Below are 108,715 nucleotides of genomic sequence, written 5' to 3'. Positions count from 1 at the left end.
CGACCACAACAAGGTCGGCGACAAGGCCCCGACCCAGACCAACCAGGGCCAGCGCACCCCGCAGAGCCGCCACGACCGGCAGACCATCAGCGGCGGGCCGATGAACGTGGTGCAGGCGCGCACCGGCGGCAAAGGAGCCGGCCGCGGGCCGCGGGGCGGCGGCACCGTCGGCGGCGGCGCCGGCTGACCCCGGGCACCGAATAGCCGAGCAGGGCCGTGGGGCGCACGGCCATGGCTACCATCCGGCGCCATCCGCTGGAGGTGTTCATGGCCCGTGTCCCCCTGGCCTACGTCGCGGCACTGGTCGCGATCGGGGTTCTCGATTTCATCTGGCTGCGCCTGGTCGCCACGGCGTGGTACGAGGCCGGCATGGGCCACCTGATGGCCGCCCGGCCCCACCTGGCGGCCGCGGCGGCCTTCTACTTCCTCTACCCGGTGGGCGTGCTGGTGTTCGCCGCGCTGCCTGCCGCCGGCGATCCGGTCCGGGCGCTGCTGCTCGGCGCGCTGTTCGGCGCCTTCTGCTACGGCACCTTCGATCTCACCAGCCTGGCGGTGCTGCGCGATTACCCGGCCTGGCTGGCACTGCTGGACATCGGCTGGGGCGCGTTCGTGAGCGCGTGCGGTGCGGTGGCCGCAGCGCTCGCCTGGCGCGCGCTGGCAGCCTGAGCGGCACCGTCCGGATCGCGCCGCTGCCAGGGTTGCAGCCGCTGGGCGCTACTCGCGGCGCAGCGCGAGTTCCAGGTTCGCAAGCATCCGGCTCCAGCCTTCCTCGGTGCGCTCGAGCATCTCGCGCGCATCCTCGGCCAGCCCGAGGTCGTGGCGCAGGGTGAGCTCGCAGCCGTCGCCCTGCGGCTCGATGTCGATGATGACCGTGGTCTCGTGCGACTGGAACTGCGGCAGCGAGAAACTGAAGGCGATGCGGCGGGGCCGGTCCAGCTGCAGGAAGCGGCCGCAGTGCTCCACGTCCAGGGTGGTGTCGGGCGCGCCTTCCAGCCGCCGGTGGTCCACGATGGTGAAGGTGCCGTTGACGCCCGGCTCGATCTCGCAGCGGATCACCTGGCCGGCCGGGGCCCGGAACAGGAAGTGCCGGGCGATGTCGGGGTCCAGCCAGGCGTCGTAGAGGGAGTCGGCGGTGCAGGCAAAGGCACGCTGCACGCGCACGATGGTGGAGGTGACCATGCGCGGTTATCGCCGGGGCGGCGCCGCCGAGTCAAGCTGAACGAGGCGCACCAGGCGCGGGTCGTCAGCGCGCGTCGGGCAACTCGATCTTGACCTCCAGCACCTCGAGGTTGTCCTGGCGGTCCAGTTGCACCTTGATGTCCTTCGGGTCGATCTTGATGTACTTGCCGATGACCGCGACCAGGTCGCGTTGCAGATCGGGCAGGTAGTCGGGCTCGGCGGCATTGCGGCCGCTGCGCTCGTGCGCCAGGATGATCTGCAGGCGCTCCTTGGCGACGCTGGCGGTCTTCTTCTTTTCGCCGAGCAGGAAGGAGAGGAACGACGCCATGGTCAGCGACCCCCGAACAGGCGCTTGAGGAATCCCTGCTTCTGCGCGTCGACGAAGCGCAGCGGCTTGTCCTGGCCCAGGAAGCGGTCCACCACGTCCTTGTACGCCTCGGACACGTCGCTGCCCTTGAGGTGCACCGCGGGCGTGCCCTGGTTGCTCGCCTGCAGCACGCTCTCGCTCTCCGGAATCACGCCGATCAGCGGGATGCGCAGGATGTCCTGGATGTCCTCCAGCGACAGCATCTGCCCCTGGTCGACCCGGTTGGGGTTGTAGCGCGTGATCAGCAGGTGTTCCTTGATCGGCTCCTTGCCTTCCATCGCGCGCTTGGTCTTGGACGACAGCATGCCCAGGATGCGGTCGGAGTCGCGCACCGAGGAGACCTCGGGGTTGGTCACCACCAGCGCCTCGTCGGCGAAGTGCATGGCCATCAGCGCACCGGTCTCGATGCCGGCGGGCGAGTCGCACACGATGTACTCGAAGCCCATGCCGGCCAGGTCGTCCAGCACCTTCTCCACGCCCTCGCGGGAGAGCGCTTCCTTGTCGCGCGTCTGCGAGGCGGCCAGCACGAACAGGTTGTCGCAGTGCTTGTCCTTGATCAGCGCCTGGTTCAGCGTCGCCTCGCCCTGGATCACGTTGATGAAGTCGTACACCACGCGCCGCTCGCAGCCCATGATCAGGTCGAGGTTGCGCAGGCCGACGTCGAAGTCGATGACGGCGGTCTTGTGGCCGGCCAGCGCCAGGCCCGAGGCGAAGCTCGCGCTGGTGGTGGTCTTGCCCACCCCGCCCTTGCCGGAGGTGACGACGATGATCTTTGCCATGGGGACTGGGTTCCTCAGCGGAGTTTCAGGGGGTCCATCACCAGCTTGCCGTCCACGCCGCCTTCCAGGCGGATCTGGGTCGGCTTGCCGCGCAGCTCGCGGGGCAATGGCACGTCGCTCGTGCGGTACACGCCGGCGATGGAGATGAGTTCGGGTTCCAGGCAGAGCGTCACGATGCGGGCGGCGTCATGGCCCCGCGCACCGGCGATGGCCTTGCCGCGCAGCGGCGCGTACACGTGGATGCTGCCGTCGGCAATGACCTCGGCGCCCGGGTTCACCATCGACATCACCACCAGGTCGCGCCCGCGTGCGTACACCTGCTGGCCCGAGCGCAGCGGCCGGTCGACCACCAGCGCGCCCAGCGGAATGGCGCCGTCGCCCGCCGCTGCCGGCGGCTCGGGCGTCGTCACCGGTGCCGGCTGGACACGCTCCTGCTGCGGCCGCGGGGTCGTCAGCACGGCGTCGTTCGCCGGCACCAGTCCGGCCGCCCGGGCAGCGGCCATCTGCACCGCGCCGCCGCCGCGCACCGCGACCGGCACCACCCGATAGCCGCGCAGCAGCTGCAGCAAGGCCGGGAAGTCCGGCGCCACGTCCTGGTCCTGCAGCGGCGTGAGGTCGATGACGAGGGCGTCCTGGTCGAAGAAGTCGGGGATGTCGCCGAAGCGCGCCTGCAGCTCCTGCGCCAGGGCCTGCATGTCGGCCGATTTCAACAGCAGCGACACCAGGGGGAGGTTGGCGCTCTTGATCTCGAACGTGGCAGGAGCACGGCCTGCGAGGGCAACGGACATCGATGGGGGCCTGGTACTTCTGGGGGGCCTCGGAAGGCGGGCGCATCTTAGCAGCGGCCGCAGGCGCAGTCCTACACATTCTGTTGCCGGCTGCGGGTGCAGCGCCCAGGGGTGCATGTCCAGACTGGATCCGGGGCCCGGTGGCTCCAGGAGACACCCATGAAACTGCATCACACCCCCTGGCACTGGATCGCGGTGGGCGCCGTGCTGGCGGTCGCGTTGTTCACGTTGGGCGAGGTCCACGGCCAGAGCACGGGCCCGGCCGCCGTGTTCGAGGGGCGGCCCGCCATGGCAGGCGCCCAGGCCGGCACCGGTGCCATGGCCGGCCCGCCCCAGGGCGGCCTGGGCCCGCAGAACCCCGACCAGCCCGGCGGGGGGCTGACCCTGCACCGCCCGGCCGCGGTCGAGGCGGCCGGCCCGGTGCCACCGCGCGACCCCGGCGTCGGGCGGCCCGGCGGCAGCGAGGTGCAGCCGCGGCGTGACCGCGACGCCGGCGAGGTGGTCCGCCGCGACCGCGACAGCGGTGCCTTGCGCGACCAGAACGCCGCGCCGGACAAGGCCAGGCGGGGCACCAAGCGGTCGATCGAGCGGTCCCGGCGGGGCGTCGGCGGGGTGGACAGCTGACCGGGCCGCCGGCCGCGGTCGATTTTTCTCGGGCCTCTCTTTCTTCTTAGGAAGTCCTATATCAAATTAGTAGTAGCTAGTAGAGGCTGCCCCGCGCTGTGGACAAGCGGAAAAAAGCCAGGCGTGGCCACGACTTGCTGCATCCCCGAGACTGTGGGCGGCCGTGCTTCCCGACTGCTGCGCGGACGGGAACAACTTCGGCCCGCGCCTCCGGGCTGTGGATAAGGTGCCGGTTGTGCCGGGACTGTCCCCAGAGTTGTTCCTTGACGTCCGGTGCCGGTGCGTGCCAGGCGCGCGGCGTCGGCGACGCGGCGGCCTCAGCCGAGGAGGGCGCGGGCGTGTCTCAGGTCGGCCACGAAGGCCGCGAAAGCCGCCTCCCGGTCCTCGGCCGGCATGCGCAGCAGCGCAGAGGGGTGCAGCGTGACCAGCACCTTGAGGCCATCGGGCCGCTCCAGCCAGCGGCCGCGTTCGGCGGTGACGGCCACCGGCCGGCCCATCAGCGAGCGGGCGGCGGTCGCACCCAGCGCGACCAGCGCCTTGGGCTTGACCAGCGCGATCTCGTCCTCGAGCCAGTGCAGGCAGGCGGCGGCCTCGCGCTGGCTCGGGCTCTTGTGGATGCGGCGCTTGCCGCGCAGCTCGAACTTGAAGTGCTTGACCGCGTTGGAGACGAAGACCGCATCGCGCGGCACGTCCACGGCCGCCAGCGCGCGATCGAGCAGCTGGCCGGCCGGGCCGACGAAGGGATGGCCCTGCAGGTCCTCCTGGTCGCCCGGTTGCTCGCCCACGAACATCAGCGGCGCATGCAGTCGGCCTTCACCGTTGACCGACTGGGTGGCGTGCTCGCCGATCGGGCACTCGCGGCAGCGCATGGTCGCCGCCTTGAGCTCCTCCAGCGACCGGATGCCGTCCCGGTGGAGCGTGACCACCGGATCGGCCGCGACCGGCCGCGGGATGCGCCGCTGCGGTTCGCTGGCGGGACGTTCGATCATCTGGCCGCTCCTTTGCTGCGCCTGCGCCGCCAGGCCGTCGATCAACTGCGCCTCGGGCAGGTCGGGCCAGTACTTGCGCGGCATCTCCTTGCGCATCGTGTCCAGCTTCAGCCGGGCCGGGTTGAACACGCTCTGGTAGTAGGTGAGCCACAGCTGCTCGCCGGCATCGGGCGGCGGCGCATCGGCGCGTCGCCCGCCCGGGCCGAACAGCAGCTGGCTGCCGTCCCAGCGGAGCGAGCGTTCCGGCGTCAGGATGGCCCAGCGCATGGTGGTGAAGCGGCGTGCGAACCACGGCGCCACCGCTTCCACGATGTGGTGGGTCGGCTCGAACCAGGCCACGTGCAGCACCTCGCCCGGGTGCTCGTCGTCGGCCACCTGCCGGAAACGCAGGAAGGCCTTCATCTTGTGCATGTCGCGCCGCACCGACTGCGCCATCTGCTGGGCCAGCAGCATGTCGGGGTCGATCGGGTCGTTGCGCAGCGTCGGTTCGTGCACCAGCCGCCAGAGCAGCCGGTACAACAGGGAGAAGCGCTGCGGGTCGTGGTGCAGCACCACGACCTCGCACAGCCGCAGGAACGACGCGGGGACGATGGCGGTGGCCGCCTTGGGAATGCTGCGTGCGCCGGACGGGTCGGCGCCGGGCGGCGAGGCGAAGAGATCGGCCTCAGCCTCGCTTCCGGTTTCCCACTGCACCTCGTCGGGCGGCACCTGGTGGGCCAGCAGCGCCCGGGCCTCGTTGCGAAAGCCCAGGAGATCGGTCTGGCCGGACAGGCGCGCGTGCATGGCGATCAGAACAGGACGCCCTGTTCGGGCATGCGTTCGGGTGAAGGGGTGGGAGCCTCGCCTCGCGGACGGTGGTCGGCCAGTTCGACGAAGGGCAGGACCTTGCGGGTGAGCACGTGCAGCCGCTTCAGGTCGTCGCTGCGCAGGCGCCGCACGCGCCGGGCGAGCAGCAGCCGTTCCACCGCCTTGACCCCCAGGCCCGGCACCCGCAGCAGCAGCTCCCGCGGCGCCCGGTTCAGGTCCACCGGGAAGCGCTCGGGGTGGGCCAGCGCCCAGGCGAGCTTCGGGTCGACGTCCAGCGACAGCATGCCGCCGGCGGCAGGCGGCGTGATCTCCGCGGCCTCGAAGCCGTAGAAGCGCATCAGCCAGTCGGCCTGGTACAGGCGGTGCTCGCGCACCAGCGGCGGGGCCTTCAGCGGCAGGCCGGCCGCCGCATGCGGGATGGGACTGAAGGCCGAGTAGTAGACGCGCTTGAGGGCATAGGCCCCGTACAGCTGGGCACTGGTGCCCAGGATGGTGGCGTCGTCGGTGCCGTCGGCCCCCACGATCATCTGCGTGCTCTGGCCGGCGGCCGCGAAGTGCGGCGGCTGGGCACGGGCCGGCCGCACCCCGGGCACCACGGTGACCGGCTTCTCGTCGGCCTCGCGGCGCTGTTCGCGGGCGGCGTCGATGTGCACGCGCAGCCGCGCCATCGAGCGGCGGATCGAGCCGACATCCTTTTCGGGGGCCAGCGCGCGCAGCCCGGCTTCGGTGGGCAGCTCGACGTTGATGGACAGGCGATCGGCGTACCGGCCGGCGCGCGCCAGCAGCTCGGGCGCGGCCTCCGGGATGGTCTTGAGGTGGATGTAGCCGCGGAAATCGTGGTCCTCGCGCAGCTGCCGCGCGACCTCGACCACCTGCTCCATCGTGTAGTCGGGGCTGCGGATGATGCCGCTCGACAGGAACAGGCCTTCGATGCAGTTGCGGCGGTAGAAGTCCAGCGTGAGGTGCACCACCTCCTCGACGCTGAAGCGGGCGCGCTGCACGTTGCTGCTGGCGCGGTTGACGCAGTACAGGCAGTCGTACTGGCAGAAGTTGGTCAGCAGCACCTTGAGCAGCGAGACGCAGCGCCCGTCCGGCGTGAAGCTGTGGCAGATGCCGGTGCCGTCGTTGGAGCCCAGGCCGCGGCCGTCGGACGAATCGCGGGCGCGCCCGCCGCTGGACGCGCACGAGGCGTCGTATTTCGCCGCATCGGCGAGGATCGCAAGCTTGGCCTTCAGTTCCACTGGATGACTGTACAGTGATCGGCGGCAGGCCGCACCCCCATTGGACTTGCCCCGGTGGGCGGGTGGGATTTGGGCAGCCGCAACGCGGCGGATCAGGACGGGGCTGCGCATGGCGGACTCCGAAGCGCTAGGCAGGCGCGATGTGGGCCTTCTTGCGCAGCCGTCGCGCGCGCACCTCCATCGCCAGGTACATCAGCGCGGCGATCACCAGTGGCCCGATGTAGTAGACGGAGCGGTAGCCCAGCAGGGCGGCAAGCAGCTGGCCTTCGGCGATGCGGTGGCTCAACAGCGCGATGAACACCGCCTCGAACACACCCAGGCCGGCCGGCACGTGCAGCACCACGCCCGCGATGGCGCCCACCAGCAGCACCGTCAGCACGTCGGTGTACGGCACCTTCTGCTGCAGCAGCACCCAGATGATGGCCGCCATCAGGCTCCAGTTGACGCACGAGATCGCCATCTGCAGCACGGCCATGCGCCAGGGCGGCAGGTACAGCTCGTGGCCGCGGACGTTCCAGGTGTGGTCGCCGGCGCGCCAGCAGGCGACGATGTAGGCCAGCGAGATCGCCATCAGGCCCGCCCCGATCCATTGCAGCCCGTGGTTGCCCATGTGCCACGAGGGCGGCAGCGCCAGCGGATGCACGACGAACAGGAAGCCGGCCAGCAGCTTGTAGCCCAGCCAGTTGGTCAACATGCTCATCGACACGATGCGCGTGATCACGCCCATCGGCAGCCCCAGGCGCGAGTACAGCCGGTAGCGGAAGCCCACGCCCCCCACCAGCGAGCCGATGCACAGGTTGAAGGCGTAGCTGATGAAGTTGACCGCCATCACGATCGGCGTCTTGAGCGTGTGCCCGGTGTAGCGCCGGCCGATCAGGTCGAAGCAGCTGTAGAGCAGATGGCTCGCAACGGCGAACCCGACGGCGGCCAGCAGCGCCGGCGCCGGCAGGTTCTGCAGCGATGCGAGCACGTCGTCCCAGTCGATGTGCTGGCCGTACTCGACCAGCAGCCAGGCCACGGCGACGAAGAAGGCGATCGACAGGCCGCGCTTGAGCCAGGGCCACCAGGGACGCTTCGGACGTGCCGCCGGGGCCGGGTTCGCCGCCGCCGCGCGCGCATCGCGCGGGGTCTCGACCACGTCGTCGTTGGCGGCCTCGCGCAGGCCCCGCGGCAGCGAATGGGTGTTCATCGTCCGTCCCGGTGGGCGTACGCATGGGCCAGCACGGCCGGGTCGGCCAGGCGCGGGCGGTGCCGCGGCAGCCAGGACACCAGGCTGGGATAGAGGCGCACCAGGTGGAAGGCCAGGAAGCTGCGCAGCACGTGGACGAAGCCGCCCGAAGCCTCGAGCTCCTCGGCCTGGATCTGCTTGCAGCTGTGGCGCACCAGATGGTCGAGCCGCTCGTGCAGGTGCGCGTTGAAGGCGCGGTCCCGGATGATCACGTTGGCTTCCAGGTTGAGCGACAGGCTCAAGGGATCGAGGTTGCTCGATCCCACCGTCGACCATTCGTCGTCGGCCAGCGCCACCTTGCCGTGCAGTGGACGTTCGCAGTACTCGTAGATGCGCACGCCGGCTTTCACCAGGTGGCTGTACAGCGCGCTGGCGGCCGTCTTGACGATCGGCATGTCGGGCTGGCCCTGCAGGATCAGCCGCACGTCCACGCCCCGGCGCGCGGCGCGCCGCAGGTCGCGGATGAGCCGGTAGCCGGGGAAGAAGTAGGCGTTGGCGATGACGATCCGATGCCGTGCCAGCCGGATGGCGAGCCGGTACTGCCGCTCGATGTCGGTGGTGTGGAAGCTGTTGTCGCGCGAGACCAGCATGGCCCGCGCGGTGCCGGCGTGCGGCAGCTCGTGGGCCGCGTGGCGCACCTGGCGCCGCCAGCGCCAGAAGCGGCGGTGCTCGCCGTGGCGCGAGCCCGCGGTGAGGTTGGCATGCACGAAGCGGTGGATCTCCGCCACCACCGGGCCGCGGATCTCCACCGCGTAGTCCTGCTTGGCTTCCGGACCGTAGTCGGCCAGGTGGTCGGCCGAGTAGTTGATGCCGCCGACGAAGGCGATCTCGCCGTCGACGACCACGATCTTGCGGTGCATGCGGCGCAGCAGCTTGGGTCGCAGGCCGAAGGGGCGCGGACCCGGGTCGAACACGTGCAGCCGCACGCCGGCTTCGCGCAGGCCCGCGATGAACTGCGGCGACAGGTCCGGCGAACCCCAGCCGTCGATCGTCACGTCCACCTGGACGCCGCGCCGCGCCGCCGCGACCAGCACCTCGTGCAGCGCCAGCCCCACCTTGTCCTCGAACAGGATGAAGGTCTCGAGCACGACTTCCTTGCGGGCGTCGGCGATGCGCTGGAACACGCAGGGGTAGAACGCCTCGCCGTTCTCCAGCAGGGTGAAGTGGTTACCGTCGAACCAGCGGCCGGCCATGGGCAATCCGTTTCAGAGAGTCAGAGATGGATCTCGGCCACCAGCGGCGCGTGGTCGGACAGATGCGACCACGGCTTGCGTGGCAGCACCACGGGCAGGTGGACCGAGGCGTTGCGCACGTAGATGCGGTCCAGGCACAGGAGCGGGAAGCGCGAGGGGAACGTCTTGGCGGGCTCGCCGTACGCGTTGACGAACACTTCGCGCAGGCCGATCTCGCGCTCCAGGATCGCGTTGGCACGGCGTCGCCAGTCGTTGAAGTCGCCCGCGACCACCAGCGGCGCGTCGTCGGGCACCTCGCTGCGCACCATCTCGCACAGCAGGTCCAGCTGCTGCACCCGGTGCGACTCGGCCAGCCCCAGGTGCACGCAGATGCAGTGCACGTCGACCGGCTGGCCCGGCACGCGCAGCACGCAATGCAGCAGCCCGCGCTTTTCCGGCCCGGGGAGCGAGACGTCGTGGTTCTGGAAATGCACGATGGGGAACTTGGACATCACCGCGTTGCCGTGTTCCCCCTTGGGATAGACGACGTTGCGCCCGTAGGCGAACTGCGGCCAGATGCTCTCGGCCAGGAACTCGTGGTGCGGCGCGTCGGGCCAGTCGGCGAACCGCTTGCCATGCTCCTCGTGCGCGCCCAGCACCTCCTGCAGGAACACCACGTCCGCGCCCACCTTGCGCACGGCGTCGCGCAGCTCCGGCAGCATGAACTTCCGGTTGAAGCTGGTGAAGCCCTTGTGGATGTTGACCGTCATGACGGTGAGCGGCGCCGCGCTGGCCGGGGTCTCTGGCATTCCCTGGGGATGAAGATGGATGGAGACGGCCAGTTCTACCGACGGGCTCTACAGCAGGGTGTAGGACGCAAGGCAGATCTGGTGTCGATCCCGGTGCGAGCGCGCGTGGGGCAGTTCCGCGCCCCCCACGGAGGCTGGGCTTGGCCGCAGAATCCCTTCCTCAGCCACTCTTGCCGACCCCGAGGTTCCGATGCGCTCCGTCCACCCCGCCGTGTCCCGTGTCCTGTTCCTGGCCTGTGCCGTCGCGCTGGGCGTCGTCGCCGCGCCTGCCGGGGCCGAAGGCCTGGCGCCCGGGGGCGCGTTCGTCCAGGGTGGGGGCGGTGAGCGCGACGTCGGCGTGGGGGCCGTCGGCCTGCTGTGGCCATGGGCCTGGCGCTCCTCGTTTGCGGGCACGCAGGTGACCGGCGAGACCGAGCTGTTCGCCGCCGCGTGGCGGGCGCGGCGCGTCGGCGGCGGCAAGCAGACCTACGCGCAGCTGGGACTGGTGCCGTTGCTGCGCCTGCGGCCCGGCGAAGGCCGCTCGCCCTGGTTCTTCGAGGCCGGCATCGGCGTGTCGTACACCGACGATGTGTTCGTCACGCCTGACAAGACCTTCAGCACGCGCTGGAACTTCAGCGACAACCTCGGGTTCGGCCGCAGCTTCGGCCAGCAGCGGCAGCATGAAGTGAGCCTGCGGCTGCAGCACACGTCCAACGCGGGCATCCGCAAGCCCAACCCGGGCGAGGACCTGCTCCTGGTGCGCTACACGACCCGCTTCTGACGACGGTCCGCTGCGGCCCGGGCCCGCGTCGCCGGTCCCCCGGGTCCTACAGGCATCGCCTCGCGCGTCCGGCACCTGCGCCGCCGGGCGCTGCCTAGAGTCTTCCCATGCCCCGCACCCACGGGGCTGTGCTTTCCGTCCCCCGGGCGGGACGACGTGATGCGGCTGCCGCGTGCGGCCCATCGTTCCAACAAACCCCAGAACCTGAAGGAGTGACTCCCATGCGAGCCAACACCAAGACCACGACCCTCTCGCTGCTGCTGGCCGGCCTGCTCGGCGCCGGTGCCGCGTTCGCCGAGAACAATCCGTCGGGGACCGCCGACGTGTCCACCGGCGGGCAGTCCAGCACCATGAGCGGCGGCGTGCCGAACATGGCCACGACCAACCAGCCCGCCGCGGCCCCGGTGCCTTCCACCAGCACCATGGGCGCGGCGCCCGCGCCCTACAGCGGTGCCACCGCGCCGGTCTACGGCGCCGAGCCGCAGGCGGCCCGCAGTGCACCGCGCGCGACCTATGGCGGCGCGTCGACGATGGACATCCCGGTGCGGGGCGGCGAGGTCTCGACGATGACCGAGGGCCGTCCGAATTTCGTGACCAACAACCACACGCCGGACGGCTCGATCGGCGACGCGCGCCATGTGCAGCCGGCGCCGGTGGTGGTGCAGGGCACCGGCGAGGCCAGCACGCTGGTGGGTGGCCGCCCCAATGCCAACCCGGAAGATCCGGTGGTGGTGCGCAGTCTGGCCGAGCGCCGTGCCGCCTACGAGGCGGAGCAGGCCGAGCGCATGCGCCTGCGCCAGCAGTCGACGCTGGGCAACAGCGCCGCGCCGGCCGGCTCGCAGTAACAGCCCCGACGCCAACGAGAAAGGCCTGCGCGGGATGCCGCGCAGGCCTTTGCGTTGGTGGGAGCCGCGCCGCGATCAGCCGTGGTGCAGGCGGTGCTCGCCGCCGTGCATCCGGCGCGGCTGGAACATGCGCGCGGTCTCGGCGTCGAAGGTCTTCTTCTGCTCGGTGCTGAGCGTCGCATAGAAGGCTTTCGTCGCGTCGGCGCGGCGGTCCATCTCGGCGTTGCGCTGGTCACGCAGGGCGCGCATCTGGTCGATGCGGTCGGGCGTGCTCATCGACGCCAGCGCGGCCGGATCGGGGCGTTGGCGGCCGGCGGCCGGCTGCATCGCGGTGGTGAAGCTGGTCCAGGCGGCTTCCTGGCCGGCGTTGAGCTGCAGCTTCTGCTTCAGGTCGGCCAGGCGCTTGTTCATGTGCTCGGCCATGCGCTGCGGATCGTGGTGCTTGCGCTGCACCTGGGCGCCGGGCGCCGGCGCGTCGCCGGTCGCGGGCGCGGGTTGTGCCTGGGCAGCCAGGCCGATGCCGGCCAGCAGGGCGGCGGTGATGAGGTGTCGGCGCAGGGAATGGGTCATGGTGTCCTTCCTTTCGGTGTGGGCCCGGGTCGGGGGAGGTGGCCCAGGGTGAGGAGAAGTCTCGCGCCGCCATGTCAGCCGCCGAAGTCCGCGACGTCACGGCGGTGTAAAGCCGGCCATTGGCGCTTGTCACAGTTGCCGCCCAGGCGCGACGGCGGGCGTGCGGCGGCTCCTACGCCAGGTGCGCGTGCGCGGCCACACCGCCCGCCCCGCGCGGTGGCCAGCATCGCGCCACACACTGCGGGAGACTGCCATGCAAGTGCGCTTGGTGCGGCCCTGGGCCGTGTTCTGGGTTGGGGCGGCGATGGCCGGCGGCGGGGCCGCGCAGTCTGCCGGTGCCGAGTCGGACGCGCCGCCGCCGGTGCCCGGACAGGTGATGAGCGACGTTCAGCCACTGCCGGCCGAAGACCGTGACAGCGCCGGTGCGCTGCTGCTGCACGACTCGCGCGTGCGTGCGCAGCGCGGCGAAGCCTCGGGGGCGGCCGGCTGGCGGGGGCCTGTCTCCAGCATCGGCCGTGGCGTGTCGCGGCTGCTGGCGGGCGAGCGGGTCCAGGCCGACCTGGCCGATGCGCGCGCACTGGAGCTGCAACGGCTGCGGCGCGAGGGCGCGGGCAGCCTGGCGCCGCGCTGAGCTGAGGCTGCGCGCGCCAGTCGCGCGGCTCAGCCGAACCGGCCGTTTCGGAAATCCTCGACCGCTTCGAGCAGCTGGTCGCGCGTGTTCATCACGAACGGCCCGTACTGGGCGATCGGTTCGCGCAACGGCTTGCCGGCGATGAGCAGGGCACGCACCGGCTCGGGCGAGCCCGCGGCAGGGCGCAGCAGCACGCCGTCGCCTGCGTTGGCCAGCACGGCCATGCGGCCGCGCGGCACCGGCGTCGCCCGGCCGGCGGCATCGACCACCTCGAGGGCGCCGCGGTAGACGCAGATGAACGCGTTGTGCGCCGGCGGCAGCGGCTGGCTGAACGCGGCCCCGGACGCGGCATCGAAATGCAGGTCGAGGTAGAGCGGCTCGGTGCCTTCGCGCTGCACGCTGCCGGCCACGCCCTGGCACGTGCCCGCGATCACGCGCACGGTCACGCCGGTCGGCGTGCGCAGTTCGGGGATCTCGGCACTCTGGATGTCGCGGTACCAGGGCTCGCGCAACTTGTCGCGAGCCGGCAGGTTGAGCCAGAGCTGGAAGCCTTCCATGACGCCGTGCTCCTGCTCCGGCATCTCGCTGTGCACCAGACCCCGGCCGGCCGTCATCCACTGCACGCCGCCGTTCTGCAGCAGGCCCTCGTGGCCGTGGCTGTCGCGGTGCCGCATGCGGCCGCTGATCATGTAGGTGACGGTCTCGAAGCCGCGGTGCGGATGGTCGGGGAAGCCGGCGCCATAGTCGTCGGGATCGTCGCTCGCGAAGTTGTCGAGCATCAGGAACGGGTCGAGCCGGCGCTGCAGGTCCTGGGTGAGCAGGCGCGTCAGCTGGACGCCGGCGCCGTCGCTGGTGGCCTGGCCGCTGACGAGGCGTTCGACGCCGCGGGGATGGGAGACGCTGTCCATCGGCCGATTACAGCGGAAAGCACAAGCCCTTGGCGGCGACGCTCTCTCGCCGTGATGCGCTGTGCTCCTACGGCCGCGGGCCGGCGGCGATCCGAGCATCCAGCCATCGCCGGCACGGCCGGCCAGGAGATCGCATGAACACCTTGCAGCGCCTCAGGCAGTACGACGAACAACGGCCGGGTTTCCCCGGCGAGCACTGGCTGGCCCTGGCGGCCGGCCTGGGCCTGTGGATGGTCACGCGGCGGCATCCGTCCTTCCTGCTGCGCACCGCCGGCCTCACCGCCGGCACCGCGCTGGTCGGGCGGGCGGCGAGCGGTCGCGACGGCATCCGCAAGCTGGTGCGCTGGCTGCCGGTCGGGCGCGGCATCCGGGGTTGATGGCCGGGAGCGCGCCGGCTCCCCGCAACCTCCGCCAGGCCGTTCAGGCGGCCTGGGTTTGCCCGCTCGCAGCGAGGGTGGGATAGTCCGTGTAGCCCCTGGCACCGCCACCGTAGAAGGTGGTCTTGTCGGCCGGGTTCAGCGGCGCACCGGTGCGCAGCCGCTCCACCAGGTCGGGGTTGGCGATGAAGGGCCGGCCGAAGGCCACCAGGTCCGCGCCTTGCGCGAGGGCCTGCTCGGCCAGGGCGCGGTCATAGCCGTTGTTGACCATCCAGGCCGCCTTGCCGCCGGCCTCGCGGTAGGCGCGCTTGAGCGCCGCGTAGTCGAACGGCCGCTCGGGCAGCTCGCGCGGGCCGCCGGTGGCGCCTTCGATGATGTGCACGTAGGCGAGGCCGAGCGGCGCGAGCTGCCGCAGGACGTACTCGAAGAGCGCCTGCGGTTGCGGGTCGTTCACGTCGTTGGCCGGCGTCACGGGCGACAGGCGGATGCCGGTCACGCCACCGCCGATCTCCTCGACCACGGCGCGCATCACCTCGAGCAGCAGGCGGGCCCGGTTCTCGATCGAGCCGCCGTAGTCGTCGGTGCGCTGGTTGGAGGAGCGCTTGAGGAACTGGTCGAGCAGGTAGCCGTTGGCGCCGTGGACCTCGACGCCGTCGAAGCCGGCGCTGGTGATGGCGTGGCGGGCCGCGCGGCGGTAATCCTGGACGATCCCGGGCAGCTCGGCCGCCTCGAGGGCACGCGGCTCCGAGGTCGGGACGAACTCGCCGGAGCCGTCGGCACGCACCAGGTAGGTCTTGGTCTGCGCGGTGATCGCCGAGGGCGCGACCGGCTTCTGGCCGCCCGGCTGCAGGTCGACGTGGGACACGCGGCCGACGTGCCACAGCTGGGTGACGATGCGGCCGCCGCGGGCGTGCACGGCGTCGGTGACGCGCTTCCAGCCGTCCAGCTGCTCGCTGCCGTACAGGCCTGGCACGTCGGCGTAGCCCTGGCCCTGGTGGCTGATGGCGGTGGCCTCGGTGATCAGCAGTCCGGCACTGGCGCGCTGGGCGTAGTACTCGGCCATCAGGGGCGTGGGGACGGCGTCGGGCGCGCGGTTGCGGGTGAGCGGCGCCATGACGACGCGATTGGACAGTTGGAGTGCGCCGGCGCGGACCGGTTCGAACAGGCTGGGCATGCGGTGGATGTGGAGTGATGAAGAAGCGCGCACAGGTTAGTCACCGGGGGAATTCCCCGGGCCTGCGGCGGAATGCGGGATGTGGTTGCCGCGCCGGCATGGGCCGACGCGGCGCGGGCGCGGGCAGGCCTACTTCAGCAGGCCTTCGGCCTTCATGGCTTCCTGCACCGCCGGGCGGGCTGCCATGCGCTCGCGGAACGCCAGCAGGTTCTTCAGGCCCGAGAGGTCGATCTTCATCGGTGCCGCCCAGTTGCTGACGGTGAACAGGTAGGCGTCGGCCACGCTGAAGTTCTCGCCCATCAGGTAGGGCTTGTCGGCCAGCTGGCCATCGACCCATTGCAGCCGGGAGGCCAGCCGCTCGCGGTAGATCTGCTTGCCTTCCTCGGGCATCGCCGGGTTGAACAGCGGCGAGAACGACTTGTGGATCTCGGTGCCGATGAAGGTGAGCCACTCCTGCAGGCGGTACCGGGGCAGGGTGCCGTTGGCCGGCACGAGGTTCTTGGTGGGCACCTGGTCGGCGATGTACTGCACGATCGCCGGGCCTTCGCGCAGGCGGGTGCCGTCGTCCAGCTCGAGCAGCGGCACGTAGCCGAGCGGGTTGATGCCGTAGTAGTCGGTGCCGTCCTGCAGCTGGTGCGTCTTGGTGCTGGCCAGCACCGGCTCGAACGCCAGGCCCGCTTCACGCAGGACGATGTGGGGCGACAGCGAGCAGGCGCCCGGGGAGTAGTACAGCTTCATGTGAATTAAATCTCTTCCTCGTGGATGGGAGCCGGATGCTAGCCGCGTGCGGGATTCCCTGCAGGCACACGCCTTGGGACAATCTGCTCATGCGTGCATGGATGAAATGGGGAGCGGGCGCCGGGGCCACGGCGGTGGTGGTGGGGGCGGTGGGCCTGGGGGCGGTCTGGCGCTGGGCCTCGAGCGACGATTTCCGCGGCCGCGCGCAGCAGGCGGCATCGCAGGCGCTGGGTGTGCCGGTGCAGCTCGGGCGCATCGAGGTCGCGCTGTGGCCCTCGATCGCCGTGGCCCTGCGCGATGTGCGCGTGCAGACCCAGCCGGCGCTCACGCTCGAGCAGATCGATGCGACGCCGCAGTGGCCGGCGCTGCTGGCCGGCCGGCCGGCGCTCGACGCGCTGGTGGTGCGCAACGCGGTGCTGCCGCAGCAGGGCCTGGTGGCGCTGGCCGCCGGGCTGCAGAAGCCGTCGACCACGCCCACGGCCGCGCCCGTGTTGCCGCGGCGCATCCTGCTGGACCGGGTGACCTGGGTCGATGCCACCGGCCAGCGCCTGACGGTGGATGCCGAAGTCGCGTTCGGCGACCAGCCGCTGCCGCACAGCGCCCGGGTCGACATCGTGGGCGGCCGCTATGCGGGCGCCAAGGCGCGCCTGCAGCGGGAGGCGGATGCCTGGCAGCTGCGCGCCGACATCGGCGGCGGCACCGTGCGCGGGCCGTTGCGGCTGGCGCCCCAGCGGGCGGGTGGCTGGCGTCTGAGTGGCGAGCTGGTGACCGAGAAGGTCGAGGTGTCCGCGCTGACCGCGCCGAGCCGCCCGCTGACCGGCAAGCTCGATGCGCGCACCACGCTGCAGGCCGACTTCCGTGACGCGGGCGCGCTGGCCGATGCGATGCGGACGCAGACGCGCTTCACGGTGCGCCAGGCGGTGGTCCATGGCATCGATCTCGCGCAGGCGGTGCGCACCCTGGGCATTAGCCGCGACGGGCAGACCCAGCTCGACACGCTCACCGGGCAGGTGGCCACGCAGGGCAAGCTGGTGCACATGACCAACCTGGTCGCCACGTCCGGTTCGCTGGCGGCCAATGGCCAGGTGACGCTCGCGCCGGACCTGGCGCTGAGCGGCCGGGTGGTGGCGTCGCTGGCCGGCGCGCTGGGAGTGCCGCTGCAGGTCGCAGGGACCCTGGACGCGCCGTCGGTCAGCCCGGCCGGGCTGTCGATCCCGGCGGCCGAGGGGCTGGGCGACCGCATCGGCAAGGGTCTCAAGGGGCTGTTCGGCGGCTGACCGGCGCGTGCGCGGCGCGGCCTACAGCCGCGCAGGCTGGAGGCTGATCGTGCCGCGGCACGGCCGGCGGGATGATCGCGTGCGGCGCGCAGCGCCGGAGCCTGCCATGCACCTGTCCACCGTCGAAACCCTCCTGGAGTACCGGGTGCGCGAGCCGTCGCACTTCTGCTTCAACCTGGAAGCCGCGCACTGGCCCGGGCAGGTGATCGTCAGCGAGGAACTGGTGGTCGATCCGCCGCTGCCGCGGCGCGCCTTCGGCGAGGGCGACAGCGGCAACCGCTTCTTCCGTTTCGACGCGCCGCCCGGCGTGGTGACGGTGGCCTACAAGGCCGACGTGGAGGTGCACGGCGAGCCGGTGGCCGGCGACCTGGCCGAAGCCCCGGCCGGTGCCCTGCCCGATGCCTTGCTGCGCGACCTGCTGCCCACCCGCTACTGCGAATCGGACGTGCTGTGCGGATTCGCGCGCGCCGAGTTCGGCCACCTGCCGCCCGGCCTGGCACGCGTGCGGCACATCGTCGACTGGGTGCACCGCCACATGGCCTACCGGCCTGGCAGCACCACTTCGAGCACCACCGCGCGCGAGGCGCTGGAGCAGCGGGCCGGGGTGTGCCGCGATTTCGCGCATGTGGCCATCACCTTCTGCCGGGCGCTGAACATCCCGGCGCGGCTGGTCGCCGGCTACGTGTGGTTCGACGAGCCGCCGCAGGACTTCCACGCCATCTTCGAGGCCTGGCTGGGCGGACGCTGGGTGCTGTTCGATCCCACCGGCATGGCGCCCGTGGACCGACTGGTGCGCACCGGGACCGGCCGCGACGCCAAGGACGTGGCGTTCTGCACCTCGTTCGGCGCGGTGGAACTGGCACGCAAGCTGGTGACCGTGCTGGAGCACGACCCTCGCGGCGGCACCGCGGCCCCGGCGCCGCTGGCGACGGGCCTGGTCGCGGCCTGATCGGCGCGCGGGCCGGTCCGATCGCACCGTCCCCGGGCCCCGGCCCTAGGTCTTGTACGAGGGATCCTCGCGATCGAGCTTGCGCAGCAGCGCGGGCCACGCGATGTTCGCCCCCTGGCCCGCGGTGACGGCCTTCATCACCTGCGGCAGGCCCTGCAGGATGGCGGGGTCGACCATCACCAGTTCGCCCCCGGCCTGGGCGTCGATCTGGATGCGGCAGGCGTTCTCGAAGGTGTACATCGACAGGAAGGCATCGGCGACGCTGCGCCCCACGGTCAGCAGGCCGTGGTTGCGCAGCAGCAGGAAGGTCTTGCGGCCCATGTCGGCCACCAGGCGCGGCTTCTCCTCGTCGCGCAGCGCCACGCCCTCGTAGGCGTGCGTTGCGAGGGAGGCGAGCACGAAGGTGCTCTGCTGACTGATGGGCAGCACGCCGCATGCCTGCGCGCTCACCGCCACGCCGGCCCGGGTGTGCGTGTGCAGGACGCACTGCACGTCCTCGCGGGCCTCGTGGAGGCAGCTGTGGATCACGAACCCCGCCGGATTGACCGGGAAGGGCGAGTCGATCACCTTGTTGCACTGGGCGTCGACCTTCACCAGCGAGGACGCGGTGATCTCGTCGAACATCAGGCCGTAGGGATTGATCAGGAAGTGGTGCTCGGGCCCGGGCACGCGGGCGCTGATGTGGGTGAACACCAGGTCGCTCCAGCCGTAGGCGGCGACGAGGCGGTAACAGGCGGCGAGGTCGACCCGCAGCGCCCATTCCTCGGCGCTGACGAGTTCCTTGACGGAGGGGATGTGCATGGGGTCTCCTGGAACAGCGGCGGCGTTGCCGCGCGCCGTCCCTGCACTCTAGCCGGGCGCGCCCCGTCGCCGCTGTCCCTGCGAGGACAAGGCCCTCAGCGGGCCGCGGTCAGGGTTTCGAGGCGGGCCAGGTAGTGCAGGGCCGCCGCGGCGTCGGCGCCGCACATGTCGGGCTCCGGTTGCAGGCTGGCGCAGACGGCGGGCCGCTGCGGATGGCCGAAGATGCGGCAGCGGTTGTCCGCGTCCAGCTGCACGCAGCGCACGCCGGCGGGCTTGCCCTGCGGCATGCCGGGAATGGCCGAGCTGATCGAGGGCGCGATGCAGCAGGCCCCGCAGCCGGGCCGACAGGCGAGGGCGCTCATGGCTGCTGGAGGCGCCGGGCGGCCCAGAGCACCTGGTCGACCACCGCCTGCACGCCCCGGCGGGCCGGTTCGGCGACCAGCTGGCCGTCGGCGTCGAACGCCTCGGCGGCATGGCCCAGGCCGTAGGCGCGCGGGGCCACCCAGCAGTGCAGGTTCAGGAGCAGGGGCGCCAGGTGGCTCTGCGAGCGCAGCCCGCCCAGCGCACCCGGGGACGCGCTGAGCATGCCGGCGACCTTGCCGCGGGTCGATTTGAAGCCGTCCGTCCACGCCGGATCGGCCTTCACGGGCGAGGAGATCCAGTCCAGCGTGTTCTTCAGCAGCGCCGGATAGCTCGCGTTGTATTCGGGGACGCAGATGATCCAGGCCGGATGCTCGAAGGCGATCTGCTTGAGCCGCAGCACGTCGGCGGGCGTGCCACGCGCTTCCAGGTCGGCGTTGTAGAGCGGCACGTCGAAGTCGGCCAGCTCGAGGTAGGTGACTTGCGCGCCGGCGGCCCGGCCCATGGTGGCGGCGACCCCGGCCAGCTGGCGGTTGAACGAGGCGGCGCGGGTGCTGCCGGCAAAGACGAGAAGCTGCATCCGCCAATTGCACCACACCCATGCGGGCCGCACGGCCAGTGAGCACTCGCTGGCGCGCGATCGCCACCCGAACCGTAAAATCGCGGGTTCCGATCAGCACCCCCGCGCCCGGGTCAAGGCGCCCATCCATGTTCTATCCCGAAGAGTTCGACGTCATCGTCGTCGGCGGCGGTCACGCCGGCACCGAGGCGGCCCTGGCGGCCGCCCGCATGGGCTGCCGCACGCTCCTGCTCACCCACAACATCGAAACGCTGGGGCAGATGAGCTGCAACCCCTCGATCGGCGGCATCGGCAAGGGCCATCTGGTCAAGGAGGTCGACGCGCTGGGTGGTGCCATGGCCCTCGCGACCGACGAAGCGGGCATCCAGTTCCGCATCCTCAACGGCTCCAAGGGTCCGGCCGTGCGCGCCACCCGCGCCCAGGCCGACCGCGTCCTCTACAAGGCGGCCATCCGCCGGATGCTGGAGAACCAGCCCCAGCTCACCTTGTTCCAGCAGGCGGTCGACGACCTGATGGTCGAGGGCGACCGGGTGGTGGGCGCGGTCACGCAGGTCGGCATCCGGTTCCGCGCCCGCACCGTCGTGCTCACCGCCGGAACCTTCCTCGACGGCAAGATCCACGTCGGCCTGAACAACTACGCGGCCGGCCGTGCCGGCGATCCGCCGGCCGTGTCGCTGTCGGCCCGGCTGAAGGAACTGCAGCTGCCGCAGGGCCGGCTCAAGACCGGCACGCCGCCCCGGCTGGACGGGCGCACCATCGATTTCAGCCGCTGTGAGGAGCAGCCGGGCGATCTGGATCCGGTGCCGGTGTTCAGCTTCATGGGGGATGCGGCCATGCATCCGCGGCAGGTGCCGTGCTGGATCACGCACACCAACGAGCGCACGCACGAGATCATCCGGTCGGGCTTCGACCGCAGCCCGATGTTCACCGGGAAGATCGAGGGGGTGGGGCCGCGCTACTGTCCGAGCGTCGAGGACAAGATCAACCGCTTCGCCGACAAGGACAGCCACCAGGTCTTCCTGGAGCCGGAAGGCCTGACGACCAACGAGTTCTATCCCAACGGCATCTCGACCAGCCTGCCGTTCGACGTGCAGTACGCCCTGGTGCGCACGCTGCCCGGCCTGGAGCAGGCGCACATCCTGCGCCCGGGCTATGCGATCGAGTACGACTACTTCGATCCCCGATCGCTGCGCAGCAGTTTCGAGACGCGCCAGATCGGCGGCCTGTTCTTTGCGGGACAAATCAATGGCACGACCGGGTACGAGGAAGCTGCCGCCCAGGGGCTGTTCGCCGGCATCAATGCAGCACTTCAGTGCCAGGGGCGCGAGCCCTGGCTGCCACGGCGGGATGAGGCGTACCTCGGCGTGCTGGTGGATGACCTGATCACCAAGGGCGTGACCGAGCCGTACCGGATGTTCACCAGCCGGGCGGAGTTCCGCCTGCAACTGCGGGAAGACAACGCCGACATGCGGCTGACCGAGGCCGGGCGACAGCTCGGCTTGGTGTCCGACCCGCGTTGGGATGCGTTCAACCGCAAGCGCGACGCTGTTTCACGTGAAACGCAGAGGCTGCGCTCGTTGTGGGTGAACCCGCGCAACCTCCCGGCCAGCGAGTCCGAGCGGGTGCTCGGCAAATCGATCGAGCACGAGCACAACCTGGCGGAGCTGCTGCGCCGGCCGGAGGTGCGGTACGAGGCGCTGGTCGGCATGGATGGCGGCCGCTTCCGGTCGCCGTATGTTTCACGTGAAACGCTGGGCTCGAGCTACGACACCGTGGTCGAGCAGTTGGAGATCGGCGCCAAGTACGCCGGGTACATCGAGCGCCAGAAAGACGAGGTGGAACGGGCAGCGCACTACGAGAACCTCCGGCTTCCGGCCGAGCTGGACTACCTGCAGGTGACTGCGCTCTCGATCGAGGTCCGACAGAAACTGAGCAAGCACCGGCCCGAAACCCTGGGCATGGCATCCCGGATTTCCGGCGTGACGCCGGCCGCGATCTCGTTGCTGCTGGTGCACCTGAAGAAGCACAAGTTCAAGGGCTTCACCGAGGCCGCCAACCAGGCCAAGCAGGCTGCATGAGCGCGCCGCTGCAGCTGCGGGCCGGTGCCACCGACTTGCAGGTGGACCTGAACGACACCCAGATCGAGCAGCTGATGGCCTACCTGGGCCTGCTGCAGAAATGGGGCAAGGTCTACAACCTGACCGCGGTCCGGGAAGAGGGTGAGATCCTCACCCACCATCTTCTGGACAGCCTCGCGGCAGTGGCTCCGTTGCGCCGGCAGACCGCGGGGCGCGCGGTCCGGCTGCTCGATGTCGGTGCCGGTGCTGGCTTGCCCGGTGTGGTGATTGCCATCTGCTGCCCCGAGATCCGGGTGGAGTGTCTGGATGCGGTCGCCAAGAAGGCGGCGTTCGTCCAGCAGGCGGCGGTGACCCTCGGGCTGAAGAACCTGCGCGGCGTGCATGCCCGGGTGGAAACGGTGACGGAGTCCTATGAGGTGGTCAGCTCCCGCGCTTTTGCCTCGCTGGCGGACTTCGTGGCGGGGTCGGACAGGGCGCTCGCCGCTGGCGGCGTCTGGCTGGCCATGAAGGGAAAGCACCCGGCGGACGAGATCGCTTCGCTGCCGGCCGACGTCCAAGTGTTTCACGTGGAACAGCTTCACGTGCCCGGCTTGGCGGCGCAGCGGTGCATCGTCTGGATGCGGCGCGACCGCGACAGCGGCTGACTTACACTCGTCGCTCCAGCAAGCGGTCACACCCGGGGGATTCATGTTCGGCGTAGCGGACTACGGCGCCTTTGTCGCCGCCATCATCATTTTTCTCGCCATCCCCGGCCCCGGCAACCTCGCCCTGATCACCTCGACGTCTAAGGGAGGCATCCCGGCCGGGCTCGCGGCCACGTTCGGCATCATGGCCGGTGACCAGGTGCTGATGTGGGCGGCGGTGGCCGGCGTGGCCGCGCTGCTGCTGGCCTTGCCCGTCGCCTTCCAGGCCGTGCAATGGCTCGGTGCGGCCTACCTTGGCTGGCTGGGGCTGCGGATGCTGCTGCACAAGCCGGGCAGCGCACCGGTGCTGGACATCCAGCCGCGCCAGTACTTCCGGCAGGCGGCCCTGATCACCCTGCTCAATCCGAAGGCGATCGTCTTCTACATGGCGTTCTTTCCGCTGTTCGTCGACCCGGCACACCACCAGGGCCTGGTGACGTTCGCGGTGATGGCGGCCACCATCGCCGGGCTGACGTTCCTGTACGGGCTGGTGGCGGTGCTGCTGAGCCACTTCCTGGCCCAGCGGATGCGGGCAAATCCACTCATCGGCCGGACACTGCAGAAACTGGCGGGTGTCTGTCTGATCGGCTTCGGCGTGAAGCTGGCCGTGAGCAGGTAATCCATGGCGCGCATCTTCTGCATTGCGAACCAGAAGGGTGGGGTGGGCAAGACCACCACCACCGTGAACCTGGCAGCCGGCCTCGCGAAGGTCGGCCAGCGCGTCCTGATGGTCGACCTGGATCCCCAGGGCAACGCCACGATGGGCTCGAACATCGACAAGCGCAAGCTCGAGCTCACCGTCTACGACGTGCTGCTGGAGTCGGCCTCCGTGGTCGAAGCCCGCGTGCGCAGCGAGAAGTGCGGCTACGACGTGCTGGGCGCCAACCGCGAGCTGGCCGGCGCGGAGGTGGAACTGGTCGACCAGGAGCGGCGCGAGCGGCGCCTGCGTGAAGCCCTGAAGGCGGTCGACGGCGAGTACGACTTCATGTTGCTCGACTGCCCGCCGTCGTTGTCGATGCTCACGCTCAACGGCCTGTGCTCGGCGCACGGGGTGATCGTGCCGATGCAGTGCGAGTACTTCGCGCTCGAGGGCCTGACCGACCTGGTCAACACCATCAAGCAGGTGCATGCGAACCTGAACAAGGACCTGCAGATCATCGGCCTGCTGCGTGTGATGTACGACCCGCGCATCACGCTGCAGCAGCAGGTGAGCGAACAGCTCAAGGCGCACTTCGGCGACAAGGTGTTCGACACCGTGATTCCGCGCAATGTCCGGCTGGCCGAAGCCCCCAGCTACGGCCTGCCGGGCGTGGTGTTCGATCCGGCCGCGCGTGGCAGCCAGGCCTTCGTCGAGTTCGCCAACGAGATGGTGGAGCGCATCCGGAAGATGTAGGATGCGGCGCAAGCCGCGTCCCATCTTGCTGTCGCGCTACAAGATTCAGAGCAGATGAAACCCTCCAACGTCCTGGTGCTGCCCGGGTGGCAGAACAGCGGTCCGACCCACTGGCAGACCCTCTGGGAGCAGCGCCACGGGTACCGCCGCGTCGAGCAGCACGACTGGATGCGCCCGCTGCGCGGCGACTGGATCGCACGGCTGGAGGACGTGGTGCTCGGCTGCGACGAGCCGCCGGTGCTGGTGGCGCACAGCCTCGGCTGCATCCTGGTGGCGGCCTGGGCCGGCGTCTCCCGCAACGCCCAGCGCGTGAAGGCAGCGCTGCTGGTGGCGCCCGGTGACGTCGAGCGCGTCGAGATCCGCGAGCAGTTGCCCAGCTGGGTGCCGATCCCGCTGGCGCCGCTCCCGTTCCGTTCCGTGCTGCTGGCCAGCCGGAACGATCCCTACTGCAGCTTCGAGCGGGCCCGCGGCTTCGCGCAAGCCTGGGGTAGCCAGTGCATCGACCACGGCGACAGCGGCCACATCAACGCCGACGCCGGCCTGGGCAGCTGGCCCGAGGGCCACGTGCTGCTGCAGGACCTGATGACATGACACGGCCGGGGGCCGGCGCCTGGCGCGTGCGGCGACGCTGCCCCACGGGCATGCCAGGCGGCCCTGGCGCACTCCGCGCGGCGCTGGCCGCATGACGACGACATCGAGGACCCGAACATGGTGACCAAGAAACCCAAGGGGCTGGGCCGCGGCCTGGAAGCCCTGCTCGGCCCGGCGGCCGCCGAGAGCGCGCCCGCCGAAGCGCCGGGACCGGCTCCCGGCCAGCCGGCCTCGCTGATGCTGGCCGACATGGTGCCGGGCATGTACCAGCCGCGCACCCGCATGGACGAGGGCGCCTTGTACGAGCTGGCCGAGTCGATCAAGGCGCAGGGGATCATGCAGCCGATCCTGGTGCGCCGGCTGGGGGACGGCCCGAACGCCGGCAAGTACGAGATCATCGCCGGCGAGCGGCGCTTCCGGGCCGCCAAGCTGGCCGGCCTCGACAGCGTGCCGGTGCTGGTGCGCGACGTGCCGAACGAAGCCGCGGCGGCCATGGCGCTGATCGAGAACATCCAGCGCGAGGACCTCAATCCGCTGGAGGAAGCGCAGGGCCTGCAGCGGCTGGTGCGCGACTTCGGCCTGACGCACGAGCAGGCGGCGCAGGCGGTGGGGCGCTCCCGCAGCGCAGCGTCCAACCTGCTGCGCCTGCTGAACCTGGCCGAACCGGTGCAGACCATGCTGATGGCCGGCGACCTGGACATGGGCCATGCGCGCGCCCTGCTGGCCCTGGACCGGGCGGCGCAGATCACGGCCGCCAACCAGATCACGGCGCGCAAGCTGTCGGTGCGCGAGGCCGAAGGCCTGGTCAAGAAGATCGGGGCCGAGTTCTCGCTGACCTCGCCCAGGCCCAAGCAGGAGAAGTCGCGCGACCTGCAGCGGGTGGAGGAGGAGCTGTCGGACCTGCTGACCGCCGAGGTCGAGGTGCGGGTCAGGAAGCGGGTCAAGCGCAACGGCCGCACCGAGGAGATGGGCGAGCTCGCGATCCAGTTCGGCTCGCTCGACGAATTGAACGGCCTGATCGACCGCCTGCGGTCACCTTCGTGACCCGCTAGCGCCGCGCGCTTCTGCGCACGGCCCTGCGCACCGCACCGGCGTGCGCCGGCTGGTGATCGTGCAAGGCTGCATGGCCACGTGCGGGCAGGGCGAGGCGCCGGGGAAGGCGGTGGGCCTGGCCGAGGGCGTGGTGGGCGGGGCCCACCAGCTGTCCGTGCAGGCGGGCAGCGGCGTGGGCGCGCGCCTGAGCGCCTGACGGTGCTTCAGAGCGAGAAGATCTTCCCGGGGTTCAGGATGTTCTTCGGGTCGAGCGCGCGCTTGATGGTGCGCATCATGTCGACGGCCCCGACGCCCGCCTCGTCGACCAGGAACCCCATCTTGTGCAGGCCCACGCCGTGCTCGCCGGTGCAGGTGCCGCCCAGGCGCAGCGCGCGGCCCACCAGCTTGTGGTTCAGGTCTTCCGCGACGGTGCGCTCGCGCGGGTCGTCCGGATCCAGCAGGTAGCCGAAGTGGAAGTTGCCGTCACCGACGTGGCCCACCAGGAAGTAGGGGATGCCGCTCTCGTCGGCTTCCTTGACCGAGTCGAGCAGGCAGTCGGCCAGCCTGGAGATCGGCACGCAGGTGTCGGTGGAGATCGCGCGGCAGCCTGGACGTGACTGGATCGCCGCGAAGTAGGCGTTGTGCCGCGCCGTCCAGAGGCGGGTGCGCTCCTCGGGCGTGGTGGCCCACTCGAACGCGTTGCCGCCGAATTCCGAGGCGATCTCCTGCACCGTCTGGGCCTGCTCCTGCACGCCGGCCGGCGAGCCGTGGAATTCCATCAGCAGCATCGGCTCCTCGCGCAGCGCCAGCTTGGCGTACTTGTTGACCATGCGCACCGCGTTCACGTCGATCAGTTCCACCCGCGCGATCGGCACGCCCAGCTGGATCACCTGGATCGTGGTGCGCACGGCGGCCTCGATGCTGGGGAACGAGCAGATCGCGGCGGAGATCGCCTCGGGGATCGGATACAGCCGCAGCGTGATCTCGGTGATCACGCCCAGCGTGCCTTCGCTGCCCACCATCAGCCGGGTGAGGTCGTAGCCCGCCGACGACTTGCGCGCGCGGGTGCCGGTGCGGATCGCCTCGCCGGCCGCGGTGACGACCTCCAGGCCGAGCACGTTCTCGCGCATGGTGCCGTAGCGGACCGCATTGGTGCCCGATGCGCGCGTCGCGCACATGCCGCCGATGCTGGCGTCGGCGCCCGGGTCGATCGGGAAGAACAGGCCCGTGCTGCGGATCTCCTCGTTCAGCTGCTTGCGTGTCACGCCGGCCTGCACGGTCACGGTGAGGTCGTCGGCGTTGACCGACAGGATGCGGTTCATGCGGCCCAGATCGATGCTGATGCCGCCCTGCACCGCCAGCAGGTGACCTTCGAGCGAGGAGCCGACACCGAAGGGGATCACCGGCACCTCGTGCTGCGCGGCGAGCGCCACCGCATCGGCGACGTCCCGGGTGCTCTCGGCGAACACCACGGCCGCGGGCGGCGGCACCTGGAACGACGATTCGTCCCGGCCGTGCTGCTCGCGCACCACCATCGCCGTCGAGCATTGCGCACCGAACCGCGCCACCAGGGCATCGAGGAGGGCCTGCGGCACGGGGCGCTGGCTGACGTCGGGGACGAGATGGGACAGGGCGGTCGGGGCGTTCATGGCATGTGTCTCCTGGGCCGGCCAGTGTACGCCGCGACGCGCGTGGCGCCCCGGCGCGCCGGGTGTGCGCGGACGTGCGCCACCCCTCCAGCCTCGGCTGTCGCCGGCTGCCGTCGCGGGATGGGCTCACCTTCGCTGGTGCTCGCTCCGTCGTGCGCTGCACGGATCACCCGTCGGCGGGTGCGGCGCGCCACCCCGCCGAACCTGGGCAGCCGGCCGTGGTTCAGCGCAAGCTCGTGTCGTACTCGGCGCGCGAGACGACGCCGTCGCGGTTGGTGTCCATGTCCTCGAAGGTCATCACGACCACCGGGAGCCGCAGGGCTTCGGCGCGCGTGAGCAGCCCGTCCGCATCCGCGTCGGCCTGCTGGAACAACTGGGTCACCTGCACGACGGTGAGGGGGCCGCGCAGCTGCGCGGCGGCGCCGTTGGGGCTGACCGAGGGCGTGCCGCCGCTCAGGCCCCCGGCCCCTGCGCCACCCCCGCCCCCGCCGCCAGCAGACGCCCCACCGGTGGCGCCACCGCCGACGACCGAGGCGCCGGCGAAGCCGCCGCTGTCGACGCCCGTGCCGGTCGACGCACCCGGGATGGTGCCGCTGCCGTCGCTGCCTGCCGGCGCCGCCGGCGCCGGCACGATGACGACCCCTCGCGTCGTGCTGAAACCGCCGGTGCTGCCCGGGTCGGTGACCGGCCCCGTGGTGCCGCCGCTGGTGCCGGCGGCGCTGGTGCCCGGGGCCGCGATCGACGACGACGGGATGCCGCCGGGGAATGGTTGCGCCGAGGGCAGCCCGCCCGGGAACGGGGAGGGCGTGGCCAGGCCGGCGGGCGACGGCGTCCCGCGCGGTGGCACCGAGGTGCCGCCGCCGGGGACGCCGCTGACCGCGGCGCCCCCCGTGCCCGTGCCAACCGCCGTGCCTGCACCGACGCTGCCGGTCCCCGGGGTGAGCGCGGTGCCACGGCCGGCCGCCGCGCCGCCGCCGCCGCCCATGCCGACCCCGGCGGCGGGCGCGCGTGCACCGGCGGCCAGGCCGCCCTGCTGGGCGAAGGCCAGCGTGGTGCACAGGGTGAGCACGACGGCGGCCAGGACGGTGAGGGGACGGAGGTGGTCGGAACGGGGCATGGCGGTCTCCTGCTGCTGGCTGCATGTTCGCGCCTGCCCGGCCGGGCGCTGTCGCGCAGACGCGGCACCGGCCGTAGGACGGCACCGCCCGGCCGCGGTGGGACAATCCGGCATCGCAGCCAGGAGACAGCACCGATGGGCAAGCGCCTCACCCAGATCGCGACCCGCACCGGCGACGACGGCACCACTGGCCTCGGCGACAACACGCGCGTGCCCAAGAACAGCCTGCGCGTGCAGGCGATGGGCGACGTGGACGAGCTCAACTCGCACCTGGGCGTGCTGCTGTGCGAGACGCTTCCGGCCGAGGTGCGGTCGCTGCTGGTCGAGGTGCAGCACGAGCTGTTCAACCTGGGCGGGGAGCTGTCGATCCCGGGCTACGAGCTGCTGAAGCCGCAGGCGCTCGCGGTGCTGGACGAGGCGCTCGCGCAGCACAACGCCCGGCTGCCCCGGCTGGAGGAATTCATCCTGCCCGCGGGGACGCGCCCCGCGGCACTCGCCCACGTGTGCCGCACCGTGGCCCGGCGGGCCGAGCGCGCCGTCGTGGCGCTGGGCCAGGCCGAGCCGCTCAAGGACACGCCGCGCCGCTACCTCAACCGGCTGTCCGACCTGATGTTCGTCCTGGCCCGCGTGCTCAACCGGATCGACGGCGGCGACGACGTGTACTGGAACAGCGAACGGATGCGGCAGGGCAGCTAGCGTCAGTCGCGCAGGTCGGCCCAGTCCTCCAGCCGGATCCGCGCGACCACGCTCCAGCGCCGTCCCTGCGGCCGCAGCACCGCCGCTTCCCCCTCCGCCAGGTGCGGGGCGCCGGCGACGGCGCGGAACGGCGTGCCGTGCCCGACCACCCAGCGGATCGCGCCCGGCGCCACCGGCGCGGCCAGCAGCTGCTTGAGGCCGGGGTAGTCGTCGCCCGCCCGTTCGCGGATCACGTCGCGGGGCGTGGCCTGGCCGAAGATCAGCCGGGCCGTGTCCATGGTGCGGCAGTACGGGCTGGCCAGCACCTCGGTGACCGGCAGGCGCAGGTCGCGGATGCGCTGCCCGATGGCGCGTGCCTGGGCCCGGCCGGCTTCGGACAGCAGGCGCTGGTGCGCGCAGTCGTCGTAGCCCGCCATGCCGCTGTCGTTGCGGGAGAAGTCGGTTGCCGTGTGCCGGATGTAGACCACCCAGCCGCCGCGACGAAGGGCCGCCGCGAGCAGCCGGGGGGCGATCGTTTCGCCCGGCGCCGGCGCCGAGGAGGTCGCGGAGGCGATCGGGTCCGCGGCCCGGGCCGCCGGGGCACCGGCCAGCAGCACGGCGCTCAGCAGGCAGCAGAGGGCGCGGGCCATGGCGGCTGGGGCGTGCGCGCGGCGCGGCGTTCAGCCGCGGGGTGCGAGGACCGCCATGGTGATGCGCGAGACGCAGGTCGGACGGCCCTCGTCGTCGTGCAGGTCGATCTGCCAGACCTGGGTGGTGCTGCCGATGTGCACCGGGCGGGTGGTGCCGGTCACCCAGCCGCTGGTGGCGCCGCGCAGGTGGTTGGCGTTGATGTCCAGCCCGACCGCGCGATGCCCCGGCGGGCAGCTGTAGGCCGCGCCGCAGGAGCCGAGCGTCTCGGCCAGCACCACCGACACGCCCCCGTGCAGCAGCCCGTACGGCTGGCGCGTGCGCTCGTCCACCGGGACGCGGGCGCGGATGAAGTCGTCACCGACCTCGAGGAACTCGATGCCGAGCCGCGCCACCGCGGTGTCGACGTGGATGCCGGTGAGCAGCTCGACCGAGATGGGCTGTTGCCAGACGCGCATGGGACGATGCTAGCGCGCCGCCGGCGTGCCGGCAGCGCCGGGCTGGCGGCTGCCCCCACGGCTGAGGATGGCGTACAGCAGGATCGCGCCGAACGTCGCGGTGCCGATGCCGCCCAGGGCGAAGCCGCCGAACTTCAGGGTGAAGTCGCCGGTGCCCAGCACCAGCGTCACCGCCGCCACGATCAGGTTGCGGTTGTCGGAGAAGTCGACCCGGTTGTCGACCCAGATCTTGGCGCCGGCCGCGGCGATCAGGCCGAACACCACGATCGACACGCCGCCCATCACCGGCAGCGGAATGGCCTGGATCACGGCGCCGAACTTGGGCGAGAAGCCCAGCACCACGGCGATCGCCGCCGCGACCACGAACACCGCCGTCGAGTAGATCTTGGTCGCGGCCATCACGCCGATGTTCTCGGCGTAGGTCGTCACGCCGGTGCCACCCGCGGCGCCGCTCACCATGGTCGCGAGGCCGTCGCCGATGAAGGCCCGCCCCATGTAGGCGTCCAGGTTGCGTCCGGTCATGGCGGTCACCGCCTTGATGTGGCCCAGGTTCTCGGCCACCAGGATGATGGCCACCGGCGCGATCAGCAGCATGGCGGCCCCGCTGAACACGGGCGCGGTGAACGAGGGCGCGCCGACCCAGGCGGCGTTCGCGATGCCCGACAGGTCGATCGGCTTGCCCAGCCCCAGGCCGTTGGTGAGGACCGCGTAGACGACGCTGGCCAGCAGCAGGCCCACCAGGATCAGCAGGCGCTGCACCATGCCGCGGGTGAACACCGCCACCAGCGCCACGCACAGGAACGTGACCGCCTGCATCCACGAATCGAAGTTGCTCGCGGCCATGTTCTTGACCGGGATGCCCGCCAGGTTCAGGCCGATCACCGCGACCACCGCGCCCGTGACCACCGGCGGCATCAGCCGCTCGATCCAGGCGGTGCCCACGGCCTGCACGACCAGGCCGATCGCGGTGTAGAGGGCGCCGCAGGCGATGATGCCCCCCAGCGCCACGCCGATGTTCGCGTTCGGCCCCTTGCCGGCGTAGGCGGTGGCGGCGATCACCACGCCGATGAAGGCGAAGCTCGAACCCAGGTAGCTGGGCACCCTGCCGCCGGTGATCAGGAAGAAGATGAGCGTGCCGATGCCGCTCATGAGGATGGCGAGGTTGGGGTCGAACCCCATGAGGATCGGCGCCAGCACCGTCGCGCCGAACATCGCGATCACGTGCTGCACGCCCATCGCCGCGGTCTGCGGCCACGGCAGCCGCTCGTGCGGCCCGATCACGCCGCCCTGTTGCAGCACCTGCGCGGGCCGCTCGGCCCAGTGGAACATCCCCATCTCCGCTCCTGTCGTTGACTGTGAGCGGCGATGCTAGGTGCAACGCGGGCCCCGCGCAAGGCGGGCTCAGGCGCGCTCGAGGATGGTGGCGATGCCCTGGCCGCCGCCGATGCACTGCGTCGCGAGCGCGTAGCGGCCGCCCGTGCGCCGCAGCAGGCTGGCGGCCTTGCCGGTGATGCGCGCGCCCGTCGCGCCCAGCGGGTGGCCGATGGCGAGGGCGCCGCCGTCGAGGTTGGTGCGCGCCTCGTCGATGCCCAGCTCCTGCAGGCACGCGAGGGCCTGGGCCGCGAACGCCTCGTTCAGCTCGACCAGGTCGATCTCGTCGACGCGCAGCCCGGCCCGCGCCAGCGCCTTGCGCGTGGCCGGCACCGGTCCGATGCCCATGATCTCGGGCGGGCAGCCCGCCACCGCGATCGCCTTGAGTTGGGCCAGTGGCCGCAGGTCGTGGGCGCGCACGAAGGCCTCGCTAGCCACCAGCACGGCGCTGGCGCCGTCGGTGAGCGGCGACGACGTGCCGGCCGTGACGGTGCCTTCGCTTTCCGGCAGGAAGGCGGGCCGCAGCGCCGCCAGGCCTTCCATGGAGGTGGACGGACGCAGGCAGCCGTCGCTGTCGACGCGTGCGCCGTCCGGCAGCGCGACGGTCACCACCTCGGCGGCGAAGGCGCCCGCCTGCAGCGCGGCCGCGGCCTTGCGCTGGCTGCGCACGGCGAACGCATCCTGCTGCTCGCGCGTGATGCCGTGGCGCTGCGCCAGGTTCTCCGCCGTCATGCCCATGCTGGTGTAGGCCTCGGGGTAGGTCTCGCGCAGGGTCGGATTGCGCGAGGGACTCAGCCCGCCTTGCGGCACCTTGGACATCGACTCGACGCCGACGCAGAGGAAGGCGTCGCCGGCGCCGGCTGCGATGCTGCCCGCGGCCGTGTGGATCGCCGACATCGACGAGCCGCAGAAGCGGTTCATGGTGATGCCGCCCACCGTCACCGGCAAGCCGGCCAGGAAGCTCACGATGCGTGCCAGGTTGTCGCCCTGTTCGCCCTCCGGGTACGCGCAGCCGAGGACCACGTCCTCCAGCAGCGCGGGGTCGAACGGCTGGCGGGCCAGCAGCTGGCGCACGACCTGCGCTGCCAGGTCGTCCGGCCGCATCGTGGCGAGGCGTCCCTTGCGGGCGAAGTGGAAGGGGCTGCGCGCGTAGTCGACGAGGAAGGCATCCATGTCAGGTCTCCAGGGAGGGGTTGAGGAAATCGGTGACGGCCGCCAGCACGGCCGGGTCGTTCAGCAGCTTGCGGTGGCCCAGGCCGTCGGTCGCCAGCAGCTGCGCGTGTGCGATGCGCGCGGCGAACGCCTCGCCATCGGCGAACGGGTTGACGCGGTCGCCGCGGTCATGCACCACCAGCGCGCGTGCGCCGATGCGCGGCCCGGCGGCCTCGGGCTCGAACTGCGCCATCAGCACGCCTTCGCGTGACTCGATGCGCGCCTGCAGGCGCGCGCGAAGGCGCTCGGACAGGCCGAAGACGTGGGCGAACAGGCGCGTGTACTCGCGGGGCGAGGCCGGTGGCGCCAGCAGCACCAGGCGCTGCGCGGACAGGCCGCGGCCGGCCGTGTAGGCCGCCGCATTGGCGCCCAGGGAGTGCGCCACCACGGCGTGCAGGCGTCCGCCCTGCTGCTCCAGACGCGCGGCGACGTACTCGATGGCGCGCGCGAACTGCGGCAGGTTGCTCACCCGTCCGGCGCTGTGCCCGTGGGCAGGCATGTCCACCAGCACCGGCTGCAGCCCGTGCTGCGTCAGCGCCTGCGCCAGCGGCCGCATCTGGGCGGCGCTGCCGCCCCAGCCATGCACCAGCAGGACGACGGGCGCGGCACCGGCGCCAAGCGGGGCGGGTCCCGGCGTGTACACGGTGAGTCCGGATGACTCGAACGGCCAGCGCTCGATGCGCCAGGATGACTCCCACACAGGCTGGCGCTGCAACCAGCGCGGCGGCAGCGGCGTGCAGAACAGGCGCAGCGCGGCGCGCACCGCCAGGGCGGGCCAGACGCGCTCGGCCAGGCCGAGCGCCAGCCTGGAGGCGCGCAACCCCGGAGCGGCCTGGTAGAAGGTGGTGGTGGCCTGCACGCTGGCGCGGTTCATGGCCGGCCCCTCACCAGAACACCATGTCGTCGTTGGTGCGGGGCAGGTTGCCCAGTGAGTCGGCGGCAGCGCGCACGGCGCGCCAACCGCCCCACGCGGCCGCGAGAGCGAGGAGCATCAGCATGGCAGGTCCTTTCTTCGCACGTTCGTGCGAAATTTGGTCGAACGGGAAGGCGAGAGATGTCATCGATGAACGGTCAGGCCCGGTAGCTCGCCAGCAGGCGCTGCCAGCTGGCCTGGGCGCGCTCGGCGGCCCGGTGGTCGCGCAGGAACCGGGTGTCGTGCACCAGCCCCAGCGTCAGCGCGTAGATCTCGCCGACGAGTTGCTCGGGATCGGTGTCCGGCTGCAGGTGGCCGACCTCGATCGCCTGCACCACGGACCGCCGCAGCGCCGACCGCCAGCGCAGCACCTCGCTGTGCAGCAGGTCGCGCAGCGGACCCTCGCGGTCGTCCAGCTCGAACGCGCCGGCCGAGAAGATGCAGCCGGTGCGCGTCTCGACGTCGCGGGTGCGCACGATCCAGCGCTGCACGATGGTGTCCAGCCGCGGCAGGCCCTTGGGCTGCTGCATCGCCGGGGCGAACACGTCGTCGATGAAGCGGCGGCCGAACTCCTCGACCACCGCCTTCTGCAGCGTCTCGCGCGACCCGACGCGCGAGAACACCCCGCTCTTGGACAGGCCGATGCGATCGGCCACGGCCTGCAGGCTGATGGACTCCAGGCCCTCGCGGCCGGCCAGGTCCAGCGCCGCGCCGACGATGGCGGCGCGGGTGAGCTCGGCTTTCTGGGTCTTGGCGTCCATGGAGCGGTGACTTTAGCACGATCGTCCGAAATCGCAACACAGGGTGAAAACGGCGTGCGGACGACGGCGTCCACCACACCGGACTGCGTGCAAACCCTAGGCCGTGGCCGGGAACGGACGAGGGCCCCCGCGGTAACCTGCGCCCATGCGCGAGCTGCCACCGACGTCCGCCTCTCATCCGCCCGTGCCGCAGATCCGGCGCTACCAGGACTGGCTGCGCGAGCGGCGCGGGCTGGCGTTCGACCACTACGACGCGCTCTGGCGCTGGTCGGTCGACGACCTGCCGGCCTTCTGGCAGAGCATCTGGGACTGGTTCGAGCTCGAGTCGCCGACGCCGCACACCGCCGTGCTGGCCGACGACCGGATGCCCGGCGCCGTCTGGTTCCCGGGCGCCCAGGTGAACTACGCGCGGCAGGTGCTGCGGCACGTGGACGCCGCCGAGGCGGCGGGGGTGCCGGCCATCGTCAGCCGCAACGAGCGCGGCGATCACCGCGAGCTCGGCTGGCGCGAGCTGCGCCGGCAGGTCGCGGCGCTCGCGCTGCACCTGCAGGCGCAGGGCCTGCGACGCGGCGACCGGGTGGCGGCCTACCTGCCGAACGTGCCGGAGGCGATGGTGGCCTTCCTGGCCGTGGTCAGCCTCGGCGGCGTCTGGAGCATCTGCGCGCCGGACATGGGCACCAATGCCGTGCTCGACCGTTTCCGGCAGATCGAGCCGGCGGTGCTGATCGCCTGCGACGGCGTGACCTACGGCGGCAAGGACCACGACCGCAGCGGCGTGGTGGCCGAGCTGCGTGCGCAGCTGCCGACCGTGCGGCACGTGCTGGGGCTGCGCGCACGGGCCGGCGCGACCAGTCCGCTGCGCCCCGACGCCTGGCTCGAGGAGGCGGCGGCACGGGACGACGCGGCGGTGGCGGCGTTCGAGCCGCAGTGGCTGCCGTTCGACCATCCGCTGTGGATCGTCTACTCGAGTGGCACGACCGGCCTGCCCAAGCCCATCGTGCACGGGCACGGCGGGATCATGCTGGTGATGCTGGCGCACACCGTGCTGCACAGCGACGTCGGCTGCAGCTACCACCCCGACACGCGGGGCGAACGCTTCCACTGGTACAGCAGCACCGGGTGGGTGATGTGGAACGCCCAGATGGCCGGCCTGATGAACGGCACCACCTGCTGCCTGTTCGACGGCAATCCCGGCGGCCCCAAGGATGCACCCGACTGGTCGACGCTCTGGCGCTTCGGCGCCGAGGTCGGTGCCACCTTCTTCGGTGCCGGCGCGGCGTTCTTCGCCAACTGCATGAAGGCCGGCGTCGACTTCGCCGGGCTGCCCGGCCTGCGCTCGGTGCGCGCGCTGGGGACCACCGGGTCGCCGCTGTCGGAGGACGTGCAACGCTGGATCGACGCGCGCTTCGCGGCCATCGGCAAGCCCGGCATGTGGTGGTCCAACATCTCCGGCGGCACCGACTTCGCCGGTGCCTTCATCGGCGGCAACCGGGAGCTGCCGCTGGTGCCCGGCGAGATGCAGTGCCGCTTGCTGGGCTGCTCGGTCGAGGCCTGGGACGAGCAGGGCCGCAGCGTGGTGGGCGAAGTGGGCGAGCTGGTGTGCACGCGCCCGATCCCGTCGATGCCGCTGTTCTTCTGGAACGACGCCGACCACCGCCGCTACCGGGGTTCCTACTTCGACATGTACCCCGGCGTGTGGCGGCACGGCGACTGGCTGAGGATCACGCCGCAGGGCGGTTGCATCATCTACGGCCGCAGCGACGCCACCATCAACCGGCACGGCCTGCGCATGGGCACCAGCGAGCTGTACAGCGCCGTCGAAGCCCTGCCCGAGGTGCTCGACGCGATGGTCGTCGACCTCGAATTCCTCGGCCGCGAGAGCTACATGCCGCTGTTCGTGGTGCTGCGCCCCGGGCGCGTGCTCGATGCGGCGATGCAGGACCGGCTGCGCGGTGCGATCCGCAGCGCGCTCAGCCCGCGCTTCGTCCCCGACGAGATCTTCCAGGTGCCGGAGATCCCGCGCACGCTCTCGGGCAAGAAGCAGGAGCTGCCGGTCAAGAAGCTGCTGCTCGGGCAGCCGCTGGACAAGGTCGTCAACCGCGACGCGATGGCCAACCCGGCGTCGCTCGACTGGTTCGTCGCGCTGGCCGCACGCCGGGCCGGCACCGTCAGCCCGAAGGCTTGCGGTTGACCAGCACGATGCCCGCGGCCACGCCGACCAGCGCCAGCGCCAGCTGCACCGTCAGGTGCTCGTGCAGCAGCACGACCCCGAACACCAGCGCGAACATCGGGGTGAGGAAGGTGAACGAGGACATCCGCGTCGCGGGGTAGTGCCGCAGGAGCCACATCCAGGCCAGGTAGCTCGCGAACGCGCCCACCACCGTCTGTGCCGCGAGCGATCCCCACGCCGGCGCCGAATACGACAGCGACCAGGTCTCGCCCAGGGCCAGCGACAGCAGCGGCGCGACCGCTGCCGTGACCGCCACCTGGTAGAACAACGTCTTCTCGGCGGACGCCGTGGCCAGGCGCGACGCCCGGATCACCAGCGTGGTCAGCCCCCACAGGACGCCGGCCAGCAGGGCCAGCGCGTCGCCGCGCAACTGGCGGGCAGAGGTGGCACTGCCGAAGCCCTCGCTGAATGCCACCGTGACCGCCACGAACGCGACCAGCAGCCCGACCCACTGCGCGGCCCGCAGCTTCTCGGCCGGGACGAACCGCGGCAGGAGCAGCGCCACGACGAAGGGCGAGGTGTAGAGGAAGACGGTCAGCCGCGAGGCGGTGGTGTCGCGCAGGCCCAGGTAGATGCAGCTGAACTCGGCGGCGAACAGCGCGCCGGCCAGCAGCCCCGCCCGCAGGGTGCCGTCGCGCGAGAAGAGCGGCACGCCACGCACCACGCACCAGATCCAGAGCAGGACGGTCGCGCCGACGAACCGCAGTGCCGCCTGCCAGAGCGGCGGGACCTCGCCCACGGTGGCCTTGATCAGGATCTGCTGCAGTCCCCAGAACAGGCAGCACGCCACCAGCAGCGACACGGCGAGCCCGTCGAGATGTTCTTTTCGTTCGGCCATGCGGCCGATGCTAGCCGCTGCCGGCCCGCACCGGGCGGGGCGCGGGCACCGTGCCGCGCCGCGCGCACGCGGCATCGCCGCCCCTTCAGGCGGGGTGGGCGATCTTCTCGAGCAGCTTGCGCAGGGCCGCCTTCTCCGTCGCGCCGAGCGCCCGCAGCATGCGCGCCTCGTGCTGCTTGGCGGCCTCGACCAGCGGCTTGACCAGCCGCCGACCGGCGGGCGTGACCGCCACCAGGGTGCGCCGCTGGTCCGCGGCATCGGCCTGCAGCACCACCCAGCCCTGCTCCGCCATGCGTTGCACGAGCTTGGTGACGGTGGGCTGCTTGGCCAGCACCTCGTGCGCGAGCTGGCTGACGGTGAGCGGCTCGCTGTCCTGCAGCGTGGCCAGCACGCGCCACTCGATCGGGCTCAGCCCGCGCGCGCGCACCTGGCTGTCGAAGTCCTTGTAGAGGGCGTGGTTCGCCTGCCCCAGCAGGTGGCCCAGGTAGTTGTCGACGAACCGGTCGCGCGGCATCGGATCAGATCGGCAGCTCGGTGTAGAAGCGGCCGCCGTGGAACAGGAGCGGCGCCGCGCCCGGCCGCCAGCTGCAGCGTTCCACCTCGCCGACAAAGATGACGTGGTCGCCTTCCTCGTAGCGGCTGCGGTTGAAGCACTCGAACACCGCGACCGCCCCGGTGATCAGGGGGGCATCGCCGCTGCCCCGGGTGTACTCGACGCCGCCCCAGCGGTCGGCGCCCTTGGCGGCGAAGCGTTCGGCCAGCTGCTTCTGGTCGGCCGCCAGGATGTTGATCGCGTAGTGCGAGCCGGTGCTGAAGGCCGGCAGCGAAGCCGCGGCGCTGGCCAGGCTCCACAGCACGAGCGGCGGATCGAGCGAGACCGAGTTGAAGGAGCTGGCGGTCAGGCCGATGGGCTTGCCCTCGGCGGTGGTCGCCGTGACGATGGTCACGCCGGTGGCGAACATGCCCAGCGCCGACCGGAACTCCCGGACGGAGAAGGTGGGCGGGCTGGCCTTGCGGATCGGGCTCATCAGCGGCGTTGCATGAAATTTCATGTAGTATGGATCAAACCCCCGGACCCATGTTGCTGCAACCCGACGACCCTGTCCGGCCGGAGGCCCCAAGCGTTGCGCGGCGCCACGGTGGGCGGCAGGCGCAATGCACGGTCGGGCTCCTCGTCGCGGCGCCCGGACGCGGGACGCCATGGCGCCGCGACCGCTCCCGGCCACGCGCCGAGCGCCGCGCAGGGGCTCGCTGCCTGGCCGCGATGGCACGGTGCGGGTCCGCGCCGACGCCCGGCCCTCTGTCCTGGGGCGCTCTCCAAACCATAGCAGCGCCGCAGTTGCGCGCGGTCGCGGCGGCGCTTGGCGACCGGGCCCACGCAGGTGCGTTGCGACAGCCGCCGGCGCTTGCGATGGCCGACGGCGTCCCGTCCACGTGCCTCCCCGTCGCGTGCCTGTCCACGGCGCGCCGCGCGCCTGGCTCCTTCGGGCGATGGCCCGATCGGGTCAGGTCGTGCGGCCGGGCGGCTTGCCTGCGATGGCCGCGGGATCGGACGCGAGGAATGATGAATCCCCACGAGCATCCTGCATGACGGCTCTTCCCACCTTCACCAGCCTGGGCGCCGGCCCGACCGTGCTGATGCTGCACGGCATCGGCGGCGGCCACCTCGCGTTCGCGCCGCAGGTCGAGTCGCTCGCCAGCGCGGGCTTCCGCGCCGTCGCCTGGGACATGCCTGGCTATGGCCGCAGCGCACCCATCGAGCCCTACACCTTCAAGGGCCTGGCCGGCAGCTGCATCACCCTGATCGAGAGCCTCCAATGCGGGCACGTGGTGCTGGTGGGGCACGGCATGGGCGGCATGGTCGCGCAGGAGGTGGTGGCACGCCGGCCCGAGCTGGTCAGCCGGCTGGTCCTGTGCGGCACCTCGGCGTGCTTCGGCCGCGCCGAGGGGCCGTGGCAGCGCGAGTTCGTCGCGCAGCGCACCGCGCCGCTGGCGGCCGGCCGGACCATGGCCGGACTGGCCGAGGTGCTGGTGCCCCGGATGATCGGCCCCGGCGCACTGCCCGAGGGCGTCCGGCTGGCGCAGCACTGCATGGGCCTGGTGAACCCGTCGACGTACCGGCGGGCCCTCGAGGCACTGACCACGTTCGACCGCCGCGCCAGCCTGACGCAGATCCACGTGCCCACGCTGCTGGTCGCCGGCGAGCACGACCGCCAGGCCCCACCCGCGCTGATGAAGAAGATGGCGCAGGCCATCGCGGGCAGCACCTACATCGAGCTGCCGGGCATCGGCCACCTGCAGAACCTGGAAGCCCCCGACGCGTTCGATGCCGCCGTGCTGAACTTCCTGCGGCTGCCGCGCCATCTGCTGCACTGAGGGATGGGACTGCCCGGCCCCGCGCCCTCGACCCCACGCGCCTTTGCGGCGGGCGATCGCGCACGCGCCAGCCCGCCGCGTCGCGCCGCCGCACGGCGGGGCCGCGGCCTGCTGGCGCTGACCCTCGCGCTGTCCACCGCCGCCGTGCTCGCGGCAGGCCCCTGCGAGACCTTCGTGCCGGCCCTGCCGAACGTCACCCGCGCGCTGTGCCAGCAGGCGGCGCTTGCCGACTCCGGGGCGCGCTCGGTGCGCGGCGTGCCGCTCTACGTGCGCGACGTGCCCGCGCCCGGCGCGCGGCTGCGGGTGCTGGTGACCGGCACGATCCACGGCGACGAACTGTCCTCCGCCTCGGTGGCCCTGCACTGGCTGGCGCTCGCGCAGCAGCAGGTGGCGCTGCCCCAGCCGGTGCACTGGCGCTTCGTGCCGGTGCTCAATCCCGACGGTCTGCTGGCACGGCCGCCGCGCCGGACGAACGCGCGCGGCGTTGACCTGAACCGCAATTTCCCGACCCCGAACTGGGACCGCGAAGCGCCGGCGTACTGGCACAAGCGCACCCGCCAGGACCCGCGCCGCTGGCCCGGTCCGCAACCGCTGTCCGAGCCCGAGAGCCGCTTCGTGCACCAGCAGATGGAGCAGTTCCGGCCGCACCTCATCGTCGCCATCCACGCGCCCTACGGCGTGCTCGACTTCGACGGCCCGTCGGTGCCGCCTTCGCGGCTGGGCCGCCTCTACCTCGACCAGGTCGGCATCTTCCCCGGCTCGCTGGGCAACTACGGCGGCGTGCACAAGGGGGTGCCGGTGGTCACCATCGAGTTGCCGAACGCGTTGCGCACGCCGCTGGATGCCGAGATGCGCCAGATGTGGCAGGACCTGCTGCGCTGGATGAGCGAGCGGCTGGCCGGGCCGGCGGCGGCAACCCGCTGACCACGCTGCCGCGCGGCGGGCGTCACAATGGGCGGCCCTTCGCGAGGAGCCCATGAGCGCCGACCTTCTCTCCGCCGACGTCGCCACCCGCTTCGGCAGCGGCCAGTCCGTGCAACGCATCGAAGACGAGGGGCTGCTGCGCGGGGCCGGCCGCTTCACCGACGACGTGCAGCCAGTCGGGCAGCTGCGGGTGGCGTTCGTGCGGTCGCCGCACCCCCATGCGCGCATCCTCGCGGTCGACGCGGCGAGCGCACGCGCGCTGCCCGGCGTGGCCCTGGTGCTCACCGGCGCCGACCTGCTGCAGGCCGGCGTGAAGTCGCTGCCGGTGAACCCCAGCTTCAAGCGCCCCGGCGGCGGCCGACCCGCTTCGCCGCAGCGGCCCGTGCTGGCGCACGACCGGGTGCGCTTCGTGGGCGAAGCAGTGGCCATCGTGGTGGCCGAAACACTGCAGCAGGCGCGTGACGCCGCCGAGGCCGTCTGGGTCGAGTACGACGAATTGCCCAGCGTGGTCGACGTGGGCGCGGCGACCGGGGACCAGGCGGTTGCGCTGTGCGAGCAGGCCCCCGACAACATCGCGGCCGAAGCGCGTCACGGCGATGCTGCCGCGGTCGAGGCGGCGTGCGGGCAGGCGACCCACGTGGTGCGGCTGGCGATCGAGAATCAGCGCGTGGCGGCCGTGTCGCTGGAGCCCCGCGCGGTGCTGGCCTGGGTCGCCGAGGACGGCCGCCTCACGCTGCAGATGAGTTCGCAGATGCCCTCGGGCGTGCGCACCGCGATCTGCGACGTCCTGGGCCTGGCGCGCGAGCAGGTCCGCGTGACGGTCGGTGACGTGGGCGGCGGCTTCGGCATGAAGACCGGCGCCTATCCCGAGGACCTGGCGGTCGCCTGGTGCGCATGGCAGCTGCGCCGGCCGGTCAAGTGGTCGGCCGACCGCAGCGAGGAGTTCCTCAGTTCGCAACACGGGCGCGACGTGCGCACGCAGGCCGAACTGGCACTGGCGTCCGACGGCCGGATCCTCGCACTGCGGCTGCGCTCGCTGGCCAACGTCGGGGCCTATGCCACGCCCACCGGCGTGGCGATCCAGCTGCTGATCGGCCCGTGGGTGCAGACCAGCGTGTACGACATCCAGCAGGTGGACTTCCGCTTCGCTGCCGTGCTGACCAACACGGCGCCGACGGGCGCCTACCGGGGCGCCGGCCGCCCCGAAGCCATCTTCACGATGGAGCGCCTGATGGACGAGGCGGCGCGGCAGACCGGGATCGACCGCATCCAGCTGCGCCGGCGCAACTTCATCCGGCCCGAGCAGATGCCGTACCGTAATCCGATGGGCCAGACCTACGACGTCGGTCGGTTCGAGCACGTGATGGACCAGGCGCTCGACCAGGCCGACTGGAGCGGCTTCGAGGCGCGCCGGGTGCGCAGCCGCGCGCGCGGCCGCTTGCGCGGCCTGGGCATCGCCACCTTCCTGGAGTGGACCGGCGGCAATGTGCTGGAGGAGACCGTCGCCGTGTCGGTGCTGCCCGAAGGGGTGATCGAGGTGTTCTCGGCGGTCAACCAGATGGGGCAGGGCATCGCCACCACGCTGGCGCAGCTGGTGGTCGACGTGTTCGGCGTGCCGATGGCGCAGGTGCGCGTGGTGCTGGGCGACACCGACCGTGGGGACGGCTTCGGGAGCGCCGGCTCGCGCTCGCTGTTCACCGGCGGCTCGGCCCTGCGCGAAGGTGCCGAGAAGACGCTGGACGAGGCGCGACGGCTGGCGGCGCAGACGCTGGAGGCGAGCGCGCAGGACCTGGAGTACCGCGCCGGCCGCTTCCTCGTGCGTGGCACCGACCTGTCCGTGGACCTGTTCGCGCTGGCCGGCCGGCAGCCGCAGCAGCGCATCCACCTGCAAAGCACGACCCAGGTCGCCGGCCCGAGCTGGCCCAACGGGTGCCATGTCTGCGAAGTGGAGGTCGATCCGGCCACGGGCGAAGTGCAGGTGGTCGCGTACAGCAGCGTCAACGACGTCGGGCGCGTCGTCAATCCCGCCATCGTGCGCGGGCAGCTCGACGGGGGCGCGGTGCAGGGACTGGGCCAGGCCTTGCTCGAACGCATGGTGTACGACCCGGCCAGCGGGCAGCCGATCACGGGCAGCCTGATGGACTATGCCGCGCCCAGGGCCGACCTGCTGGCCTGCGACTTCGTCACGAGCATGGACCAGACCACGCCCAGTCGCAACAACCCGCTTGGCGTGAAAGGCGTGGGCGAGCTCGGCACGATCGGAGCGACGCCCTGCGTGGTCAACGCCGTTGCCGACGCGTTGGCCTCGGGCGGCTATGCCAGCCTGGCCCCGCGCCTGCAGATGCCGCTGACGCCGCTGCGCCTGTGGAACCTGCTCACCACCACGGCCGACTGAGCCTCGGCCGGCCCGCGGGGCACCGCACCCGCCTCAGGCGTGCCGTCCGCTCGCGGCGTCGTCGAACCCGAGGAAGCGGAACGCCATCGCCGGCCGGTCGCCGCTGATCAGCGCGGCCAGCGCCTTGCCCGAGCCGGCGCCATGCGTCCAGCCGAGCGTGCCGTGCCCCGCGTTGACCCACAACCGGCCCACCGGCGTGCGACCGATGAAGGGAATGTTGGTCGGCGTGGCCGGGCGCAGTCCCGCCCAGTAGCGTGGATCTCCTCCCTGCGACGCCGGGCGCGTGTCGCACACCCCGGGCAGGACCTGTTCCACGCGGCGGGCCAGCATGGCGCAGCGTGCCCGCGCCACCCGGCCGTCGAGCGAGGTGTCCATCCCGGCCAGCTCGACGGTGCCGGCCACGCGCAGGCTGTCGCCCAGGCGCGTGAAGGCGCACTTGACCTCGTCGTCGATGGTGCTCACGTGGGGCGCCGCCTCGGGACGCACGATCGGGAAGGTGGCGCTGTAGCCCTTGCCGGGATAGATCGGCAGGTCGACGCCCACGCTGCGCAGCAACGGACCCGAGTGGGAGCCGCAGGCGACCACGACGGCGTCGGCGCGCAGGCTGCGGCCGGCGCCGGTGGTGCGGTCGCGCAGGCGCACGTGGTCGATCGCGCCACCGGCCCGCTCCAGCCGGGTGACGTCGTGCCCGAACAGGAACTGCGCGCCCCGGGCCGCGCAGCGGGCCGCCAGCTGCTCGGTGAACAGGCGCGCATCGCCGCTCTCGTCGCTGGCGGTGTAGGTGCCCCCGACGATGCGGTGCGCGAACGGCCGGAATGCCGGTTCGATGGCGAGCAGCTCCTCGCGCGAGACGACGTGCCGCGCGATGCCGAACCGGCGCATCAGCGCGGCCGCCTGCGCCGCGCCGTCCAGCGCCGCGGCATCGGTGAAGTAGTGGGCGATGCCGCGTTCCAGCCGCGCGAAGCCGATGCCCGTCGCGCGCACGGTCTCCTTGAGTGCCTCGTGGCTGTAGGCGCCCAGCGCCACCAGCTGCCGCACGTTGCGCTCGAAGGCGGCGTCGTTGCATTCGCCCAGAAAGCGCAGCACCCAGCGCCACTGCTGCCAGTCCAGCCGCGGGCGGAACAGCAGCGGGGCGTCGTTGCGCAGCATCCACCGCAGCAGCTTGGCCGGCGCGTGCCGGCTGGCCCAGGGTTCGCAGTAGCTGACCGAGATCTGCCCGGCGTTTGCGAAACTCGTTTCGCGGGCGGCGTCGTCCTGCCGGTCGGCCACCGTGACGGTGTGTCCGCGCTCGAGCAGGTGCCAGGCGGTGCTCACGCCGAGGATGCCGGCGCCCAGGACGAGGACTTGCATGCGGGCAGTGTCCGCCACGGCGGCCGGCGCGCCCACCGGGAGGACCCGCACACCGCGGTGCGCGGGCCGGCGCGAGCCCCAGCAGTAGAATGGCCGCCATGAGCACCATCGCCCGGCCTTCCTTCAAGGAGCAGATGCTGGCCGCGCGCGAAGAGGCGATCATCCAGAACGTCAACCGCCTGCTGGCCGAGAAGGGCTTTGACGCCATGACGGTCGACGAGGTCGCGGCGGCGGTCGGCATTGCCAAGGCCAGCCTCTACAAGCATTTCCCCAGCAAGGAAGACCTCGCCGCCGCCGCCATGGTGCGCGTGATGCGGCGGGCGCAGCAGTTCCTGGCGGGCATCGATCCCGCGCTCCCGGTGCTGGAGCGGCTCAAGGCCGTGGTGCGCTGGACGCTGCAGATGCAGCTGGCCGGGCAGATGCCCTCGCTGCCGAGCCAGAACTCCTCCCTGCGCGCGGTGCTGATGGCCAGTCGCGAGTACATCGACGCGCTGATGGGCATCAGCGACACGCTGGGCGCCTGGATCGAAGCCGGACAGCGCGACGGCGCGCTCGATGCAAAGCTGCCGGCCCTGGCGATCCTGTACACCCTCTACGCCCGCGCCTGCGATCCCGTGGTCGAGTTCCTCAAGGCTGGCGGCCAGCATGGCGACGAGCAGATCGTCGAGCTGGTCATCAGCACCTGCTTCAACGGCCTCAGCGCACGCTGACGGCGGCCGCGGCCGGCACGGCCAGCAGCTGCTGCGGCCGGAACCCTTCCTGCTCGCCCTTGCGGGCATACCCCAGCGGGTTGGCCACGACGCGGCAGCCGCCCGCGGTGTAGTCGTTGCGGCAGTGCAGGTGCCCGTGCAGCCACAGCTGCGCGCGTGGCAGCAGGTCGTCCAGCGCATTGCAGAAGCCCGCCGTGCCCGGTGTGACTCCGTAGCGCGGGTCCGCGCTGCGCAGGCTGGGTGCGAAGTGCGTCACCACGACGGTCGGGCCGTCGAAGGGCTCGGCGAGCGCTTCGCGCAGCCAGCGCTGGCAATCCAGTCCCAGGCTCCGCCAGCCCTCGGCCAGCAGCGGCTCGCCGGCGCGCGTGGCGCGTGTGTTGGGCAGGTAGAAGTTGGCGGCGCGGAACGCCTTCTCGCGCTGCTTGAGGGCACGCGCCGGATCCGGCGCCTGCGCGGCCAGCGCATCGAAGTCGGTCCACAGCGTGGTGCCGACGAAGCGGACCCCGTCCAGGACGAGCACCTCGCGCTCCAGCCAGGTGATGCCCAGGCGCTCGCAGGTGGACCGCAGCCGCTCGTGCGCCTGGTCGAAGTCGAGGTTGTCGTACTCGTGGTTGCCGGGCACGAACAGCACCGGCGTCGGCCAGCCGTGGCGCGGCGAGAAGCGCTCCAGCCCGAAGTCCTCGCCGGTCAAGGCGCTGCCGGGCTGGTAGGAGCCGATGTCGCCGGCCAGCACCAGCAGGTCGGCACCCGGCGCGGGGGCGATCTGCCGGTCCGGCTGGGTCTCGAGGTGCAGGTCGGACAGCAGCTGGAGGTTCACCGCCATGATTGTCGCGGCCGGCGACGGCGGCAGCCGTCAGCCGCGTCCGCATCCCGTTGCGGGCGCGGAGGTCAGAGCCGCACGCCGGCGCCGCGCACGGTGGGAGCCAGTTGCGCCACCTGCTCCCGCACGAAGGTGGTGAAGGCGGCTGGGCTCGCGGGCGTGGTCGTGATGCCCAGGTCCAGCATCTTGCGGCGGATCTCCGGCTGCGCCAGGATCTCGTTGCAGGCGGCATTCAGCCGCGCCACCACCTCGGCCGGCAGCCGGGGCGGCGCGGACAGGCCGAAGAAGTTGTCGAGCACCAGCCGGCGCTGCCCCGTTTCGGCAACGCTGGGCACCTCCGGCACCAGGGGCGAGCGGGTCGCCGACGTCACCGCCAGGGGCACCAGCTGCCCGCTGCGGAAATAGGGCACGAACGCCGTCAGCACGTCGATTCCCACCGGCACGACGCCGGAGAGCAGGTCGGTGGTCATCGGTGCGCCACCGCGGTAGGGCACGTGGACCATCGGGATGCCCAGCGTGTTGCGCATCAGTTCGCCGTAGACGTGGCCGATCGAGGCCGGCCCGCCCGAGCCGAAGTCCAGGCGGCCGGCCGACTTCGCCGAGGCTTCCAGGTCGGCCAGCGTCCGCAGCCCGGCCTTGGGGTTGGCCATCACCACGCACGGTGCGCTGCCGATCAGCGCCACATGGGTGAAGCCCTCGACCGGGTCGTAGGGCTGCTTGTCCAGGGCGAACGGGCCGATCGAGATCGGCGTCGAGTTGGACAGCATCAGCGTCGAGCCGTCGGCCGCGGCCTGGTGCACCAGCTGGCCGCCGACGCTGCCGCCGGCGCCGGGGCGGTTGTCCACCACCACCGGCTGGCCCAGCTTGAGCGCGAGCTGCTCGGCCATCACGCGCGCCACGATGTCGCTCGCGCCGCCGGCCGGGAAGGTGACCACGATCTTCAGCGGCCGCTCGGGCCAGGCCGCCAGGGCAGGCAGGGCGGTGGACGCCGCCCCGGCGGAGAGCGTCTTCAGGAAGGTCCGGCGGCGGGCCGGGGCGGTCAACGGGAACATTCGAGACTCCTGGCCGGCCGAAGGGCGCTGCCTGACCAGCGCGACGCAAGCGTTGTGCCAGGGATCAGTCGAGCGCTTCCGCGAAGGCGGTGCGAGCGGCGGCGGCGACCGCCAGCCGCAGCCAGGCGTGGTCGCTGCGCTGGGCCTGGCGGTGGTGCCACAAGGACTCCACGTGCACCGGCGCGACGTCCAGCGGCAGCTCGCGCACCAGCAGGTCGTGCGCCATCCCGGTGGCGGAGATGAAGTGGCGCGGCAGCACGGTGAGCAAGTCGGAGCCCGCCACGACCTTGCCCGCCGTGAAGAACTGGTTGACGGTCAGCACCACCCGCCGCTTCTGCCCGACTGCGGCGAGCGCCTCGTCGACGAAGCCGTAGGGCCGGCCGGAGAAGCTGACCAGCAGGTGGCGCGCGGCGCAGAACCGCTGCAGCGTCATCGGCCCCTGGGCCAGCGGATGGTCGCGCCGCATCACGCACACGTACTCGCCGTCGTACAGCCGCTCGTGGTCGAACCCGGGCCGGGCGCCGGCCTGCGACTGGGCCGTGAGGTCGGCCAGCACGGCGGGGAAGAAACCCACCGCCAGGTCGATGGCGCCTTCGTCGAGCAGCCGGCGCGGATCGCGGGTGGTCAGCGGCAGCACGCGCATCGAAACGCCCGGTGCGTCGCGCTCGATGATCTCGACCAGCCCCGGCATGACGCCGGTGGCGGTCGCGTCGGCCATCGCCAGCACGAAAGTGTTGTTTGCCTGCGACGCGACGAACTCGCCCGGCGTGAGCGCGCCCTCCAGCTGCCGCAGCGCGTCGCTCACGGCCGGCCATAGCGCCAGCGCCCGGGCCGTCGGCTCGACGCCATAGCCGCTGCGGCTGACCAGCTTGTCGCCCAGCGCGTCCCGCAGCCGGTTGAGCGCATTGCTCACGGCCGGCTGGGTCATGGCCAGGTTGCGGGCCGCCCGTGTCAGGTTGCGCTCGGTCATGACCTGGTCGAAAACACGCAAAAGATTCAGGTCGAAGGTGCGGAAATTCGGCATATCTATCAGTGATATGAATGATAGGCATCATGAACCGCAATTTGCCAAATATCAGGGTCAACCCTAATCTTCAGCCATTCGCAGCCGACATGGCTCAGGAGGACCCCGAAATGACCAGCTTCGTTCACATCGACTACAGCACCGAACACCCCGGCGTCGCCCGCTTCGAGCGCGCCGCTTCCACCCTGCGTGACATCGGCACGCGCTTCGACGGCGCCCGCGGCGCCGCCACCATGCTGCTCGCGGCCATCGTGGCTGCGCTGGTCGTGGTCGCCAACCAGGTGGTCGACACCTGGACCGAAGGCCACCTGCTGGCCGCCTGGGTCGTGCTGTGGACCATCACCTTCGCGGCGATCGGCCTGTTCGCCTCGCCGGTGCGCCGCGCCGTGCAGGCCCTGAACGCGCGGTTCGTGCGCTACGCCGCCGCCCGTCGCGACGCCGCCGCCGACCGCCAGATGTGGGACCTGGCCCTGAGCGATGCCCGCGTGATGGCCGAGCTCAGCCGTGCGATGAGCGTCGAAGGCGCCCGCGTCCGCTACTACTGATCGCCATGCTGCTGCTCGCCCTCGTCCGCCACGCCTGGAAGCGGCTGCTTGCCGCGCTGCCAGCCCGGGTGCTGGCGCAGCTGGATGCGCTGGCCGAGCGCCGCGCCCTGGCCCGCGCCGAGCGGCGCCGGCGCCTGTTGCAGGCCGCCCGCTCGCGCGGCTGACCTGCCCCTCGGATCGAAGCCGCCCGGCCCCGTGCCCGGCGGCTTTTTTCGTGGCCCTCACGGTGCGGGCCGGCCCGTCACGGACAGCAAAAAGGCCGCCCGAGGGCGGCCGTGCTGCATGGCGGCGGCTGCGCCGGTCAGGCCGCCAGCCGCTTCTCGATGCGGGCCTTGATCTCGCCCAGTTCCTGCGGCAGGTGGTAGGCCAGCTGCTGGAACAGCTCGGCGTGCAGCTGCAGCTCCTTCTCCCAGGCCGCCTTGTCGATGCTGATCACCGACTTGAACTGGTCGCGCGAGAAGTCCAGGCCGGTCCAGTTCAGCTCCTCGTAGCCAGGGCTGACGCCGAACACGTGCTCGTTGCCGGCCGCCTTGCCCTCGATGCGGTCGATCATCCACTTGAGCACGCGCATGTTCTCGCCGTAGCCGGGCCAGACGAACTTGCCGTCCTCGCCCTTGCGGAACCAGTTGGTGGTGTAGATGCGCGGCAGCTGCGCCCCGGACGCCTGCAGCTTCTTGCCCAGCTGCAGCCAGTGCTGGAAGTAGTCGCTCATGTTGTAGCCGGTGAACGGCAGCATCGCGAAGGGGTCGCGGCGCACCACGCCCACCTGGCCGATGATGGCCGCGGTGGTCTCGGAACCCATGGTGGCGGCCATGTAGACGCCCTCGGTCCAGTCGCGCGCTTCGGTCACCAGCGGCACGGTGGTCGAGCGGCGGCCGCCGAAGATGAAGGCGTCGATCGCCACGCCCTTGGGGTCGTCCCAGGCCGGATCGAGCGCGGGGTTGTTGGTGGCCGCCACGGTGAAGCGGGCGTTCGGGTGGGCGGCCTTGGCGCCGGTCTCGCGGGCCAGCTGGGGCGTCCAGTCCTTGCCCTGCCAGTCGATCGCGTGCGCGGGCGGCTCGCCGTCCATGCCTTCCCACCACACGTCGCCGTCGTCGGTGAGCGCGACGTTCGTGAAGATCACGTCCTTCTTCAAGGACTCCATGCAGTTCGGGTTGGTCTGGAAGTTGGTGCCCGGCGCGACGCCGAAATAGCCGGCCTCGGGGTTGATGGCGCGCAGGCGGCCGTCGGGACCCGGCTTGATCCAGGCGATGTCGTCGCCGATGGTGGTGACCTTCCAGCCCTCGAAGCCCTTGGGCGGGATCAGCATCGCGAAGTTGGTCTTGCCGCAGGCCGACGGGAAGGCCGCCGCGACGTGGTACTTCTTGCCTTCGGGGTTGCTCACGCCCAGGATCAGCATGTGCTCGGCCAGCCAGCCCTCGTCGCGGCCCATGGTGGAGGCGATGCGCAGCGCGAAGCACTTCTTGCCCAGCAGCGCGTTGCCGCCGTAGCCGGAGCCGTACGACCAGATCTCGCGCGACTCGGGGTAGTGCACGATGTACTTGGTCTTGTTGCAGGGCCAGCTCACGTCCTTCTGGCCCGGCTCGAGCGGGGCACCCACGGTGTGGACGCAGGGCACGAATTCGCCGTCGACGCCGAGCACGTCGTACACCGCCTTGCCCATGCGCGTCATGAGGCGCATGTTGACGGCCACGTACGGGCTGTCGGACACCTCGACGCCGATGTGCGCGATCGGCGAGCCGAGCGGGCCCATCGAGAACGGCACCACGTACATCGTGCGGCCCTTCATGCAGCCGTCGAACAGCGGCTGCAGCCTGGCACGCATCTCGGCGGGATCGACCCAGTTGTTGGTCGGGCCGGCGTCTTCCTTCTGGCGCGAGCAGATGAAGGTGCGGTCCTCCACGCGCGCCACGTCGCTGGGGTCGGACCACGCGAGGTACGAATTCGGGCGCTTGGCCGGGTCCAGGCGCCGGAAGGTGCCGGCGTCCACCAGTTGCTGGCACAGGCGGTCGTACTCCTCCTGGCTGCCGTCGCACCAGTACACCGATGCGGGTTTGCACAGCGCCACCATGTCGGCGATCCAGGCGATCAGCTTGGCGTTGCGCACGTGGGGTGGCGTGTTCAGGTTCAGCCCCTTCATGGCGGGAGAGTTCATCGTGTCAGGCTCCTAAGTTGCAAAAGCGGTACCGGTCGCACGCGCACCGCATCGCACGGTGCGCCAACCGGGTTCCAGAAAGGAGCAAGGCAGGGGGCCGAGCGCGCCTTTTTGGAACCGGGCTGGAGCTCAGTCGGCGTGCGGCGCTGGAGGCGGCTGGCGGCTGCCGGAACGGTCTTCCGAGGCGCCCGCGGTCGGCTGGAACCCGGATTCTATGAACGGCCACCTGAGCTGTGTTCCGCTCCCGACGCGATTCCATGCAAAACCTGCATGGGGTTATGCAGCGAATATGGTCGAGCTGCGGGCATGAAAAAACCCGGGCCGCCTTGCGGCGCCCGGGCTCTTCGGGAGGGATCCCGCGGGGATGGTCAGGCCATGTAGATGGCGATGAAGGCCAACAGGAACATCAGCACGCCGCCGACGATCGGCAGCACGATCGGCATGGCCGGCACGATGGCCTCGACGCCGTCCTGGGGCTGGGTCTCTTCGCCGTGGCTGTGGCGGACTTCGGTGCTCGACATGGCTTCCTCGGTGATGGCTGTGGGCGGGAAAGCGGCGATTTTACCGGCTCGCCCGCGGGCGGGGATCAGAGCAGGGCGTAGGTGGTGCTGGCGCGGCAGACGCTCCGGCCGTCGGCTGCGCCGCGGATGTCGATCTCGCCGAACGCCAGCGTCTTGCCGGACCGCACCACGCGGGCCTGCACGAGAGCGTCCTGGCCGCTCAGCGGCCGCAGGAAGCTGGTGCTCATCTGCACGGTCGTGCAGGGCCGGAACCCGCCGGCCTGGCTGGCCAGCGCCAGCACCATGGCGGTGTCGGCGGCAGCCAGCATGGCCTGTCCGCACAGCATGTCGCCGGTGCGTGCCACCTGCGCATTGACGGGCAGCCGCAGCGTGACGCTGTCCGCGTCGTGGGCCACCGCCTGCAGGCCCAGGGCCTGCACCCAGGGCGCGAAGTAGGCGGGCAGGGCGGCTTGCAGGTCGTCGAGCGTCATGCGGCGGATGATAGGGCGGGCTACAGCCGCACCGCCTGGAACCCGGCGTCGCCCAGCGCCTGCAGGACGGCCTCGACGTGGGGAGCCCCCCGCGCCTGGATCACCAGTTCGATCTCGACGTTCTGCGCCGCCAGCATGGTGAAGGCGCGCTGGTGGTGCACCTCGTTCACGTTGGCGCCTGCCTGCGCCACCGTCGCCGTGATGCGGGCCAGCGACCCCGGGACGTCGCGCGCGCTCACCCGGATGCGCGCCAGCCGGCCGGCGCGCACCATGCCACGCTCGATGATCGCGGCCAGCAGCAGCGGATCGATGTTGCCGCCGCCCAGCACGAGCCCGACCGTGCGCCCGGCGAAGCGCCCCGGCTCCTTCAGCATCGCCGCCAGCCCCGCGGCGCCGGCGCCCTCGACCAGCGTCTTCTCGATCTCCAGCAGCATCACGATGGCCTGCTCGATGTCGCCCTCGTCGACCAGCACGATGTCGTCGACATCGCGCTCGATGATGGCCTGCGGGATGCGGCCCGGCGTGCCCACCGCGATGCCCTCGGCGATCGTGCTCAGCCCTTGCGGCAGCGCTTGGTGCTTGACCGCGTTGTACATGTTGGGAAAGCGCAGCGTCTGCACGCCCACCACCTCGACCGATGGCTTCAGCGCCTTGGCTGCCAGCGCCATGCCCGCGATCAGCCCGCCACCCCCCACCGAGACCAGCAGGGTGTCCAGCTGTGGTACGTCTTCCAGCATCTCGATGGCCGCCGTGCCCTGTCCGGCCACGATCGCCTCGTCGTCGTACGGATGGACGAACACCAGCTGCTCGCGCGCGGCCAGCTCGAGCGCATGGCCCCGCGCCTCGTCCAGCGTGTCGCCGTGCAGCACCACCTCGGCGCCGAAGCCCCGGGTGCGCTCGACCTTCACGCCCGGCGTGAAGCGCGGCATGACGATCACCGCCCGGATGCCCAGCCGCTGCGCGTGGTAGGCGACGCCCTGGGCGTGGTTGCCGGCACTCATGGCGATCACCCCGCGCGCGCGCTCGGCCTGGTCCAGCTGCACCAGCTTGTTGCACGCGCCGCGCTCCTTGAAGGTGGCGGTGAACTGCAGGTTCTCGAACTTGAGGAACACCCGCGCGCCGGTCACCTGCGAGAGGGTGCGCGATTCGACGCAGGGGGTGCGCATCACCTGGCCCTGCAGGCGGGCGGCGGCGGCGCGGATGTCGGCCAGTTGGAGCATGGGCCGATTGTGGGCGGTTCGCGGCCCGACCGTCGACCGCGCGCATCCCGCCGCTCCCATGGCCGCGCGAAGCCGAGGTATCGTGGCGGCATTCCTCTGGAGTCCGCCCATGGTCAAGCGATCCGTCGACGTGCAGGTGCTCCCCTCGCCGGGGTTGAAGGAAGCGCCGGTGCTCGACCTGATGTGCTCGCACTTCGTGCTCACCCTGGCGGCCCGGCAGGGCGGCAAGTTCAACGTGCGGCGCGACCTGAACGGCCTGCTCTCGCTGGCCGGGCGGCACCTGGTCTGGCCGGCGCCGGCCCTGGCCCGGCTGCGCGAGTTCCTGGGCCGTCGCTGCAAGGACAACGAGTTCTGGCGCGGCCATGAACGCCTGTCCACCGCGGACTTCCTGGAGCGGCACGGCGTGTGGCGCGGCCCTTACGAGGAAGGAACGCTGTTCTTCTACCTCGACGAGTACGCGAAGGACCAGCCCAAGGACCTGCTCTCGGTGCTGACCGTCACCGGCGACTGGCTGACCAGCACGCTGAAGAAGCAGTCGACGCTGGTGGAGAAGAACATCGATGCGCTCTCCGGGCTGCTGCAGCTGAACCAGGCCGAGCGTGCCCTGCTGCTGTATGGCACGCTGGCGCGCTACCAGCGCGACCTGCGCAGCATCCTGGTCGAGTTCAAGGTCAACAACGCGCCGGAGGCGTACGCCGCCATCGCCGAGATCGCCGGCGTCAACGCGGCCGAGGTCGGCGAAGCCTTGCGCGCGGGCTCGCGACTGGAGCGCATCGGGCTGGTGGAGAACCTGATCTCCGAGCACAACATCACCGATCTGGCCGACCTCATGAAGGTCAGCGAGAAGCTGCCGCCGGTGCTGATGCGCGAATACCGCGACCAGAGCGAGCTGATGGCGGTCTTCACCCGGCCGTGCACACGCAGCGAACTCGGCCTGCCGGACTTCGAGTTCGTGCAGGAGGACGCGCACGTGCTCTCGGCGCTGCTGCGCAACGCGGTGGACCGCAAGGAGTCGGGGGTCAACGTGCTGCTGTACGGGCCGCCCGGCACCGGCAAGACCGAACTGGCCAAGGTGGTCGCGCACGCCGCGGGGCTGGAACTGTTCGAAGTCGAATACGCCGACCGCGACGGCAATTCGCTGTCCGGCCGCGACCGCTACCGCTCGCTGCAGATCGCGCAGGTGTTCCTCAAGGGCAGCGCCCGGGCGGCCCTGCTGTTCGACGAGGTGGAAGACGTGTTTCCGCCGATCAGCTCGGAGGCGGCCCAGCTCCTGGCGCGTGCCGAGCAGGTGGCCGCGCCCGCCAACGGCAGCGTCAGCGGCAAGGCCTGGGTGAACCAGATCCTGGAGTCCAATCCGGTGCCCACGCTGTGGGTCACCAACCGCATCGAGCAGATCGACCCGGCGTTCCGCCGTCGCTTCGCCTACCACCTCGAGCTGAAGTCGCCGCCGCCCGGTGCGCGCGAAAGCCTGGTGCGCAAGACGCTCGACGGCGTGCCGGTGTCCGAGGCCTTCGTCGCGCGGCTGACCGAGCGCAAGGGCCTCACGCCAGCGCAGATCCGCACCGCCGTCCGCTTCGCCGGGCTGGCGGCGAGCGGCGATGCCGGCGTCGAGGGGCTGATCGAGCGGCAGCTGCGAAACGCCGACCACGCCCTGGGCAACCGCCTGCCGGCGGCGCTGCGGCCCACCGTCACCACCTATGACCTGGCCATGCTCCACGTGGAGAGCCGCTTCGAGGTGCCGCGCATCGTCGAGGCGCTCAAGGCACGCGGCCACGGCACGCTGTGCTTCTACGGCGCGCCCGGCACCGGCAAGACCGCGCTGGCCGAGCACATCGCCCGCAGCCTGGACCGCCCGCTGCTGGTCAAGCAGGCCAGCGACCTGATGAGCAAGTTCATCGGCGAGACCGAGCAGAACATGGCGGCGATGTTCCGCGAAGCGGAAGCGGAGAAGGCGGTGCTGCTGCTGGACGAGGCCGACAGCTTCCTGCAGGACCGGCGCGGCGCCCAGCGCACCTACGAGGTGACCGAGGTGAACGAGATGCTGCAGGGCATGGAGCGCTTCGCCGGCATCTTCGTCTGCACCACCAACCTGCTGGACCGCATCGACCAGGCCGCGCTGCGCCGCTTCACGTTCAAGATCCGCTTCAAGCCGCTCACCGCGGCGCAGCGCGAGGCCATGTTCGTCACCGAGGCGCTGGCCGGCGACACGGCCGCCCTCACGCCGACGCTGTCGGCGCGACTGGCGCGGCTCGACCAGCTGTGTCCCGGCGACTTCGCCGCGGTCAAGCGCCAGGTCGACATCCTCGGGGTGGCGTTTGCGCCCGAGGAGTTCCTCGAGCAGCTCGAGGCCGAGCACCGCATCAAGCCCGAGGTGCGCGAGGCGCGGGGCATCGGGTTCATGCCCTGAAGGTGCTTCGCTGGCCCGCGGCACCACCGGCGCGCCGGCTGCGCGGCAACCGTCGCGATCGGGTGCGCCATGCGTGCGGCGTGCCGGCGCGGGGTGCGGCTGCCGCAATGGGCGCGGTCTAGCCGGCCACCTGCAGGGCGTCCAGCACGCCCGGGCCGTAGGTCTCCAGCTTCTTGGCCCCGATGCCGCTGATGCCCTCCAGGTCGGCGATCGAGCGCGGGTCGGCGGCAGCGATCGCCGCCAGCGTCGCGTCGTGGAAGATCACGTAGGCCGGCAGGTTGTGGGCCCGGGCCACGTCGGCGCGCCAGGCCTTGAGCGCCGCGAACCGGCCCTGCCCGGCGTCGGTCAGGCCGGCGGCCGCGGCCGAGGCCGGCGCGCCGGGGCGCGACTCGCGTCGCTTGCGCGCGGCCGGCTGCGAGACCGATTCGCGCAGCAGCACCTGCCGCTCGCCCTTGAGCACCGCGCGCGAGCCTTCGGTCAGCTGCAGGGTGTTGAACGCCTGCGGATCGACCGCCAGCGCGCCGACCGCGATCAGCTGGCGCAGCACCCCGCGCAGCTGCAGCTCGCTGAACTCGGCGCCGATGCCGAAGGTCGAGACCTGGTCGTGGCCGAACTGCGCCACCTTCTCGGTCTTGCGCCCGCGCAGGATGTCCATGATGTGGCCGGCGCCGAAGCTGATGCCGCTCATCTGCTGCACCCGGTAGATGGTGGACAGCAGCTTGCGCGCGGCATCGGTGCCGTCCCACACCTGCGGCGGCGACAGGCAGTTGTCGCAGTTGCCGCACGGCTGCGAGGCTTCGCCGAAGTACGCCAGCAGGCGCACCCGCCGGCAGTCGGTCGCCTCTGCCAGGGCCAGCAGCGCGTCGAGCTTGCCGCGCATGACCTGCTTGAACTCCTCGGCGGCAGGACTCTCGTCGATCATGCGCCGCTGGTTCACCACGTCCTGCAGGCCGTAGGCCATCCAGGCTTGCGCGGGCAGGCCGTCGCGGCCGGCGCGGCCGGTCTCCTGGTAGTAGCCCTCGATGTTCTTGGGCATGTCCAGGTGGGCCACGAAGCGCACGTCGGGCTTGTCGATCCCCATGCCGAAGGCGATCGTCGCCACCATCACGACCCCTTCGTCGCGCAGGAAGCGGTCCTGGTGGCGCTGGCGCACCTCGGCGTCCAGGCCGGCGTGGTACGGCAGCGCGTCCAGGCCGTGGCTGCACAGCAGCTGGGCCGTTTCCTCGACCCGCTTGCGCGACTGGCAGTACACGACGCCTGCGTCGCCTTCGTGCTCCTGCTCGATGAAGCGCAGCAGCTGCGCGCTGGGATCCTTCTTCTCCACCAGGCGGTAGCGGATGTTGGGCCGGTCGAAGCTGCTGACGAACTGGCGCGCGTCCTCCAGCTGCAGGCGCTCGACGATATCGGCCCTGGTGAGCGCGTCCGCGGTGGCGGTCAGCGCGATCCGCGGCACGCCGGCGAAGCGCTCGTGCAGCACCGTGAGTGCGCGGTACTCCGGCCTGAAGTCGTGGCCCCACTGGCTCACGCAGTGCGCCTCGTCGATCGCGAACAGCGCGAGCTGCCCGCGCGCGTGCAGCGAATCGAGGTGCGACAGGAAGCGCGGCGTGGTCACCCGCTCGGGGGCGGCGTACAGCAGCGTGATCTCGCCGCGCAGCATCCGCTTCTCGACGGCGCCGGCCTCCTCGAAGGTCAGCGACGAGTTGAGGAAGGCCGCCTCGACGCCGGCCTCGTGCAGCGCGCCGACCTGGTCGTGCATCAGCGCGATCAGGGGCGAGACCACGACGGTGATGCCGCGGCCGGCGCGCTGGCGGGCGATGGCCGGGACCTGGTAGCACAGCGACTTGCCGCCGCCCGTGGGCATCAGCACCAGGGCGTCGCCGCCGGCCACCACGTGGCCGATGATGTCGGCCTGCTGGCCGCGGAAGCGGTCGTAGCCGAAGACGTCGTGCAGGATCGCCAGCGGATCGGTGGTGCCGCTCACGACGTGCTCCGGGTCGGCGGTCGGCAGGCGGGCGGGAGCAGGGCGGGCGGGCACATGCGCCGATTGTCCCGGAACCGCCGGGCCGGCCGCCGCGCAGCGCCTGCCTGCGCAGGGTTCGGCCGGCGCTTGCGACAAATGCACGCGGCCGGCGCGACGACCCCGGCGGGGCCCGGGGCCGGGCCGCCACCTAGAATGCAGCCATGAAGCCGATCGCCTACACCCGCGGGCAGGCCCTGCCCGACCTGCTCGACCAGCGCATCCTGATCCTGGACGGGGCCATGGGCACCATGATCCAGCGCTTCCGGCTGACGGAAGCCGACTACCGCGGCGAGCGGTTCCGCGAACATCCCAAGGACCTGAAGAACAACAGCGACCTGCTGGTGCTCACCCGGCCCGACGTGATCCGCGACATCCACGAGGGCTACCTCGCGGCCGGCGCCGACATCATCGAGACCAACACCTTCGGCGCCAGCACCCTGGCGCAGGACGACTACGGGCTGGCGCACCTGGCGCGCGAGATGAACGTCGCGGCGGCGCGCATCGCGCGCGCGGCCGCCGACAAGTTCAGCACGCCCGGCAGGCAGCGTTTCGTCGCCGGCGCGCTCGGCCCGACGCCGCGCACGGCCAGCATCAGCCCGGACGTCAACGACCCGGGCGCGCGCAACGTCGACTTCGAGCAGCTGCGCGCCGCCTACCGCGAGCAGGTGGAAGGCCTGGTCGAGGGCGGCGTCGACCTGCTGCTGGTCGAGACCATCTTCGACACGCTCAACGCCAAGGCGGCGCTGTTCGCGATCGACGAGTTCTTCGAGGCGAGCGGCGAGCGGCTGCCGCTGATCATCAGCGGCACGGTCACCGACGCCTCCGGCCGCATCCTCAGCGGGCAGACCGTCACCGCCTTCTGGTACAGCGTGCGGCACGCCCGCCCGCTGGCAGTGGGCCTGAACTGCGCCCTCGGCGCGGCGCTGATGCGCCCCTACATCCAGGAGCTGAGCAAGGTGGCCGATGACACGTACATCAGCTGCTATCCGAACGCGGGCCTGCCCAACCCGATGAGCGACACCGGCTTCGACGAGACGCCGGACGTCACCTCGCGCCTGCTGCGCGAGTTCGCGGCCGAGGGCCTGGTCAACATCGTCGGCGGCTGCTGCGGGACCACGCCCGACCACATCGGCGCGATCCGCCAGGCCGTCGAGCCGTTGCCGGCCCGCAGCCGGCAGCGCGGATTCTTCTACCGCGAGGCGGCCTGAGCGCCCACCCGCCGACCGCCGCCGCCAGCCCCGCACGCGCCGGCGGCCGGGTGGCGCCGAAGGCCCCGAGCCCCGGTCGGAGACGGGCGATGCTGCTGCCGGCGCTGTACGCGCTGGCGCTGCTGGCCTTCGTCGCCTTGCCCGGGCTCGACTTCTCGGTCCCGGCGCCGCTGAACGCGGCGATGCACACCTTGCTGGAGACGGTCTCCATCGTGCTGTCGGCGCTGGTGTTCGCGGTCGGCTGGCACACCCTCAGCCGCCAGCAGAGCAGCGCCGTCGCCCTGGTCTGCAGCGTCTTCGCCGGGGTCGCGGTGCTCGACTTCGCGCACACGCTCACCTTTGAGGGCATGCCGGCCTTCCTCGGGCCCAACGGTGCCGGCCGGGCGATCTTTCCCTTCCTGGCCGCCCGGGCCATGGCCGCAGCCGGACTGCTGGCCCTGGCCTGCATGCCGGGCCAGCACGTGGCCAGCCCCGGCGAGCGCCATCGCATGCTGGCCTGCATCCTGGCGCTGGCGACCGGCCTGTCGGCCGCCGGCCTCCTGGAGCCCCGCCTGGGCCCGCTGCTGTTCGTTCCCGGCCAGGGGCCCACGCCCCTGAAGGTCGCCACCGAGGTCCTGATCGTGGCGCTGAACCTGGCGGCGGCGCTGGCGTTCTGGTGGCGATTGCGGGCGGGCGGGCCGCAGGCGTCGACCGCGCACCTGTTCACCGCCGTGCTGCTGATGGCGCTGTCCGAGCTGTCGTTCGCGCTGTACCGCAGCAGCGCCGACGTCTTCAACCTGCTCGGGCACGCCTCCAAGGTGGTCGCCTACCTGATGGTGTACCGCGCGGTGTTCGTGGAGATGCTGCAGAAGCCCTACGACGACCTGCGCACCGCCCAGCGCGACCTGCAGGAGAGCGAGGAGCGCTGGCGCACGCTGTTCGAGAACAGCCTGGATGGCGTGCTGCTGACCTCGCCGGACGGCGCGATTCACGCTGCCAATGCCGCCGCCTGCAGGCTGTTCGGCATGTCGGAGCAGGACCTGGTGCGCGGCGGGCGCGCGGCCATCACGGTGGCGGGGGATCCCCGCCTGGCGACCCTGCTGCGGGAGCGTCGCGCCAAGGGCCACGCGTTCGGCGAGGTGACGATGCGCCGCGCCGACGGCAGCAGCTTCGAGGCCGAGCTGTCGATCGTCCTGTACATCAACGGCAGCGGCCTGCCGCGGGCCAGCGTGCTGGTGCGCGACGTGACCGAGCGCAAGAACTTCGAGCGCGAGATCCTGCGCCTGAACGTCGAGCTCGAGCAGCGGGTCACCCAGCGCACCGCGCAACTGCAGGACGCGAATCGCGACCTCGAGCGCTTCTCCTACGCGGTCGCCCACGACCTGCGGGCGCCGCTGGCCGGCATCGGGGGCTTCGCCGGCGCGATGGAACGCGAGCTGGACGCGGCCGAAGGCAGCCGGGTGCGGCACTTCCTCGCGCGGGTGCGGGCCAACGCGGTGCGCATGGAGGGCATGATCGAGGCGCTGCTTGCGCTGGCCCAGGTCTCGCGCATGGAACTGCGCATGGAGCCGCTCGACCTGAGCGCGATCGCGCGCGACGTGCTCCAGCTCCTGCGCGAGCGGGAACCCGAGCGCGTGGTGCGCGTGCACGTGCAGGACGGCCTGCATGCGATCGGCGATGCGCGGCTGCTGAACCTGCTGATGCAGAACCTGGTGGGCAACGCCTGGAAGTTCACGGGCCGCACCCCGGGCGCCTGGATCGCGATCGGCGCCGAGGCTGGCGAGGCCGGCAGCGAGGTCTTCTACGTCCGCGACAACGGCGCCGGCTTCGACATGGCCAGCGCCCACCGGATGTTCGGCGTCTTCCAGCGCCTGCACGACAGCGCGGAGTTCCCCGGCCACGGCGTCGGGCTGGTGAACGTCAAGCGGATCGTCGAGCGGCACCATGGCCGCATCTGGGCCGAGGGGCGGCCGGGGGAGGGCGCCTGCTTCCGCTTCACGCTGCCCGGCGAGCACGCGCCGCCGCCGCCGCCCGACCAGGTCCGCTCGGGCGGGGTCTGGTCGCTCAGCCGGCCTGCCGACCTCTAGCCGGCTTCACTGCGGCTGGAAGCCGCTCGCCTTGATGATCCGGGCCCAGGTCTGGGTGTAGGCGCGCTCGCGGCTGGCCAGCTGCTGCTGCGGCATGTAGCCCACCGTCAGGCCCATGCCGGTGAGGCGCTCGCGCACGTCCGGCTGGGCGACCACCTTGGCGAGCGCCTCGCCCAGCCGGTCGATCACCGCCTGCGGCGTGCCGGCGGGCGCGAACAACCCGTAGTACGGCACGTCCTCGAAGCCGGCCAGGCCCAGCTCGCCGAAGGTCGGAGCGTCCGGCACGGCGGCCTGCCGCGCGCTGCCCATCACGGCCACCACCCGGATCTTGCCGGCCTTGTGGTTCTCGATGAAGTCGGGGATGGAGCCCACGCCAGCGCCGATCTGGTTGCCCAGCATGTCGGCCATCATCGGCGCGCTGCCGCGGTAGGGGGCGGCCTGCAGGTCAAGCGAGAACTTCTGGCCGATCAGCTTGACCAGGAACTCCGGCACCGACGCCGGCGCGGGCACGCCGACGTTGCCCCGGCCACCCTGCGACCGCACCCAGCCCACATAGTCGGGCAGGGTCTTGGCGGGCGTGCCGCCGGACAGCGCCAGCGCATTCACGAAGGTCGCGAAGCCGGCCACCGGCACGAAATCCTTGGCTGGATCGAACCCCGGGTTCCGGGTGACCTGCGGCAGGATGGAGATGGTGTGGTCGTGCGACAGGAACAGCGTGTGGCCATCCGGCGCGGACGCCTTGAGGGTCTGGGCCGCGATCTGCCCGCCGGCCCCGGCGCGGTTGTCCACCACCACCGGCTGGCCGAGCTGGTCCTTCAGCCGCTCGGCGAGCGTGCGGGCGATGGCATCGGTGCCCCCGCCCGGCGGGAAGCCGACCAGGATGCGGATCGGGTTCGGCGCGCCGGCCGACTGGGCGGATGCCGGGCCGGCCGCAGCGGCGCCCAGTGCCAGGGCGGCGCCGACGGCCAGCAGGGTGCGGCGGCGGGGGGAAGCGGTCATGGAACTCTCCAGGGGTGCGAAGGGACGACAGCCGGATTCTGCGACATGCGCCCGACCAGCCGCCGAGCTTGCGCGCCGTTAAAATCGGCGCCTCTCAAGGAGCGTTGCAGCGCCGGCAGGTCCGGCGTCAGGCTTGAGACATCCAACGACGCTCACCTCGCACGCGGCCCGGCCGCAGACACGACCGAAGGTGAGCAAGATGAGCCAGACCCCCGCCGTCCCCCCCATGAAGCTGTCCGGCCTGGAGCCGGTGGCCATCGGGCCGGGCAGCCTGTTCGTCAACGTCGGCGAACGCACCAACGTCACCGGCTCCAAGGCGTTCGCGCGGATGATCCTGGCCGGCGAATTCGAGCAGGCGCTGGCCGTCGCGCGCCAGCAGGTCGAGAACGGTGCCCAGGTGATCGACGTCAACATGGACGAGGCCATGCTGGACAGCAAGGCCGCGATGGTCCGCTTCCTCAACCTGATCGCCAGCGAGCCCGACATCGCCCGCGTGCCGATCATGGTGGACTCCTCCAAGTGGGAGGTGATCGAGGCCGGCCTGCGCTGCATCCAGGGCAAGGGCATCGTCAACTCGATCTCGATGAAGGAAGGCGAGGCGGAGTTCCGGCGCCAGGCGGCGCTGGTCAGGCGCTACGGTGCAGCGGCCGTGGTGATGGCCTTCGACGAGAAGGGACAGGCCGACACCTACGGGCGCAAGGTCGAGATCTGCGAACGCGCCTACCGCATCCTGGTCGACGAGGTCGGTTTCCCGCCCGAGGACATCATCTTCGACCCGAACATCTTCGCGATCGCCACCGGGATCGAGGAGCACGACAACTACGCGGTCGACTTCATCAACGCCACGCGCTGGATCAAGCAGAACCTGCCGGGGGCGAAGGTCTCGGGCGGGGTGTCGAACGTGAGCTTCTCGTTCCGCGGCAACGACCCGGTGCGCGAGGCGATCCACACCGTGTTCCTGTACCACGCGATCAAGGCCGGCATGGACATGGGCATCGTGAACGCCGGCATGGTCGGCGTGTACGACGAGGTCGAACCCGAGTTGCGCGAGCGTGTCGAGGACGTCGTGCTGAACCGGCGCCCGGACGCCGGCGAGCGCCTGGTGGAGATCGCCGAGCAGGCCAAGGGCGCCGCCCGCGACGAGGGCAAGCGCAACGAGTGGCGCCAGCTGCCGGTGGCGCAGCGCCTGGCCCACGCGCTGGTGCACGGCATCACCGACCACATCGTGCCCGACACCGAGGAAGCCTGGCAGGAGGTGGCGGCCCGCGGCGGCCGGCCGCTGCACGTGATCGAAGGCCCGCTGATGGACGGCATGAACGTCGTCGGCGACCTGTTCGGCCAGGGCAAGATGTTCCTGCCGCAGGTGGTCAAGTCGGCGCGCGTGATGAAGCAGGCCGTGGCCCACCTGATCCCCTACATCGAGGAGGAAAAGCAGCGGCAGGAGGCGGCCGGCCAGGACGTGCGCGCCAAGGGCAAGATCGTGATCGCCACCGTCAAGGGCGACGTGCACGACATCGGCAAGAACATCGTCACCGTCGTCCTCCAGTGCAACAACTTCGAGGTGGTGAACATGGGCGTGATGGTGCCCTGCCACGAGATCCTGGCCCGGGCCAAGGTCGAGGGCGCGGACATCGTCGGCCTGTCCGGCCTGATCACGCCGTCGCTGGAGGAGATGCAGTACGTCGCCAGCGAGATGCAGAAGGACGAGCACTTCCGCATGCGGAAGATCCCGCTGCTGATCGGCGGCGCCACCACCAGCCGGGTGCACACCGCGGTGAAGATCGCGCCCCACTACGAGGGGCCCGTGGTGTACGTGCCGGACGCCTCGCGCAGCGTGGGCGTCGCGCAGAACCTGCTGTCGGAGCAGGCGGCCAAGTTCATCACCGAGGTCGAGGCCGACTACGAGAAGGTGCGCCAGCTGCACGCCAACAAGAAGCAGGTGCCGCTGTGGCCGCTGGCGCAGGCGCGCGCCAACCGCACGCCGATCGACTGGTCGGGCTACACGCCGCCCAAGCCCAAGTTCCTGGGCCGGCGGGTGTTCCGCAACTTCGACCTGGCCGAGCTGGCCAGGTACATCGTCTGGGGCCCGTTCTTCCAGACCTGGGACCTGGCCGGCCCCTTCCCCGCCATCCTGAAGGACGAGGTGGTCGGCAGCGAGGCGGTGCGCGTGCTCTCGGATGGCCAGCGCATGCTCAAGCGCCTGGTCGAGGGCCGCTGGCTCACTGCCAGCGCGGTGATGGGCTTCTGGCCGGCCAACAGCGTCAACGACGACGACATCCAGCTCTACACCGACGAGCGCCGCGAGCAGGTGGCGCTGACCTGGTACGGCCTGCGCCAGCAGACCGAGAAGCAGGCGATCGACGGCGTCATGCGCCCGAGCCGCGCGCTGGCCGATTTCGTCGCGCCGCGCGGCGTGGCCGAGGACTACGTGGGCATGTTCGCGGTCACCGCCGGCATCGGGTCCGAGGCCAAGGAGCAGTACTTCCTGAAGGACCACGACGACTACTCGGCCATCATGCTCAAGGCGCTGGCCGACCGGCTCGCCGAGGCGTTCGCCGAGTGCCTGCACGAGCGCGTGCGCAAGGACCTGTGGGGCTATGCGCCGCACGAGCAGCTCACGGTCGAGGACCTGGTGGCCGAGAAGTACCAGGGCATCCGGCCAGCACCCGGCTATCCGGCCTGCCCGGACCACAGCGTCAAGGGCGACATGTTCCAGCTGCTGCGGGCCGACGAGGTCGGCATGGGGCTGACCGAGAGCCTGGCCATGACGCCGGCCGCCAGCGTGAGCGGCTTCTACCTGAGCCATCCGCAGGCGACCTACTTCAACGTCGGCCGCATCGGGACCGACCAGCTCGAGGACCAGGCGCGTCGCAGAAATGCCGACAAGGCGCTGCTCGCGCGCCTGTTGGCGCCGAACCTGTGACAAACGCCACGGCCGGCGCGCGGTCGCCGGTCGACAGGATGCGCAACTCAGCCGTTGAATACGGACATCCCGAGGAGGACATCCGTATGAAGCAACTCACGCTCGCCACCCTGATCGCCCTGGCCGCCGTCGGCGCCCAGGCCCAGTCCAAGCCGCTGTGCGACACCTGCGGCACCGTGCAGAAGGTCCACAAGGAAACCCGCAAGGGCGACGGCGGCGCCGTCGGCATCATCGGCGGTGCCGCCGTGGGCGGCCTGCTGGGCAACCAGGTGGGCAAGGGCAACGGGCGGGTGCTCGCCACCGTGGCCGGTGCCGCAGCCGGTGGCTACGCCGGCAACGAAGTGCAAATGCACGTGACCAGCAAGGACGTGTGGGTCACCCAGGTCCGGATGAAGGACGGCAGTGTGCGCACGTTCGAGCATGCCCAGCAGCCCGGCTGGAAGACCGGCGCCACCGTCAAGGTCGACGGCAAGGCGGTCCACAGCATCTGAGCGCGGCGGGCTCGCGGCCCGCTGCCCGGTGGCGGCACCCCGCGGGCCGCCGCCCTCTCCCCCCGTCCCGATCCCGTCGCGCCAGTGCCCTGGCGGCGCGGGCGTCGGCTGCCGCCTACGCGCCCGGCTGCGCTTCGCTGATGGACGGCCTGCCACAGCGCCCCCAAGCTGCAGGGATGAACCGCCATCTGGCTGCGGCCAAGTCGTGGGGCGACCGTCTGCTGCGCCCCGTCCAGCCCCTGGTCCGCGCCGCGAGCCTGTGGAGCGATGCTGGCGGCATGCGCATGAGCGCAGCGATGTCGTTCTACGGCATCCTCAGCCTGGCACCGCTGCTGCTCGTCATGGTGGCGATGCTGGGGTGGTGGATGGACCGTGAGATGCTGCAAAGCACGCTGGTGGCGCAGGTGGAGGCCCTGGTGGGCACGCAGGGCGCCGCCGTCGTGCAGCAGGCGCTGTCCAGTGCGCAGGAGCCGTCGCAGGGCGTGCTGGCCACGGCGGTCGGTTTCGGCGTGCTGCTGTTCGGCGCCACCGGCGTGTTCGGCGAACTGCAGGAAGCGTTCGCGCTGGTCTGGTCGGATGGCGGGCCGCCGCCCAGGCACAGCTGGTGGCACACGGCGTCGCTGCGCCTGCGTGGCGTCGCCTACATCCTCGCGTTCGGCTTCCTGCTGCTGGTCTCGCTGGTGATCTCGACCCTGCTGTCGATCTTCGCGGGCTGGGCGGGGGAGTACCTGGCGCTCGAAGCCCTGCTGCGGCTGCTCAACGAGGTCGCGTCGTTCGCGCTGTGCACGGCGCTGTTCGTCTCCCTGATGCGCCTGAGCGCCGGCCGCAAGCCCGAGCTGCGGTTCCTGGTGCTCGGCGGCGTGGTGGGCGCCATCCTGTTCAGCATCGGCCGGCAGCTGCTGGCGCTGTATCTGTCGACGGCGGCCGTGGTGTCGGCCTACGGGGCCGCGGGTTCGCTCGTGGTGCTGCTGATGTGGATCTACTTCTCGTCGGCGGTGCTGCTGTTCTCGGCCGGCTGCGCCAAGGCGGCGCAGGAAGCACGGGAGGCGCGGCGGCGCGCGGCGGCGCAGCACGACGCGGCGCCGGGGGGGCATGCCACCTGGCGTCCGGGCGCGGCGCGCTGAGCGACGGTCGCGGCGTCGATCGCCGGCATCGCGGCGCCGGCCGGTTCGGGTCACGAGTCACGGGTTACGAGACACGGGGTCACCGGGCCGTGCCTGGTCCGCGCCGGCATTGCACCGCCTCGGCCAGGTGCGACACCAGCACCGGCCCCGACCGGTCGAGGTCGGCAATGGTGCGGGCCACCTTGAGCACGCGATGGGTGGCGCGGGCGCTCCAGCCAAGCCGGGCCGCCGCGCGTTGCAGGAACGCCGCGGCCGCGGCATCGACCGCGATGTGCAGATCGATCTCGGCGCCCTGCAGCGCGTGGTTCGGCTTGCCCTGGCGAAGGATCGCGCGCTCCCTGGCCTCGGCGCAGCGCTGGCGCACCAGGGCCGACGACTCGCCCGGCGGCGCCTCCATCAGTTCGCGGGCGCCCAGCGCCGGGACGTCCACCTGCAGGTCGATGCGGTCCAGCAGCGGTCCGGACAGGCGCCCCTGGTAGCGGGCGACCTGGTCGGGCGTGCACCGGCAGGCGCGCTCGCGCGAGCCGTGCCAGCCGCATGGGCAGGGGTTCATCGCGGCCACGAACTGGAAGCGGGCCGGGAACTCGGCGCGGCGCGAAGCCCGGGCGATGGTGATCTGGCCGGTCTCCAGCGGCTCGCGCAGCGCTTCCAGCGCCGGCCGTGGGAATTCCGGCAGTTCGTCCAGGAACAGCACGCCGCGGTGCGCCAGCGAGATCTCGCCCGGCCGCGGAGGTGATCCGCCACCGACCAGTGCCACGGCGCTGGCCGAATGGTGCGGGCCGCAGGTGGGCCGCACGGCCCAGCGCGCAGGATCGAAGCGGCCGGCGAGGCTGGCGATGGCGGCGCTCTCGAGCGCCTCGTCCACCGTCATGGGCGGCAGCAGGCCGGCCAGCCGCTGCGCCAGCATCGACTTGCCCGATCCCGGTGGACCCACCAGCAGCAAGGCGTGGCCGCCCGCCGCGGCGATCTCGAGTGCGCGCTTGGCGGCCGCCTGGCCCTTGACCTCGGCCAGATCCGGCGGGTCGGCCGCCGCGCCCGCCGGCGCCTGCGCGGCCACCGGGGCCCAGCCATCGGCCGCGGCCGCGGGCCCCCCGGGCTGGAACTGCGCCACCACGTCCATCAGGTGGCGGGCGCGCCAGACGCGCGCGTGCGGCACCAGGGCGGCCTCCTCGGCGCTGCCCGGCGGCAGGACCAGCTGCGCGCCCTGGGCGGCCGAGCGCAGCGCCAGGCTCATGGCCAGCGCGCCGCGCACCGGTCGAAGCTCGCCGGACAGCGACAGCTCGCCCGCGAATTCGTAGCCCGCCAGCCGCTCGGCCGCCACTTGGCCGCTGGCGGCCAGGATGCCCAGCGCAATGGGCAGGTCGAAGCGGCCGGAGTCCTTGGGCAGGTCGGCCGGGGCCAGGTTGACGGTGATCCGCTTGTTGTGCGGGAACTCCAGCCCGCAGGTGAGCAACGCCGACCGCACCCGCTCGCGGGCCTCCTTCACCTCGACGTCGGCCAGGCCCACGAGGGTGAAGCTGGGCAGGCCGTTGGCCAGATGCACCTCGACCGTGACCCGCTCCGCCTGCAGGCCCACCAGGGCCCGGCTGCGCACCAAAGACAAGCTCACCGCGGCCGCCCTCCCTGATTGGGTGCGCCGACCTGGCGGGCGCACGCGAACTTGGCAGGGGCGCACCTTGGCGGTGCGCCCGGGGGGCTGCGCGCCCCCGGACGGTTCAACGCTGCACGCGGTGCGGCAGAGGACGCCGCGCTCCTCGGTTCGGTGGATGGCATGGCTCCTGCTTAGAGGGACGGCGAGAGCTTTTTCAACACAGACGGAGAGAGAAACATGCAACTGAAGGCCACCCTGCTGCTGTCCACCCTGGTGCTGTCCGGCGCTGCGTTCGCCCAGGCGAAGCCGCCCGAGTCCGACTGGACCGTGACCGGCAACGCCACGCTGTCGTCCGACTACCGGTTCCGCGGCTTCACGCAGACCAACTACGGCCCGGCCTTCCAGGGTGGTTTCGACGTCGCGCACAAGTCCGGCTTCTACGTCGGCAACTGGAACTCCAACGTCAAGGACACGCTGTACAACGGCGCCAGCCTCGAGATGGACTTCTACGGCGGCTACAAGGGCGAGTTCTCCGGCCTGACCTACGACATCGGCGCGATCTACTACTACTACCCCAAGAGCGGCAAGGACACCGGCCTGGGCACCAAGATCGACAACAAGGAGGTCTATTTCGGCCTCGGCTGGGGCCCGCTGTCGGGCAAGCTGTACTACTCGGTCGACGACTACTTCCAGCTGGGCCAGACGGCGGCCGACCTGACGGGCCTGCCGTTCGAGTCGACCAAGGGCACCACCTACCTGGACCTGTCGTACTCGCAGGAAGTCGCCGGCTTCGTGCTCGGTGCCCACTACGGCCTGCTGAGTCTGGAGAAGCACGGCCAGTTCGTCACCACCACCGACACCGGCGCCGAGCAGCTGAAGAAGCACGTGAGCGACTACAAGCTGAGCGTCGGCAAGGACGTGGGCGGCTACCTGTTCACCGCCGCCGCGGTGGGCACGTCCAAGAAGGGCTACTTCGGCACCGACCTCGGCGCCAGCAAGGCCGCCGGCAAGACCGGGTTCGTCGTGTCCGTGGGCAAGACCTTCTGATCCTGCCCTCCAACCAGGAGCAAGCATGAAACTCGTCACCGCCATCATCAAGCCCTTCAAGCTGGACGAAGTGCGTGAGGCGCTGTCCGCCATCGGCGTCCAGGGCATCACGGTCACCGAGGTCAAGGGCTTCGGCCGCCAGAAGGGCCACACCGAGCTGTACCGCGGCGCGGAGTACGTGGTCGACTTCCTGCCCAAGGTGAAGATCGAGGCCGCCGTGGCCGACGACCTCGTCGAGCGCGTCATCGAAGCCGTCGAGGGGGCCGCCCGCACCGGCAAGATCGGTGACGGGAAGATCTTCGTCTACGACCTCGAGCAGGTCGTGCGCATCCGCACCGGCGAGACCGGCAAGGACGCCCTGTAAGTCATCCCCCACGAAAGAGACAACCATGAGAAAGTTTCTCGTCTCCCTGGCCCTGGGCCTGGGCCTGCTGACCGGCTCCATGGCCGTGCTGGCGCAAGCCCCGGCCGCCCCGGCGACGGCCGCGAGCGAGGCCGCCGCGCCCGCCGCTGCAGCCGCGCCCGCCGCTGCTGCAACGGCTGCCACCGCTGCCCCTGCCGCCGCCCCCGCCCCCGCGCCCGCACCCGCGCCCACCCCGAACAAGGGCGACACCGCCTGGATGACGGTGGCGACCGCGCTGGTGATCTTCATGACCATCCCCGGCCTGGCGCTGTTCTACGGCGGCCTGGTGCGCAGCAAGAACATGCTGTCGGTGCTGATGCAGGTGTTCGTGGTGAGCGCGCTCATCTACGTGCTGTGGGCCATCTACGGCTACAGCGTCGCGTTCACCGGCGGCAGCGCGTTCATGGGCGGCTTCGGCAAGGTGTTCCTGGCCGGCATCACGCCCGACTCGGTCGCCGCCACCTTCAGCAAGGGCGTGGTGATCCCCGAGCTGACGTTCGTCGCCTTCCAGGCCACGTTCGCTGCCATCACCTGCGCGCTGATCGTCGGCTCGTTCGCCGAGCGCATCAAGTTCTCCGCGGTGCTGCTGTTCTGCGTGCTGTGGTTCACCTTCAGCTACCTGCCGATCGCGCACATGGTCTGGTACTGGGACGGCCCGGATGCCATCACCGACGCCAAGAGCCTGGAGACCGTGACCGCCGCGGCCGGCTGGCTGTGGGCCAAGGGCGCGCTCGACTTCGCGGGCGGCACCGTGGTGCACATCAACGCCGGCATCGCCGGCCTGGTGGGCGCCTATGTGGTCGGCAAGCGCGTGGGCTACGGCAAGGAGGCGCTGGCGCCGCACAGCCTGACCCTGACGATGGTCGGCGCCGCGATGCTGTGGGTGGGCTGGTTCGGCTTCAACGCCGGCTCCAACCTGGAAGCCAACGGCGTCGCCGCCCTGGCCTTCGTCAACACCCTGCTGGCCACCGCCGCCGCGACCCTGTCCTGGATCAGCGGCGAGGCGCTGTCCAAGGGCAAGGCGTCCATGCTGGGCGCGGCCTCCGGCGCCGTCGCCGGCCTGGTGGCGATCACCCCGGCCTGCGGCTTCGTCGGTCCGATGGGCTCGATCGTCATGGGCCTGATCGCCGGCCTGGTCTGCCTGTGGGGCGTCAACGGCCTCAAGCGCCTGCTCGGCGCCGACGACTCGCTGGACGTCTTCGGCGTCCACGGCGTGGGCGGCATCCTGGGCGCGCTCCTGACCGGCGTGTTCGCCTCGCCCTCGCTGGGCGGCACGGGCGTCTACGACTACGTGGCCAACAAGGTGAACCCCGACTACTCGATCGGCGGCCAGGTCTGGATCCAGTTCCAGGGCGTGCTGACCACCGTGGTGTGGTCCGCCGTGGTGGCCTTCGTCGCCTACAAGATCGTCGACCTGGTGATCGGCCTGCGCGTGTCCGAAGAGGACGAGCGCGAGGGCCTGGACATCTCCTCGCACGGCGAGACGGCCTACAACCGCTGATCGCCGCGGCCGCGGAGGACCGCGGCCGACTCCCGGCAAGCAAGAGTCTCCTTTGGATGTTCGGCCCGCTTCGGCGGGCCGCTTTTTCTTTGGAGGAGGAGGAAGGGAAGGAGAGGCGAGCGGGACGCCGGCGCGCGCCGCGCGGCACGCGTCAGTCGAGGACGATGAACGTCAGCACCGCGCCCGACTCGGTGCGCTGCACCTCGACGTCCTCGGTGCCGGCCATGGCCTCGATCTCCGCCCACTGCAGCGGCCGGTAGGGCAGCTCGCCGCCAGGCAGGGCCTCGCCGTCGGTCGGGCGCACGCCGAGTTCGACCCGGATCACCTCGTCGCCGGCGGTCGCCGCGATGGCGATCTCGGCCGGCCCCTTGGTCGCATCCGACAGCGCCAGCAGGGCGCCCGAGAGCAGCATGCGGGCGGCGGAGCGGCCGACCGGCTGCTGCAGGCTGCCCACCGAGCTGGTGAGCGCCAGGCCGCGGAAGCTGAAGTTGGTGCGCAGCAGGGTCGTGCACTCGTCGACGGCCGCGGCCAGCGGCAGGGTCGCACCCGGTTCAGGCGCGAGCCAGGTGATGACGTCGAGGCACGATTGCACCGCGCCCTTGGCAAAGCCATTGAGCTTGGTGGCGCTGTCGAGGACCTGGCCGAAATCGGGCGGGGCCTGCCGCAGGCGGCGCTCGATCACCTGGGTGACCATGCCGATCGGCTGCAGGTGCTTGACCAGTTCGTGGCGCATCGCGAAGGCGAGGCGGCGCAGCACCGCGTAGCGCGCGGCTTCGACGCGCAGCAGGCTGGCTTCCGGACCGGAGAGGGTGTTGGTGGACAAAGTGCGTCGATGGTACCGGCTCGAGCCCGGCCCCGGGACTCGACAGCAGGCGGCGCGTCACAATCGGCGGTTCTCCTTTTCGACCCGGAACGCGCATGGGAACCTGGCACAGTTTGGCGGAGCACGCGGACCAGCTCGGCGAGTCGCCGTTCTGGCATCCGCAGGAGCGACGGCTCTACTGGGTCGACATCCCCGGACGGTGCCTGCGACGGGCCGATCCGGCGACCGGCGCCGTCGACAGCTGGCCGGTGCCGCAGGAACCCGGCTGCATCGCCCCGGCGCGCAGCGGCGGCCTGGTGGTGGCGCTGCGCGACGGCGTGTACCGGGCGCGCACCTGGGGCGGCGCGCTGGAGCAGGTCCACCGCTTCGGGCACGACGTGGCCACCACCCGCTTCAACGATGGCAAGGCCGATCCGCTCGGCCGGTTCTGGGCCGGGACCCTGTACGAGCCCAAGCACGCACCCGCCGCCGCGTTGTTCAGCGTCGATTGCCGGCCGGACAACGGCCAGGGCGGCCAGCCGCGGGTGGTGCGCCAGGCCGGCGACGTCACCACGGCCAACGGGCTGGCCTGGTCGCCCGATGGCGGCACCCTGTACTGGGCCGACACGCAGGCGCACCTGGTGCGCGCCTGGGACTGGGATGCGGCGGCGAACCGCCTGGGCGCCGCCCGGGTGTTCCACCAGTTCGCGCCCAAGCCGTCCGGCTGGCGGCCCGGCGAGCCGGGTTACGGCGGCCGCCCCGACGGCGCCGCGGTCGACGCCCAGGGCAACTACTGGTGCGCGATGTACGAGGGCGCGCGGCTGGTCAAGCTGTCGCCGGCCGGCGAGTTGCTCGCGGTGCTGCCGACGCCGGTGCAGTGCCCCACGATGCCGTGCTTCGGCGGGGACGACCTGCGCACCCTGTACGTGACCAGCGCCGGCAATCGGCCGGACGACGAACGGGCGCGGTTGCCGCGGTCGGGCCACGTGGTCTGGACCCGGGTGGACGTGCCGGGCCTTCCCGTCAATTTCTTCATCGACTGACGGCAAAAACATCAAGCGGCGGGGGTCTGGCGCGGCACCGTGCGCGGCTTACCATCACCGGATGGACGCCGCGCTCTCCTCCTGCATCGACCGCATCCGCGCCGCCGCCGCGGCCGGCACCCCGCTGCGGCTGCGGGGCGGCGGCAGCAAGGACTTCTATGGCGAGCGCTTGGCGGGCCAGGTGCTGGACACCACGGGCCTGGCCGGCATCCGCAGCTACGAGCCCAGCGAACTGGTGGTGACCGTCGGCGCCGGCACGCGCCTGGCCGACCTGGAGGCCGTGCTCGCGCAGCAGGGCCAGTGCCTGCCGTTCGAGCCGCCGCACTTCGGCCCCGGGGCGACGGTCGGCGGCATGGTCGCCACGGGGCTCTCGGGCCCGGCGCGCGCCAGCGTCGGCGCGGTGCGCGACTACGTGCTGGGCCTGTCGCTGGTCAACGGCCGCGGTGAGCTGCTGAGCTTCGGAGGCCAGGTGATGAAGAACGTGGCGGGCTACGACGTCTCGCGCCTGATGGCCGGTGCCCTGGGCACGCTCGGGCTGATCGTCGAGGTCAGCCTCAAGGTGCTGCCGGTGGCCCCCGCCGAGGCCACGCTGGCGTTCGAGCTGTCGCAGGCGCAGGCGCTGGCGCGGCTGAACGCCTGGGGTGGCCAGCCGTTGCCGCTGAACGCGAGCTGCTGGGTCGGGGAGGCAGGCGCCGGCACGCTGTTCCTGCGGCTGCGCGGCGCCGTCGCAGCGGTCGATGCGGCCTGCCGCGCGCTGGGCGGCGAGCGGCAGGACGACGGGCAGGCGCGGCAGGTGTGGGCCGGCTGCCGGGAACAGCAGCTGCCCTGGTTCGCGCCACGCGCGGGCCTGGACCTCTGGCGGCTGTCGGTGCCGCAGACCGCGCCGGTGCTGGAACTCCCCGACGTGCCACTGATCGAATGGCACGGCGGCCTGCGCTGGGTGACGGCGCCGACCGGCGAGGCCGAGCGCCTGCGCCACACGGCCGCGCAGGCCGGCGGCCATGCAACCCTGTTCCGCGCGGCTGGTGCCGCTGCCGTCCGCCGCTTCCATCCGCCGACGCCGCCCCTGGACCGCATCCACCGGGAGCTGAAACGGCAGTTCGATCCGGCCGGCCTGTTCAACCCCGGCCGGCTCTTTCCCGAGTTCTAAGTGCAGACCCACCTTTCCCCCGAATTCGCCGGCACGGCCGAGGGCCGCGAGGCCGAGGCCATTCTGCGCAAGTGCGTGCACTGCGGCTTCTGCACCGCCACGTGCCCCACCTACCAGGTGCTCGGCGACGAACTGGACGGCCCGCGCGGCCGCATCTACCTGATCAAGCAGGTGCTCGAAGGCGAGCAGCCGACCGAGAAGACGCAGCTGCACCTGGACCGCTGCCTGACCTGCCGCAACTGCGAGAGCACCTGCCCCAGCGGCGTGCAGTACGGCCACCTGGTCGACATCGGCCGGCGCATCGTTGAGGAGAAGGTGCCGCGCGGCACCGGTTCCAGGGCGCTGCGCTGGACGCTCAAGGAGGGCCTCACCTCGCCGGTGTTCGGCCCGGCCATGAAGCTGGGCCAGGCGGTGCGCGGGCTGCTGCCGCAGGCGCTCCAGGACAAGGTGCCGCAGCGCCACCCAGGCGGTGAATGGCCCACGCGCACGCAGGCGCGCAAGGTGCTGATGCTGGCCGGCTGCGTGCAGCCGTCGATGGCGCCCAACATCAACGCGGCCACCGCGCGCGTGCTCGACGCGGCCGGCATCCAGACCGTCGTCGCCCCCGAGGCGGGTTGCTGCGGCGCGGTGCGCTTCCACCTGAACGACCAGGCGGGCGGCCTGGCGCAGATGCGCCGCAACATCGACGCCTGGTGGCCGGCGGTCGAGCGCGGCGAGGTCGAGGCCCTGGTGATGAACGCGTCGGGCTGCGGCGTGACGGTGCGCGAGTACGGCCACCACCTGCGGCACGACCCCGCCTACGCCGACAAGGCGCGCCGCATCAGCGAGCTCACGCGCGACCTGAGCGAGCTGCTGCCCGACATCGCGCCGGCGCTGCAGGGGCGCGTGCGGCCGCCCGCGGGCGTGCTGGCCTACCACCCGCCGTGCACGCTGCAGCACGGCCAGAAGCTGCGCGGCGGCGTCGAGACGCACCTGCAGCAGCTGGGCTTCCGGGTGCAGGTCGCGCCCAACGAGTCGCACCTGTGCTGCGGCTCCGCCGGGACCTACTCCGTGCTGCACCCGGACATCGCCAAGTCGCTGCGCGACCGCAAGCTCGGCCACCTCGGCGCGCTGGCGCCGGTGGCGGTGATCTCGGCCAACATCGGCTGCATCACCCACCTGCAGAGCGGCACCGGCACGCCGGTGCGCCACTGGGTCGAGGTGCTGGACGAGGCGCTCGCCTAGCGCGCCGTGCCCAGCGCGTCGCGGTAGCGGCGGCTGCAGGGCACCAGGCTGCCGTCCTTCATGCGCAGCCGGGCGTCGCCGGCCTCCAGCGGTTCGATCTCGGCGATGCGGTCCAGGTTGACGGCCCAGCTGCGGTGCACCCGCACGAAGCGGGCCGGGTCCAGCTGCGCCAGGAAGTCGGTGAGAGTCGAGCGCAGCAGGTAGTCGTGCCCGTGCACCCGCAGGCCCAGGTAGTTGCCCTGGGCCTGCAGCCAGTCGATGTCGGCCGCGGCGACCAGGAACTCCTTGCGCAGCTTGCGCACCAGGAAGCGCTCCGGCCGCGAGGGTGCGGCAGGTGGTGCGGCCGGCGCGGCCGCCATGGGCGAGACCGGCGCGTGCGGGCCGGGGGCAACGGCCGCGCTCGTGCCGCCGCCGTCGGGCGGGCGGCCGGTGGCCGGCGCGTCGGGCGGATCGAGCAGGCGCGCCTCGCCCTGGGTGCGCAGCAGCAACAGGCGCCAGCCCGCGATGCTGCCGACGATGAGCGCGTAGCTGCGCACGTCCTTGAGGTACTCGTAGACCAGCACCGTGGCCCAGTCGGCGACCCGGTGTCCGTCGATCACCAGCAGGCGGAGCCCGACCATGCCCACGGCATGCAGAAGACTGAAACCGACGCTGCCGGCCAGGTGCCAGCCGAGGCAGCCGGGCAGGGTGCCCAGTCGCAGGGGATGGCGGCGCTCCCACCAGACCAGCAGCGGGATCAGCGCGCCGACCACCACCACGCTGGTGAGTTGCAGCGTGAGCGCATAGGCATACGGATGCGGCACCGGGCCGCGGCCCAGGTCGATCCAGTCCACCACGCTGTTGAACGCGACCGATCCGCCGAGCATGGTCACCCAGAAACCGACGTCGAACGCGCGCTCGTGGCGCCGGTAGCGCGCCAGCCAGGAAGGCAGCAGATCAGCCATGGCAGGCGAGTCTAGGCCAGGGATGCTGCCGGTCGTCCCTGCCGGCCGCCGGCCGTCCCAAACCCGTCCCGTCCTGTCCCGGTGGCCGGGCGGCGACGCCCGGCCGGGACCAGGATCGCCGGTGACAAGGACCCGAGCCATGAACCGACGACATGACATCGATGCGCTGCGCGCCCTGGCCTTCGGCCTGGTGATCCTCTACCACGTGGGCATGTACTACGTGGCCGACTGGGCCTGGCATCTCAAGAGTCCGCATGCGGCGGCCTGGTTGCAGCTGCCGATGCGGGCGCTGAACCTGTGGCGGATGGACCTGGTGTTCCTGGTGTCGGGCGTCTCCCTCGCCCTGCTGTGGGGGCGCGCACCGCCCTGGATGCTGCTGCGCGACCGCAGCGTCCGGCTGCTGCTGCCGCTGGCGTTCGGGATGGTGGTGGTGGTGCCGTACCAGCCCTATGCCCAGGCGGTGGCCAACGGCGCAGTCCCGCCGGGTTTCGGCGCGTTCCTGCTGCGCTACTTCCAGGGCGGCCCCTGGCCGGCCGGCGCCTTCGACGGCTGGCAGGTCGGCGTCACGTGGAACCATCTGTGGTACCTGCCCTACCTCTGGTGCTACACGGCGGTCCTGGTGCTGGCCGCGCCACTCGCGGCGTCCGGTCCCGGCCGGCGGCTCGGCGACGGTTTCCGGAGGCTGCGCGGCCCGTGGCTGCTGGTCCTGCCGGCGCTGCCGCTGATGCTGGCCTCGGCGCTCCTGTGGCGGCGCTTCCCGGTCACCCACGACCTGGTCGGCGACGGCTGGCTGCATGCGGCGTCCTTCACGTTCTTCCTCTACGGCTGGTGGCTCGGCCTCGACGCGGCGCTGTGGACGGAGCTGCGGCGGTTGCGGCGCCGGGCGCTGCTGCTGGCGCTGGTGCTGCTGGGCGTGGTGCTCGTCGCCCGCGGCCTGGTCAGCTCGCCGGCCGCCCGGCTGGCGGTGCGGCTGCTGGCCGACGCCGACGCCTGGTGCGCGGTGGCCACCGTGCTCGGCTGGGCGCACCACGCGCTGAACCGGCCGTGGCGGTGGCTGCACTGGGCCACCGAGTCGGTCTATCCGTGGTACCTGTTGCACCAGACGGTGATCATCGTGCTGGTGACCTGGCTCGCCCCATGGACGCTGGGGCCGGTGCGCGAGCCGCTGCTGCTGCTGGCCGGCACGGTGGCAGGCTGCTGGATGCTGACGGCGGTGGTGCGCCGCAGCAGCGTGCTGCGGCCGCTGTTCGGCCTCAGGCGGCGAGCGCCGCCTCGATGTCCTTCGACAGCGCAGCCGGCGCCTCCTGCGGCGCATAGCGCCTGAGCACGCGGCCGTCCTTGCCGACCAGGAACTTGGTGAAGTTCCATTTCACCGCAGTGGTGCCCAGCAGGCCCGGCGCCGCCCGGGTCAGCCACTTGAAGATCGGGTCGGCCGCCGCGCCGTTGACGTCGACCTTGGACATCATCGGAAAGCCCACGCCGTAGTTGCGCTCGCAGAACTGCGCGATCTCGTCGTTGCTGCCGGGATCCTGGCGGCCGAACTGGTTGCAGGGGAACCCCAGCACCACCAGGCCCTGCGGTGCATAGCGCTCGTGCAGCGCCTGCAGGCCGGCGAACTGCGGCGTGAAGCCGCAGGCGCTGGCGGTGTTCACCACCAGCACCACCTGTCCCTGGTACTGCTTCAGTGGCACGGGACGGCCGTCGATGCCGACGGCGTCGAAGTCGGAGAGAGTGGTCATCGGACGCTCCTGCGGTGGCCGCCCGGCGACGGCCGGGCTGCTCAAGCGGCCGATTGTGTCCGCTTGACCGCCGGCGCGCCGGGCGCCGCCCACGCCGACCACACGGCGGCCGCGACCACCAGGGCGCCGCCCACCCAGGTCCTGGGTGCCAGCTGCGCGGCGCCCAGCAGCACCGACGAGGCGCTGGCGAACAGCACCTCGGACAGCATCACCAGCGAGGTCGTCTGCGCCGGCAGCCGGGAGGCGCCGAACTGCAGCGCGGCATTGCCGGCCAGGAACGCGAGGCTGAGCAGCGCGCCGATGGCGATCGCCGAGGGCGGCAGCACCACCGGCGCGCCGACCAGGCCCTGGCCCATGCCGGCCAGCCCGGCCAGGGTGGCGGCGAGTGCGCCGCCGGTGAACATGGCGCCGACCCGGGTCACGGCAGGCGCGGCCTGCAGCCGGCGCAGCAGGATGTTGGTGAGCGCGAAGCTGAAGCCGCCGAGCAGCGCCAGCAGGTCCGGCAGCCCCTGCGGCACCGGCCAGGGGGTCTCGGGCGTCTTCAGGATCACCGCCAGCCCGGCCAGCGCCAGCGCCAGCCGCAGCAGCGCCGGCCCGCTGGGGCGTTCGCCGAGCAGCGGCCAGGCAAGCAGCACGCTCCAGGCCGGCATCAGGTAGAACAGCAGCACCACGCGCACCACGTCGCCCACGGTGACCGCCCAGTTGAAGCCGACGTTGGTGAGGCCGGCGGCCGCCATTAGGAGCCACAGCTGCGGCTGGCCGGCGAAGCCGCGCCAGGCGCCGGGCCGCACGAGCAGCAGCACGGCCAGCGAGACCAGGTACACACCGGCGGTCGCCCACAGCGGATGCAGCCCGTGCGCCTGCAGCTGCCGGAACGGCCACCACGACACGCCCCACACGAACGCGTTGACCACCAGGGCCAGCGCGGCGGCGGCCCGGCCCGCCTCAGCTCCCGCCATGCGAGGTGTCGTGCCGGGCGATCTGCAGCAGGTGGTCGACTTCCTCCTTGTGGCGCACCAGGTTGTTGGCGTGCCAGCGCTGGATCAGCCACATGATGCCGGCGACCACGACGCCGAAGGCGGTGATCGCGCCGAAGGCCGACAGGCCCAGGCCGGCCGAGAGGCTGTAGAACGCGCCCAGCCCCAGGATGCAGGCCTGCTCGTTGAAGTTCTGCACCGCGATCGAGCGGCCGGCGCCCATCAGGTTGTGGCCGCGGTGCTGCAGCAGCGCGTTCATCGGCACCACCAGGTAGCCGCCCAGACCGCCCAGCAGGATCAGGAACGGCGCGGCCACCCACACGTTGCTGATGAAGTTCATCAGGATCACCAGCAGGCCCATGGCGATGCCCAGCGGCATGACGCTGGTGGCGGTGTCCAGCCGCATGCGCATCGAGGCCACGATGGCGCCGACCGCGGTGCCGACCGCGACCACCCCGGACAGGCTGGACGCCTGCGTGGTGCTGTAGCCGAGCGCGGCCGCGCTCCAGGCCAGAATGATGTAGCGCAGGTTGCCCGACACGCCCCAGAACAGCGTGGTCGTGGCCAGCGAGATCTGCCCGAGCTTGTCGCGCCACAGGCGCGAGTTGCAGGTCCAGAAGTCCGGCACCAGCTCCATCGGATTCTTCGGGATCGGCCGCATCTCCACACCGGTGTGCGGGATGCGGGTGTTGAACCAGGCGGCGACCGCGTAGACGAAGATCAGCACCGAGATCGCCGCCTCGGGCGCCGTGTCGATGCCCATGTCCAGCAGCGGGAAGTCCAGCGCCAGCAGCCTGGTGGCGACCGCATGGCCCACCAGCTGGCCGCCCAGCAGGATGCCCAGGATGATGGAGGCGATCGTCAGGCCTTCGATCCAGCCGTTGGCCTTGACCAGCTGCGAGGTCGGCAGCAGCTCGGTGAGGATGCCGTACTTGGCCGGCGAATAGGCCGCGGCCCCGAGGCCGACGATGGCGTAGGCCATGAGCGGGTGGGTGCCGAACAGCATCATCAGGCAGCCGACCACCTTGATGGCGTTGCTGACGAACATGACGCGCCCTTTGGGAAGGGCGTCGGCGAACGCGCCCACGAACGGCGCCAGCACGACGTAGAACAGCGCGAACATCGGCACCAGCGCGGCGCGCTGCCACTCGGCGGCGCCGCCCGACTTGAGCAGTTCCACGGCGGCGACGAACAAGGCGTTGTCCGCGAGCGACGAGAAGAACTGCGCCGCCATGATGGTGTAGAAGCCGCGCTTCATGAATCAGGCACGTGGGCGGCCATCGGCGGACCGGGATGCGGGGGGAATGACTGCTGTCTCCAAGCGACGCCGGGTTATATCACGCGGGGTAATGCCAAAATCCTCGTTCCTACCCCTAGACCGCGCCCCATGCCTCGTCCCATCCTGGCCACCATCCATCCCGAGGCCCTGCGCCACAACCTGGACCGCATGCGCCGCGCCGCGCCGGACGCCCGGGTCTGGGCGGTGGTCAAGGCCAACGCCTACGGCCACGGCATCGAGCGCGCGTGGGACGGGTTGCGGGGCGCCGACGGCTTCGCCCTGCTGGACCTGCAGGAGGCCGAGCGGGTGCGGGCCCTGGGCTGGCGCGGCCCGGTCCTGCTGCTCGAAGGCGTGTTCGAGCCGCGCGACCTGGAGCTGTGCTCGCGGCTGCAGCTGTGGCACGTGGTGCATTGCGAACAGCAGATCGACATGCTGGCGGCGCACAAGACGCAGCAGCCCCATCGCGTGTTCCTGAAGATGAATTCCGGGATGAACCGGCTCGGGTTCCCCCCGGCGCTGTACCGCGCCGCGTGGGCGCGGCTGGACGCGCTGCCGCAGGTCGACGAAATCTCGCACATGACGCATTTCAGCGACGCCGACACCGCGCGCGGGATCGCCCACCAGATGCAGGTCTTCACCGAAGCCTCGCGCGACCTGCCCGGCGAGCGCTCGCTGTCCAACAGCGCGGCGGTGCTGCGCCATGCGCGCGACGCGCAGGTGCGGGCCGACTGGGTGCGCCCCGGGATCGCGGTGTACGGCAGTGCGCCGGATGTCCCGGAGCACGATGCCGCGCACTGGCAGCTGCAACCGGCGATGACGCTGGCCAGCCGCCTGATCGGCGTGCAGCAGCTGCAGCCCGGCGACACGGTCGGCTACGCATCCAGCTTCGTGGCCGAAGCGCCGATGCGCATCGGCGTGGTCGCCTGCGGCTATGCCGACGGCTACCCGCGCCACTGCACCACCGGCACGCCGGTGCTGGTGGACGGCGTGCGCACGCGGCTGGTGGGCCGGGTGAGCATGGACATGATCACGGTGGACCTGACGCCCGTGCCCGACGCCGGCGTCGGCAGCGACGTCACGCTCTGGGGCCGCGCTGCTGCGGGCGCCGTGCTGCCGATCGACGAGGTGGCCCGCGCCGCCGGCACCGTGGCCTACGAGCTGATGTGCGCGCTGGCGCCGCGGGTGCCGGTGGCTGTCCAGGCGTGAGGAACCGCGCCACCTGGCGGTCGGTCCGGTTCGCCCAGGGCGCCATCGAGCGCGATCTGCGCCAGCGGCACACGCTCTGGCTGCACGGCGCATGCATCGGCACCCTCGTGGTGGCTGCCATGTGGCTGGTGTCGGCCCTGCAGCTGCGGCTGGGATCCGGGTCGCTGGCGCTGCGCTACCTGGTCACCCTGGGCGTCGGCTACCTGGCTTACCTGCTGCTGCTGCGGCTGTGGGCCGGCGCCCTGGCCGGCCGGCAGGCGCCGGGTGATCCCGGCCTGGACCTTCCTTCGGCCGGCCAGGGGCGAGGCGACGGCACCGGCTGCGTGGAGGTCGGAGCGCCGCGGGTCGAGCTGCCCGCGTTGCGCAGCGGCGGGGGCGGCGATTTCGGCGGCGGCGGTGCGTCGGGCGACTTCGACGGCGGCCAGGCGCTGGGGCAGGTGGCAGAGGACGCGTTCGAGGTGGCTGCCGGCGCCGACGAGGGCGCCGTGGTGGTGATCCCGGTGGTGGCCGTGTTCCTGGTCGGCGCGGCGGTCCTGTTCGGCGCCGGCTCGCTGCTGCTGCTGTACTTCGGGTCGGAGGCGCTGCTGGCGGTGGCGATCGAGCTTGCGTTCGGCTATGCGGCCGGCCGCACCGCGCTGCGCGTGTCGCGCGAAGGCTGGATCGGCGCCGCGGTGCGGCTGACGTGGAAGCCGCTGCTGGGCGCCCTGGCCTGCGCCGTCCTGCTGGGCGCCTCCATCGACCACTTCATCCCGGATGCGCGGTCACTGCCGCACGCGGTCGCCCTGATGGCCAGGGCGCGCTGAGCTCAGCGCTTGCGCATCCCGAGCACCATCACGGCGCCCACCACGACCAGCGCGCCGACCACCTGGATCGGCGCGATCGACTGCCCGAGCAGCAGCCAGCCGAGCACCAGCGCGAACACCGGCTCGACGTTCATGATGGCGGAGTTGCCCACCACCCCCAGCCTGGGCAGGACCGTGAACATGATGGTGAACGCGGTGCCGTAGAGGAAGGTGAGCGCGGCCAGGCCGCCCCAGCCGGCCGGTGCCTGCGGCAGGTGGAAGCCGCCCTGCACGCCGACGGTGGCCAGCGCCACCGCGCCCGCGATCGCCATCGTGGTGGCGGTGCGCACCCGCCCGTCGACGTCGCCGGCCTCGTGCTGCGTGAGCACCAGCGCCAGGCCGAAGGTGGCTGCGGCGGCCAGCGCGAACCCCACGCCGGCGCCGATCCGGCTCCATTGGCCGGCGGCGCCGAGCCCCGAGGCGGCGCCCAGCACGTCGAGCGCGAGCGCCAGGCCGGCGAGGATCACCGGCATCGCCACCAGCATGGCCTTCTCCGGATGCTGCCGGTACACCAGCGCCGACCAGAGCGCGGTCCAGATCGGATAGGTGTTGAAGGCCAGCAGCGCCAGCGCCACCGGCAGCCGGGCCACCGCGGAATAGAGGCACAGGCTCTGTACTCCGATCAGCAGCCCGATGGCCGGCAGGAAGCGCTTGTGGCGGGCGGTGAACCGCACCCGAACGCGCTGCGTGGCCAGGATCGCGACGATCACCAGGGCGGTGACGGTGCTGCGAAAGACCACTGCCGTGGCGACGTCCGCGCCGTGGTTGAACGCGATGCGCGCGGCCACGTGGTTGGCGCCCATCATCAGCGCGATCAGCAGCAGCGTGGCGAAGGCCGCGCCGCTGAGGGCCCGGGCGGGGATCACGGCGGCCATCGTCAGTACAGCCCGTGCACCCGCGCATGCAGCCGCGCCAGCCCGAGCAGCGTGTCCGTGAACGGGGTCGGCACGCCGGTGAGCTGACCCAGCTCGCGCACCACGGTCACCAGCGCGTCCACCTCGACCGGCTTGCCCGCCTCGACGTCCTGCAGCATCGACGTCTTGAAGGCGCCGAGCTTGCGCGTGACCTGGTGGCGATCTTCCGGCGTCTGCTCGATCGGGATGCCGATGCGCGCGCCGATCTCGCGGGCCTCCAGCATCACGCGCGAGATGAACTCGCGCACCAGGTCGTCGTTCAGGATCAGGTCGGTGGTGGCGCCAGTGAACGCACTGACCGGGTTGACGGTCATGTTGCCCCACAGCTTGTACCAGGCGTCCCGCTGGATCTGCTCGGACAGCACGGCCTCGTGGCCGGCCTTCTCCAGCAGGGCGGCCAGCGCGCGCAGCCGCGGCGTCTGCCCGCCGGCGGGTTCGCCCACGATCAGCTTGTTGCCGAAGTGGTGCTTCACCAGGCCCGGCGCCGTGACCGAGCAGCTGGCGTGCACGACGCAGCCGACGATGTGGCGCGCGGGGATGGCCCGGGCGATCGCGCCATCGGGATCGACGGCGCGCAGCCGGGTGCCGGCCAGGCGGCCGCCGAAGCCTTCGAAGAACCACCAGGGGACGCCGTTCATGGCCGTGAGCACCATCGTGTCGGGGCCGAGCAGCGGCCCGATCGCCAGCGCCACGTCGGCCATCGCGGGCGCCTTGACGGCGACCACCACCAGGTCCTGCGGGCCCAGCTCGGCCGGGGTGTCGGTGGAGCGCACCGGCGCCGGATGCACCCGGCCGTCCTCCTCCAGGCGCAGGCCGTGCAACTGCAGGGCCTCCAGCGTGGCGCCGCGGGCCACCACGTTCACCTCGCAGCCCGCGCGGGCGAGCCGGGCACCGATCCAGCCGCCGATGGCGCCCGCGCCGTAGATGCAGACTTTCATCGCGCTCAGCTGCGGTAGGACGGATCGAGCCGGTCGACGCGGCGCACCAGCGCGTCGAACACGTCCTGGCCGGCGCCGAAGCGCTGGTCGAACTGGAACGAGTCGGCCACGGTGCGTTCGGCCACGTGCTCCGGCACCGGGATCGCCGGCCCGAGGACCGCCTGGGCCACCTGCACCTCGCAGGCGCGCTGCAGCGTCCACAGGCGCACGAAGGCCAGCGGCAGCGTGCGGCCCCAGGTCAGCAGGCCGTGGTTGCGCAGGATGACCGCCGGCTTGTCGCCGATGGCCGCCAGCAGGCGGGGCGCCTCGTCGGCGTGGATCGTGATGCCTTCGAAGTCGTGGTAGGCCACCAGTCCGTGCAGCTGCGCCGAATAGAAGTTGTTCTGCGCCAGCCCGGAAGCGCTGCAGGCGACCGCCAGGCCCGCGGTGGTGTGGGTGTGCATCACGCAGTGCGCCTCGGGGAGGTTGTCGTGGATCGCCGCGTGCACCGTGAAGCCGGCCGGGTTGACCGGCCACGGGTTGTCGTCCAGCTTGTTGCCCTCGACGTCGATCTTCAGCAGGTTGCTCGCTGTCACCTCGCTGTAGTGCAACCCGAACGGGTTGATCAGGAAGTGCTTGCGTCCGCCGGTGACGGTGTCGGGCAGGCGCACCGTGATGTGGTTGTAGATCATCTCGGTCCAGCCGAGCAGGTCGAACACGCGGTAGCAGGCCGCGAGCTGCACCCGCGCCTGCCACTCGTCGGGATGCATGGCCGGCGGCACGGCCTGGAGGATGGCGTTCATGGAAAAGCCTTTCGGATCAGTAGGGGCTGGCGCCGGCCGCCGGGGCCGGGGCCGGCGCGGCGGACTTGAACTTGGCCGCCAGCGCCGCGGCGCCGCGGGCCAGCAGGTTGTTGTCGAGGCCGACGGCGACGAACAGGGCGCCCAGGGCCAGGTAGCGGCGCGCCTGCGCCTCGTCGGTGGTCAGGATGCCGGCGGCCTTGCCGGCGCGCTGGATGCGGGCGATCGCATCCTCGATCGCCGACTGCACCTGCGGGTGGGCCGCGTTGCCCACGTGCCCCATCGAGGCGGACAGGTCGGCCGGGCCGATGAAGACGCCGTCGACGCCGTCGACGGCCGCGATGCGGTCCAGGTTGTCGAGTGCCTGCTGGGTCTCCGCCTGCACCAGCAGGCAGACCTGTGCGTTGGCTTCCTGGCCGTAGTTCGGGTAGCGGCCCCAGCGCGAGGCCCGCGCCCCGGCCATGCCGCGCACGCCCTGGGGCGGATAGCGCATGCTGCGCACGATCTCGGCGGCCTGCTCGGGGGTGTCGACCATCGGCACCAGCAGCGTCTGCAGGCCCAGGTCGAGGTACTGCTTGATCAGCATCTGGCCCACGTGGCCGTGCCCGAGCGGCACGCGCGCGATGGCGTTCACGCCCGGGTAGCCGGCGATGATCTGCGCCTGCTGCAGGATGCTCTGCAGGTCGTTGGGCGTGTGCTCGCCGTCGATCAGGAGCCAGTCGAAGCCGGCGCCGGCGCAGATCTCGCTCGCGTACGGGCTGAACAGGCCCTGCCACAGGCCGATCTGCGGCCGGCGTTCGGCCAGCGCTTGCTTGAACGGGTTCACGGGTGTCTGCATGGCGTCGTCCTTTCTGGGGCGGGCATTGTCGGCGTTGCGGCGCGCGGCACGGCAGCCGGGCGAGGTCATCCGGTGAAGTGGAACTCGAAGCGGCCGAGCGCGCCGTAGTCTGCCTCGAAGCGGTCGCCGGCGCGGGCGGCCACCGGCCGCGTGAAGGAGCCGGCCAGCACCACCTGGCCGGGCTCCAGGCACTCGCCCCAGGGCGCGAGCTTGCGCGCCAGCCAGGCGATCCCGATGGCGGGGTGGCCCTGCACGCCGGCCGCCAGTCCGGTTTCCTCGACCACGCCGTTCAGCCGCAGGATCGCGCCGCACCAGGGCAGGTCGACCTCGCGAGGGTGCACCCGGCGGCCGCCCAGCACGATGCCGGCGTTGGCCGCGTTGTCGCTGATGGTGTCCTGCACCTTGCGCATGGCCCGGGTGTGGCGGTCGAACTGCTCGATGCGAGCGTCGATGATCTCGACGGCCGGCGTCACGTACGCGGTGGCGGCCAGGACGTCGTCCACGCTGACCTGCTCGCCCTGCAGCCGCCGCTCCAGCACGAAGGCAAGCTCGACCTCGACGCGCGGCGCGATGAAGCGTGCGGTCGGCAGCGCGCCCGGCTCGAAGAACATGTCGTCCAGCAGCGTGCCGAAGTCGGGCTCGTCGATCTGGCTGGCCTGTTGCATCGCGCGCGAGGTCAGGCCGATCTTGTGGCCGCGCACCGTGCGGCCCTCGGCGCATTTGCGCGCGACCCACGCGCGCGAGACCCGGTAGCCGTCCTCGACCGTCATGCCCGGGTAGCGCCTGGAGAAGTGCTCCACCTGCACGCGGCTGCGCTCGGCCTCGTGCAGTTCGGCCGCCAGACGGGCCACCTGTGCGTCGTCGAACATCGTGTCAGCCCCTGTTGAAATGCGGATGCAGCGTGCTGTGCTTGCCGTCGTAGACCTGGCCGGGGCTCTCGTCCACCTGCACCGTCAGGCCGACCAGGCCGCGCTCGAACAGCGGTGCCAGGTGCGCCTTCGCGCGCGCCAGCAGCGTGTCGCCGGCGAGCTGCTGCACCGCCTTGCTGCGCCCGGCGCCCATGCGCAGGTTCAGGTAGACGAACCCGTAATCGCCCTGGCCGTCGGCCACCGCGAAGTGCGCCGCCGGATAGGCCAGCACCCGGGTGCCGCCGGTGGGGAACACCTGCGCGCCGGCCTCGTCGCGCACCTGCAGCAGGCCGTCGGCGAGCGTGCGGCACAGCGCGGACATGTCCGTCTGCGGTTCGATGTTGGGCGTGTACAGCAGGACCAGGTGCGGCATGGCGGCTCTCAGGCGGGAAGGGGCGTGACGGGGAAGATCGCGTTGATCTGCCCGGTGCCGGAGCTGCCGAAGTACGGCGTGACGATCTCCACCGGGGCCTGGTAGCGGTCCCAGCCGAGCAGGCCCAGCAGCATCGCGGTGTCGTGCATGTCGCCCTCGCCCCAGCACTTGTCGGCGTACATCGGCAGCATGCCCACGAAGGTCTTCCAGTCGCCGGCCTCCCAGAGCTGCACGACACGCTGGTCGACCTGCTCCAGGAAGGGGTCGTACACCCGGTGCATGAACTCGGGCGCGCGGCCGTTGTCGGCGAAGTGGTGCGACAGCGAACCGCTGGCGAACACCGCCACCGTGCCGTCGTAGCGGTCCTCGATCGCCCGGCGCACCGCCAGGCCGAAGCGGCCGGACTCGTGCAGGTCGTGCCAGTCGCACCAGCCGCTGACGCTGATCACGCGGTAGTGCCGGTCGGCGTTCATGTACCGCATCGGCACCAGCGTGCCGTACTCCAGCTCCAGCGTGGTGTCCGAATGCGCGCGGGTCTTCACGCCCATCGCGTTGGCCGCGTCGGCGATCAGGTGCCCGAGCGCCGGGTTGCCGGGATAGGCATAGGGCATGTTCTTGATGAAGTGCGGCAGCTCGTTGCTGGTGTACACGCCTTCGAACTGCGGACCGCAGTTGATGTGGTATTCGCTGTTGACCTGCCAGTGCACGTCGAACACCACGATGGTGTCGACGCCCAGCGCGCGGCAGCGGCGGTCGATCTCGCGGTGGCCCTGGATCGCGGCTTCGCGGCAGCCGAAGTGGGGGCCCGGGAACTCCGACAGGTACATCGACGGCACGTGGGTGATCTTGGCCGCCAGCGCGAGCTTGCCCATGGTCAGGCTCCCCAGTGAGGGATGTGGTGCGACCCCATCGAGACGGCGATGTTCTTGGGCTCCAGGAACACCTCGTGGCTCCAGGTGCCGCCCTCGCGGCCGGTGCCCGACGCCTTGGTGCCGCCGAAGGGCTGGCGCAGGTCGCGCACGTTCTGGCTGTTGACGAAGCACATGCCGGCCTCGACGGCGGCGGCCACGCGGTGGGCGCGGCCGATGTTCTCGGTCCAGACATAGCTGGACAGGCCGTAGACCGTGTCGTTGGCGATGCGGATCGCGTCGGCCTCGTCGTCGAACGGGATCAGGCAGGCGACCGGGCCGAAGATCTCGTCCTGCGCGATCCGCATGCGGTTGTCCACGTCCGCGAAGACCGTGGGCACGACATAGTTGCCTTGGCGCACCCGCTGCGGCAGTGCCGGCACGTCCAGGCCGCCGCACAGCAGGCTGGCGCCTTCCCGCTGCCCGAGCTCGATGTAGCTGCGCACCTTGGCCAGATGGGCCTGGGAGATCATGGGCCCGACGATGGTCCCGTCGTCCAGCGGGTCGCCCACCGCGATGCGCCGCGCCCGCGCCGCGAACTGCTCGGCGAAGGCCGCGTAGACCGAGCGCTGCACCAGGATCCGGCTGCCGGCCGTGCAGCGTTCGCCGTTGTTGGAGAAGATCATGAACACCGCCGCGTCCAGCGCGCGGGGCAGGTCGGCGTCGTCGAAGACGACGAAGGGCGACTTGCCACCGAGTTCCATGCTGAACTTCTTCAGGCCCGCCTGCTGCACGATGCGGTTGCCGGTGGCGGTGGAGCCGGTGAAGGAGATCGCCCGCACGTCGCGGTGCCGCACCAGCGGCTCGCCCGCGTCCTTTCCGAACCCGTGCACCAGGTTCAGCACGCCGGCGGGAATGCCGGCCTCCAGGGCCAGCTCGCCCAGCCGCGCCGCCGTCAGCGGCGACAGCTCGCTCATCTTGAGCACCGCGGTGTTGCCGAACGCCAGGCAGGGCGCGACCTTCCAGGTGGCGGTCATGAACGGCACGTTCCACGGCGAGATCAGCGCGCACACGCCCACCGGATGGAACAGCGTGTAGTTCAGGTGCGTGGGCGTCGGATAGGTGTGGCCGTCGACGCGCACGCACATCTCGGCGAAATAGTGGAAGTTGTCGGCCGCGCGCGGCACCAGCTGCTTGCCGGTCTGGGCGATCACCTGGCCGGTGTCGTTGGTCTCGGCCTGCGCGATCTCCGGCACGTGGCGCGCGATCAGGTCGCCCAGCTTGCGCACCAGCCGGGCGCGCTCGGTGGCCGGCAGCGCCGCCCAGGCCGGGAAGGCCGCCTTGGCGGCCGCCACCGCGGCCTCGACCTCCTGCTCGCCGCCCGCGGCGACTTCGGCCAGCACTTCCTGGGTGGCGGGGTTCACGGTCTGGAAGTAGTCGCGGCCAGGGAGGGCCTTGCCGCCGATCAGGTGCTCGATGCGCATGGGGTCCTGCTACTCGATGGTGTTGACGAGGGCGCCCAGGCCCTCGATCTCGGTGACGACGACATCGCCGGGCCGGCAGTCGACCACGCCATCCGGCGTGCCGGTGAGGATCAGGTCGCCGGGCTGCAGCGTCATGAAGCTGCTGAAGTACTCGACCAGGAACGGCACGTCGAAGATCATGTCCCGCGTGTGGCCCCGCTGGGTGACCCGGCCATTGACGGTGGTCTGCAGCGCCAGCGCCATCGGGTCGGGCACGTCGTCGCGGTCGACCAGGAAGGGACCCAGCGGCGTCGCGCCGTCGCGGTTCTTCACGCGCAGGTTCGGCCGGTACCAGTTCTCCAGGTAGTCGCGGATGGCGTAGTCGTTGGCCACGGTGTAGCCGGCGATGAAGTCGAACGCGTCGGCGCGGCGCACGCGGCGCGCGGTGCGGCCGATCACCACGGTCAGTTCGCACTCGTAGTGCATGAAGTCGACCCCGGGCGGCCGCCGGGTGCACTGCCGGTGGCCGGTGAGCGCGCGTTCCCCCTTGAGGAACGCCAGCGGTTCGTCGGGCGCCTTGAACGCCAGTTCCCTGGCGTGGTCGGCATAGTTCAGGCCCAGGGCCAGGATGGTGCGCGGCCGTGCCACCGGCTCCAGCGGCGGCAGCCAGGCCACGGCGTCGGCGTCGACCAGGACGCCGGTCTCCAGCAGCAGGCGGCCGTCGCGCTCGGCGGCGCGCACCGCGCGGCCCTCATGGATCACACGGGCGTGCTTCATGCGGCCTCCGCGACCAGTGTCTGGACGAGGCTGCCGAGCGCGGCGCAGTGCAACGCGATGCGCTGGCCGACCCTGGCCCGCGGCAGCGGCGCATCGTTGCCCAGCAGCAGCACGTCGCCGTCGCCCAGGGTCATGAACTCGCCGACATCGGCCAGCAGCCGGGCCGGCGGCCGGACCAGGGCATCGAACCGCACGGTCTGGCGCAGCTCGCCGTCGATGCGGACCTCGATCGCCAGGGCCTCCGGGTCGGTCGCCGGCACCAGGGCGCCCAGGCCCAGGAATCCGTCGAGGCAGCGGAACCGCACCGGCGGGCGGAAGTAGCTGGCGTGCGGCAGCGACAGGTCGCTGGCCAGCACGCAGCCGCGGACGCTGCCGCCGGCGCCGAGCACCAGCCCCACCGTCGCGCCGACCTCCACCTCGGGCGCGTGCGCCGGCAGCGCGATCGCCGCGCCGTCACCGCTGAAGGTGTTGGCGGTCTTGACGTACAGCACCGGCGCTGCCGGTGGCGCCCGGTAGGGCGGCTCGTGCATGCGCGGCGCCAGCGCCTCGACTTCGCGGCGGAAGTTCAGCAGGGTGCCGTACACCGTGCCGGAAGGTGAATGGCTCATGCGTCCGCCCGCGCGCTGTCGGCGGTGGGCCGGGGACGGTGGCGGTGCTTGACCACGGGTTGCTCCAGTTCGATCAGTTCGTCCAGCAGGGCGTACAGCTGGGCCAGCTTGGCCTTGCCAAGCGCCTGTTCCATCCATTGGTAGTGCGCCTCGACCGTGCTGGACAGCCGTGCCACCAGCGCCAGCCCGCGGGCCGTGGCCTCGACCACCGTGCGGCGCTGGTCGGCCGCATCGCGCGCGCGGCGCACCAGCCCGTCGCGTTCCATCCGCGCCAGCACGCCGGTGAGGCTGGGGCCGAGGATGTAGGCCTCGCGTGCCACCTGGCCGGTGTCGGCCGTCCCGTGTTCGCCCAGCACCCGCAACACGCGCCACTGCTGGTCCGACAGCCCGTGCTCGCGCAGCCAGGGACGGTTGTGCGCCATCACGGCTTCGCGCGCCTGCAGCAGCAGGCGGGGCAGGTTGCGGTGCTTGAACGGGGTGGTCACGTGCTCGTTCCGATTGTTTAACATGTTAAATGACCACCCCGCGCCGTCAACGCGGGTGAACCCGGAGGGGCCCGGTGGCGTCGGCTGCGCCCGCGCCACCAACCGGTAGTGTTCGATCCGGCCGCGCAGCCGCGGCTGCAGGTCCCGAGCCTGTCCTGCACCGTCCGACCCTGCCAGCGGGCCAGGTCCGCGCGGGGGCTGGCCTACACTGCCCCGCGTGGCCAAAGACAAGACGACCTACAGCTGCACCGAGTGCGGCGGCACCACGCCGAAGTGGCAGGGCAAATGCCCCAGCTGCGGCGCCTGGAACACCCTGATCGAGACCGTCGCCGACACTCCCGCCGCGCAGCGGCACCGGTTCGCGGCCCTGGCGCCGACCGCCGCCCTGGCGGTGCTCGCCGACATCGAGGCCGCCGACGTGGCGCGCACGCCCACCGGCATCGGCGAGCTCGACCGCGTGCTGGGCGGCGGCATCGTCGAAGGGGGCGTGGTGCTGATCGGGGGCGATCCGGGCATCGGCAAGTCCACCCTCCTGCTGCAGGCCCTCGACGGCCTGCAGCGCGCCGAGGTGCCCACGCTCTACGTCACCGGCGAGGAGTCGGGCGCCCAGGTGGCGCTGCGCTCGCGCCGGCTGGGCCTGGACAACTCGCAGGTGCGCGTGCTGGCCGAGATCCAGCTGGAGAAGATCCTGGCGACGCTGACGTCGGCCAAGCCGGCCGTCGCCGTGATCGACTCGATCCAGACGGTGTACTCGGACCAGCTCACCTCGGCGCCGGGGTCGGTGGCCCAGGTGCGCGAGTGCGCGGCCCACCTCACCCGCGCGGCCAAGGCGACCGGGACCAGCATCGTGCTGGTCGGCCACGTCACCAAGGAGGGCGCCCTGGCCGGCCCGCGCGTGCTCGAGCACATGGTCGACACCGTGCTGTACTTCGAGGGCGACACGCATTCCAGCTTCCGGCTGGTGCGCGCGATCAAGAACCGCTTCGGCGCGGTCAACGAGATCGGCGTGTTCGCGATGACCGAGAAGGGGCTCAAGGGCGTGGCCAATCCGAGCGCCATCTTCCTGTCGCAACACGCGGAGCCGGTGCCCGGCAGCTGCGTGCTGGTGACGCTGGAGGGCACGCGGCCGATGCTGGTCGAGATCCAGGCACTGGTCGACAGCGGCGGGCCCAGTCCGCGCCGCCTGTCGGTCGGCCTGGAGCGCGACCGGCTGGCCATGCTGCTGGCGGTGCTGCACCGCCACGCGGGCGTGGCCTGCATGGACCAGGACGTGTTCGTGAACGCGGTCGGCGGCGTGCGCATCAGCGAGCCGGCGGCCGACCTCGCCGTCATGCTGGCGATCACCTCGTCGCTGCGGGGCAAGCCCTTGCCCAAGGGCTTCATCGCCTTCGGCGAGGTCGGGCTGGCCGGCGAGGTGCGGCCTGCACCCCGCGGGCAGGAGCGGCTGCGCGAGGCGGCCAAGCTCGGGTTCTCGGTCGCGGTGGTGCCCCGGGCGAACGCGCCGAAGAAGGGCAGCCGCGACATCGAGGGGCTGACGATCCACCCGGTCGACCGCATCGAGGAGGCGATGGAGGTGGTGCGCTCGCTGGCCTGAGGGCGCGCCGTGCCGGCGCGGCGGCTCACTGCGCGTGCGGCCGCGGCGGCGACGACCAGTGGGCCGGCGCCCGGCGGACGCCGGCCGGCCGATCGGGCCGGCTGCGCGCCAGTGCCAATGCCTCGGCGGGCTCACCGGCACTGGCGGCGTCGCGCGGCGGCGCCGGCGTCCCGTCGGGCAGCGGCGCGCGCGCGGGCTGCGTTCGGGCGGCCGCAGGCGCCTGGGCCGCGGTGCCTGCAGACGGCGTCGGCGCATGAGACCGTGCGACCAGCAGGCAGGCGGCGAAGAACGACCAGGCCAGCAGCTTGCCGGATCTCATCCCGTGCGCCGCCGCGTCAGCGCACCAGGCGCCCGATCGCGTCCTGGAGGAAGTCGCCGCGCCGCACCCGGGGGCTCAGCCGCGCCGCGTTCGCCGCCATCTGCTGGTACCCCTGGTTGTCCAGCCAGTCGGGAATGGCGTCCATCTCGCGCAGGTCGCCGATCAGCACCCCGACGCCGCGGCCCAGCACCAGCGGCGCGATCGCCGCCTCCTTCCAGACGATCACCGGCAGGCCGAGCGACAGGTAGAGCGACAGCTTGTGCGGGTTGTTGTAGCGCATGTACTGCCCGTAGTTGCCCTGGCAGCCGTCGATCGACTGGCCGTCCCAGATCAGCCCGAAGTGGTAGCGCCCGTCCAGCGCCGGCTGGTCCGGATCGAACACGCCCTTGTAGCGCGGCCCGGGGTGCCGCAGCCGCTCGGGCTCGAAGAAGGCGCCGAACAGCGACAGCTCCACCTGCCGCAGCTGCGCGAGCCGCTCGTCGTAGACATAGCTGGCCTTCGGGTAGGACAGGTTGCCCGCGCACACCACCTTGAGCGGCGTCGTCAGGCGGGTCTCGTGCCAGGTCGGGCCGGGCGGGCTGCAGTAGTCGAACAGGTTGAGGTTGACCACCTTGGCGCCCACGCCCTGGCCGCGCAGCCACTCGGTCATGGTGGCGTTGTGCGACACCAGCCCGTCGAACAGCCGCAGGATGGCGATCTCGCGCTCGGGGGGCGATTCCTCGTGGCGCAGCGAATCCAGGTCGTGGATCAGCGCGAACAGCCGGGCTCCGCGCACACGGCAGAACATGTGCAGCAGGTAGGCGCGCTTGCGCTGGTCGAACGGGTATTCGATGACCACATGGCCGCCGCGGTCCACCAGGCGGTCCAGCTGGCCCAGGAAATCCAGCCAGTGCACCGGGTTCGCCCCGTCGGGCAGTTCCACATGGGCGTAGCCGGCTCCGCGCAGCAGGTGCAGCACGTCCATCCGGGCCTTGGTCCAGGCCGTCTTCTGCTGGGGCACGACCGTGGTGACCAGCACCCCGCCCGCCCGGCGGGCCACCGGCGTGCCGGGGCCGGCCTCGGCCGGGGTCGATGGGGCGGGTGGCGCGGAATCGATCTCCTCGCGCGGTGCGTAGCTCGTGTACATCAGGGAACCTCGGTGTTCAACGTTGTCGCAGGCCGGCGCCGGCCTCGACGGGGGATGGCTGCCACGGGGGCGGGGGCGCCTGCACGGCGCTGCGCTCGCGCCCGGGCTGGCCGGCGCCGCCGGTCAGTCCCGCGGCGAGCACCCGCCCCATGTCGCGGCCCTGGCGGATCGCGTAGTTGGTGCCGCGGTCCTCGGGGTAGATCTGCGCCATCGTCGCCAGGTGCACGCCCGGCACGCCGGTGCGGGTGGGCGGGATCAACCGCGAATAGCCGCGCTCGACGATCGGCTGCGAGTGCGTCGCGCGCCACACGTGCGCGCCCAGCACGTGCTGCCGGTCCAGGTCCGGGAACATCCGCTGCAGGTGCGACAGGGTGTACGCCACCACCTCGGCATCGGACATCCGGAACAGCGCATCCGTCTCGGGCAGGTACTTCGACAGGTAGACCACGTGCCGGCCGGCGTAGGTGGACGCCGGCTCGAAGTTGGTGTGCTCGATCACGCCGACGAAGGGGAAGCCGGGGTCGTTCACGTTGAGCCAGTAGGTCTGCGACAGGCTGCGATCCAGCTCGAGCACGATGCAGACGTTGGCCAGGTAGCGGATGCGGCGCAGGCGCGCCTGCTCCTCGGGCGTGACGTGCGGCGCCAGCAGGTCGGCGGCGATCGGCAGCGGCGTGGTGAGCACCACTGCATCGGCCGGCACCACGCCGTCGGCCGTCGCCACCCCGGTGACCCGGCCTGCGGCCACCTGCAGGCCGGTGGCGGCGGTGCCGGTGCGGACCTCGCCGCCGGCCGCCTCGACGGCGCGCGCCATGGCCTCGGCCAGCGCGGCGAAACCGCCGCGGTAGTAGGCCAGCTGCTCCTGTCCACCCTTGCCGCGGCTGCCGCCGCGCAGCTTGAGCTTGTTCCAGAACCACACGGCCGAGACATCGTCGGCGACCTCGCCGAACTTGCCGCGCAGCAGCGGCTCCCACACGACCCGGTAGACCTCGTCGCCGCCGAGCTCGCGCAGCCACTCGGCGGCCGTGCGGTCCTCCAGCGCCATCCAGTCGCGCACGCGGCGCGCGCGCAGGGCGAGCAGTCCGAGGCGCACCCGGTCGGGCAGCCGCAGCGGCGTGAAGCGCAGCACGTCGGCCGGCGTCGACAGCTTGAGGAACCGATTGGCGAAGTACATCCCGGTGCGGGTGGGCCGCGCCACGATCCGGTCGCTGGTGCCCAGGTCGCGGGCCAGCTCGATCACGTGGGTGTCGTTGGTGAACCAGTGGTGGTAGAACTTCTCCAGGCGCTCGCCGCCGACCGGGAAGCTGCCGGCCAGCCCGCCGACCTCCTCGTCGGCCTCGAGCACCACGGCGCGGATGCCGCGCCGCCCCAGCTCGAAGGCGGCGGCCAGGCCGCAGAAGCCGCCGCCGACGATCGCCACGGTGGACGGGGCGCTCATGTCAGCGCTCCTTCGCTGGCGCGCGCACGGGCGCGGATCGCATCGCGGCCGCCGTGCAGCACCAGCAGCACCAGGCCGAGCGCCGTCACCGGCGCCCACAGGATCGCGTGGACCGACAGCGAGATCGCGGTGGCCGCCGCCCGGTCCAGGCCGAAGGCGGAGAACCCCAGCATCGTGAAGTAGTCGAAGGTGCCGACGTAGCCGGGCGTGCTGGGCAGCAGCGTCGCCAGCGTGCCGGTCGTCATCGCGAACCAGCCGGCCGCGGCCGGCGTGCCCGGCGCCAGTTCGGCGGCGACGGCCGCGAACACCGCGCCTTCCAGCAACCAGATCAGTGCGGTCATCGGCAGCAGCAGCGCGGCGCGCCGGGGCGAGCGCAGCAGGGAAAAGCTGGCCAGCAGGTCCGTCGCGATCCGTCCCGTCCTGGCCTTCCAGCCGGTGCCCTCGGACGTCGGCCCGGCCAGCCGGCGCGCGACGGCGGGACCGGCCAGGGGCAGCAGCACCAGCGCGCCCACGGCCGCGGCGGCCAGCGCCTGGGCGGTCGCCGCCAGGCCGGGCGGCAGCCCGCCGCCGCGCACCAGGGACGCGCCCGCGAAGAACAGGACGAGCAGCATCGCCAGGTCCAGCAACCGCTCCAGCAGCACCGAGCCGAGCAGCGTCGCCGGCGGCAGCCGCAGGGCGTCGCGGAAGGCAAAGGCGCGCACGGCATCGCCGGCGCGCAGCGGCAGCACGTTGTTCAGCGCGATGCTGGCCAGGAACGGCGTCGCGCAATCGCGCCAGCGCAGCCGCGGCTCGAACGCCAGCAGCATCCACCACCAGCGCGCCACCCGCAGCGCATAGCCGGCGGCCAGCAGTGCCAGCGCGAGCAGCAGGCCCGGCGCCGTCATCCGCGACCAGGCCAGCAGCAGGGCGGGCAGGTCGACGCCCGACAGCAGCAGGCGCAGCGCGAACAGCGAAACGAGGACCGAAACGACCAGCTTCACCCGCGCCGCCGTCATGCCGCCTCCCGGTCGTAGGCCATGGCCGGGCTGGCGGGCTGCCGCGGCGGGTGGGTGATGGCCTCGGGCGTGCGGATCGCGTGGGCCAGCGCGCACGGCGGCGACGCGCTCGGCTCGAAGCCCAGCTGCTCCCTGACGAGGTACAGCGGGCGCCGCTTCACCTCGCCGTAGATCCGGCCGACGTACTCGCCCACCACGCCCATGAACATCAGCTGGACGCCGCCGACGAACATCACGGCAATGAACAGCAGCGTCCAGCCTTCGACCCAGTTCTGGGTGGCCAGCCGCAGCGCGAGCGCGTACGCCACGCCCAGCATGGCCAGCACGGCGGCGCAGAAGCCGACGTAGATCGCCAGGCGCAGCGGAGCAGTCGAAAACGAGAGGATCCCGTCGGCCGCGAAGCGCAGCATCTTCCTGACCGGGTACTTGGTGCTGCCCGCGAAGCGGGCGGCGCGGCGGTAGGCCACGGCCTCCTGGCGGAACCCGGCCCACGCCACCATGCCGCGCACGAAGCGGTCGCGCTCGGGCATGGCCTGGAACGCTTCGACCGCCGTGCGGTCGAGCAGCCGGAAGTCGCCCGTGTCCAGCGGGATCACCGTGTCGGACAGCCGGTTGATGGTGCGGTAGAACAGCTTGGCGGTCCACAGCTTGAAGGCCGACTCGCCCTCGCGTTCGGTCCGCACCCCGTACGCCACGTCGACGCCATGCCGCCAGCGATCGAGCATCTGCAGGATCACCTCGGGCGGGTCCTGCAGATCGGCGTCGATCACGCAGACGGCGTCGCCGGCGGCGTGGTCCAGGCCCGCGGTGACGGCGAACTGGTGGCCGAAGTTGCGCGAGAAGGAGACCACCCGCACCCGCCGATCGAGCTGCTGCAACTCGCGCAGCACGGGCAACGTGCGGTCACGGCTGCCGTCGTCGACGTAGATGATCTCCAGCTGGATCGAGGGCTCGTGCTCGAACGTCTCGGTCAGGCGGCGATGCGTCTCGTGCAGCACCTCCTGCTCGTTGAAGCAGGGCACGACGACCGACAGCAGGATCTTCTGCCAGCGTGGGCCGCGCGGCTCGGCCAGGGGATTGGAAGGGGGCATCGGCAGCACCAAGGTCGACGGATGACGTCCATCATTGATGGCGCCATCCCGGCCGGAGTGTCGGCCTGTAATGCCTCGACGCGGTGCACGGCCGTCACCATTCCTCTGGCGGCGCGAGCTGCCCGGGCCACCCGGGCCGGCGGTGCTGCCAACAACCGTTACACCATGGCCATTGACGCCGCCTGCGCCGACTGTCCCGCAGATCCGGCACGGCTGTGGTTCACGCTGGCCCGTGCCGGCGCGCATCGACCACGCCGGACACACCCGGGCACGCCGCATGCCAAGGCCCGGTGCCGGCTGCCCGGCCCCCGCCGTTCCGGAAGAAGGAGATCCTCCGTGCTGTCCTGGCCCCGCCACGTCCACCCGGGTGGACCGCTCGCCCATGCCGTGCGGACCGCGAGCGTCGCTCCCGTGGACGCCGCCTTCCTCGTGGCCAGCCTGGTGGCCGTAGTGGCGGTGCGCCTGCAGCTGCTGTGGGCCGCGCCGTTCCCGATCAACGACGGCGCGCTGTTCCTGGTCTTCGTCCAGGCGACCGCGCACACGTTCCCCGGCCTGCCGGCGACCGTGGACTACAACGGCGCCGCCATCCCGTTCGCCTACCCGCCGCTGGCGTTCTGGCTGGCCGCCGGCGCCGTCCGGCTGGGCCTGTCGCCGCTGGCCGTCGTGCAGGTCGCGCCGGTGTTCATGAACATCGCGTACGTGCTGCTGTTCGCCCTACTGCTGCTGCGCACCGGCCACGCGCGCCTGTTCACTGCGCTGGCGGTGCTGATCGCCGGCATGACGTTCCGCTCCTACGAATGGCTGGTCATGGGCGGCGGGCTCAGTCGCGGGCTGGGCAGCGTGCTGCTGCTGCTGACCTTGCTGGCCCTGCTGCCGCCCGGGCTGTGGCGCGACGGCCGGTGGTCGTGGCGCCGCCTCGTCGCCGGTGGTGCGTGCCTGGGTGGCACCGTCCTGTCGCACCTGGAATGGGGGCTGCTGTGCACCGTCTGCGCGCTGCTCTGCCTGGCGATGGCGCGCCGGCGCCTGGGCGCCTGGCTGGCCGGCGCGTTCGTCCTCGGTGCCGTGTCGCTGCTGGTGGTGCTGCCGTGGCTGGTGGCCGTGCTGCACGAACACGGCCTCGCCCCGTTCGCGGCGGCCTCCAGGACAGGATCCTGGCGTCCTTCGGTGCTGGCGGAGGGCGCGCGCATGCTGCTGCGCAATTCGGCCCAGCTGCTGCCGTTCGTGGTGGTGGGGGCCGTGCTCGCGGCCCGCAGCCGCGACGTGTTCTGGCTGGTGTTCGCGGTCCTGCCGGCGCTGCTCATCCCGCGCAGCGGCGAGACGCCGCTGGTGCTGGGCATCGGGGTGCTGGCCGCCACCGGGCTGATCGGCGTGGTCGCCGCGGCCGCGCGCTGGCGCAGCCGACTCGGGTGGCCGACCGCGATCGCGCTGGTGCTGACGGGCGTGGGACTGACTGCGGCGCGCGTGGGCGACACGTTCCGGCGCGACGAGCTCTTCGCGCCGCTGTCGCCCGAGGTGCGCAGCGCCATGGCCTGGGTCGCGGCGCAGCACCCGGGGCGCCGCTTCACGCTCGTGCGCGAGGCGCCGTGGTACTACAACGCCAGCGCCGAGTGGTTCCCCGTGCTGGCGCACGCGGTGAACAACTCCACCGCGCAGGGGCGCGAGTGGCTGCCGGACGACGTCTTCGGCCAGACCTATGCCGCGATCGACGACCTCAATGCCAGCACCACCTGCGAAGCCCTGCTCGAGAGCGTGCGCGCCTTCGGGCCGGCCGACTTCGTCTGGGTCGAAGGGGTGGACCTGGCGGCCCGCGCGGCCGCGCTGGAGGCGCTCTACGCCAGGCGCTCGGTGGCCGAACGGGCCGCCGCGGCCTGGCGGCGCATGCGTGGCGAGCCCGCGCCGGACCCGCGACGCGGCAAGGCGGGCGCGCTGCGCGGCCCCGGCACCGCGGGCGGCTGCTTCGATGCGGCGGGCTGGCGGGAGGTGCTGGCCAATCCCCGGGTCCGCATCTTCCAGCCGCCGGGCGCCGCCGCTCAATAGAGCATGCGGCAGCGGATCGTGCCCGGGATGCCGCAGAGCTCCTCGAGCGCGACGCGGCTGGCCGTCGTGTCCACGTCGATCACGACGTAACCGACCTCCTCGTTGGTGCGCAGGTACTGGGCGGCGATGTTGATCCCGGCCGCGGAGAAGCGTTCGTTGACCCTGGCGATCATGCCGGGCACGTTGCGGTGGATGTGCAGCAGCCGGCACCGCCCGGTGTGGGCCGGCAGCGCCACCTCGGGGAAGTTCACCGCCGACACGGTGGACCCGTTGTCCGAGTAGCGCACCAGCTTCTCGGCCACCTCGCGGCCGATGTTCTCCTGCGCTTCGGCGGTGGAGCCGCCGATGTGCGGCGTGAGCAGGACGTTGTCGAACCCGATCAGCGGGGACTCGAAGCGGGTGTCGTTGCCCTGCGGCTCGACCGGGAAGACGTCGATGGCGGCGCCGGCGAGATGGCCCCGCTCCAGTGCCGCGGCCAGCGCAGGCACGTCGACCACGGTGCCGCGCGACGCATTGATCAGGTGGCTGCCGCGCTTCATGCGCGCCAGCTGCGCGGCGCCGATCATGTCCCGGGTCTCGGGCGTCTCGGGCACGTGCAGCGTGACCACGTCGGCGCACTCCAGCAGGGCGTCCAGCGAACGCAGCTGGCGGGCGTTGCCCAGCGGCAGGCGCGCTTCGATGTCGACGAACACGACCTGCATGGCCAGGTTCTCGGCCAGCAGGCCGATCTGGGTGCCGATGTGGCCGTAACCGACGATGCCCAGCGTCTTGCCGCGCACCTCGTGCGCGCCGGCGGCCGACTTCACCCAGCCATTGCGGTGCAGGACCGCGTTCTTCTGCGGGATGCCGCGCATCAGCATCACGATCTCGGCCAGCACCAGCTCCGCCACGCTGCGGGTGTTGGAGAACGGCGCGTTGAACACCGGGATGCCGCGTCGCATGGCCGCTTGCAGGTCGATCTGGTTGGTGCCGATGCAGAAGGCGCCGATCGCCGTGAGCTTGGAGGCGCGCTCGAGCACGGCCTCGGTCAGCTGCGTGCGCGACCGGATGCCGACGAAGTGCGCGTCGGCGATCGCCGCCACCAGCTCGTCGCCTTCCAGCGCCTTCGGGTACGTGGCGACCTGCGTGTAGCCGCTGGCGGCCAGCGACTCGACGGCCGAGGGATGGATGCCCTCGAGGAGCGCGAACTTGATGCGCTCCTTGGGGACGGACAGGCGGGGTTCGGGCACGGGGGGATCTCCGGGGATGGGTTGGGGCGCCGACAGGAAGTCAGGAGGCGAGGATCCATTGGCAGGCGCGCTCGGCAATGGCTGGCGGGATCTCGTGGCCGCCGACGAACTCATCGTAGCGGACCTCGAAGCCGGCACGCTCGAGCGCCGGCACGATGCGCCGGCTGCAGCGCGCGATCGGCAGCACGGTGTCGGCCGTGCCGTGCGCGACGTACATGCGCGCGCGGCCGGTGGCCGGACCGGGTGGCACGAAGCCGGGGGAGAGCGCGGCCAGGGACGCGAACACGTCGCCGTTGGCGATCGCCAGCGCCAGCGCATGCGAGGCGCCGTCCGAGAAGCCCGCGACCGCCAGCCGCCGCGGCGCGACCACGAAGCGGTCGAAGGCCCAGCGCAATGCGTGGGCGACCGTCTCGATGTCGGGCCCCGGGCGGCCGAGCACCGTGTCCCAGGTGAAGTCGCGCGAGGGCGGTGCGACCAGCACCAGCGGTGCGGCGGCGGCCGAAGGCTCCAGGTAGTCCAGCGCCTGTCCGGGCTCCCCGCCGCTGCCGTGCAGCACCACGGCCAGCGCCACCGGCTGGTTGCTGGGCAGCGCGCGGGGCACGCGCGCCAGGGCCGGTCGGCGCCACGGCGCACCCGGCGGCGGCTCGATCCGGTGCAGGCCCGGGCCGGCCGCTCCCGCCAGGGCGGGATGCTGCGAGGGCCGCACCGGCAGCCGCATCGGGACGGCGGTCATGCCGCGCCCCTTCCGGCGGGATGCACCGACGGCCAGCCGCGCCGGCCGCCCACGCTGCTGCGCGCACGCCCGTCGGCTGCACGCGGCGACGCGCCGGCCGGCATCGGGCGTCGGGGCCGGACGGTCACGGTCACGGCCCCGAGCGCCCGCCCGTGCTGCCGAGCACGCTGCCGGTGGTGAAGGTCGACTCGGCCGATGCCAGCAGCACGTACACGGGAGCGATCTCCGCCGGCTGCCCGGGCCGGCCGAGCGGGGCGTCGGCGCCGAACTTGGGCAGGGCATCGGGCAGCTGCCCGCCGCTGGGCTGCAGCGGCGTCCAGTAGGGGCCGGGCGCCACCGCGTTGACCCGGACGCCGCGCGGCGCGAGCTGCTTGGCGAGCGACTTGGTGAACGCCACGATCGCCGCCTTGGTCGACGCGTAGTCGAGCAACTGCTCGGGCGGCTCGTACGCCACCACCGACGCGGTGTTGATGATCGACGCGCCTGCCGGCAGGTGGGGCAGGGCCGCCTTGGTGATCCAGAACATCGCGTACAGGTTGGTCTTGAGGGTCCAGTCGAACTGCTCGGTGCTGATCTCCGCGATCGAGGCGTGCGCCTGCTGGCGCGCCGCGTTGTTGCACAGGATGTCCAGCCCTCCGAGACCCCGCACGGCCGCATCGACCAGCTGGCGGCAGAACGCCTCGTCGCGGATGTCGCCGGGCAGCGCCACTGCCTTGCGGCCGGCGGCGCGGATGATCTGCATCACCTCGCGCGCGTCCTCTTCCTCCTGCGGCAGGTAGCCGATGGCCACGTCGGCGCCCTCCCGCGCGAAGGCGATCGCCGCCGCCCGACCGATGCCCGAGTCGCCGCCGGTGATCAGCGCCTTGCGGCCAGCCAGCCGTCCCGACCCCCGGTAGCTGGTCTCGCCGTGGTCCGGACGCGGCGTCATCTCCCTGGCCAGACCCGGCCAGGGCTGCTGCTGGGGCGGAAAGGGCGGCCGGGCGCCGGCGGCGCGCGGGTCCTGCAGCGCGGGACGGGGGCCGGCGACGGGCTCCCCCGCGGGCACGGGCGCAGGTGCGGGCGCGCCGCCGGTCTGGGCCTGCGCCGCCGACGCGAGCAGCGCGCTGCCGGCCAGGCCGGCGCCCATCCGGTGCAGCGCCTCGCGGCGGGACGGCGGGGCGTTTCCGTTCGACTCCATGGTGACTCCGGTGAGGGTTGGATCAGGTGGCGGGACCTGCTGGGCCGGCCGCCGCGGTGGCACGGTCAGATGCGGTGCGCCTGCGGCGACGGGGGCTCGTGCGGCGCTGCCGACGGCGCGTCCAGGCGCCGGCCCTCGCGCCGCAGCCGCTGCGACAGGAACAGCAGCGCGATGCCGAACACCAGGGCATAGGCGCCCAGCCACAGCGTCATCACGAGGGCGCCAGCCGCGGGCTGCAGCGCCAGCAGCAGGCCCCACACCACCGAAAGCACTCCGCCCAGCACCAGCCAGGCGCGACCGTGCTCGAGCCGGAACCGGAACGCGCCGAACAGCATCGCCAGGCCCGTCAACAGGGCCCACGCCGCCGTGATCGCCACGAAGGCGAGCACCGTCAGGCCGGGCCAGAACAGCGCGGCCACGCCCGCGGCCAGGTCGAGCACGCCCTCGACGGCGAACCAGCCCCAGCGCTCGTGGCGGCGCACCGCCCGGGCACCGGCCAGCAGCGCGAAGACGCCATCGGCCAGCATGTAGGCGGCGAACAGCAGCACGAGCGCGGCCAGCGTGGCACCCGGCAGGAGCAGGGCGAGCAGGCCGAAGACGATGGCCGACAGGGCGCGCAGCAGCACGAATGGCCAGCTGCGTGAGGGGTTGGAGAGGACGTCCATGGCGGGGTGGGGCGCAGGCAGAGGGGCGATCTCACCAGCGCCCGCGCGCGGCGGGTGTAGGAAGGCTCGGCGAGCGCTGTCGTCCGGCACCGTCGATGCGGCGGGGACGGTGCCGCTGTCGCGGCGACAATCGCCCCCCATGACATTCCAACGCATCCTGGTTCCGATCGCGGGCGCGGCCCTGGTCGTCTTTGCCTGGCGCGCCTACGGCTGGGCCGGCGTGGCCCTGGTGGGCGGCGGCATCCTGATGTGGATCCTGCTGCACTTCACGCGCCTGACGCAGGTGCTCAAGCGGGCCTCCGACCGGCCGATCGGCTGGGTCGACAGCGCGGTGATGCTCAACGCGCGCCTGAAGCCCAACCTCACGCTGCTGCACGTCATCGGACTGGCGCGGGCGCTCGGCGAGCAGCTGTCGCCCAAGGACGAGCAGCCCGAGATTTTCCGCTGGACCGACGGCTCGGCCTCCCACGTGACCTGCGAGTTCGCCGCCGGCAAGCTGGTGAAGTGGACGCTCGAGCGTCCCGCGCCGCAGCCGGCGGATGCCCTCGAGGCCGGCCGGTAAAATCGCCGGTTTGCTTTCTCACCCGAAGGAACCGAGATGAGCGTCATACCTTCCATGGCCGACCGCGACGGCAAGATCTGGATGGACGGCGAGTTGGTGGAGTGGCGCGACGCCAAGATCCACGTGCTGACCCACACGCTGCACTACGGCTGCGGGGCGTTCGAGGGCGTGCGTGCCTACAACACGGTCCATGGCACGGCCATCTTCCGCCTGCAGGAACACACCGACCGCCTGTTCAACAGCGCCAAGATCCTGCGCATGGCCATCCCGTTCAGCAAGGAGCAGGTCAACGAGGCCCAGAAGGCCGTCGTGCGCGCCAACAAGCTCGAGAGCTGCTACCTGCGCCCGCTGACCTGGATCGGCTCGCAGAAGATGGGCGTGAGCCCCAAGGGCAACACCATCCACCTGATGGTCGCGGCCTGGCCCTGGGGCGCCTACCTGGGCGAGGAAGGCATGCAGCGCGGCATCCGCGTCAAGACGTCGAGCTACACCCGCCACCACGTCAACATCACGATGACGCAGGCCAAGGCGGTGTCCAACTACAGCAACTCCATCCTGGCCAACATGGAGGCGACGGACGACGGCTACGACGAGGCCCTGCTGCTGGACAGCTCGGGCTTCGTCAGCGAAGGCGCCGGCGAGAACGTCTTCGTGATCAAGGACGGCGTGGTCTACACGCCCGACCTGTCGGCCGGCGCGCTCAACGGCATCACCCGCAACACCGTGCTGCACATCTGCCGCGACCTCGGGCTGGAGCTGGTGCAAAAGCGCATCACCCGCGACGAGATCTACATCGCCGACGAGGCCTTCTTCACCGGCACCGCGGCCGAGGTCACCCCGATCCGCGAACTCGACCGGGTGCAGATCGGCATCGGCTCGCGCGGCCCGATCACGCAGAAGATCCAGAGCGCCTTCTTCGACATCGTGAACGGCCGCAATCCCAAGTACGCCCACTGGCTGACCAAGGTATGAACGCGCCCGCCAAGAAGGAAGCCGTCGTCGAACTGCTCGCCAAGGACCTCAACGGCAACGGCGGCGTGTTCTGCCCGAGCCCGGTGGCCGGGATGAAGCTGTGGAACAACCACCCCCGGATCTTCCTGGACATCGCCCACACCGGCCAGGCCAAGTGCGCCTACTGCGGCACGGTCTACAAGCTCAAGGCCGGCGAGCACTTCGGCGGCAGCCATTGACGGTGCCCGGCGCGGCCGCGCCGCGCCCGCCCGGGTCCCGGCTCGTGCCGGCCGCCCGCAGGAAGGAGCGGACGCCATGACGCAATCGCTGGTCATCGCCCCGCAGTGGATCGGCGATGCCGTCATGACCGAGCCGCTGCTGCGGCGCCTGCACGCACGCGGCGAGCGGCTCACCGTCGGCGCCGTGCCGTGGGTGGCGCCGGTGTACCGCGCCATGCCGCAGGTGCAGTCGGTCCTCGAATTCCCTTTCCAGCACGGCGGGCTGCAGTTCCAGGCGCGCCGCCGCCTCGCGCGCGCGTTGCAGGGCCGGTTCGACACCGCCTATGTGCTGCCCAATTCGCTCAAGAGCGCGCTGCTGCCGTTCCTGGCGAGCATCCCGCGGCGCGTCGGCTACCTCGGAGAAGCCCGGGTCGGCCTGCTCACCCATCGCCTGAAGAACCCGAAGGACAAGCCGCCGATGGTGGCGTTCTATTCGGCGCTGAGCGGCGAGCGCGAGGGCCTCGAGCAGGACCGCCCCGTGCTGCAGCCCGATCCGGTCGCGGTGGCCGCTGCGGTCCGTGCGCAGGACCTGCAGGCCGGCGCGTACCTGGTGTTCGCGCCGGGCGCGGAGTACGGCCCGTCCAAGCGCTGGCCCGAGCGCCACTACGCGAGCCTTGCGCGAGCGCTGGACCTGCCGGTGCTCCTGCTCGGGTCCGGCAAGGACGTGCCCGTGGCCGAGCAGATCGTCGCGGCCTCCGGCGGTCGCTGCCGCAATCTGGCCGGCCGGACGTCGCTGGCCGAGGCGTTCGCGCTGATTGCCGGCGCGCGGGCGATGGTGAGCAACGATTCGGGCCTGATGCACGTGGCCGCCGCGTTCGGCGTGCCCCAGGTCGCGCTGTTCGGGTCGTCCAGCCCGCTGCACACGCCGCCGCTCAACGACCGCGCCCGGGTGGTCTGGCTCAAGGACGATCCCCGCTACCAGCCACCGCTGGACTGCGCGCCGTGCTTCGAGCGCGAGTGCCCGCTGGGCCACCACCGCTGCCTCGAGGACGTGCAGCCGGAGCGGGTGGCCGCGCTGCTGGGGTCCTGACCGCATCGTGCGCGCGCGGCGCCGCCCGCCGCGCCTGCCTGTGCAGGTTCAGTGCGGCAGCAGCGCCTGCAGCCGCTCCAGCGCCATCGACGGCGTGCCGCTCCAGACCAGGTGCGTGTGGTTGCGGCGCACCCGCGCGGGCAGCGCGTGCTGGCGCACGTCGCCCGCCGACTTCATCGCCAGCAGCAGCGAGCGCGGCACGACCGCGAAGCCGGTGCCCGCGGCCACGCAGGCGATCATCGCCTGGTAGGACTGGAATTCCAGGGTCCGCGCCGGCATGACGTCGGCCGCGCCCAGCCACTCCTCCAGCCGCTTGCGGTACGAGCAGCCGTTGGCGAAGGCGATCAGCGTCAGGCCCGCCAGGTCGGCGGCCCGGCGCACCGCGGCGATCTCGCGGCCGGTGACCAGCACCAGCTCCTCGTCGAACACCTTGCGCGAGGACAGCCCCGGCGCGGTGAATGGCTCGGACACGAAGGCCGCCTCCAGCTCGAACTGGGTGACGCGCTGGATCAGGGCGCCGGTGGTCCCGGTGGACAGCTCGACCACCACGCCGGGATGCAGCCGGTGGAACCGCGAGAGCAGCGGCGCCAGCCGGCTGCCGGCCGTGCTCTCCAGCGAGCCGATGCGGAAGGCGCCCACCGGCTGCCCGGTGCGCAGTTCGCTCTCGGCCTCGTCGGCCAGCCGGAACAGCCGCTGGGCATAGGACAGCAGCAGTTCGCCTTCGGGCGAGAGCACCAGCGAGCGTCCCTGCTTGCGGAACAGCGGGCGGCCCAGGCGCTGCTCCAACTGCTTGATGCGGGTGGTGACGTTCGACTGCACGCGCCCCAGCTTGTCGGCGGCGCGCAGGATGCCGCCTTCCTGCACGACCGCGCGGAAGATCTCCAGCGAGTCCAGGTCGAGAGTTCTCATGGCAAGAACGATCCTTCCCGAAAATTCATTTGTGCGATGTCGCCATTCTGGATGTAATCGGCCCCGATGAACGCACCCGCCACCGATCCACCACCCGCCGTGCCGGCGTGGGCCGTCGGCTTGGCGGGGCTGCTGTCGCTGGCCGTGGCCATGGGGATCGGGCGCTTCGCCTTCACCCCGATGCTGCCGCTGATGGTCCAGGCCGGACAGCTCGACGTCGCGGCCGGCGGCTGGCTGGCCGCCGCCAACTATGCCGGCTACCTGGCCGGCGGCCTGACCGCGTCGCGCACCGGCCTCGCGCCCGCGCGGCTGGCGCTGGTGTCGCTGCTCGCGACCGTGCTGCTGACCGCCGCGATGGCATGGCCCGGCCCGCCGGCGTGGTGGGGGGCGCTGCGCTTCCTGGCCGGCGTGGCCAGTGCCTGGGCCTTCGTCGGCACCAGCGTCTGGTGCCTGGCCGCGCTGGCGCGCAGCGGACCGACACCCTGGACGAGCGCGCTCTACGCCGGGGTCGGCACCGGCATCGCGCTGGCCGGGCTGTTCTGCCTGGCGGGCGGCGCGTGGCGGTGGCCGGCCGGGCCGATGTGGATCGCACTGGGCGGTCTCGGCCTGCTGCTGTCGCTGCCGGCGCTGCGCGTGCTGGCGCGCCGGCCAGCCGCCACGCCGGTGGCGGCACCGACCGGTGCCGCGGTGGCGGCCCCCGGGGGCGGCGGCACGCTGGTCGCCTGCTATGCGGTGCTGGGTTTCGGCTACATCCTGCCGGCCACCTTCCTGCCGGTGATGGCGCGGGCCGTGGTGGCGGATGCGCATCTCTTCGGCCTGGCCTGGCCGGTGTTCGGCGTGACCGCGGCGCTGTCGGCCCTGGCGGCGGCGCGCCTGCTGCGCCGGCATTCGCGCATGCACGTCTGGGCCGTGTCGCACGCGCTGATGGGCATCGGGGTGCTGCTGCCCAGCCTGTGGCTGGCGGGGTGGACCATCGTCCTGTCGGCGCTTCTCGTGGGCGGCACGTTCATGGTCGTCACGCTGGCCGGGGTGCAGGAGATGCGCGCGCGGGCCAGCGGCGACGCCACCAGCCTGGTGGCGCGCATGACCGCGGCGTTCGCCCTCGGCCAGATCGCCGGCCCGGTGCTGTCCTCGCTGCTGCTGCGGCTGTGGCCAGTCCAGGGCCTGTCGCTGGCGCTGCAATGCGGGGCCGTCGCCCTGCTGGCCAGCAGCGCCTGGTTGTGGCGCGCCGCCACGTCTTCTTCCTCGTTCCTTCCGGAAAGCTCCCATGTCCGCTGACACCCCCTGCGACCTTGACGACGCCCTGCGCCAGGGTTCCGCGCGCCCCTGGCGCGAACGGATGCCGCTGCCGGCGCCGGACGCGATGACGGCCGAACAGCGCGCCGCCGCGCAGGCCCTGATCGACGGCCCGCGCAAGGGCGTCTACGGTCCGTTCCTGCCGCTGATGCGCAGTCCGCAGCTGCTCGATCGCGTCGCCCGCGTCGGCGAGTACCTGCGGTTCGG

At 71.8% G+C, this 108,715-nt stretch carries 110 protein-coding genes and 1 riboswitch (2 of these 111 cut by a window edge); of the genes, 47 read left to right on the top strand and 63 right to left on the bottom strand.

Annotated features, from left to right (window positions below; translation table 11 throughout):
- Both VFE82_RS03040 and VFE82_RS03035 read left to right on the top strand, forming a co-directional pair.
- Positions 1-187 carry the 3' portion of a hypothetical protein gene (locus tag VFE82_RS03040; RefSeq protein WP_324998760.1) on the top strand. 155 nt of this gene lie to the left of the window's left edge, so only the last 187 of its 342 coding nucleotides appear in the window; the start codon falls outside the window, past its left edge; the stop codon is at positions 185-187.
- An 80-nt stretch (positions 188-267) separates the two neighbouring features.
- Positions 268-666 carry a DUF2177 family protein gene (locus VFE82_RS03035; protein ID WP_324998759.1) on the top strand — a complete coding sequence of 133 codons (399 nt, stop codon included), beginning with the start codon at positions 268-270 and terminating at the stop codon, positions 664-666.
- Positions 667-714: 48 nt separating this feature from the next.
- On the opposite strand, the gene VFE82_RS03030 is transcribed toward VFE82_RS03035, so the two are convergent.
- The 4 genes from VFE82_RS03030 to minC form a co-directional block, all read right to left on the bottom strand.
- A complete protein-coding gene (locus VFE82_RS03030; RefSeq protein ID WP_324998758.1) occupies positions 715-1,179 on the bottom strand; it encodes an SRPBCC domain-containing protein in 465 nt (154 codons plus the stop codon).
- A 64-nt stretch (positions 1,180-1,243) separates the two neighbouring features.
- On the bottom strand, positions 1,244-1,507 hold the full coding sequence (gene minE / locus VFE82_RS03025; protein WP_324998757.1) for a cell division topological specificity factor MinE: 264 nt from the start codon (positions 1,505-1,507) through the stop codon (positions 1,244-1,246).
- Between the two features lie 2 nt (positions 1,508-1,509).
- The gene (minD, locus tag VFE82_RS03020) at positions 1,510-2,325 is read right to left on the bottom strand and encodes a septum site-determining protein MinD (protein WP_324998756.1); all 816 of its coding nucleotides are present in this window, start codon (positions 2,323-2,325) and stop codon (positions 1,510-1,512) included.
- Between the two features lie 14 nt (positions 2,326-2,339).
- A complete protein-coding gene (gene minC / locus VFE82_RS03015; RefSeq protein ID WP_324998755.1) occupies positions 2,340-3,113 on the bottom strand; it encodes a septum site-determining protein MinC in 774 nt (257 codons plus the stop codon).
- A 159-nt stretch (positions 3,114-3,272) separates the two neighbouring features.
- Here minC and VFE82_RS03010 point away from each other — a divergent pair, with 159 nt between their 5' ends.
- Positions 3,273-3,737: a hypothetical protein gene (locus VFE82_RS03010; RefSeq protein WP_324998754.1), complete on the top strand. Its 465-nt coding sequence runs from the start codon at positions 3,273-3,275 to the stop codon at positions 3,735-3,737.
- Between the two features lie 317 nt (positions 3,738-4,054).
- Here VFE82_RS03010 and VFE82_RS03005 read toward each other — a convergent pair whose 3' ends face one another.
- The 5 genes from VFE82_RS03005 to VFE82_RS02985 form a co-directional block, all read right to left on the bottom strand.
- The gene (locus VFE82_RS03005; protein ID WP_324998753.1) at positions 4,055-5,509 is read right to left on the bottom strand and encodes a UdgX family uracil-DNA binding protein; all 1,455 of its coding nucleotides are present in this window, start codon (positions 5,507-5,509) and stop codon (positions 4,055-4,057) included.
- Between the two features lie 5 nt (positions 5,510-5,514).
- On the bottom strand, positions 5,515-6,774 hold the full coding sequence (locus VFE82_RS03000; protein WP_324998752.1) for a putative DNA modification/repair radical SAM protein: 1,260 nt from the start codon (positions 6,772-6,774) through the stop codon (positions 5,515-5,517).
- A 127-nt stretch (positions 6,775-6,901) separates the two neighbouring features.
- The gene (locus VFE82_RS02995) at positions 6,902-7,963 is read right to left on the bottom strand and encodes a lysylphosphatidylglycerol synthase domain-containing protein (protein WP_324998751.1); all 1,062 of its coding nucleotides are present in this window, start codon (positions 7,961-7,963) and stop codon (positions 6,902-6,904) included.
- Positions 7,960-9,195 (bottom strand): cardiolipin synthase ClsB, encoded by a 1,236-nt coding sequence (gene clsB, locus VFE82_RS02990; RefSeq protein ID WP_324998750.1) that lies wholly within the window; start codon positions 9,193-9,195, stop codon positions 7,960-7,962. The genes VFE82_RS02995 and clsB overlap by 4 nt, the downstream gene beginning before the upstream one ends.
- A gap of 20 nt (positions 9,196-9,215) precedes the next feature.
- Complete coding sequence (locus VFE82_RS02985) at positions 9,216-9,983, bottom strand: endonuclease/exonuclease/phosphatase family protein (RefSeq protein ID WP_324998749.1); 768 nt, start codon at positions 9,981-9,983, stop codon at positions 9,216-9,218.
- A 211-nt stretch (positions 9,984-10,194) separates the two neighbouring features.
- On the opposite strand from VFE82_RS02985, the gene VFE82_RS02980 reads away from it, so the two are divergent.
- Together VFE82_RS02980 and VFE82_RS02975 are read left to right on the top strand one after the other, a co-directional pair.
- A complete protein-coding gene (locus tag VFE82_RS02980; RefSeq protein ID WP_324998748.1) occupies positions 10,195-10,743 on the top strand; it encodes an acyloxyacyl hydrolase in 549 nt (182 codons plus the stop codon).
- Between the two features lie 221 nt (positions 10,744-10,964).
- Positions 10,965-11,588, top strand: coding sequence for a hypothetical protein (locus VFE82_RS02975; protein WP_324998747.1), 624 nt, complete (start codon positions 10,965-10,967; stop codon positions 11,586-11,588).
- A 75-nt stretch (positions 11,589-11,663) separates the two neighbouring features.
- Here VFE82_RS02975 and VFE82_RS02970 read toward each other — a convergent pair whose 3' ends face one another.
- The gene (locus VFE82_RS02970) at positions 11,664-12,158 is read right to left on the bottom strand and encodes a Spy/CpxP family protein refolding chaperone (RefSeq protein ID WP_324998746.1); all 495 of its coding nucleotides are present in this window, start codon (positions 12,156-12,158) and stop codon (positions 11,664-11,666) included.
- Between the two features lie 253 nt (positions 12,159-12,411).
- Here VFE82_RS02970 and VFE82_RS02965 point away from each other — a divergent pair, with 253 nt between their 5' ends.
- On the top strand, positions 12,412-12,789 hold the full coding sequence (locus VFE82_RS02965; protein ID WP_324998745.1) for a hypothetical protein: 378 nt from the start codon (positions 12,412-12,414) through the stop codon (positions 12,787-12,789).
- Between the two features lie 29 nt (positions 12,790-12,818).
- Here VFE82_RS02965 and VFE82_RS02960 read toward each other — a convergent pair whose 3' ends face one another.
- On the bottom strand, positions 12,819-13,697 hold the full coding sequence (locus VFE82_RS02960) for a pirin family protein (RefSeq protein ID WP_324998744.1): 879 nt from the start codon (positions 13,695-13,697) through the stop codon (positions 12,819-12,821).
- Between the two features lie 134 nt (positions 13,698-13,831).
- Here VFE82_RS02960 and VFE82_RS02955 point away from each other — a divergent pair, with 134 nt between their 5' ends.
- Positions 13,832-14,074 carry a hypothetical protein gene (locus tag VFE82_RS02955; protein WP_324998743.1) on the top strand — a complete coding sequence of 81 codons (243 nt, stop codon included), beginning with the start codon at positions 13,832-13,834 and terminating at the stop codon, positions 14,072-14,074.
- Between the two features lie 43 nt (positions 14,075-14,117).
- Here VFE82_RS02955 and VFE82_RS02950 read toward each other — a convergent pair whose 3' ends face one another.
- Together VFE82_RS02950 and gstA are read right to left on the bottom strand one after the other, a co-directional pair.
- Positions 14,118-15,248: an alkene reductase gene (locus VFE82_RS02950; protein WP_324998742.1), complete on the bottom strand. Its 1,131-nt coding sequence runs from the start codon at positions 15,246-15,248 to the stop codon at positions 14,118-14,120.
- 129 nt (positions 15,249-15,377) lie between these two features.
- Complete coding sequence (gstA, locus tag VFE82_RS02945) at positions 15,378-15,986, bottom strand: glutathione transferase GstA (protein ID WP_324998741.1); 609 nt, start codon at positions 15,984-15,986, stop codon at positions 15,378-15,380.
- Between the two features lie 89 nt (positions 15,987-16,075).
- On the opposite strand from gstA, the gene VFE82_RS02940 reads away from it, so the two are divergent.
- The gene (locus VFE82_RS02940; protein WP_324998740.1) at positions 16,076-17,263 is read left to right on the top strand and encodes a hypothetical protein; all 1,188 of its coding nucleotides are present in this window, start codon (positions 16,076-16,078) and stop codon (positions 17,261-17,263) included.
- Positions 17,264-17,369: 106 nt separating this feature from the next.
- On the top strand, positions 17,370-18,212 hold the full coding sequence (locus VFE82_RS02935; protein ID WP_324998739.1) for a transglutaminase family protein: 843 nt from the start codon (positions 17,370-17,372) through the stop codon (positions 18,210-18,212).
- Between the two features lie 45 nt (positions 18,213-18,257).
- On the opposite strand, the gene VFE82_RS02930 is transcribed toward VFE82_RS02935, so the two are convergent.
- The 3 genes from VFE82_RS02930 to VFE82_RS02920 form a co-directional block, all read right to left on the bottom strand.
- Positions 18,258-19,013, bottom strand: coding sequence for a class II aldolase/adducin family protein (locus VFE82_RS02930; RefSeq protein WP_324998738.1), 756 nt, complete (start codon positions 19,011-19,013; stop codon positions 18,258-18,260).
- 95 nt (positions 19,014-19,108) lie between these two features.
- The gene (locus tag VFE82_RS02925) at positions 19,109-19,375 is read right to left on the bottom strand and encodes a YkgJ family cysteine cluster protein (RefSeq protein WP_324998737.1); all 267 of its coding nucleotides are present in this window, start codon (positions 19,373-19,375) and stop codon (positions 19,109-19,111) included.
- Positions 19,372-19,953: an NAD(P)H-dependent oxidoreductase gene (locus VFE82_RS02920; RefSeq protein ID WP_324998736.1), complete on the bottom strand. Its 582-nt coding sequence runs from the start codon at positions 19,951-19,953 to the stop codon at positions 19,372-19,374. Before VFE82_RS02920 ends, VFE82_RS02925 begins: the two co-directional genes overlap by 4 nt.
- Before the next feature lie 128 nt (positions 19,954-20,081).
- Between VFE82_RS02920 and mnmG the strand changes: the two genes are divergently transcribed.
- From mnmG to VFE82_RS02885, 7 genes are all read left to right on the top strand, one after another.
- A complete protein-coding gene (gene mnmG / locus VFE82_RS02915) occupies positions 20,082-22,031 on the top strand; it encodes a tRNA uridine-5-carboxymethylaminomethyl(34) synthesis enzyme MnmG (protein ID WP_324998735.1) in 1,950 nt (649 codons plus the stop codon).
- Positions 22,028-22,675: a 16S rRNA (guanine(527)-N(7))-methyltransferase RsmG gene (rsmG, locus tag VFE82_RS02910; protein WP_324998734.1), complete on the top strand. Its 648-nt coding sequence runs from the start codon at positions 22,028-22,030 to the stop codon at positions 22,673-22,675. Before mnmG ends, rsmG begins: the two co-directional genes overlap by 4 nt.
- A gap of 43 nt (positions 22,676-22,718) precedes the next feature.
- Positions 22,719-23,333, top strand: a complete 615-nt coding sequence (locus VFE82_RS02905; protein ID WP_324998733.1) for a LysE family translocator — start codon at positions 22,719-22,721, stop codon at positions 23,331-23,333.
- Between the two features lie 3 nt (positions 23,334-23,336).
- Positions 23,337-24,107, top strand: a complete 771-nt coding sequence (locus VFE82_RS02900) for a ParA family protein (RefSeq protein WP_324998732.1) — start codon at positions 23,337-23,339, stop codon at positions 24,105-24,107.
- Between the two features lie 54 nt (positions 24,108-24,161).
- Positions 24,162-24,698: an RBBP9/YdeN family alpha/beta hydrolase gene (locus VFE82_RS02895; RefSeq protein ID WP_324998731.1), complete on the top strand. Its 537-nt coding sequence runs from the start codon at positions 24,162-24,164 to the stop codon at positions 24,696-24,698.
- Positions 24,699-24,815: 117 nt separating this feature from the next.
- Positions 24,816-25,742 carry a ParB/RepB/Spo0J family partition protein gene (locus VFE82_RS02890; protein ID WP_324998730.1) on the top strand — a complete coding sequence of 309 codons (927 nt, stop codon included), beginning with the start codon at positions 24,816-24,818 and terminating at the stop codon, positions 25,740-25,742.
- 49 nt (positions 25,743-25,791) lie between these two features.
- Entirely contained in the window at positions 25,792-25,947 is a 156-nt protein-coding gene (locus VFE82_RS02885; protein ID WP_324998729.1) for a hypothetical protein, read from the top strand.
- Positions 25,948-25,954: 7 nt separating this feature from the next.
- Here VFE82_RS02885 and VFE82_RS02880 read toward each other — a convergent pair whose 3' ends face one another.
- Complete coding sequence (locus tag VFE82_RS02880) at positions 25,955-27,379, bottom strand: FAD-binding oxidoreductase (RefSeq protein ID WP_324998728.1); 1,425 nt, start codon at positions 27,377-27,379, stop codon at positions 25,955-25,957.
- A gap of 223 nt (positions 27,380-27,602) precedes the next feature.
- Complete coding sequence (locus tag VFE82_RS02875; RefSeq protein ID WP_324998727.1) at positions 27,603-28,496, bottom strand: hypothetical protein; 894 nt, start codon at positions 28,494-28,496, stop codon at positions 27,603-27,605.
- A 135-nt stretch (positions 28,497-28,631) separates the two neighbouring features.
- Here VFE82_RS02875 and VFE82_RS02870 point away from each other — a divergent pair, with 135 nt between their 5' ends.
- Entirely contained in the window at positions 28,632-29,192 is a 561-nt protein-coding gene (locus VFE82_RS02870) for a cob(I)yrinic acid a,c-diamide adenosyltransferase (protein ID WP_324998726.1), read from the top strand.
- 2 nt (positions 29,193-29,194) lie between these two features.
- On the opposite strand, the gene VFE82_RS02865 is transcribed toward VFE82_RS02870, so the two are convergent.
- From VFE82_RS02865 to VFE82_RS02840, 6 genes are all read right to left on the bottom strand, one after another.
- Complete coding sequence (locus VFE82_RS02865) at positions 29,195-29,821, bottom strand: histidine phosphatase family protein (protein WP_324998725.1); 627 nt, start codon at positions 29,819-29,821, stop codon at positions 29,195-29,197.
- A gap of 30 nt (positions 29,822-29,851) precedes the next feature.
- Positions 29,852-30,277 carry a hotdog fold thioesterase gene (locus VFE82_RS02860; RefSeq protein WP_324998724.1) on the bottom strand — a complete coding sequence of 142 codons (426 nt, stop codon included), beginning with the start codon at positions 30,275-30,277 and terminating at the stop codon, positions 29,852-29,854.
- 9 nt (positions 30,278-30,286) lie between these two features.
- The gene (locus tag VFE82_RS02855) at positions 30,287-31,612 is read right to left on the bottom strand and encodes a solute carrier family 23 protein (protein ID WP_324998723.1); all 1,326 of its coding nucleotides are present in this window, start codon (positions 31,610-31,612) and stop codon (positions 30,287-30,289) included.
- Between the two features lie 66 nt (positions 31,613-31,678).
- Positions 31,679-32,821, bottom strand: coding sequence for a thiolase family protein (locus VFE82_RS02850; protein WP_324998722.1), 1,143 nt, complete (start codon positions 32,819-32,821; stop codon positions 31,679-31,681).
- 1 nt (position 32,822) lies between these two features.
- Positions 32,823-33,734, bottom strand: coding sequence for an alpha/beta hydrolase (locus VFE82_RS02845; RefSeq protein ID WP_324998721.1), 912 nt, complete (start codon positions 33,732-33,734; stop codon positions 32,823-32,825).
- 197 nt (positions 33,735-33,931) lie between these two features.
- Complete coding sequence (locus tag VFE82_RS02840; RefSeq protein WP_324998720.1) at positions 33,932-34,534, bottom strand: TetR/AcrR family transcriptional regulator; 603 nt, start codon at positions 34,532-34,534, stop codon at positions 33,932-33,934.
- A gap of 145 nt (positions 34,535-34,679) precedes the next feature.
- Here VFE82_RS02840 and VFE82_RS02835 point away from each other — a divergent pair, with 145 nt between their 5' ends.
- Entirely contained in the window at positions 34,680-36,725 is a 2,046-nt protein-coding gene (locus tag VFE82_RS02835) for an acetoacetate--CoA ligase (RefSeq protein ID WP_324998719.1), read from the top strand.
- Here VFE82_RS02835 and VFE82_RS02830 read toward each other — a convergent pair.
- The 3 genes from VFE82_RS02830 to VFE82_RS02820 form a co-directional block, all read right to left on the bottom strand.
- The gene (locus VFE82_RS02830) at positions 36,703-37,602 is read right to left on the bottom strand and encodes a DMT family transporter (RefSeq protein WP_324998718.1); all 900 of its coding nucleotides are present in this window, start codon (positions 37,600-37,602) and stop codon (positions 36,703-36,705) included. The genes VFE82_RS02835 and VFE82_RS02830 overlap by 23 nt on opposite strands.
- An 85-nt stretch (positions 37,603-37,687) precedes the next feature.
- A complete protein-coding gene (locus tag VFE82_RS02825) occupies positions 37,688-38,116 on the bottom strand; it encodes a MarR family winged helix-turn-helix transcriptional regulator (protein ID WP_324998717.1) in 429 nt (142 codons plus the stop codon).
- 4 nt (positions 38,117-38,120) lie between these two features.
- Positions 38,121-38,630 carry a flavin reductase family protein gene (locus tag VFE82_RS02820; protein ID WP_324998779.1) on the bottom strand — a complete coding sequence of 170 codons (510 nt, stop codon included), beginning with the start codon at positions 38,628-38,630 and terminating at the stop codon, positions 38,121-38,123.
- Between the two features lie 559 nt (positions 38,631-39,189).
- Between VFE82_RS02820 and VFE82_RS02815 the strand changes: the two genes are divergently transcribed.
- From VFE82_RS02815 to VFE82_RS02805, 3 genes are read left to right on the top strand one after another with little or no spacing between them, the layout of a single operon-like run.
- Positions 39,190-39,978, top strand: coding sequence for an alpha/beta hydrolase (locus tag VFE82_RS02815; RefSeq protein WP_324998716.1), 789 nt, complete (start codon positions 39,190-39,192; stop codon positions 39,976-39,978).
- A gap of 3 nt (positions 39,979-39,981) precedes the next feature.
- Positions 39,982-40,902: a M14 family zinc carboxypeptidase gene (locus tag VFE82_RS02810; protein WP_324998715.1), complete on the top strand. Its 921-nt coding sequence runs from the start codon at positions 39,982-39,984 to the stop codon at positions 40,900-40,902.
- 52 nt (positions 40,903-40,954) lie between these two features.
- On the top strand, positions 40,955-43,297 hold the full coding sequence (locus tag VFE82_RS02805) for a xanthine dehydrogenase family protein molybdopterin-binding subunit (protein ID WP_324998714.1): 2,343 nt from the start codon (positions 40,955-40,957) through the stop codon (positions 43,295-43,297).
- Between the two features lie 33 nt (positions 43,298-43,330).
- On the opposite strand, the gene VFE82_RS02800 is transcribed toward VFE82_RS02805, so the two are convergent.
- Positions 43,331-44,647: a D-amino acid dehydrogenase gene (locus tag VFE82_RS02800; protein WP_324998713.1), complete on the bottom strand. Its 1,317-nt coding sequence runs from the start codon at positions 44,645-44,647 to the stop codon at positions 43,331-43,333.
- Positions 44,648-44,745: 98 nt separating this feature from the next.
- Here VFE82_RS02800 and VFE82_RS02795 point away from each other — a divergent pair, with 98 nt between their 5' ends.
- Positions 44,746-45,357, top strand: a complete 612-nt coding sequence (locus tag VFE82_RS02795; protein WP_324998712.1) for a TetR/AcrR family transcriptional regulator — start codon at positions 44,746-44,748, stop codon at positions 45,355-45,357.
- On the opposite strand, the gene VFE82_RS02790 is transcribed toward VFE82_RS02795, so the two are convergent.
- From VFE82_RS02790 to VFE82_RS02780, 3 genes are all read right to left on the bottom strand, one after another.
- A complete protein-coding gene (locus VFE82_RS02790; RefSeq protein WP_324998711.1) occupies positions 45,344-46,174 on the bottom strand; it encodes a metallophosphoesterase in 831 nt (276 codons plus the stop codon). The two genes, VFE82_RS02795 and VFE82_RS02790, sit on opposite strands and share 14 nt — an antisense overlap.
- Positions 46,175-46,245: 71 nt before the next feature.
- Entirely contained in the window at positions 46,246-47,229 is a 984-nt protein-coding gene (locus tag VFE82_RS02785) for a tripartite tricarboxylate transporter substrate binding protein (protein WP_324998710.1), read from the bottom strand.
- Between the two features lie 64 nt (positions 47,230-47,293).
- Positions 47,294-48,253, bottom strand: coding sequence for a LysR family transcriptional regulator (locus VFE82_RS02780; RefSeq protein WP_324998709.1), 960 nt, complete (start codon positions 48,251-48,253; stop codon positions 47,294-47,296).
- Positions 48,254-48,363: 110 nt separating this feature from the next.
- Here VFE82_RS02780 and VFE82_RS02775 point away from each other — a divergent pair, with 110 nt between their 5' ends.
- Positions 48,364-48,798, top strand: a complete 435-nt coding sequence (locus VFE82_RS02775; protein WP_324998708.1) for a hypothetical protein — start codon at positions 48,364-48,366, stop codon at positions 48,796-48,798.
- Between the two features lie 5 nt (positions 48,799-48,803).
- On the top strand, positions 48,804-48,962 hold the full coding sequence (locus VFE82_RS02770) for a hypothetical protein (protein ID WP_324998707.1): 159 nt from the start codon (positions 48,804-48,806) through the stop codon (positions 48,960-48,962).
- 137 nt (positions 48,963-49,099) lie between these two features.
- Here the strand turns inward: VFE82_RS02770 and VFE82_RS02765 are convergent, their stop codons facing one another.
- The 4 genes from VFE82_RS02765 to VFE82_RS02750 all read right to left on the bottom strand — a co-directional run bounded on the left by VFE82_RS02765 (position 49,100) and on the right by VFE82_RS02750 (position 53,164).
- Positions 49,100-50,953 carry a phosphoenolpyruvate carboxykinase (GTP) gene (locus VFE82_RS02765; protein ID WP_324998706.1) on the bottom strand — a complete coding sequence of 618 codons (1,854 nt, stop codon included), beginning with the start codon at positions 50,951-50,953 and terminating at the stop codon, positions 49,100-49,102.
- A 368-nt stretch (positions 50,954-51,321) separates the two neighbouring features.
- Complete coding sequence (locus VFE82_RS02760; RefSeq protein ID WP_324998705.1) at positions 51,322-51,474, bottom strand: hypothetical protein; 153 nt, start codon at positions 51,472-51,474, stop codon at positions 51,322-51,324.
- A gap of 65 nt (positions 51,475-51,539) precedes the next feature.
- Positions 51,540-51,944 carry a PaaI family thioesterase gene (locus VFE82_RS02755; RefSeq protein WP_324998704.1) on the bottom strand — a complete coding sequence of 135 codons (405 nt, stop codon included), beginning with the start codon at positions 51,942-51,944 and terminating at the stop codon, positions 51,540-51,542.
- Positions 51,945-51,964: 20 nt separating this feature from the next.
- On the bottom strand, positions 51,965-53,164 hold the full coding sequence (locus VFE82_RS02750) for a threonine ammonia-lyase (protein ID WP_324998703.1): 1,200 nt from the start codon (positions 53,162-53,164) through the stop codon (positions 51,965-51,967).
- Between the two features lie 109 nt (positions 53,165-53,273).
- Between VFE82_RS02750 and VFE82_RS02745 the strand changes: the two genes are divergently transcribed.
- Positions 53,274-55,571 (top strand): ATP-binding protein, encoded by a 2,298-nt coding sequence (locus VFE82_RS02745; protein WP_324998702.1) that lies wholly within the window; start codon positions 53,274-53,276, stop codon positions 55,569-55,571.
- 118 nt (positions 55,572-55,689) lie between these two features.
- Here VFE82_RS02745 and recQ read toward each other — a convergent pair whose 3' ends face one another.
- Positions 55,690-57,552 carry a DNA helicase RecQ gene (recQ, locus tag VFE82_RS02740; RefSeq protein WP_414708716.1) on the bottom strand — a complete coding sequence of 621 codons (1,863 nt, stop codon included), beginning with the start codon at positions 57,550-57,552 and terminating at the stop codon, positions 55,690-55,692.
- 200 nt (positions 57,553-57,752) lie between these two features.
- Here recQ and VFE82_RS02735 point away from each other — a divergent pair, with 200 nt between their 5' ends.
- The gene (locus tag VFE82_RS02735) at positions 57,753-58,799 is read left to right on the top strand and encodes a homocysteine S-methyltransferase family protein (RefSeq protein WP_324998701.1); all 1,047 of its coding nucleotides are present in this window, start codon (positions 57,753-57,755) and stop codon (positions 58,797-58,799) included.
- Between the two features lie 89 nt (positions 58,800-58,888).
- Positions 58,889-60,865, top strand: coding sequence for an MASE3 domain-containing protein (locus VFE82_RS02730; protein ID WP_324998700.1), 1,977 nt, complete (start codon positions 58,889-58,891; stop codon positions 60,863-60,865).
- 6 nt (positions 60,866-60,871) lie between these two features.
- On the opposite strand, the gene VFE82_RS02725 is transcribed toward VFE82_RS02730, so the two are convergent.
- Positions 60,872-61,864 carry a Bug family tripartite tricarboxylate transporter substrate binding protein gene (locus tag VFE82_RS02725; protein ID WP_324998699.1) on the bottom strand — a complete coding sequence of 331 codons (993 nt, stop codon included), beginning with the start codon at positions 61,862-61,864 and terminating at the stop codon, positions 60,872-60,874.
- A gap of 90 nt (positions 61,865-61,954) precedes the next feature.
- A riboswitch (S-adenosyl-L-homocysteine riboswitch) is annotated at positions 61,955-62,025 on the top strand.
- Between the two features lie 38 nt (positions 62,026-62,063).
- Here VFE82_RS02725 and metH point away from each other — a divergent pair.
- The 3 genes from metH to VFE82_RS02710 all read left to right on the top strand — a co-directional run bounded on the left by metH (position 62,064) and on the right by VFE82_RS02710 (position 66,402).
- On the top strand, positions 62,064-64,787 hold the full coding sequence (gene metH / locus VFE82_RS02720; protein ID WP_324998698.1) for a methionine synthase: 2,724 nt from the start codon (positions 62,064-62,066) through the stop codon (positions 64,785-64,787).
- 86 nt (positions 64,788-64,873) lie between these two features.
- On the top strand, positions 64,874-65,278 hold the full coding sequence (locus VFE82_RS02715; RefSeq protein WP_324998697.1) for a glycine zipper 2TM domain-containing protein: 405 nt from the start codon (positions 64,874-64,876) through the stop codon (positions 65,276-65,278).
- A 176-nt stretch (positions 65,279-65,454) separates the two neighbouring features.
- Positions 65,455-66,402 carry a YihY/virulence factor BrkB family protein gene (locus VFE82_RS02710; RefSeq protein WP_324998696.1) on the top strand — a complete coding sequence of 316 codons (948 nt, stop codon included), beginning with the start codon at positions 65,455-65,457 and terminating at the stop codon, positions 66,400-66,402.
- Positions 66,403-66,481: 79 nt separating this feature from the next.
- On the opposite strand, the gene VFE82_RS02705 is transcribed toward VFE82_RS02710, so the two are convergent.
- A complete protein-coding gene (locus VFE82_RS02705; RefSeq protein ID WP_324998695.1) occupies positions 66,482-68,011 on the bottom strand; it encodes a YifB family Mg chelatase-like AAA ATPase in 1,530 nt (509 codons plus the stop codon).
- 219 nt (positions 68,012-68,230) lie between these two features.
- On the opposite strand from VFE82_RS02705, the gene VFE82_RS02700 reads away from it, so the two are divergent.
- The 3 genes from VFE82_RS02700 to VFE82_RS02690 all read left to right on the top strand — a co-directional run bounded on the left by VFE82_RS02700 (position 68,231) and on the right by VFE82_RS02690 (position 70,944).
- Positions 68,231-69,040, top strand: a complete 810-nt coding sequence (locus VFE82_RS02700) for a TorF family putative porin (protein ID WP_324998694.1) — start codon at positions 68,231-68,233, stop codon at positions 69,038-69,040.
- Positions 69,041-69,065: 25 nt separating this feature from the next.
- The gene (glnK, locus tag VFE82_RS02695; protein WP_135249943.1) at positions 69,066-69,404 is read left to right on the top strand and encodes a P-II family nitrogen regulator; all 339 of its coding nucleotides are present in this window, start codon (positions 69,066-69,068) and stop codon (positions 69,402-69,404) included.
- Positions 69,405-69,483: 79 nt separating this feature from the next.
- A complete protein-coding gene (locus tag VFE82_RS02690; RefSeq protein ID WP_324998777.1) occupies positions 69,484-70,944 on the top strand; it encodes an ammonium transporter in 1,461 nt (486 codons plus the stop codon).
- Between the two features lie 151 nt (positions 70,945-71,095).
- Here the strand turns inward: VFE82_RS02690 and VFE82_RS02685 are convergent, their stop codons facing one another.
- Positions 71,096-71,767 carry a hypothetical protein gene (locus VFE82_RS02685; protein ID WP_324998693.1) on the bottom strand — a complete coding sequence of 224 codons (672 nt, stop codon included), beginning with the start codon at positions 71,765-71,767 and terminating at the stop codon, positions 71,096-71,098.
- A gap of 95 nt (positions 71,768-71,862) precedes the next feature.
- On the opposite strand from VFE82_RS02685, the gene VFE82_RS02680 reads away from it, so the two are divergent.
- The 3 genes from VFE82_RS02680 to glcF all read left to right on the top strand — a co-directional run bounded on the left by VFE82_RS02680 (position 71,863) and on the right by glcF (position 75,163).
- On the top strand, positions 71,863-72,789 hold the full coding sequence (locus VFE82_RS02680) for an SMP-30/gluconolactonase/LRE family protein (protein WP_324998692.1): 927 nt from the start codon (positions 71,863-71,865) through the stop codon (positions 72,787-72,789).
- A 61-nt stretch (positions 72,790-72,850) separates the two neighbouring features.
- Entirely contained in the window at positions 72,851-73,939 is a 1,089-nt protein-coding gene (gene glcE / locus VFE82_RS02675; RefSeq protein ID WP_324998691.1) for a glycolate oxidase subunit GlcE, read from the top strand.
- Complete coding sequence (gene glcF / locus VFE82_RS02670) at positions 73,940-75,163, top strand: glycolate oxidase subunit GlcF (protein ID WP_324998690.1); 1,224 nt, start codon at positions 73,940-73,942, stop codon at positions 75,161-75,163.
- On the opposite strand, the gene VFE82_RS02665 is transcribed toward glcF, so the two are convergent.
- On the bottom strand, positions 75,160-76,107 hold the full coding sequence (locus tag VFE82_RS02665; RefSeq protein ID WP_324998689.1) for a LytTR family DNA-binding domain-containing protein: 948 nt from the start codon (positions 76,105-76,107) through the stop codon (positions 75,160-75,162). The genes glcF and VFE82_RS02665 overlap by 4 nt on opposite strands.
- A gap of 139 nt (positions 76,108-76,246) precedes the next feature.
- Here VFE82_RS02665 and VFE82_RS02660 point away from each other — a divergent pair, with 139 nt between their 5' ends.
- Complete coding sequence (locus tag VFE82_RS02660) at positions 76,247-77,431, top strand: acyltransferase family protein (protein WP_324998688.1); 1,185 nt, start codon at positions 76,247-76,249, stop codon at positions 77,429-77,431.
- Here the strand turns inward: VFE82_RS02660 and VFE82_RS02655 are convergent.
- The 3 genes from VFE82_RS02655 to lplT are packed head-to-tail and all read right to left on the bottom strand — an operon-like array spanning position 77,361 to position 80,081.
- Positions 77,361-77,846, bottom strand: coding sequence for a glutathione peroxidase (locus VFE82_RS02655; protein WP_324998687.1), 486 nt, complete (start codon positions 77,844-77,846; stop codon positions 77,361-77,363). The genes VFE82_RS02660 and VFE82_RS02655 overlap by 71 nt on opposite strands.
- Before the next feature lie 41 nt (positions 77,847-77,887).
- A complete protein-coding gene (locus VFE82_RS02650; RefSeq protein WP_324998686.1) occupies positions 77,888-78,805 on the bottom strand; it encodes a DMT family transporter in 918 nt (305 codons plus the stop codon).
- Positions 78,792-80,081, bottom strand: coding sequence for a lysophospholipid transporter LplT (lplT, locus tag VFE82_RS02645; RefSeq protein ID WP_324998685.1), 1,290 nt, complete (start codon positions 80,079-80,081; stop codon positions 78,792-78,794). The genes VFE82_RS02650 and lplT overlap by 14 nt, the downstream gene beginning before the upstream one ends.
- A gap of 129 nt (positions 80,082-80,210) precedes the next feature.
- On the opposite strand from lplT, the gene alr reads away from it, so the two are divergent.
- Both alr and VFE82_RS02635 read left to right on the top strand, forming a co-directional pair.
- Positions 80,211-81,308: an alanine racemase gene (gene alr, locus VFE82_RS02640; RefSeq protein WP_324998684.1), complete on the top strand. Its 1,098-nt coding sequence runs from the start codon at positions 80,211-80,213 to the stop codon at positions 81,306-81,308.
- On the top strand, positions 81,305-82,111 hold the full coding sequence (locus VFE82_RS02635; RefSeq protein ID WP_324998683.1) for a hypothetical protein: 807 nt from the start codon (positions 81,305-81,307) through the stop codon (positions 82,109-82,111). Before alr ends, VFE82_RS02635 begins: the two co-directional genes overlap by 4 nt.
- Before the next feature lie 2 nt (positions 82,112-82,113).
- Here the strand turns inward: VFE82_RS02635 and VFE82_RS02630 are convergent, their stop codons facing one another.
- The 11 genes from VFE82_RS02630 to hpaR all read right to left on the bottom strand — a co-directional run bounded on the left by VFE82_RS02630 (position 82,114) and on the right by hpaR (position 91,105).
- Positions 82,114-83,025, bottom strand: a complete 912-nt coding sequence (locus VFE82_RS02630; RefSeq protein WP_324998682.1) for a DMT family transporter — start codon at positions 83,023-83,025, stop codon at positions 82,114-82,116.
- Between the two features lie 2 nt (positions 83,026-83,027).
- Positions 83,028-84,002, bottom strand: a complete 975-nt coding sequence (locus tag VFE82_RS02625) for a 2-dehydropantoate 2-reductase (RefSeq protein WP_324998681.1) — start codon at positions 84,000-84,002, stop codon at positions 83,028-83,030.
- Between the two features lie 5 nt (positions 84,003-84,007).
- Positions 84,008-84,784: a class II aldolase/adducin family protein gene (locus VFE82_RS02620; RefSeq protein WP_324998680.1), complete on the bottom strand. Its 777-nt coding sequence runs from the start codon at positions 84,782-84,784 to the stop codon at positions 84,008-84,010.
- A gap of 16 nt (positions 84,785-84,800) precedes the next feature.
- On the bottom strand, positions 84,801-85,619 hold the full coding sequence (locus tag VFE82_RS02615; RefSeq protein ID WP_324998679.1) for an HpcH/HpaI aldolase/citrate lyase family protein: 819 nt from the start codon (positions 85,617-85,619) through the stop codon (positions 84,801-84,803).
- Between the two features lie 65 nt (positions 85,620-85,684).
- A complete protein-coding gene (gene hpaH / locus VFE82_RS02610; RefSeq protein ID WP_324998678.1) occupies positions 85,685-86,488 on the bottom strand; it encodes a 2-oxo-hept-4-ene-1,7-dioate hydratase in 804 nt (267 codons plus the stop codon).
- 4 nt (positions 86,489-86,492) lie between these two features.
- Complete coding sequence (locus VFE82_RS02605) at positions 86,493-86,900, bottom strand: 5-carboxymethyl-2-hydroxymuconate Delta-isomerase (RefSeq protein WP_324998677.1); 408 nt, start codon at positions 86,898-86,900, stop codon at positions 86,493-86,495.
- Between the two features lie 8 nt (positions 86,901-86,908).
- A complete protein-coding gene (hpaD, locus tag VFE82_RS02600) occupies positions 86,909-87,772 on the bottom strand; it encodes a 3,4-dihydroxyphenylacetate 2,3-dioxygenase (protein ID WP_324998676.1) in 864 nt (287 codons plus the stop codon).
- 2 nt (positions 87,773-87,774) lie between these two features.
- Entirely contained in the window at positions 87,775-89,232 is a 1,458-nt protein-coding gene (hpaE, locus tag VFE82_RS02595) for a 5-carboxymethyl-2-hydroxymuconate semialdehyde dehydrogenase (RefSeq protein ID WP_324998675.1), read from the bottom strand.
- Positions 89,233-89,241: 9 nt separating this feature from the next.
- Positions 89,242-89,988 (bottom strand): fumarylacetoacetate hydrolase family protein, encoded by a 747-nt coding sequence (locus VFE82_RS02590; protein WP_324998674.1) that lies wholly within the window; start codon positions 89,986-89,988, stop codon positions 89,242-89,244.
- Positions 89,985-90,596, bottom strand: a complete 612-nt coding sequence (locus VFE82_RS02585; protein WP_324998673.1) for a fumarylacetoacetate hydrolase family protein — start codon at positions 90,594-90,596, stop codon at positions 89,985-89,987. Before VFE82_RS02585 ends, VFE82_RS02590 begins: the two co-directional genes overlap by 4 nt.
- Complete coding sequence (gene hpaR, locus VFE82_RS02580; RefSeq protein WP_414708712.1) at positions 90,593-91,105, bottom strand: homoprotocatechuate degradation operon regulator HpaR; 513 nt, start codon at positions 91,103-91,105, stop codon at positions 90,593-90,595. Before hpaR ends, VFE82_RS02585 begins: the two co-directional genes overlap by 4 nt.
- Before the next feature lie 193 nt (positions 91,106-91,298).
- Between hpaR and radA the strand changes: the two genes are divergently transcribed.
- On the top strand, positions 91,299-92,675 hold the full coding sequence (gene radA, locus VFE82_RS02575; protein WP_324998672.1) for a DNA repair protein RadA: 1,377 nt from the start codon (positions 91,299-91,301) through the stop codon (positions 92,673-92,675).
- A gap of 335 nt (positions 92,676-93,010) precedes the next feature.
- Here the strand turns inward: radA and VFE82_RS02570 are convergent, their stop codons facing one another.
- From VFE82_RS02570 to VFE82_RS02555, 4 genes are read right to left on the bottom strand one after another with little or no spacing between them, the layout of a single operon-like run.
- On the bottom strand, positions 93,011-94,120 hold the full coding sequence (locus VFE82_RS02570) for a hypothetical protein (protein WP_324998671.1): 1,110 nt from the start codon (positions 94,118-94,120) through the stop codon (positions 93,011-93,013).
- 16 nt (positions 94,121-94,136) lie between these two features.
- Positions 94,137-95,555 carry an NAD(P)/FAD-dependent oxidoreductase gene (locus VFE82_RS02565; RefSeq protein WP_324998670.1) on the bottom strand — a complete coding sequence of 473 codons (1,419 nt, stop codon included), beginning with the start codon at positions 95,553-95,555 and terminating at the stop codon, positions 94,137-94,139.
- The gene (locus tag VFE82_RS02560) at positions 95,552-96,550 is read right to left on the bottom strand and encodes a lysylphosphatidylglycerol synthase transmembrane domain-containing protein (RefSeq protein ID WP_324998669.1); all 999 of its coding nucleotides are present in this window, start codon (positions 96,548-96,550) and stop codon (positions 95,552-95,554) included. Before VFE82_RS02560 ends, VFE82_RS02565 begins: the two co-directional genes overlap by 4 nt.
- A complete protein-coding gene (locus VFE82_RS02555; protein ID WP_324998668.1) occupies positions 96,547-97,641 on the bottom strand; it encodes a glycosyltransferase family 2 protein in 1,095 nt (364 codons plus the stop codon). The genes VFE82_RS02560 and VFE82_RS02555 overlap by 4 nt, the downstream gene beginning before the upstream one ends.
- Before the next feature lie 336 nt (positions 97,642-97,977).
- On the opposite strand from VFE82_RS02555, the gene VFE82_RS02550 reads away from it, so the two are divergent.
- Positions 97,978-99,678: a hypothetical protein gene (locus VFE82_RS02550; protein WP_324998666.1), complete on the top strand. Its 1,701-nt coding sequence runs from the start codon at positions 97,978-97,980 to the stop codon at positions 99,676-99,678.
- Here VFE82_RS02550 and serA read toward each other — a convergent pair.
- The 4 genes from serA to VFE82_RS02530 all read right to left on the bottom strand — a co-directional run bounded on the left by serA (position 99,672) and on the right by VFE82_RS02530 (position 103,482).
- Positions 99,672-100,907, bottom strand: coding sequence for a phosphoglycerate dehydrogenase (gene serA, locus VFE82_RS02545; RefSeq protein ID WP_324998665.1), 1,236 nt, complete (start codon positions 100,905-100,907; stop codon positions 99,672-99,674). The two genes, VFE82_RS02550 and serA, sit on opposite strands and share 7 nt — an antisense overlap.
- Positions 100,908-100,947: 40 nt before the next feature.
- Positions 100,948-101,640, bottom strand: a complete 693-nt coding sequence (locus VFE82_RS02540) for a phospholipase (RefSeq protein ID WP_324998664.1) — start codon at positions 101,638-101,640, stop codon at positions 100,948-100,950.
- 130 nt (positions 101,641-101,770) lie between these two features.
- Positions 101,771-102,766, bottom strand: a complete 996-nt coding sequence (locus VFE82_RS02535) for an SDR family oxidoreductase (RefSeq protein ID WP_414708715.1) — start codon at positions 102,764-102,766, stop codon at positions 101,771-101,773.
- Positions 102,767-102,882: 116 nt separating this feature from the next.
- The gene (locus VFE82_RS02530; RefSeq protein WP_324998662.1) at positions 102,883-103,482 is read right to left on the bottom strand and encodes an HdeD family acid-resistance protein; all 600 of its coding nucleotides are present in this window, start codon (positions 103,480-103,482) and stop codon (positions 102,883-102,885) included.
- Positions 103,483-103,621: 139 nt separating this feature from the next.
- Between VFE82_RS02530 and VFE82_RS02525 the strand changes: the two genes are divergently transcribed.
- The 4 genes from VFE82_RS02525 (at position 103,622) to waaF (ending at position 106,303) form a co-directional block, all read left to right on the top strand.
- Positions 103,622-104,044, top strand: a complete 423-nt coding sequence (locus tag VFE82_RS02525; protein ID WP_324998661.1) for a glycerate kinase — start codon at positions 103,622-103,624, stop codon at positions 104,042-104,044.
- 36 nt (positions 104,045-104,080) lie between these two features.
- Positions 104,081-105,016 (top strand): branched-chain amino acid transaminase, encoded by a 936-nt coding sequence (locus tag VFE82_RS02520; protein ID WP_324998660.1) that lies wholly within the window; start codon positions 104,081-104,083, stop codon positions 105,014-105,016.
- Positions 105,013-105,234, top strand: coding sequence for a zinc-finger domain-containing protein (locus tag VFE82_RS02515; protein WP_324998659.1), 222 nt, complete (start codon positions 105,013-105,015; stop codon positions 105,232-105,234). The genes VFE82_RS02520 and VFE82_RS02515 overlap by 4 nt, the downstream gene beginning before the upstream one ends.
- Before the next feature lie 76 nt (positions 105,235-105,310).
- Positions 105,311-106,303 carry a lipopolysaccharide heptosyltransferase II gene (gene waaF / locus VFE82_RS02510; RefSeq protein ID WP_324998658.1) on the top strand — a complete coding sequence of 331 codons (993 nt, stop codon included), beginning with the start codon at positions 105,311-105,313 and terminating at the stop codon, positions 106,301-106,303.
- 48 nt (positions 106,304-106,351) lie between these two features.
- Here the strand turns inward: waaF and VFE82_RS02505 are convergent, their stop codons facing one another.
- On the bottom strand, positions 106,352-107,212 hold the full coding sequence (locus tag VFE82_RS02505; RefSeq protein ID WP_324998657.1) for a LysR family transcriptional regulator: 861 nt from the start codon (positions 107,210-107,212) through the stop codon (positions 106,352-106,354).
- Positions 107,213-107,278: 66 nt separating this feature from the next.
- On the opposite strand from VFE82_RS02505, the gene VFE82_RS02500 reads away from it, so the two are divergent.
- Together VFE82_RS02500 and VFE82_RS02495 are read left to right on the top strand one after the other, a co-directional pair.
- Entirely contained in the window at positions 107,279-108,490 is a 1,212-nt protein-coding gene (locus tag VFE82_RS02500; protein ID WP_324998656.1) for a YbfB/YjiJ family MFS transporter, read from the top strand.
- Positions 108,480-108,715, top strand: the 5' end (the start) of a protein-coding gene (locus tag VFE82_RS02495; protein WP_324998655.1) for a carboxymuconolactone decarboxylase family protein. Its footprint extends 388 nt past the window's final position; 236 of the gene's 624 nt are visible here — the first part of the coding sequence; its start codon is at positions 108,480-108,482; its stop codon lies off the right edge, out of view. Before VFE82_RS02500 ends, VFE82_RS02495 begins: the two co-directional genes overlap by 11 nt.

It is taken from the genome of Ramlibacter sp. (assembly GCF_035655895.1).
Taxonomy (GTDB): domain Bacteria; phylum Pseudomonadota; class Gammaproteobacteria; order Burkholderiales; family Burkholderiaceae_C; genus Ramlibacter.
The sequence above is the reverse complement of the archived record's forward strand: the minus strand, read 5'-3'. Positions and strand labels throughout refer to the sequence as shown.

What these genes read in the sequence shown, in the direction of transcription:
- VFE82_RS03035 (WP_324998759.1), top strand. Translation starts at nt 268, where the DNA reads ATGGCCCGTGTCCCCCTGGCCTACGTCGCGGCACTGGTCGCGATCGGG.
- VFE82_RS03030 (WP_324998758.1), bottom strand. Translation starts at nt 1,179, where the DNA reads ATGGTCACCTCCACCATCGTGCGCGTGCAGCGTGCCTTTGCCTGCACC.
- minE (WP_324998757.1), bottom strand. Translation starts at nt 1,507, where the DNA reads ATGGCGTCGTTCCTCTCCTTCCTGCTCGGCGAAAAGAAGAAGACCGCC.
- minD (WP_324998756.1), bottom strand. Translation starts at nt 2,325, where the DNA reads ATGGCAAAGATCATCGTCGTCACCTCCGGCAAGGGCGGGGTGGGCAAG.
- minC (WP_324998755.1), bottom strand. Translation starts at nt 3,113, where the DNA reads ATGTCCGTTGCCCTCGCAGGCCGTGCTCCTGCCACGTTCGAGATCAAG.
- VFE82_RS03010 (WP_324998754.1), top strand. Translation starts at nt 3,273, where the DNA reads ATGAAACTGCATCACACCCCCTGGCACTGGATCGCGGTGGGCGCCGTG.
- VFE82_RS03005 (WP_324998753.1), bottom strand. Translation starts at nt 5,509, where the DNA reads ATGCACGCGCGCCTGTCCGGCCAGACCGATCTCCTGGGCTTTCGCAAC.
- VFE82_RS02995 (WP_324998751.1), bottom strand. Translation starts at nt 7,963, where the DNA reads ATGAACACCCATTCGCTGCCGCGGGGCCTGCGCGAGGCCGCCAACGAC.
- clsB (WP_324998750.1), bottom strand. Translation starts at nt 9,195, where the DNA reads ATGGCCGGCCGCTGGTTCGACGGTAACCACTTCACCCTGCTGGAGAAC.
- VFE82_RS02985 (WP_324998749.1), bottom strand. Translation starts at nt 9,983, where the DNA reads ATGCCAGAGACCCCGGCCAGCGCGGCGCCGCTCACCGTCATGACGGTC.
- VFE82_RS02975 (WP_324998747.1), top strand. Translation starts at nt 10,965, where the DNA reads ATGCGAGCCAACACCAAGACCACGACCCTCTCGCTGCTGCTGGCCGGC.
- VFE82_RS02970 (WP_324998746.1), bottom strand. Translation starts at nt 12,158, where the DNA reads ATGACCCATTCCCTGCGCCGACACCTCATCACCGCCGCCCTGCTGGCC.
- VFE82_RS02965 (WP_324998745.1), top strand. Translation starts at nt 12,412, where the DNA reads ATGCAAGTGCGCTTGGTGCGGCCCTGGGCCGTGTTCTGGGTTGGGGCG.
- VFE82_RS02960 (WP_324998744.1), bottom strand. Translation starts at nt 13,697, where the DNA reads ATGGACAGCGTCTCCCATCCCCGCGGCGTCGAACGCCTCGTCAGCGGC.
- VFE82_RS02955 (WP_324998743.1), top strand. Translation starts at nt 13,832, where the DNA reads ATGAACACCTTGCAGCGCCTCAGGCAGTACGACGAACAACGGCCGGGT.
- VFE82_RS02950 (WP_324998742.1), bottom strand. Translation starts at nt 15,248, where the DNA reads ATGCCCAGCCTGTTCGAACCGGTCCGCGCCGGCGCACTCCAACTGTCC.
- gstA (WP_324998741.1), bottom strand. Translation starts at nt 15,986, where the DNA reads ATGAAGCTGTACTACTCCCCGGGCGCCTGCTCGCTGTCGCCCCACATC.
- VFE82_RS02940 (WP_324998740.1), top strand. Translation starts at nt 16,076, where the DNA reads ATGCGTGCATGGATGAAATGGGGAGCGGGCGCCGGGGCCACGGCGGTG.
- VFE82_RS02935 (WP_324998739.1), top strand. Translation starts at nt 17,370, where the DNA reads ATGCACCTGTCCACCGTCGAAACCCTCCTGGAGTACCGGGTGCGCGAG.
- VFE82_RS02930 (WP_324998738.1), bottom strand. Translation starts at nt 19,013, where the DNA reads ATGCACATCCCCTCCGTCAAGGAACTCGTCAGCGCCGAGGAATGGGCG.
- VFE82_RS02925 (WP_324998737.1), bottom strand. Translation starts at nt 19,375, where the DNA reads ATGAGCGCCCTCGCCTGTCGGCCCGGCTGCGGGGCCTGCTGCATCGCG.
- VFE82_RS02920 (WP_324998736.1), bottom strand. Translation starts at nt 19,953, where the DNA reads ATGCAGCTTCTCGTCTTTGCCGGCAGCACCCGCGCCGCCTCGTTCAAC.
- mnmG (WP_324998735.1), top strand. Translation starts at nt 20,082, where the DNA reads ATGTTCTATCCCGAAGAGTTCGACGTCATCGTCGTCGGCGGCGGTCAC.
- rsmG (WP_324998734.1), top strand. Translation starts at nt 22,028, where the DNA reads ATGAGCGCGCCGCTGCAGCTGCGGGCCGGTGCCACCGACTTGCAGGTG.
- VFE82_RS02905 (WP_324998733.1), top strand. Translation starts at nt 22,719, where the DNA reads ATGTTCGGCGTAGCGGACTACGGCGCCTTTGTCGCCGCCATCATCATT.
- VFE82_RS02900 (WP_324998732.1), top strand. Translation starts at nt 23,337, where the DNA reads ATGGCGCGCATCTTCTGCATTGCGAACCAGAAGGGTGGGGTGGGCAAG.
- VFE82_RS02895 (WP_324998731.1), top strand. Translation starts at nt 24,162, where the DNA reads ATGAAACCCTCCAACGTCCTGGTGCTGCCCGGGTGGCAGAACAGCGGT.
- VFE82_RS02890 (WP_324998730.1), top strand. Translation starts at nt 24,816, where the DNA reads ATGGTGACCAAGAAACCCAAGGGGCTGGGCCGCGGCCTGGAAGCCCTG.
- VFE82_RS02880 (WP_324998728.1), bottom strand. Translation starts at nt 27,379, where the DNA reads ATGAACGCCCCGACCGCCCTGTCCCATCTCGTCCCCGACGTCAGCCAG.
- VFE82_RS02875 (WP_324998727.1), bottom strand. Translation starts at nt 28,496, where the DNA reads ATGCCCCGTTCCGACCACCTCCGTCCCCTCACCGTCCTGGCCGCCGTC.
- VFE82_RS02870 (WP_324998726.1), top strand. Translation starts at nt 28,632, where the DNA reads ATGGGCAAGCGCCTCACCCAGATCGCGACCCGCACCGGCGACGACGGC.
- VFE82_RS02865 (WP_324998725.1), bottom strand. Translation starts at nt 29,821, where the DNA reads ATGGCCCGCGCCCTCTGCTGCCTGCTGAGCGCCGTGCTGCTGGCCGGT.
- VFE82_RS02860 (WP_324998724.1), bottom strand. Translation starts at nt 30,277, where the DNA reads ATGCGCGTCTGGCAACAGCCCATCTCGGTCGAGCTGCTCACCGGCATC.
- VFE82_RS02855 (WP_324998723.1), bottom strand. Translation starts at nt 31,612, where the DNA reads ATGGGGATGTTCCACTGGGCCGAGCGGCCCGCGCAGGTGCTGCAACAG.
- VFE82_RS02850 (WP_324998722.1), bottom strand. Translation starts at nt 32,821, where the DNA reads ATGGATGCCTTCCTCGTCGACTACGCGCGCAGCCCCTTCCACTTCGCC.
- VFE82_RS02845 (WP_324998721.1), bottom strand. Translation starts at nt 33,734, where the DNA reads ATGAACCGCGCCAGCGTGCAGGCCACCACCACCTTCTACCAGGCCGCT.
- VFE82_RS02840 (WP_324998720.1), bottom strand. Translation starts at nt 34,534, where the DNA reads ATGGACGCCAAGACCCAGAAAGCCGAGCTCACCCGCGCCGCCATCGTC.
- VFE82_RS02835 (WP_324998719.1), top strand. Translation starts at nt 34,680, where the DNA reads ATGCGCGAGCTGCCACCGACGTCCGCCTCTCATCCGCCCGTGCCGCAG.
- VFE82_RS02830 (WP_324998718.1), bottom strand. Translation starts at nt 37,602, where the DNA reads ATGGCCGAACGAAAAGAACATCTCGACGGGCTCGCCGTGTCGCTGCTG.
- VFE82_RS02825 (WP_324998717.1), bottom strand. Translation starts at nt 38,116, where the DNA reads ATGCCGCGCGACCGGTTCGTCGACAACTACCTGGGCCACCTGCTGGGG.
- VFE82_RS02820 (WP_324998779.1), bottom strand. Translation starts at nt 38,630, where the DNA reads ATGAGCCCGATCCGCAAGGCCAGCCCGCCCACCTTCTCCGTCCGGGAG.
- VFE82_RS02815 (WP_324998716.1), top strand. Translation starts at nt 39,190, where the DNA reads ATGACGGCTCTTCCCACCTTCACCAGCCTGGGCGCCGGCCCGACCGTG.
- VFE82_RS02810 (WP_324998715.1), top strand. Translation starts at nt 39,982, where the DNA reads ATGGGACTGCCCGGCCCCGCGCCCTCGACCCCACGCGCCTTTGCGGCG.
- VFE82_RS02805 (WP_324998714.1), top strand. Translation starts at nt 40,955, where the DNA reads ATGAGCGCCGACCTTCTCTCCGCCGACGTCGCCACCCGCTTCGGCAGC.
- VFE82_RS02800 (WP_324998713.1), bottom strand. Translation starts at nt 44,647, where the DNA reads ATGCAAGTCCTCGTCCTGGGCGCCGGCATCCTCGGCGTGAGCACCGCC.
- VFE82_RS02795 (WP_324998712.1), top strand. Translation starts at nt 44,746, where the DNA reads ATGAGCACCATCGCCCGGCCTTCCTTCAAGGAGCAGATGCTGGCCGCG.
- VFE82_RS02785 (WP_324998710.1), bottom strand. Translation starts at nt 47,229, where the DNA reads ATGTTCCCGTTGACCGCCCCGGCCCGCCGCCGGACCTTCCTGAAGACG.
- VFE82_RS02780 (WP_324998709.1), bottom strand. Translation starts at nt 48,253, where the DNA reads ATGCCGAATTTCCGCACCTTCGACCTGAATCTTTTGCGTGTTTTCGAC.
- VFE82_RS02775 (WP_324998708.1), top strand. Translation starts at nt 48,364, where the DNA reads ATGACCAGCTTCGTTCACATCGACTACAGCACCGAACACCCCGGCGTC.
- VFE82_RS02770 (WP_324998707.1), top strand. Translation starts at nt 48,804, where the DNA reads ATGCTGCTGCTCGCCCTCGTCCGCCACGCCTGGAAGCGGCTGCTTGCC.
- VFE82_RS02765 (WP_324998706.1), bottom strand. Translation starts at nt 50,953, where the DNA reads ATGAACTCTCCCGCCATGAAGGGGCTGAACCTGAACACGCCACCCCAC.
- VFE82_RS02760 (WP_324998705.1), bottom strand. Translation starts at nt 51,474, where the DNA reads ATGTCGAGCACCGAAGTCCGCCACAGCCACGGCGAAGAGACCCAGCCC.
- VFE82_RS02755 (WP_324998704.1), bottom strand. Translation starts at nt 51,944, where the DNA reads ATGACGCTCGACGACCTGCAAGCCGCCCTGCCCGCCTACTTCGCGCCC.
- VFE82_RS02750 (WP_324998703.1), bottom strand. Translation starts at nt 53,164, where the DNA reads ATGCTCCAACTGGCCGACATCCGCGCCGCCGCCGCCCGCCTGCAGGGC.
- VFE82_RS02745 (WP_324998702.1), top strand. Translation starts at nt 53,274, where the DNA reads ATGGTCAAGCGATCCGTCGACGTGCAGGTGCTCCCCTCGCCGGGGTTG.
- VFE82_RS02735 (WP_324998701.1), top strand. Translation starts at nt 57,753, where the DNA reads ATGAAGCCGATCGCCTACACCCGCGGGCAGGCCCTGCCCGACCTGCTC.
- VFE82_RS02730 (WP_324998700.1), top strand. Translation starts at nt 58,889, where the DNA reads ATGCTGCTGCCGGCGCTGTACGCGCTGGCGCTGCTGGCCTTCGTCGCC.
- VFE82_RS02725 (WP_324998699.1), bottom strand. Translation starts at nt 61,864, where the DNA reads ATGACCGCTTCCCCCCGCCGCCGCACCCTGCTGGCCGTCGGCGCCGCC.
- metH (WP_324998698.1), top strand. Translation starts at nt 62,064, where the DNA reads ATGAGCCAGACCCCCGCCGTCCCCCCCATGAAGCTGTCCGGCCTGGAG.
- VFE82_RS02715 (WP_324998697.1), top strand. Translation starts at nt 64,874, where the DNA reads ATGAAGCAACTCACGCTCGCCACCCTGATCGCCCTGGCCGCCGTCGGC.
- VFE82_RS02710 (WP_324998696.1), top strand. Translation starts at nt 65,455, where the DNA reads ATGAACCGCCATCTGGCTGCGGCCAAGTCGTGGGGCGACCGTCTGCTG.
- VFE82_RS02700 (WP_324998694.1), top strand. Translation starts at nt 68,231, where the DNA reads ATGCAACTGAAGGCCACCCTGCTGCTGTCCACCCTGGTGCTGTCCGGC.
- glnK (WP_135249943.1), top strand. Translation starts at nt 69,066, where the DNA reads ATGAAACTCGTCACCGCCATCATCAAGCCCTTCAAGCTGGACGAAGTG.
- VFE82_RS02690 (WP_324998777.1), top strand. Translation starts at nt 69,484, where the DNA reads ATGGCCGTGCTGGCGCAAGCCCCGGCCGCCCCGGCGACGGCCGCGAGC.
- VFE82_RS02680 (WP_324998692.1), top strand. Translation starts at nt 71,863, where the DNA reads ATGGGAACCTGGCACAGTTTGGCGGAGCACGCGGACCAGCTCGGCGAG.
- glcE (WP_324998691.1), top strand. Translation starts at nt 72,851, where the DNA reads ATGGACGCCGCGCTCTCCTCCTGCATCGACCGCATCCGCGCCGCCGCC.
- VFE82_RS02665 (WP_324998689.1), bottom strand. Translation starts at nt 76,107, where the DNA reads ATGGCTGATCTGCTGCCTTCCTGGCTGGCGCGCTACCGGCGCCACGAG.
- VFE82_RS02660 (WP_324998688.1), top strand. Translation starts at nt 76,247, where the DNA reads ATGAACCGACGACATGACATCGATGCGCTGCGCGCCCTGGCCTTCGGC.
- VFE82_RS02655 (WP_324998687.1), bottom strand. Translation starts at nt 77,846, where the DNA reads ATGACCACTCTCTCCGACTTCGACGCCGTCGGCATCGACGGCCGTCCC.
- VFE82_RS02650 (WP_324998686.1), bottom strand. Translation starts at nt 78,805, where the DNA reads ATGGCGGGAGCTGAGGCGGGCCGGGCCGCCGCCGCGCTGGCCCTGGTG.
- lplT (WP_324998685.1), bottom strand. Translation starts at nt 80,081, where the DNA reads ATGAAGCGCGGCTTCTACACCATCATGGCGGCGCAGTTCTTCTCGTCG.
- alr (WP_324998684.1), top strand. Translation starts at nt 80,211, where the DNA reads ATGCCTCGTCCCATCCTGGCCACCATCCATCCCGAGGCCCTGCGCCAC.
- VFE82_RS02630 (WP_324998682.1), bottom strand. Translation starts at nt 83,025, where the DNA reads ATGGCCGCCGTGATCCCCGCCCGGGCCCTCAGCGGCGCGGCCTTCGCC.
- VFE82_RS02625 (WP_324998681.1), bottom strand. Translation starts at nt 84,002, where the DNA reads ATGAAAGTCTGCATCTACGGCGCGGGCGCCATCGGCGGCTGGATCGGT.
- VFE82_RS02620 (WP_324998680.1), bottom strand. Translation starts at nt 84,784, where the DNA reads ATGAACGCCATCCTCCAGGCCGTGCCGCCGGCCATGCATCCCGACGAG.
- VFE82_RS02615 (WP_324998679.1), bottom strand. Translation starts at nt 85,619, where the DNA reads ATGCAGACACCCGTGAACCCGTTCAAGCAAGCGCTGGCCGAACGCCGG.
- hpaH (WP_324998678.1), bottom strand. Translation starts at nt 86,488, where the DNA reads ATGTTCGACGACGCACAGGTGGCCCGTCTGGCGGCCGAACTGCACGAG.
- VFE82_RS02605 (WP_324998677.1), bottom strand. Translation starts at nt 86,900, where the DNA reads ATGCCGCACCTGGTCCTGCTGTACACGCCCAACATCGAACCGCAGACG.
- hpaD (WP_324998676.1), bottom strand. Translation starts at nt 87,772, where the DNA reads ATGGGCAAGCTCGCGCTGGCGGCCAAGATCACCCACGTGCCGTCGATG.
- hpaE (WP_324998675.1), bottom strand. Translation starts at nt 89,232, where the DNA reads ATGCGCATCGAGCACCTGATCGGCGGCAAGGCCCTCCCTGGCCGCGAC.
- VFE82_RS02590 (WP_324998674.1), bottom strand. Translation starts at nt 89,988, where the DNA reads ATGAAGCACGCCCGTGTGATCCATGAGGGCCGCGCGGTGCGCGCCGCC.
- VFE82_RS02585 (WP_324998673.1), bottom strand. Translation starts at nt 90,596, where the DNA reads ATGAGCCATTCACCTTCCGGCACGGTGTACGGCACCCTGCTGAACTTC.
- hpaR (WP_414708712.1), bottom strand. Translation starts at nt 91,105, where the DNA reads ATGTTAAACAATCGGAACGAGCACGTGACCACCCCGTTCAAGCACCGC.
- VFE82_RS02570 (WP_324998671.1), bottom strand. Translation starts at nt 94,120, where the DNA reads ATGTACACGAGCTACGCACCGCGCGAGGAGATCGATTCCGCGCCACCC.
- VFE82_RS02565 (WP_324998670.1), bottom strand. Translation starts at nt 95,555, where the DNA reads ATGAGCGCCCCGTCCACCGTGGCGATCGTCGGCGGCGGCTTCTGCGGC.
- VFE82_RS02560 (WP_324998669.1), bottom strand. Translation starts at nt 96,550, where the DNA reads ATGACGGCGGCGCGGGTGAAGCTGGTCGTTTCGGTCCTCGTTTCGCTG.
- VFE82_RS02555 (WP_324998668.1), bottom strand. Translation starts at nt 97,641, where the DNA reads ATGCCCCCTTCCAATCCCCTGGCCGAGCCGCGCGGCCCACGCTGGCAG.
- VFE82_RS02540 (WP_324998664.1), bottom strand. Translation starts at nt 101,640, where the DNA reads ATGACCGCCGTCCCGATGCGGCTGCCGGTGCGGCCCTCGCAGCATCCC.
- VFE82_RS02535 (WP_414708715.1), bottom strand. Translation starts at nt 102,766, where the DNA reads ATGGGCGCCGGCCTGGCCGGCAGCGCGCTGCTCGCGTCGGCGGCGCAG.
- VFE82_RS02530 (WP_324998662.1), bottom strand. Translation starts at nt 103,482, where the DNA reads ATGGACGTCCTCTCCAACCCCTCACGCAGCTGGCCATTCGTGCTGCTG.
- VFE82_RS02525 (WP_324998661.1), top strand. Translation starts at nt 103,622, where the DNA reads ATGACATTCCAACGCATCCTGGTTCCGATCGCGGGCGCGGCCCTGGTC.
- VFE82_RS02520 (WP_324998660.1), top strand. Translation starts at nt 104,081, where the DNA reads ATGAGCGTCATACCTTCCATGGCCGACCGCGACGGCAAGATCTGGATG.
- VFE82_RS02515 (WP_324998659.1), top strand. Translation starts at nt 105,013, where the DNA reads ATGAACGCGCCCGCCAAGAAGGAAGCCGTCGTCGAACTGCTCGCCAAG.
- waaF (WP_324998658.1), top strand. Translation starts at nt 105,311, where the DNA reads ATGACGCAATCGCTGGTCATCGCCCCGCAGTGGATCGGCGATGCCGTC.
- VFE82_RS02505 (WP_324998657.1), bottom strand. Translation starts at nt 107,212, where the DNA reads ATGAGAACTCTCGACCTGGACTCGCTGGAGATCTTCCGCGCGGTCGTG.
- VFE82_RS02500 (WP_324998656.1), top strand. Translation starts at nt 107,279, where the DNA reads ATGAACGCACCCGCCACCGATCCACCACCCGCCGTGCCGGCGTGGGCC.